The organism is Albibacterium sp., from assembly GCF_035514885.1.
Classification (GTDB): domain Bacteria; phylum Bacteroidota; class Bacteroidia; order Sphingobacteriales; family Sphingobacteriaceae; genus Albibacterium.
The window spans coordinates 1-103,479 of sequence record NZ_DATJCH010000013.1; the positions used below are offsets into that span (position 1 = coordinate 1).

The following is a 103,479-nucleotide window of genomic DNA, read 5'->3' on the forward strand; positions in this document are numbered from 1 at the left end:
CCTTCTTAGGCTCCATCTACTCACATTATTTAGACGAAATTTCTCTAAGTCGCAAAATACCTGCCGACTCATTATTTACTATTGCAGATAAGTTAAAGATACAGGATGCTAAAGATGCAGTAACCTACGGATTGATAGATGCGACCAAATACAAAGATGAAGTATTAGCGGAATTAAAATCAAGACTAAAAATCGGAGAGGATGCTAAAATTAAGTCAGTTTCTATTGAAGATTACAAGGTAGAAGATCAAAGCATACCAAAAAACTCAAAGGACAGAATTGCTGTAGTATATGCTGTTGGTGAAATCGTTTCAGGAGAGGGTAGCGATGAGCAAATCGGTTCTGAGAGAATCTCTAAAGCAATACGTACTGCAAGAGAAGACGAAAAGGTGAAAGCCGTTGTATTACGTGTTAACTCGCCTGGAGGAAGTGCTCTTGCATCTGATGTCATTTGGCGCGAAGTAGTGTTAACCAAAGCTGTAAAGCCAATCATTGTTTCCATGGGAGACTTGGCTGCATCGGGCGGATACTATATCTCTGCTGCTGCTGATTCTATTTTTGCCCAACCCAATACAATTACAGGTTCCATCGGAGTATTTGGAATAATACCAAACTTTCAACGATTCTTTAATGATAAACTAGGAATTACTTTTGATATGGTTAAAACAGCAGAATTTGCAGATTTGGGAGCATTCGATCGCCCTTTAACAGCTCAGGAAGAATCAATCATTCAACAAAATGTAAATAAAATCTATTATACATTTACACAGAATGTTGCCGATGGACGCAAGAAAGAAAGAAGCTACATCGACAGTATCGGACAAGGTCGGGTATGGACAGGAACGCAAGCTATCGAATTAGGATTGGTTGATCGTATTGGTGGTATAAACGATGCTATTAAGTCTGCAGCTAAAAAGGCCAATATACAAGACTATAGCTTAGTGAGCTACCCTTCTCAAAATGACCCATTGAAGGCCCTATTTAATACATCCAGTCGCCAAATAAGCCTTTGGTTCACAAAACAAGAAATGGGTCTTGCATTTCCAGTTTACCAACAGGTTAAGGAAACTATGCAACAAAGTGGTATCCAGGCAAGGATCCCTTATACTATCGACATTAAATAATTTACTATGAAGAACAAAGCAATTGCTCGTGAATTCAAACTACTTTCACAATTACTGGAATTTCATGGTGAAAATAACTTTAAAATAAGAGCCATTGCTACCGTGGCCGATAAAATCAGAAAGCTCCCTTTTGAAATTAAATCAAAAACGCATGAGGAATTAAGCAATGTACCAGGAATTGGTAAAAGTTCGGCCGTAAAAATAAAAGAGCTATTAGATAATGGAAGCATCAAAGAACTTGACGACATCATTCAGCAAACCCCTCCGGGAATTATAAGCCTATTGAAAATAAAGGGAATTGGTCCAAAAAAACTAGCTGTTATTTGGCAGGAATTAGGAATTGATAACCTGGGCGAGTTATGGTACGCCTGCAAAGATGATAAAATTTCAAAACTTAAAGGTTTCGGACAGAAAACCCAAGATGAATTAAAATCCATCATTGAATTCTCAATGGAGAACCAAGGTAAATTCCGCTATGCCGATGTCGAGCTCTTTGCGAACGATATTTTAAATAGTTTGATAAAACACTTTAATGAGGAAAATCTAATTTCATTTACAGGTCCTTTCCGCCGGTGTTGTGAAATACTTGAAACTATTGACATTCTTACGGTTACCACCAAAAATGAATTAGTTGAGTGGGCTAATCAATCAAATATTATTTCGAATATAAAAGAAATTGACGGCCAACTACATGGCACACACCAAAGTGGGATCAGCGCTATCTTTCATTTCTGTAATAAAGACAATTTTTACGCACGCTTAATTGAAACGACTGGTAACGCGACTCATTTAAAGGAATTAAAGGATAGACTAGATGCTGAAATACCAGCATTGGGAAGTGAAGAAGCTATCTATAAAAGAGCAGGCCTAAGCTTCATTCCACCAGAATTACGTGAAGGATTTAATGAAATAGAACTAGCTTCTAAAAACAATATTCCTAAGCTGATTGAATACAGTGATTTTAAAGGTAGCATACATAATCATAGCTTATGGAGCGACGGCGTATTTTCTATTGAAGATATGGCTCTTTATTGTAGAGATGTCCTCAAATTAGAATACTTTGGCATATCAGATCATTCCAAAACAGCTGTATATGCCAACGGACTAAGTATTGATCGGATTAAGGCACAGTGGAAAGAGATTGACTCCTTAAACCAAAAGCTTGCGCCTTTCAAAATACTTAAGGGTATTGAATCAGACATACTTTCGAATGGCTCTTTAGATTATCCGGATGAGATTCTCGCAGAGTTTGATTTCGTTGTTGCATCCATCCATTCACAACTTTCCATGGATGAGAAAAAAGCTACTAACCGATTAATTAAAGCAATCGAAAATCCATATACTACTATTCTCGGTCATCCCACTGGTCGGCAGCTTTTGGTTCGGAGAGGCTATCCGATAGATCATAAGAAAGTGATTGATGCCTGCGCAGCAAACAACGTTATCATTGAAATTAATGCTAACCCTTTGCGTCTTGACATTGACTGGCGCTGGGTACCCTATTGCCTTGAAAAAGGAATTACGTTATCAATCAATCCCGATGCTCACCATAGCTCAGAACTTGATTATTTAAAATACGGACAGTTAGTAGCAAGAAAAGGTGGCCTCTCTGCGGAGAACTGCTTAAACTGCCTTTCCCTGGAAGAACTTGAAAAGCAGCTTAAACAAAGAAGAAGAAATTAAGGTTCTAAACCCATGGAACAACTTAAAACAAGCTTGATCATTTCCGTTTACAAAAATACAAGAGATTTAAAAGCAATTTTAGATAACCTTCAGTATCAGTCACATCTCCCTGATGAAATTATTATTTCCGAAGATGGAAACAGTTCGGAAATGAAACTTTTCTTAGATAATTATTCCATTGATATCCCTCTGGTACACCTTAGCCAGGAAGACATCGGCTGGCAAAAGAATAAAGCATTGAATAATGCTATTATGAAAGCAAAACACGAATACCTAATCTTCATTGACGGGGACTGCGTGCTTCACTCTAAATTTATCCAAAACCACTTGTTACTCTCCAATACCAGACATATATTAGCAGGTAAAAGAGTAAAATTAGGACCTTGTTATAGCGAAAAAATATTAAATACTAGTTTGCCAGAATTTCAAAAAAAGATTATATCGGAAGCTAAGGAATGCATAAAAGATGCAACATTTTACGAGGAGGCTATATATGTTCCTCTCAATTTTCTTACAAAAATTCTTATTCAAACTCTCGGCATCAGTAGTATTAAAGGTTGTAATTTTTCATGTTATAAAACTACGATCATGGCCATTAATGGTTTCGACGAAGACTATGTTAAACCTGCAATTGGAGAGGATCATGATTTGGTTTGGCGTTTTGAAGGCTTAGGATATAAAATAATCTCAATCAAACATTTTGCAGTTCAGTATCATCTATATCATAAAGAGAATTGGTCTTCTCAAGAAGAAAATCTACGTACATTAAAACAGAAACAAAACGCTAAAACGTACATCTGTTTAAATGGCATTAAAAAACTCAGCTCTTAACCTTCTGTACTAGCAAAATCCTACACCCGTATTAATAAATATAAATACTAAATTTGTATTTATGACAGAAAATAAGCTCGAAGCCATTATTGTAACGCCTGTTAAAAACTCAATTAACACTACGCTTGATACAATTAAAACTATTGCTCATTGCCGATCAACAATACGCCACATCGTCTACAATGATTTCAGCAATGAAGAAACTAAAAGAACATTAGAAGAGAGCAAAAAAGAATATAACTTCGAGTTAATTAATTTGGAAGATATCACAAACAACCCGTCCCCAAATTATAAGTTGGTATTACAAGATGCCCAAGCAAAAGCTCTCGAACATAATGTTCCATTCATTGTAGTAGAATCTGACGTAAAAATCAACGAAGACACGTTCGAAAAAATGCTCGATTTCGAAAAAATTCACCTACAATCCGGATTAATCGGAGCAATAACAACGGATGAATCGGGTGATATTAATTTCCCCTATTTAAAATTCAAAGGTGAAAAAAGAGCAATTATTGAAACCAAAAGAAGCCTAAGTTTCTGTTGCACATTATTAACACTTGATTTTCTTAAGTCCTATAGCTTCTCAAGCTTAGATGAATCCAAAGATTGGTATGATACCTTTCTTTCTACAAAAGCTTTAGAATTGGATTTTAAAAACTATATCTTATTGGATACACCAGTGCTCCATTTACCGCATGGTAGCCGACCATGGAAAAAGCTTAAATACACCAATCCAATAAAATACTATTTTTTAAAACTTATAAAAGGCCGGGATAAAATATAACCTTGCTTTAACAATCAGAGCTGTTAAAGAACTATTCATGTGCTATGTCTGTGCTTTTTAGCCTGTTTTAGCACAAATATAGTGCATAAAGCTTTCTATCGGTATTCATTAATGTAAAAGAAGATAAGTCAATAGAATGATGCTATTTCAATAATCCTAGCATCTTTAAAAGAGTATTATACTTTCTGGAATGAGTTCGCTGAAATCTTAATGGGCCATTTAATTGCCCATAAATAAATTCTCTGTGCTTTCTGTTAATATACTCAATAATCTTCTCTTTTCTCTCTTTTGTCATTCCTTTACGTCTCGAATTTGTTCTGATCCGATAATAAAATCCGGTGATTGGTAGCTTAACCACCTTTCCCCCGTTCTTCAACATTGTTATCCAAAACTCCCAATCTTCCCTCCCCCACACCATATCTTCAGAGTAACCGCCGCATGCTTCCCAGTCCTTTTTCTTGTATAAAGCACTTACAAATATCATGTTATCAAGTGCCAATCTTTTTAAACTAAAGGGTTTCAACTTCCACTTCCCTTCCTTTTCACCAAACTTCTCTGCTTCACAATAGACAACCTTCACCTCAGGATCAGACTTAAAGGCCTTAATTGCTTCAGAAATATAATCACTGGAAATAATATCATCTGAATCTAAAGGAAGAATAAAAACTCCCTTTGCTTTTCTTATACCATGATTCCTTGCTATTGATGGTCCCTGATTAGCTTGAGAATAGTAAAACACATTCTCATATTGACGGGATAAGCGCTTACACACTTCTTCTGTATTATCAATAGAACCGTCATTAACTAATATAATCTCTATATTAGGGTAGCTTGAATCCAATACAGAATTAACAGTCTCTTCAATAAATACAGCTTGATTATAACAAGGTATAACTACACTTACTAAGTCGGATACAATCATTCTTTAAATTAACAGATCAAATATACAAAACACAATTTTATAAACAATTCAGGCATGGTTTTGGAAGCAGGATATAGCTAAAGGAAATACAATGATCAAAGATCTTTTTTTAATACGACACGCAGAATCGAGCCACCCTTCAGGAGTAAAAGATTTTGACCGCCCTTTAAATGAAAAAGGCTATATGGAGGCTGAAAAAATGAGTGGTAAACTAGCACATTACTCATTACAACCTGAATTATTAATCAGTAGTCCCGCGAAACGAGCCTTAAGTACTGCTACCATTTTCGCTGATGGCCTTCAAATACCTGCCCATCAAATTCAACCTGAAAATATGATTTATGAGGCCAGTATCCCGATGTTACTTTCTATCATCAACTATCTTCCCGAACAATATAATCAGGTAGCTCTCTTCGGCCATAATCCAGGAATCACTGAATTTGCAATATACTTAAGTGACACTTATATTGCGAATATTCCTACTGCTGGAATCATCCATATTAGATTTGCAACAGAGTGGAATATGATAAGTGCCGGGTCAGGAGAAATAAAGTGGGAAGCAAGCACCTAATCGCAGCTATTATAACGAGCTTCCGATACTGAAAGGCCGATAGATTTTTCCGGGCATGGTGATAATCAACCCTTTCATTTCAAGTTCTAAAAGAATAATTGCCAACTTACTCTGCTTTTCCCCTGCTAATTGAGCTATTTCATCAATACTTAAAGACTCCTTTTCGCGAATAAGATTATAGATGGTCTTCTCAGTATTAGATAAAGAAATGGCTAATTGCAATTGTGAAGCACTTTTCTTCTCGCTGTTTATTTGCCAATCCATCAAATAGCCTAAATCTTCGGCTCGCGTTATAAGATGTGCGCGGTGGCTTTTTATTAAAAAATTACAGCCTGCAGAATATTCTAAATCAACATTCCCAGGAAATGCACAAACATCGCGGTTATAGTTATTGGCAATTTCTGCAGTTATTAACGCTCCCCCACGAACGGCAGCCTCGACAACAACAACTACATCTGCCATACCTGCAATGATGCGATTGCGTTGTGGAAAATTCTGACGATCTGGTCGTGTATTAGAAGGATACTCAGATAGCAAACCTCCGTTCTCTAACATCTTAACAGCCAGGTTTCGGTTTGCATAAGGATAAATTTGATCAAGCCCATGCCCTAATACGCCAACAGTAGGCAGATTGTTTTCTACACTTATTTTATGAGCGTAGCTATCAATACCATAAGCTAAACCACTTACAACCAATACATCATCGATATCGCTTAATGTTTCCACCAATTCTTTACAACGGTCTCTTCCATAATGAGTCGCATTTCTGGTACCAACAATACTCACAATCCGTGCTGAATCTAAATTAGCATTACCCCGATAATAAATTAACATAGGAGCATCTGCACATTGTTTCAATCGACGAGGATATTGATCATCGGAAAACAGCAATATCTTAATCTGATGCTTATCTGCAAATTCAATTTCTCTTTCGGCACGCTCGTAAGCAGTTGATTTTTCAGCCAGTATCTTTGCTGATATTTTTTTACCAACGCCGCTAATTGATTGTAATTCTCCGGAAGATGCCTCGATAACTGCTTTAGGAGATCCGAAGTGATTCACCAGGTTCCTCTGTGTAATAATACCTACTCCGGGGATAAAATTAAGTGCGAGTGCATCAACCAACGAGGAATCAACAGCCATAATTTAAGGGATAGGAATATGAAGAATATATTTAGTTTCGAAAAAGTCTTCAGAAAAATAAGTAGCAATGGGTATCAGTTCGGGTCTCAAACCCGATTCCTTTATTTCCTGAGCCAAATCTCCTCCTTTTAAATAAAGGATTCCATTAGGAACAGCATTAAATGATGTCTTTTTAACTTTATTCCTTACCCATGGATAAAAATCCTTCAACTGAGTTACTGCCCTGGAAACAATAAAGTTAAATTTTCCCTCTATAGATTCAGCTCGGGCATGTATTCCTTTCACATTCTTCAATCCAATAGAGTTTGCGATTTCATTCACTACCTTGATTTTCTTACCAATAGAATCAACAAGAACAAATTCAGTTTCTGGGAATAAAATAGCAAGAGGTATACCTGGAAATCCACCTCCCGTCCCTACATCTAAAACGCGCTCTCCTGCTTTAAACTCAATGTATTTAGCAATTGCTAAAGAATGGAGAACATGTTTAAGATATAAACTGTCGATGTCTTTTCTCGAGATCACATTTATTTGGGAATTCCAATCTCTATAACAGTCATCAAGAGCATCAAACTGTTGTTTTTGCAGATCTGTTAAATCTGGAAAATATCCATGAATCAATTCAGAAGGTTTTTTCAAAATAAAAAATATTAATTGATTATTTCCAACGTACTTCACGTCTAAAAAGTGAGAAGAAGCCGTTGAAAGCAGTATAAAAGTAGAAAAATATATCCAGCAGAGGTATGAATAATAATAAATCTAAAACTTGTAGTTTTTTCATAGCAGACCGATAGATCAGCATTTGAACAGCCAAACGAACAAAATACGCTGCCGCTAAATGGATCCTGAATTCCGGATACAGGAACATACCTGCAATAAAAGCAATATAAAACATAACAGCACTTGATACTTGCATTGACAGCATCCACTTATGCTTACTTTTATATGCTTTTGAAGCTCCATGGTGACGGGCTTTCTGTAAGGAATAAGAAGAATAACTTGTTTTTGGCTCGCTCCAAACCTGGGCATCCGGATGAATACAAATAGCAGTATTCTGTTTAGTCGCATTTTGATTTACAAACAAATCATCATCGCCTGATGGGATATGCATATGAGAAGCAAAGCCTTTTCCTTTAAAAAAAAGATCTTCAGAATAAGCCATATTTCTTCCAACTCCCATATATGCATTATGTTTTAATGCATAGGAAAGATAACTTATAGCTGTATGAAAAGTCTCAAAACGAATAAACATATTTAAGAATCCAGGCAATCTATTATAAGGTGAATATCCTAAAACAATCTCCTTATTGGATGCAAACGAATTCCCCATATGCTTAAGCCATTGATCGGATTGAGGCTTGCAGTCTGCATCTGTAAAAACCATTAATTGATTTTTGGCGCCTTTTATACCGATGGTTACTGCGAATTTCTTACCATGTTTAAAGCGGGCATCTTCCTTTAATGTTACCACATTTAAATGAGAATATCGCTTACTTAGGTCTTTTAATACCCATTCGCTATCATCTGAGGAACAATCATTCACTAAAACAACCTCAAAATCAGGATAGTCTTGATTCAGTATGCTCTCTAGATTTTGTTTAAGATTTTCTTCTTCATTTTTAGCACAAATAACAACCGACAAAGGAGGATATGAAGCATCTTCGGGCAATTCTTTAATTTTATATACAGCAAGTTTTCTATATACGATTATCAAATACCAGAATTGCAGGATCCATGCAAGTCCAAAAACAATAAGAGGTATATAAATAAAATATGAATCCAAAATCAGATAAATTAATAAGAAAGCTCAAAGATAAACATGTAAACACAAATACTTGTAAGTATTACCATTAATGAGCAAAGCCTTTTAATTTTTGTTATTTTTGCAAGCTTATAAGACATCGTTAATTCATGAAGTTTACTCTTAAAGCAAAAGATCCCAATAGCAAAGCTCGTTTAGGTGAAATAGAAACTGCCCACGGCAATATTCAAACTCCAGTATTTATGCCTGTTGGTACTGCAGGTTCTGTGAAGGCGGTGCATCAAAGTGAACTTTTAAACGATGTCAAAGCCCAAATAATTTTGGGTAATACATACCATTTATACCTCCGACCGGGTTTAGATATCCTTCAAAAGGCGGGAGGTTTACATAAGTTTAATAGCTGGAATAAACCGTTATTGACAGATAGTGGAGGCTTTCAGGTTTATTCACTAACGGAAGTACGAAAAATAAAAGAAGAAGGCGTAACCTTTCAATCTCATATTGATGGCTCAAGGCATCTCTTTACGCCCGAGCGTGTAATGGATATCCAGCGTATTATTGGTGCGGATATCATTATGGCGTTTGATGAATGCACTCCATACCCCTGCGATTATTCTTATGCCCGTAAATCAATGGATATGACCCATCGTTGGCTTAAGCGTTGCTGCGAGCGTTTCGATGCAACTGAGCCTTTGTATGGTTATAACCAAAGTCTCTTTCCCATTGTTCAAGGATCAGTTTATAAAGATTTAAGAGAGAGGTCAGCAGAAAAGATTGCTTCATTTAACCGTGAAGGAAATGCAATTGGTGGACTATCTGTAGGAGAGCCAGCCGAAGAAATGTACGCGATGACAGAGATAGTCTGCAATATATTGCCCGAAGCTAAACCACGTTATTTAATGGGTGTTGGAACACCAGTTAATTTGCTTGAGAATATTGCATTGGGAATCGATATGTTTGACTGTGTAATGCCAACCAGAAATGCAAGAAATGGAATGCTCTTTACAAAAGAAGGGATCATTAATATTAAAAACAAGAAATGGGAAGATGACTTTTCACCAATTGACGAAAGTAGCGACCTATTTTCAGATCGTTTATATACTAAAGCTTATTTAAGACACTTAATACGTTCAAAAGAAATACTTGGTGCGCAAATTGCCAGTCTACATAATTTACATTTCTACCTTTGGTTAATGGAAGAAGCTAGAAATCATATTGCTGCCGGAACCTTTTATAACTGGAAGAACCAAATGACTAAAGTATTAGATCAAAAGATATAAAAGCGAAAGATACCTCATGAAATTAACCATAATTGATAAGTATATCATTAAGAAATACCTAGGAACTTTTCTGTTCACGATGGCTATTTTCACGGTGGTTATGGTAATTTTTGACGTATCAGAACGTTTAGATGATTTCCTGGAGCACAAAGCTCCGCTTTCAAAAATCGTCTTTGAGTATTATGCTGGCTTTATTCCCTTTTACTTAAATTTTCTATCGCCCTTAATCAATTTTATTGCTGTAATATTCTTCACAGCTAAAATGGCCGATCAAACAGAAATTGTTCCTATCCTAAGTGGAGGAATGAGTTTTAACCGCTTTCTACGTCCCTATTTTATTTCAGCCTGTCTGATCTTTATCGTAACTTTTGCTTTCAACCTGTATATTATACCTAAGACAAATAAGCTGAAAATAGAGTTCGAAAACATCTATGTAAAACCTAAAGATAGCAACACCAAGAATTCAACCCACATGCAAATCGATCCCAATAGCTTTGTTTTTATAGAAAGCTTTGATAATGATCGAAAGACGGGTTATAACTTTGTTTTAGAAATATTTGATGGACAGGAGCTGAAAAGCAAATTGATTGCAGATCAGATTACATGGGATTCAGTGAAGAACAACTGGACAATCCTCAATTACAGCATAAGAAATATAGACAGCCTAAAAGAGGAGATGATTAAAGGGACCTCAAAGGATACAACTTTAGACATGAGTCCGAAAGACTTTGAAGTTTATGACAACATCTTTGATGCGATGGACATACATGAATTAAATACACGCATCGAGAAGGAGAAAATGAGAGGGACCGGCTACATGGTCAATCTAAAATTAGAAAAGTTTAAACGTTTTATATACCCTTTTTCAGCATTTGTATTAACACTTATGGGGGTTGCGCTTTCCTCCAGAAAAGTTCGGGGAGGCATTGGTCTAAGTCTAGGTGTCGGTATAGCCCTCAGCTTCACCTACATTCTTTTTATCCAATTTGCGAATATGTTCTCCCTAAAGGGTGGACTCCCCCCTTTAATAGCTGTTTTAATACCAAACGTTCTTTTCGGTATTCTAGCAATATATTTAATAATAAAGGCACCAAAATAACAACACCAACATGTTTAAAGGCATATCCAAAAACACATGGTTACTTCATGTAACTGTGCTTATTTGGGGGTTTACCGGAATTCTAGGAGTATTGATTAACACGACAGCACTTCATCTTGTATGGTATCGTGTTTTAATCGCCGCTCTGTCTTTACTGGCCTATCTCCTGATTAAAAAAAGACCTATCCGGGTAACTAAAAAACAGCTCATTCAATACACTCTTACCGGTGGCGCAGTAGGTCTACACTGGGTTCTTTTCTTTGGCTCTATCAAAGTTTCAACCGTGTCGGTAACTCTAGTCTGCTTATCTTCTGTAACACTCTTTACTGCCTTCTTAGAACCGATCATTAAAAGACGAAAAATTGCCAAAATAGACATCATTACTGGGCTCACTATCATCTTTGGAATTTACCTCATATTTGCCTTCGAAACCAAGTATCTTCTCGGTATTATTTTGGGAATTCTTGCAGCATTTATCGCAAGTATTTTTTCAATTATCAATTCCAATCTGGTCAGCAAAGGCAGTGCTACATTGATCGGATTCTATGAAATGCTTGGCGCTTTTTTTTGGATTTCATTATTTATGCTCATCACCAATCGCTTCGATAGAGGTCTTGTTCTTCATCAATCCGACCTATTATATTTAATCATTTTAGGAACAATTTGTACAGCTACAGCCTATGTATTAGCCATCGTTATCATGAAAGAATTGAGTGCTTTTACAGTTGCGCTCGCAACCAATTTAGAGCCCATCTATGGAATCATATTGGCTTTGATATTTTTTGGTTCTGAAGAAAAAATGAGTATCGGGTTTTATGTAGGTGCTAGTATTGTTCTAGGGACTGTCTTATTGTATCCATATTTCAAAAAAGCTTACGAGAAAAGGAAATTCAAATCACTGCCATTATAGCAGATTCTTAGCAAGACAAGTTATTCACTACTATTCTTTGATATCAATAAACAATGTCAGAAATAGATACCGTATTAATTTTCTTTGGTTAGCCAAACGAAAAAATTATAAAGCATTTGCTATATATCCATTGCATAGAACAAAAAACCCAATAGTACTTTTCACAGATTTCATACTTCAACTCATTTAATTCGGCAGATGACCATCACCATTCCGGATAAAAACAATTTAATAGACCTGCATTTAATTACTTCTACTTTCAGAAGATTACAAAAACTTAGTGTACATTCGATTCAATTTTGAACGGACATAATAACCGCGACCAAAATCAAGAAAATGCTATAAATATGTCCATACTCTTTACTGATATATTTAAAATTCAAAGAATACTAAATTTTATAAAAATATAATAATCAGTTAATTATATAATCCATATATATAATTACTTAATAAAATAAATTAACAAATACTACATATATTAGCATATGATGTTTATAGCTAAGAAAATATTACATTACAAATTATTAATCAGCTTTTTATATACATTTATATTAAGCATTAGTTATCATATTACTTTTGCCCAACTTATTAACACAGACCAAGCACCACCTAGTGTAAAATGGAACCAAATCAATGAGCATGATTTTAACCTGATCTACCCTACCGAACTATACGAAGAAGCTCAGCACACTGCAAATATCCTTAAAAGCAAGATCCAATACCTAAGCTCTGAACTTGGTATTAAACCAAGAAAAATAGATATCATTTTACAGAACAGGAATGTGGAAGGAAATGGATACGTCCAGCTTGCACCTCGAAAATCTGTGTTTTATACAACCTCTCCCCAAAAATCTGATCCATCAGATTGGGTTGAAAACCTTGCTATACATGAATACCGTCATGTTGTACAGATTGACAAATTGACAGGAAACATTCATTTTCCCTTCGAAGAACTAGGCTTTGCATTTTTTGGAATTGCTTTACCTACCTGGTTTTATGAAGGAGATGCAGTGCTGACCGAAACTCTTTATAGCAATGGTGGACGTGGAAGAATTCCTTCTTGGACAATAAACTTACGTGCGAACATTCTTCAAGGGAAAGCGTATAGCTATCAAAAAAACTACTTGGGTTCTATGAAAGATATTACTCCCGGTTATTATCAACTTGGTTACTTTCTGACAACAAAATTAAAAAGAGATTTTGGAGAAAACATAACCGAAGATCTGCTTTCCAGAATTGCCGACAATCCCTTACGTCTATACAATTTCTCACAATCTTTAAAAAAACTAACTGGTTTTACAAGTAAAGAATGGCATGCACAAACTTTATCTGAATTAAGCAGTTTATGGCAACAACAGCAAGCCGATTTACATCCTAAAACCTATCCGACTATTGAGCCAATTAAGAACAGATTTCCGGTAGTTTTCAGCAAACCCCAAATAGATAATCAGGGCAATATTTTGACCTTAAAACAAAGCTCTGAACAGGTCAGTACAATTGTAAAAATCAACGCCAATGGAGACGTCAAAGAACTCATAAAAACAGGGAAACAAAGCAACCCTCATTTCTCCTATGCATTTGATAAAATAACTTGGGATGAAGTGCAAATGGATGGCCGTTTTAAACTCAGAAGCTACTCTGTAATTCATATATATAACATCAATACAAAAACCCATACTCAGCTAACCAAAAAGAGCCGGCTTTTTAGTCCGGATTTAAATAGTGATGCAACTAAAATTGCAGCAGTAGAAATCGATTTAAGCAATAAAAACTCTTTGGTTATTCTGGATGCTAATACAGGGAAAGAAACTTTGCGTATCGCTTCACCACAAAACAGAATGTTATCATCGATATCATTTGAAGAAAACAATAAGATATTAGCAGTTACCAGAACAGCAGAAGGTACGGGTATTATTGAATTCTCATTGACAGACAAAAGCAGCAAAATGTTAATCGATAAGCAAATTCAAGAAATCGCTGCACCTACTTATATCGATAATAGAATTATATTTCAGGCTCACTATAACGGGATAGATAATATTTATTCGCTCAACCTACTAAGCAAAGAAATTACACAGCTAACAAATGTAAAGTACGGAGCCTATGACCCTTTCTTCGATCCGAAAACAAATCAAATTTATTTTTCAAATTATGATGGTCGGAATTATATCATCAGCTATACATCTATAGAAAAAACAACCAAAACATCACTTTCAGAAATTGACGACACCTTCATTAGCTATTTTAAGCCGCTGCAAGAGGCCAAACATTTTAAAGTAACAAATGATAGCACCTATCAAGAGATAATTCCGCAGACGCCCTATAAAGAGGTCAATAATCTGTTCAACTTCCATAGTTTATCAATAAATGATGGAAATTATGATGATCTTGAGAATTATAAACCAGGATTATTTTTATTGTCAAATAATTTAATGAATACAATGGCAGCCAAAATTGGAGCCAATTACGATCCTGATCAGCATGGCTTAAACTATCATGCAGAAATACAATACAACCGTTACTTTCCTAAAATTACAATCGCCTACAGCAACAGATCTCAATTAAGTAACATCCGTCGTCCGGAAGATTCTCAGTTATATGCAGTTCGCTGGCGAGAAAATTATACGCAGCTTCAGGTCGAACTACCGTTTTCTTACAACCGTCTCAATCAAAACTACTCTCTCAAATTCCAAGTGGCAACTTCTTACACTAATCGCTATCAATTAGACAATACACTTTTTAATAAGATCCTTATTAAACAGGTTGAATTTCCAATGCGCTATCAACTTTCATTGGGCAAGAATTCACGCTCCAGTGCATTAGACCTGGCCCCAAGGTGGGGACAAAATATCTCCATTGGATACACTAACTTTCCTTTCTCTAATATTAACGGAGCTCGCTTCTTTTTACAATCCGCACTTTACTTTCCAGGTATTTTATCAAACCATTCCAGTCAGCTTCGTTTCAACTATCAGCATGGTGAAGGTGTTCTGGCTAACAGCAATGTAATACAAATGGTAAGTGGCTACGATCAGCTTCAGCTAACACAGCCAACAAATACTTTTTTTTTAAATTATAAATTTCCATTTGCCTATCCGGATTTCGAAATAGGTTCTATAGCATATATAAAACGATTAAAAGCAATTCTATTTGCCGATTATGAAGATATTGGAATCAAAAACTCGCTACAACCAAGGACCTTCGGTGCAGAAATCAGGGCTGATATGAATCTTTTCCGATTCCTCTATCCTAATTTTGATCTGGGAGTGAAAGCCATTTACATCAATGAGAATAATCCCAAACGATTTATTTTTCAATACAGCTTACGATATTCGTATTAGAATATCTATTTTAGCTTAAAATAAACCCGTATGCGTGCTAAAATCATCTTCATTGTCATCATAACGGTCTTAGTGACTATTATTCTAATGAACAATACAGATACGGTTACCTTTTGGATCTTCGGCGACGTCCAAATACCGAAGTTAGCCATGCTGGGCGTTTTATTTGCACTGGGCTTTCTTGTAGGATTTGTAGCAAGAGGAAAAAGAAAACGACTGGAACAGGAATTCACAATTGAGAAAATAAGCCCGGATACTCTAGCAAAGAATGATTACCCGGACCTTTCATCTGAAGACGGTTATTCAGATGAAGACTACATTAGATAATTTAGTTACCGCTTTCAGCTTTTTTAAAGTATTCATTCATAAATACTATCTGATAAAGAATGGAATTTCTCCAGTAGTCCCAATTATGCGCACCAGGTTTGGTAAGATAGGTATGAGGAATATTCCTCAATAGCAATTTATCATGTAATTCTTCATTTACTGCGTAAAAGAAATCAGAAGTACCACAATCTATCATGATTTCCAGAGAACCAGGTGTAAGCAGGTGAGTCAAATTAATTACTGTATTTTCTTCCCAAAGGCTGGAATTCTCAGCATAGCTTCCTAAACGTTTTGCCATATCCCAATTTAATGGAAACGGACGAATATCAACACCACCTGATGTACTTCCTGCAGCTCCATAAACATCCTGATGTTTAAAAGCAAGGTATAAGGCGCCATGTCCACCCATACTTAAACCAATAATTGCTCTACCCTTTCTGTCTTTACGCGTCTTAAGACTTTGATCGGCCCAATTAACCAATTCTTTTGAGACAAATGTTTCAAACTTAAAAGCAGGGTCTAATGGACTATCCCAATACCAACTACCAAATCCACCGTCGGGACAAATAATAATAAGTGAATACTGATCAGCTAATTCTTTAACTACCGAAGCTTTGTTTACCCAATCACTGTAGTTGCCACTATAACCATGCAATAAATAGATTGTTGGAAACTCCTTTTTCGAGTCATAATCAGCAGGCAAAATAGTTACAGCCTTTATATCCCGATTCATTGAGGGGCTAAAAACAGATACGGTATCCACCTTTGCGGCAAATGCTGCATATGTGGACAGAAGAAAAAATAAAACAGAGTAAATAATCTTTTTCATACTTTTTGATTTTATTATAACTATTATTGAACACCTTTAACATGCAACATAATCAATGTACTATGTGGCATACCTAATGTTGTACCAGGTTTTATTTCCATCCAATTTTGCAAATAAACATCAATAATACCTTGTAAAACTCTCTCTCGTGATTCTTCAAACTCCGGACTGGTAATGAATTTTCCGACACTCATTTTCCCATACTGATCTACCAATACTGAAAACGAATAGTAGAAATCCTTATACGCTTTATTAATTTCAATATCAAATTCCGGATATAGATACCTGTAAGCCAAACTTTTACCAATCGCTTCTCCCGGATCATATTCATATCTGCTAACACTCAGATTCTGATTAATACTTCGCAACTGAACACCATCTCTTGCAGAAAAAACACTGTCTATTATTAAAGGATTTCGATTAGCTCGTTCAACTCTGCTTCGAATAAATACTGAATCGGCACGATTAGGCTTTCTTAATTCCTCTACCGTAGTTTTCAGACTATCCCGGATAAAACTCTCCGAATAGAACTTCATATAAACATTTGATAAACTCTCCTTAACTCGTAAGCCTTTCACACTCAGCCGTTGAAAAAGCATACTATCCTTATCCAGGCTTTTTACCCGAAACCATTCTGTACCAAAGTTAAAGATGGAATCATGATCATAATAGATTGGATACTCGCCCATCATATTTAGTGTAGGACTATAAATTGAAACCGTATCATTATTAATAAAGCGAAGCATCCAAATTGGCTCTTGCTGAAATCCAATGGTATCAAATGACAAACCATTGTCAAAAGAACGACGTGCCTCATAAAAATCAATCCCGGCAATAGGTAAAAAAGGAGGTCTTTTGCCGTCTCTATTCCCTTTTGTAGGACCGGTACAGGCAGAAAAAAATACGACACAGAGGATAAATAATAAAATAATGTTCCGGCGTAATTCTGATAATTGTTCTTGCATATGTACGCAAATATATCATTAATCCATATATTTGAAATATGATTAGTCAACTCATATTTGCAATTTTATTTATTGGAGCGATCGTCTTATTTACAATCAATGCCCGAAAAATAATTCGCAACATTAAGCTAGGTAGAAAAGAAAGTCGCAACGACCAACCAGCTGAACGTTTGAGAACAATGCTCTTAGTAGCATTCGGACAAAGGAAAATGTTTAAAAGACCTATTCCGGCTCTCCTGCATTTATTCGTTTACCTGGGTTTTGTAATCATCAATATTGAAATGCTTGAAATCGTTATTGACGGACTTTTCGGTTCTCACCGACTTTTTAGCATATTGGGTTCCTTTTACAATTTCTTGATAGCTTCCTTTGAGTGGCTCGCTCTATCCGTTCTACTAGGTTGTATTATATTTCTTATCCGTAGAAACATAATTCATGTTCGTCGATTCTTCGGTGTCGAAATGACCTCTTGGCCAAAAACAGATGCCAACCTGATTCTTATCATGGAAATCCTATTGATGAGCGCATTCTTACTTATGAATGCCGCCGATTACAAATTACAGCTATCCGGCTCAGAACATTATGTTCTTGCTGGAAGCTTTCCGGTAAGCTCTACCCTAATAGGTATTTTACCCGATAATATAAATTCATTGATCATTTTAGAACGTAGCGCCTGGTGGTTCCATATAATTGGAGTCTTGGTCTTTTTAAACTATCTAGTTGTATCAAAACATCTGCATATCATCCTTGCTTTTCCAAATACTTATTTTTCAAATCTGGATCCTAAAGGCAAGTTCCCAGTAATGGAAAGCGTAACAACTGAAGTAAGAGCTATGCTCGACCCAAGCTTTACTCCTCCAGAACCAAGCGAAGAAATTATACGCTTCGGATCAAAGGATGTGGTTGATTTAAGTTGGAAAAGCTTACTTGATGCCTATACTTGTACAGAATGCGGTCGCTGCACATCAGTTTGTCCGGCAAACATGACCGGGAAACTTCTTTCACCACGGAAAATCATGATGGATACAAGAGATCGCATCGCTGAAGTTGGAAAGAATATTGATAAGAATGGAAAATTCGAACCCGATAACAAGTCTCTCCTTGATACATACATTACCCGAGAAGAGATTTGGGCTTGTACCACTTGCAATGCTTGTGTAGAAGCTTGTCCGGTTACCATTGATCCACTAAAGATCATTATGGAACTTAGACAATTTGCAGTTATGGAAGAATCTCAAGCACCTGCTCCTATTAATGCTATGTTTTCAAATACTGAAAACAACGGTGCTCCATGGAAGTACTCTCAAGAAGATCGGGCCAATTGGAGTAAATAACCCGAACCAAACAATTTACCTTAAACAAAAGAAAAATGACAGATATTCACGTACCGACAATGGCAGAGCTAGCAGCTAAAGGTGAAGCTCCAGATATTCTATTCTGGGTAGGCTGCATGGGAAGTTATGATGAACGTGCGCAGCGAATTACAAAAGATCTATGTAAAATTTTACATCATGTTGGACTAAAATATGCCATATTGGGTAAAGAAGAGAGCTGCACAGGCGATCCCGCAAAACGTGCTGGCAACGAATTCCTATTCCAAATGCAGGCAATGACCAATATTATGACACTAGATAGCTATCAAATCAAAAAGATAGTTACCGCATGTCCGCATTGCTTCAACACTATAAAAAACGAATACCCAGCATTAGGCGGCAACTATACTATCATCCATCATACTCAGCTAATACAAGACCTAATTGACGAAGGAAAATTAAAAGGAGAAGGTGGAGAATCCTTCAAAGGAAAGAAAATCACCTATCACGACCCTTGCTATTTGGGCAGAGCAAACGGCGTTTATGAAGCTCCTCGAAAAGCTTTGGAAGCCCTAGATGCTGATTTAACTGAGATGAGACATTGCAAAAGCAATGGATTATGTTGCGGAGCTGGCGGTGGACAAATGTTTAAAGAGCCTGAAAGAGGTAAGAAAGATATTAATGTCGCCAGAATGGAGGAGGTAATAGAGACCGGTGCTAAAGTAGTAGCTTCTTCTTGTCCATTCTGCATGACGATGTTACGCGATGGAGTTAAGCACTTCGATAAAGAACAAGAAATTGACGTATTAGATATTGCTGAAATAACTGCACGTGCAAATGGTCTATAGATCTTTGCACATGCAATTATTCACATAATGATGTTTAATTTAAAATAGTGATTTCTACCCTGCGGTTTTTCTGACGTCCCTCTGGCGTACTATTCGTATCAACCGGTTTCTCTAGTCCGTAGCCTTGCGTAGCTATACGGCTTTCGGAAATACCAGCAGACACCAAGAATACCTTTACAGAGGTTGCGCGCTTATCCGACAACCATTTATTATATTCAGCAGTTCCTGTTGCATCCGTATGTCCGTCTACTTGGATATTAGCAGCTGGATGATCTTTAACCACTTCTACAAATTCTAATAAAGCTGTTTTAGCTTCATCAGTTAAATAGGAAGAATTAATGGGAAACAATACATCCGATGCAAAAGTCATCATTAGTCCACGATCGGTTTCCGTAACATTACTCGGTTTGGTAGTATTTCCTGTTTGCCCTGTATAAGAAATAACAGCTGGGTTCTTAATATCCATTTTCTTCATCTTACAAGAAAACAAGAATAAAGAACTTGCAATACAGGCAATAAATAAGGTAGATTTATTCATTTGAATTTAGTTTTAATATATCCGGTTTTAAGTTAGCCAATTTTTTTAAAAACAGAATAGAATTTAGTGTCAAATAAAAAAGCTTCGGTAAAACACCGAAGCTTTTTTATATTTAATATAGCTATAAAATTACTTACTTAATTTGGCTCTTAAGTTTTCATCAATTGCTGCTAAGAAATCTTCAGTATTTAAATACTGATCTTTAGAAACCTTGTTTCCATGAATACAAACAGCTAAATCTTTTGTCATTTTGCCACTTTCAACAGTTTCAATACAAACTGCTTCTAATGTATCAGCAAAATCAATCAACGCTTGATTATCATCTAATTTACCACGGAAAGCCAAACCACGTGTCCATGCAAAGATTGAAGCAATTGGATTTGTAGAAGTAGGATTACCTTTTTGATGTTCGCGGTAATGACGTGTAACTGTGCCATGTGCTGCTTCAGCCTCCATTGTTTTACCATCTGGAGTAATTAAAGTCGAAGTCATTAATCCTAGTGATCCAAAACCTTGAGCAACAGTATCAGACTGCACATCACCATCATAGTTCTTACAAGCCCAAACAAAATTACCATGCCATTTCAAGGCAGAAGCAACCATATCATCAATCAAACGGTGCTCATAGGTAATTCCAGCAGCATCAAACTCCGTTTTAAATTCATTTTCATAAACCTCCTGGAAAATATCTTTAAAACGTCCGTCATATTTCTTTAAGATCGTATTTTTTGTTGAAAGGTATAAAGGCCATTTCTTATTCAATGCTTGATTAAAGCAAGCACGAGCAAAACCAAATATACTCTCATCCGTATTATACATAGCCAAAGCAACTCCATCTCCTTTAAAGTTAAACACTTCAAATTCTTGAACATTGCCATCTTCGCCTTCAAATTTCATTGTTAATTTACCCTTGCCTTTGGTTACAAAATCAGTAGCGCGGTATTGATCTCCGAATGCATGACGTCCAATACAAATTGGAGCAGTCCAGTTAGGTACCAGACGAGGAATATTATTTATAACAATTGGTTCGCGGAAAACAGTTCCATCCAAGATATTACGGATTGTGCCATTGGGAGAACGCCACATTTGCTTTAAACCAAACTCCTCAACACGAGCTTCATCAGGAGTAATGGTAGCACATTTAATTCCTACACCATGTTCTTTAATTGCATTAGCAGCATCTATCGTTACTTGGTCATCCGTAGCATCACGGTGTTCCATTCCCAGATCGAAATATTTGATATCTATATCCAGGTACGATAAAATAAGTTTGTCTTTAATGAATTTCCAAATGATACGAGTCATCTCGTCACCATCAAGCTCCACAACTGGGTTTGCTACTTTGATTTTTTGTATCGACATATTTTAAAATTATTGACTTGTTTTTCAAAAGTCCCAAATATACGATTTTAAACCAATTCAATATAAGATATCTACCTGATTATTTGAATATATACAGAAACAATTGATGTGTATGCCTGTTATTTAGAAAAAAGAAACTACCATGACAAAGCAAAGAAAACAGAGCAATAACATTGATAATGAAAACAGATTCAATGAAGGAAAAGAGGATTCTGCACAAGATTTAAAATACAATGCAGAGGAGGATAGTTATGAACTTGACGTGGAAGGTGATGACGATGATGAATATATTCACGACAATCCTTACGATACTGCAGCAGAAGATGGCGATGATATGGATTCTGATTGGGATGAAGCTAATCTAAACGTTGGCGATGAGTATGAGGAGTTAAATGAAGAAGAGGAAGTAGAAAAATTAGGAATGCATATAGATAAAGGGCAGATTGTAGAACTCGATCCTCTTGACGAAAAATTAGCAGAAACGCCAGAAGATAAACGCAGCGATTTAGACGAAGAAGGTTATCCTAAAAATGACTCTTAACATTTTAATATTAGCTATGCTTACATTAAAATGTTAAGAGGATTGCAACATAATGACAGATAGCGGCACTAAGTACAAAAAAATGCCATATTGCGTGATTATAAGGATATTTCTCCCATAAATAAAAGATCGTGCCTATTAAATATAGTCCGCCTCCTATGAAAATCATAATAAGGATTGGCAAAGGAATATTAATAAAGAAAAGACGTCCACCAACAAATAAAATCAAGCCCATCGCTATATAAATCATGGTAGATATCAAATTCCAGCGCCCAGTAAAGAAAATCTTAAAAACAATTCCAAATGCCGTTAATCCCCACAAAACCGACAATAATGTAATACCAAAGCTATTATTTAAAAAGATCAGCAAGAATGGAGTATAGGTGCCGGCTATCAGGAAGTAAATACTAATATGATCCATAATTTCTAATGCCCGCTTTACCTGATGATTTTGAAATCCATGATAAAGGGTTGAAAATGTAAAGAGTTGTAAAAAGCAAAAGCCATAAATAGCAGCTCCAATAATGTGAGTCATACTTTCACTTTTTATAGCTAAACCTATTAGTATAGGGATTGCTACAATTCCAAAAATGATTCCGAACCCATGAATAATACTATTTATTAATTCTCGTCTTATATTAAAATCGTGATCTGACATTTCATTAAATCTTTATTTATTTTCAGGATTGTGGCTCTAGCATTACAAATCCTTCCGGTAAAACTTGTTCAAGGATAAAAAAAGTGGCACAGCAATCCATAATAGCATAACAAACGTAGCTACCAACATTCCCCAACTACCACCAAATATTAATTTAAAAACAGCACTGGAGGCTCCCATTAATGCAGAAATATCCATTTTTAAAAGAATAAGAATACGAGCCAAATCGATCGGGTTTAGTACACTAAAACCAACAAGGATATTTTCTAGTGGATAGTCCATAAGCTGAAATAATAGAAACAGAACAATCCCATCAAATACCACTGTAAAATAGAACCAGAGTAGAATAGAAGTTCCGATACCTCTAGCTTTGTCTTTGGTATAAACACAGGCCAGTAATGCAATTGCAACAAATATTATGGATAAAAGCGTACCCATTAACAACATGGTCCATCCTGTAGCGGTATTCGAAAAAATCAAGATGGGTATACCGCATCCTAAAAGGAAAGCCAATACTAGAGAAAGTGAAAGTCCGGAAAAAATACTTATCCAGAGCGTTTTCCTTTTAATTGGCTGAGCAGCTAAAAACTCAATAAATTCAGCAGAATTGTAAATGTATATAGCAGAAAAAACCATGCTTATTAACGGAATAACGATGAGATTAACTGTAAGTATACTTGCCATACTTTTTTCAGGACTATCTTCCATTAGAAACAATCCCATAGAAAAAACAAACAGGAAGATCGTATAGGCCACAACTATTTTATTTCTTAAAATATCCAGAACGACATGTTTTATAACCTTATTCATATTCCAACTCCTCTCTCATTATTTGTGCAATGGCATCTGTCAGTCTTAGTTTTCCGGTATCTATCTTCAACTGTTTCAGAGATTTATTCAAAACAATCTTACCTTCTTGCATATATATAATCTGATTCACAATTTCATCTAGTTCATTTAGATTATGGGAAGTTATTAGAATTAGCTTTCCATTCTCCTTTTCCTTAAGAATTTTGTCTTTTAATATTTCTGATGATAAAGGATCTAATCCGGCTGTTGGCTCATCCAAAATGAGTGTATGCGGATTAAAAAGAAAAGCTAATTGTGCACTTACTTTTTGTCTTGTTCCACCAGAAAGATCTCCCATTTTCTTATCCAATATCTCATCCAATCGAAATGAATTGTAAAGATCTTCGTCATAAATTTGTACATGTTTAAACCTAATATCCTTTATCATATTGAATATTTGACCCACAGAAAGGTTTTCAGGATACCTGCCGAGCTGAGGCATATAACCGATACTATCACGATACATCCATTGACCACTAATAGACTTCCCTTGTACTAAAATTTCTCCATCATCTGGAATAACCATCCCTAATATACTCTTTATCAAGGTTGTTTTACCACAACCATTTGGGCCGATTAAAGCGATAACCTGTCCAGACTTTAGATCTAGACTGATATTCTTTAAAACATTAAATTTTCCAAAGCGCTTTTTCAGATTTGAAATTTGTATCATAATAAACACTTATTTATGTGCATGATTAATTTTCTTTATTTGTGGATTCCCATCCAAGACATCTACTGGTGTTAATGAAGGAAGAACGCTTTCTGCCTTATCCATCAATTTAACAAGAAAGCTACGGAATAGCATAAGTGCACCTGGATTTCTCTGTATAATAATGGAATAAAAACTTACCGGATGATATGGAATATCACCAGATCCATCCCTGTTCAGATCATAACCTTCATATTTGTCCCAATAGTTAGAATCAAACTTATTGCTTGCGAGCCTTCCATTCGTTGAAACATCAAATGTGTTTCCCATAAAGTTATTCCCAACAATGTTCATATCGCTTGCACTTGATTGCAACTGTATTGCCCAACCATTTTTAATGAATTGATTGTTTGCCATTTGAATCCTGTTTGTGCTTTCTGCAAAAATCGCTGTTGTGTTTCGTTCAAAACGGTTATCTTCAATTATACTATCATTTATTTCCTTCAATAAAATGCCATAAGCCGCATTCCCCCAATTCTCAGAAAATATATTTTGTCGCATAACAACCCTATTCGAATACATAACCGCGACTCCTGCACCATTTTTTGAAAGCCGATTATGTGTGTAGGTATTATCGTGAGAAAACATAAAATGAAGACCGTAACGTTTATTACCGATGCTTTTATTATCCTTAATAATGGAATGGGTTACGAATTCCAAATAGATTCCATCCCGATGACCAGAAATCGTGTTATTGACAATCCGCATATTAGAAGTTTTCCAACAATGGATGCCGTTGGCAAATTTCATTCCTTTCCTACCACCGGATAGTATCTCGTTGCCAATCAATGTTCCATTTGGAGATTCCATGCTGTGAATAGCAAAAAAATTATCCTTGAACCGATTACTCTTTACTGTAACGTTTCTTGATTTTGAAATCTTTAAAGCTGAGATATCGAGATAGCTTGAGCTTCCGGAGTTTCTAAATTCAATACCCTCTATCACTACATTATCACTTTCGACCGTAACAATCTGATGAGCACTCTGTCCATCTATTACCGGGAAATTTTGACCCTTCAAAAAAATAGCTTTTGTAATGGTGATATCATGTTCCTTATAAATACCAGGCTTTATCATCACCGTATCACCCGATCGAGCGAGATTAACAGCTTCTTTAATTGTTTTAATCTTCCCTTCCGGATTCACCACCCATGTTTTAGCTAAAAGACCTGATGCTGAAAAAGTAAAAAGCAGTAACAGTATGTATCTGCCTAATTTTTTAGATATTCTTCCCATGTTACCTCCTTTCCAGAAAATTGCGTTTGGTAAGTCTCCAGACTGTCTTTTGAACCAAATGCAACTGTATTTGAACCCATCGGACTATTTACTCGATCGGCTTGGAAAAGATAACTTTTGGACGCTTCGATTAAATTTTCCTCAATAGAAAAATCGACGAAATAAATAGCACCAATTTCATTTGTATCTATTTCACCATCCTTTAAAAAAGCTTTAATGCAATGGAGGTCATCAAACTTAAAAACCTTCCCTTTTTTAGTTACAATTTCTGCCCCGAAACGACTATCACTAATCGTCATTTTACAAAAATCACAATTGTCACTTTCAAAGTGTATGGGTTTAGGACCAGAGCTGCAGCCAATAAAAACAATCTGTATCATCAAAATTAAAGCTGCTGTTCTCTTAGCGCACAACATGCACTTAAAAAATGGTTTCTGATTTCTTAATTCGAAGATTAGACAACCTAAGAGCGCTAAACCTATTAAAAGCATAACCCATCCACCGATAGCAGGAAAAGAATAGGCGCCAAAGTTCAGCAATTGCTTAAACCCAATCAATGGTGGCTGATAGGCTTGTCCCGGAACCTTTATAGCAGCTGTAGGGTCCAGATTGTGACCATACTCATATTCCCAATTATAAAAATCAACCATTGCCAGGATTGCAAATAGAAAGAAAGCAAGAGCCCATATATAGAACAATTTCTTTTTTCTTGCTTTAGCAGTTATGAATCCAAAAATGGCAAAAAAACCAAAGATATAGGGAAGAACTGTGAATTCTACAAAATCATCTTTATGCAAGGTACGCATACCTATATAATGGTTCAGACCATTAATAATTTCGACATCACCTGCCAGTTTATTAGCATGTATTTGCATTTCTAAGCCTTCAGGATATTGTGGAGCATCAAGTTGTATTCTCCAGATTGGCACAAAAATCACAATGATTAAAGCTATCCCACATAAGATAGAAATGATCTGGGTAATCATTGAAATTTGTGTTTGGCCACTTTCATCTTTCATGATATTGGGCTTTATTTTTGGAAGTAATAAACCTCTCCTAAAACAAAGAGGTTTATTACATAAACGGATTTAATTTTACTTTGTACCGGGTCCTGGTGCTGTATCACCTAAACCATAACGAATCGGTGTATTCGAACCAGCTGGTGAAACACGGATATAACCAGACATCTCTTGGTGTAATGCACTACAGAAATCAGTACAATACATTGGCCAGATGCCCGCTTGTTTAGGAGTCCACTTCAATGTTTGCGTCTCTCCTGGCATAACCAAAAGCTCAGCCGTATTCGCTCCTTTTATAGCAAATCCGTGTGGGATATCCCAATCCTGTTCTCTATTAGTAAAATGGAAATAAACCTCATCACCAACATGAATTCCCTCAATGTTATCAGGGGCTAAATGACTACGGATGGCTGCCATATATACATGAACTGTTTTTCCCTCTCGTACCACACGAGCATCACCTTCATTCTTTGTCACATAGGGATGTTTGTTTTCCTCAAGATTATAAATCTTCTTTGAATTCTTCATAATCGTTTCTGCAGGAATGATCTGACTATAATGAGGTTCTCCAATTGTTGGGAAATCAAGCAACAGTTGCATTTTATCGCCTGAAATATCATAGAGTTGTGCACTTTGTGTCAATTCTGGACCTGTAGGTAGATAGCGGTCCTTGGTGATTTTATTGTATGCAACTGCATATTTCCCACTTGGTTTCCGAGTATCTCCACCAGGTATTGTTAAGTGACCAACAGAATAAAAGGTAGGAGAACGATCAATGATCTTAAGGTCTTTTAAGTTCCATTTCACAATCTCTGATGAAAGAAAGAATGAAGTATATGCGTTCCCCTTGTCATCAAACTCAGTATGTAAAGGTCCTAAACCTGGTTTTTCAACTTCGCCGTATAATACAGATTCGTATTTAAGCACATTAAAACCATCGTATTGACCATCGAAGTCTTTATTCTCAATGGCTTTTTGAATTTTTGAGAAAGCGAAGACCGGTAGTAAAGCAGCCAATTTACCACTACCTACAATGTACTCACCTGAAGGATCAACATCGGTTCCATGAGGAGACTTTGGACAAGGGATAAAGTAGCATATCTCTCTTAACATATCTGGTGTCAATGTTAAGATTTCAGTTTTAATTTCAGATGAAGCTGTATGTGTTTCTTCATTATACTTATTATGCGCATATTTCACTGTTTTCTTTATTCCCTTTCCAGCCTTGATCAACTCCTCTGCCTTTTTCCAGTTTACCGCCATAATAAAATCTTTGTCATTTTGAGAAGCATTGACTTCAAGCTGAGTATAAGCCTTTTCGGTATTGTAAGTAGAGAAGAAGAACCAACCGCTACTTGGGCCTTTTCCTGAATGACTAAGATCAAAATTAAGTGCAGGAACTTCCAATTGAAAAGCGATATCCATATTTCCAGTTGTTTTATCTACACTTATAAAACTGATCGAACCTTTAAAGTTCTCTTTATAGGTATGGATGGGATATTCCACACCATCATCAGGAACACTAAAACGGGTACCAGCTACAACATATTCTGTATTTTCTGTTATAAAAGGTGAGGAGTGATTACCTGCACTATTAGGAATTTCAATAACCTCTACCGTTTTAAAAGTTGTAAGATCAATCCTGGCAACACGAGGAGTATTGTTCGCATTCACAAAAACCCATCTTCCATCCATGATACCATCCGTTTGAGAGATTTGAAGGTGATGCAAATCATCCCATGGAACAAATCCATGTGAAGTATTTAACAATGGTATCGTTTCTTCGGAATATCCATAACCTTTTTCAGGATCTACCGAAAAAACCGGAAGGACTTTTAACAAGCGGGCCGAAGGATATCCATATACCGCTAACTGGCCACTAAATCCTCCGGAAACAAAGCCATAATATTCATCATATTCTCCAGGAGCCACGTAGACCTTTTCTGCGGCACCTGCACTTACGGCCGTCCCCGCCGTTTTGGGTTTACAGGAATTTAGTCCTGTCAGAATTGCCAGAGTAAATGCTAAGGCAAACATCTTTTTTGTTGAATTAAACATAGGATTAGGATTAAATTTTCTAATTGTACTTATATATAGTTCAAAGAATTATTAATCAAATCTAATCAGAGGTTCATATCCAATATATGCGCTAAATCATATTTTTAAGTGATAGAAAATTAGAGCTAAACAACAGATTACCTATGTGTTAAATGAATTTTTCTGTAGCTAAAGTATGTTCAAACTTTAGCAAGTCATTCAACATTTTATTGCGATAAATATCCGTTTCATTATATAAATTAGGAATCAGTTCCTTATAATAGTTTATCCCATTCTGCAATTGCTCCTTAAACTTAAGTAAGTATTTTCGCTTCTTTTCATTCAACTGCTCTACCTGCATATCAATCTCTTTATTCAGATACTCCACATAAAGCTTCAATTCATTAATGAATAGATTTGGACGCTCAATCTCATTTAATAAATTCACTTTACCATAGATATGCTTAATCATCTGTTCTAAAGTAAATTTGCCAGAAAAATATGCAAGATTAGGACCTGGGCAAATGGCTACAGCTGTTCTCTCTTTCGGTTCTAAAATATTATTTTTAATATAAGCAGAAGTGGCTAATCCTTCGCACAAACAAACCTTTTCTGTAATTAAATCAAATTGTTTCTTGAACTCTGACTCAGATAAATCTGCACTTTCCAATTGCTTTATCTTTAGGTTCTGAAATTCTCTAGAAGCAGTACAAATTGGTTGTTCAGTAAATTCAGTATTAGAAACAAGGAATTTCTTTTTACAAGGGCTTCCTGGTCTCCCCCTTTTAATGCGCTCCAACCTCAACTCTTCTGCAGAACTCTTCCTGAAATTATTAAAAGGGATTCCTAAAGGAGAAGAACCGCTGATATAAAAATCATCCTGCGTAGCAAATTCTAAAGACTCCAGTGTTCCATCATCAACGTTTGTTGCTTCGGGGACTAAAAGAAACGGACTACCCCAACCCGTTCCATCCAACTTATAATAGTCAACTAAAAATCTATCTTCTTCCGCAGTACCTATTCCGCCTTGAACCGTTAACCTTTGAGTTGGTATTTTATCTACAACCAGCTCCTTTGTCTTCAATGCATTCTGGTATATTTCAAAAAGAGAATCAACCATCTCTTCCCGTCTTTGCTTAAACTCTTCCAAAATCGGACCCAAAAGATATCCCTCTGTAGCAAAAGCATGTCCTCCACAGTTTAAGCCAGATTCTATGCGGAATTCAGATATCCATAAACCTTTTTTTGCCAAAAACTTTGCCTGAATAAAAGCTGACCTAAAATCACTCACTTTAAGAATAATCTGCTTTTTAAAACTCTTATTATAAGTTGGATAAAAATCAGGAAAGTCTTCTAATGAACTATATAATCTTGGATTCATCCCTGCCGAAAGAATAAGCGAAGAATTAAGATCACTTTTTGCAAACCCACGAAGTGCAGCTATAGCATCCGTAAATTGATCACCCAGATTATCTCCCTCTGAACTAAAGTTCATTTTATCGACCTTAGACATAATATTTACATCAATAGATCCACAATAAAGCTGCTTTCTCAATTCAGTCTGCACCTTCTCCTTTGTATCAACATCAGAAAGCTGCAACATTTCATTGTATAATTTCTTTAATAAAGAACGATCAGGTAGGAGTTCAAAATATTTAGAAATCTCTGAACCAGGACTAAATTCAGAATTTTTTAACGAGTCAAATTGCTTTTCAACTATCTGTTTAAGCAAATTCAAATAAGCTGTAATTCGCTTTGCACGAAAATCGGGCACCTTGGGGGAAATTGGCACAAAATCCTCATTGATTTTTTTAGCATAGAATTGACGCATCCGTTCAATTAAAATATCATCTACAATTGAAACAACAGATGAGATACCATAACGAGCAACTTTCACTGGAGTATCAATCGAGAAAGCGAGACCTAGTACAGGAATATGGAATGTATGATTCATAATATTATGTTTAAATTCACAAATGTAAATTGACCTAATATTATAGAGTTAAAATATGATGGATATCATAAAAAAAAGTAATCCCTAAGCCACACGCTGCAACGTATAACTTAGGGATATTATAATAATTATAGTTTTCTTAAATCGGCTTGAAAATAGAAAATGCTTCTCTTTCTAAATGTTCTTGATGATCCGGATGAGCAATTTTAATTAACTCTTCAGCACGCGCTCTCAAGTTCTTCCCATGTAAATATGCAATACCATGTTCAGTAACAACATAATGCACGTGCGCCCGAGTCGTGACAACAGATGCACCTGGCTTCAGGAGCGAAACAATCCTTGAAATTCCTTTATTAGTAACTGAAGGAATTGCAATAATGGGCTTTCCACCTTTAGAAAGTGCCGCGCCACGCATAAAATCTACTTGACCTCCCACTCCGCTATATTGCCTAGTTCCTATAGAATCCGCACATACCTGTCCAAAGATATCCACTTCTATTGCACTGTTAATAGCAGTAACCTTCGGGTTCTTTGAAATTGTTACCGGATCGTTTACATATTCAATATCCAGCATTCTTACAAGAAGATTATTATCAACAAAATCATAAAGCCTCTTTGATCCAATAACAAAGCTCGACACAATCGCTCCCGGATGGATTTTTTTTAGTTTATTGTTAATAACACCTTTCTCAACCAGATCAATTACTCCATCAGAAAACATTTCAGTATGTATTCCTAAATCTTTATGGTTAGTTAAACATCTAAGAACAGCATTCGGAATACCGCCAATGCCCATCTGAAGAGTTGCTCCATCTTCAACCAATGAAGCTACATTCTCACCAATAGCTAATTCTGTAGGCGAAGGTTCTTTAAGTTTTTGAGCAAATATTGGATAATCTACCTCAACTGTTGCAGTAAAATTAGAAATATGTAAAACTCCATCGCCTATAGCACGTGGCATATTTGGGTTTATCTCTGCAATAATAATTGAAGCTTTCTCTACAGCGGCTCTTGAAATATCGCATGATACCCCAAGAGTACAATAACCATTATTATCCGGAGGAGAAACGCTTATCAATGCTACATCCAGAGGAACCAATCCACTGCGAAACGCTTTTGGTATCTCGCTTAAGAACATTGGAACATAGCTCGCTCTTCCTTCGTTAACAGCCTTTCGGATATTAGAACCTACAAAAAAGGCATTTATTTCAAATGCCGATGCGTGTTCTTTATTAGCATACGGAGCATCCCACTCCGTATGCATACTATAAATTCTAACGTTATTAAGTTCTCCACTTCTCTTTGCCATTGCGTTCACCAATTCTTTAGGCGTTGCGGCAGCTGAATGGATAAAAACACGATGATTAGATTGGATTAACTTAACAGCTTCTTCAGCAGTTATAAAATTCATTCTGATTTATTTAATAGGGCCAGCTTTTTCTATTTCTTTCATTAAAGAATTATCCCATTCACCTTCGGCCTTAATAGTTGCAATAGCTCCGAAAGCAATTGCTTCAATCAGGTTGTGATTTACAAATGCATATGTTCCTGGTTCTCTGAACCGATATAGTGCAGCTGCTGCTGATCCACCTGGAATATGCCAGGTTTCTAAATCTGTATAAGGAGTATTATTAAATTTCCCTCCTGGCCAGAACAGATCAGAGTGTCCTCCAATTAAATGCAACCTGGTATCTCGATTTGCTTGAGCGCTAATTAATAGAACCTTATCACCTACATTTACAACGGGAGAGTTCTTTCCGGTCAAGGAATTTTTCTTACCATTGAATACTATATGCGTTGGTATTAATGTTTTAATAGAATTAGCCATTTCATTCATACTTTCATTAGCAGTAGCAAGATTCATAAATGAACCGTCTGCATTTTTAGGAAGGTAGAAGTCTTGCTCTACAATATAAAGTGCTTTATCATACTCTACCAAGTTTCCGTTTTCATCCTTCAATCCTTCTCTTGGCAATACCATAATTGCTCCATTCATTCCTGAAGTAACGTGCATTGGAGTCATCATTCCACCCGGTGCACAGTGATATACGAAAACACCTGCTCTGGTAGCCTTAAAGCGGAAAACCACTTCTTCTCCAGGATTAACCTCTGAAATATCTCCTCCTCCCATATGACCTGTAGCCGCATGGAAATCTATATTATGCATCATGGAATTTGTTGCCGGATTCTTCAATGTCAATTCAACATAGTCATCTTGATGAACAACAATTAAAGGTCCAGGAACTGAGCCATTAAAAGTTAGTGCCCAAACTGAGTCACCAGGAGCAACTTCCCATTTTTTTTCCTGTATTTCAAGGGTTACTTCAACAATCTTTGGACCTCCTTTAGCAACTTGATCATGTACAGGTACCAATGGAGGCATAACCATCTCTTGTTTAACACGCTCAAGATCGTCTCCCTCACCTTCATAGGTTGCGTCTATAACAGATGTTCTTGAACCTCCACTCTGGCCACAAGACATCAATATACCTAAAAGTGCTAAATACATCAATGGTCTAATTCTTTTTACCATTACAAACAGTCGATTAACTTTCATAGTCTTCATAGCTATTTATTTATATTACTAATATACAGTATTCTTTTCCTACTGTACATCAAAAGTATCTTCATTTGACTATATAAATTATGACGAATGTCACTAAATAAATTGTTTAAGAACCAGCCGATTCAAACATACATCATTTATATTTAACCTATTTTACACCGTCGTTTTCACGAAAGAATTCAACCATAGCATGTGCATCAACTTCTGCCAATGCTTGATCAGGCATTCTAACCATACATATTTCAAGTTCCTCTTGCATCGCCGGATCTACGTCAATCATTTCATCTGTATTGGTTAAGAAATTCATAATCCAAACCGGAGTTCTACGTTCTGAAACACCTTTAAAGCCTGGACCTACCAATCTTTCGTCGGTAGTTTTATGACAACTTTGACATTTCGCTCCGTAAATAGCATCCCCTTTTTTCGCTAGTTCAGCATCCACAGTAGGCGAAACCGTAAAGTTAGTTTCATTATATTTTCCCGTGCCGACAGTTTCATCATATTCCTCCTGTAAAGTTTCAGTTTGAACAACATCATTAGTAGTTGCAGTAGTATCGGTATTCCCCTCTTCGGTAGAACTATTTGTGCAACCAATAACAAACAAGGCTGCTGCGCTTAAATAAAGTAGTTTTTTCATAAGATTATTGTTAAGTATGATTTATGTATGAACAAAAGTAGAATTCTTATGTTTTAAAAATATGACAATTGTCATTAAAAAGCAATTATTTTATCATAAAATCAATTCTCATATAGACTATATTTACAAAAAAGAAATACTTGAATTATAAAATTTCTATTTTAGAAATAAATGCAAAGATTATGAATATAAAAAAATGGGTTACAATTACCTTATGCAGTTTACTACTCGTTGCAATATTAGGCGTATTATTACGCTATAAAATCAGTTTTTCTCTACCAATCATCAACCAAAAACATCTACAACATAGTCATTCACACTTTGCATTAAGTGGCTGGCTAACACAACTCCTGATGGTTTTGCTTGCATCTTTTGTTTCTTCTATAATAGGAAAAACCCATTTCAAAAAATACAACTTTATCCTTTTTGCCAACCTGGTTGTTTCATACGGAATGTTAATTTCTTTCCTACTGCAAGGCTATGGTGTCGTATCAATAATCTTTTCCACGCTCTCCATTTTGATAATTTATTATTTTGGAATACAACTCTGGAAAGATATGAGGAAAGCTCCTTTACAAAGCCCAAGCTTTATCTGGTTTAAGGCTGCTATTGTTTTTTCTATATTATCTTCCCTCGGAATAGCCATGCTGGCCTATATAATGGCTACTCATACGATTAATATTAAACTACAACAGGCAACAACCTATTTCTATCTCCATTTTCAATACAATGGATGGTTCACATTTGCCTGTTTAGGATTATTAATCGAAGTATTGACAAACAAAAATATTCAAATAAAAGGGCTTCAGAAATTTTTCTGGATCTATGCAATCGCATGCATTCCAGCATATTTTCTATCCGTTCTATGGTTGTCATTACCACTCTGGATCTACATAATTGTAGTCATATCTGCAGCAATTCTCATAACTGGATGGATTTGGTTTTTCTTGCAAATTCAAAAACAACTTCAAGTATTCACTCAGAATATGCAAAAAATCGTAAAATTGCTTTTAGGATGTTCGGCTCTAGCATTCTCAATCAAAGTAATTCTTCAGGCTGGCTCTACAATTCCTTCTTTAAATAATATGGCTTTTGGATACAGACCCATAGTAATTGGCTATCTGCATTTGGTCTTTTTAGGAATAGTTACACTTTTCCTCTTAGGATATTTATTTTATAAAGGCTATCTAAAGGCGCTAAAATTAACATGTGCAGGAATCGTTTTATTTCTGATAGGAATTATTCTGAATGAACTTATGCTAATGATGCAAGGTCTTGCAGCTATGGGGTATTATAGAGTTCCTTATATCAATGAAATCCTTCTAGGAATTACTTTGCTGATGCTACTGGGAGTTAGTATTATTAATATTGGAGCAAATAAACGATCAGTTCAAAACAGACTTGAATAGGATCTCTAAAAGCTAGCGTCTAACAATCGATCAAGTTGCTTAATAATTCGAAGAGCCTTCTTCTCGTCAGTCAGGCTATTATGTACATAACTAATGAAAATTCCATATTCACGAGCTAGATGCACTATTGCATTACTAGGTTTATCTGTCCGACTAATAATTTGCTTAACTCCAAATTCCTGCAGCTTAAGAAAAAGTTCAGGACTAAGAGAATTTACAGTGTACAGGAGTACAGCTTCTTTGTCGAAAGAATAAATAACAGTGTCATTATTCAATTCATTAGAAATAAATGTCAGTTCATGCTTTTTAGCATTTGCCTTAACCAAATACTCCTTTTCTTGTTTCCTTATATTATAGGCGATAGCTTTCATTCAACCAATAATACGCCAAACAAATACAATTAGAATGAAATTTCTCAAGCTAAAATATGATTTAAATCATATTTATTAGGTAATGGCCTTTAATGCTTCTATATCCATAATATGTATTGAATTACCCTCCTTAGTCAATAATTTTTCTTCCTTAAAATCAGCAAGTGTCCTGCTAACAGTTTCATTTGCTGTACCAGCCATAGAAGCAAGATCATCGCGCGATATTCGAATTATACATGTATTATCCTGGGCGTCTTTTTTAAACTTCTCTGCATAACTTACAATGGCTTCAGCAATTCTCTTTCTAACCGAATTATACGCAAAGCTTAAAAGCCTCTCATTTTTTAATTGATTTTTGTACGTTAATAACTGAATAAACTTCATATTTAATGCATGGCGTTTATGCATTAAATTCTCAAGATCTGCTTTATTAACCAATGTCAGTTCTGTTTCTTCCAATGTTTCAATATTGTCGAATCGCTTCTTGTCCAATAGAATCGCTTCATAACCGAAAAACTCCCCCTCTGAATAAATTCCTGTTGTCAATTCCCGGCCATCCTCATAAAATAAAAAACTTCTTACCTTACCCGAATTAACTCTATATAAATAGAGCGGTACATCCAGCTCCTGATAAATGTTCTGTTTCTTTTTATAAGTCTTCTTCCTTCCCAAACTAATAAGCTCTTCAAGCAAAGATTCAAGGTCCTCTGGTAAAGACGAAGATAAAATCGATATATTTCTCTTATTACTATGCTTCCGAAGGCGCGATTCAATTGCATTTAAAAGCTCCATATCATTAAATGGCTTAATAAGATAATCATCAGCTCCCATTTCCATCGCTTTTCGTATATCTGCACGTTCAGCTTTAGCAGTTAAAAATATCAATGGTATATTTGCCGTTTCTTCGTGTTTTCCTAAAAGATATAAAACTCCATAACCATCCAATACCGGCATCATAATATCACATAGTATAATATTAGGTAAGTGTTTCAAAGCTAATTCAAAGCCCGACTTTCCTTCAGATGCACTCAAAACATGATAATCTGCCATTTCTAAGATCTCAACAATACTTTCCCGTATATCGTCATGATCTTCAATAACTAAAACCGTTTTATTACTATTACTATTCTGCATCACAAGAAGTTTATTGCTTAAAAATTAAAATAAAAGTTGTACCCTCATCAAGTTTACTTATCCAAGTAATTTCACCGTTCATTAAATGAGCGTACTGTTTAACGATATTTAATCCCAAACCTGTTCCGGGAATTTTACCTGTATTATTGGCTCTAAAAAATGGTTCTAGCAAATGTTTTTGGTCCGCTTCAGGAATACCAATCCCATCATCTTTTACCTCTATAATACACTTATCACTCGATATATACGTATTAAATTCTATAAATGTATTCTCACCTGAATATTTGATGGCGTTCGAAATCAAATTGATTATAGCATTCTTTAGCAAATGAGGGTCAAGATAAACAGTTCCAATATTTCCTGTATGCTGATAAACAATGTTCTGATTTTGCTTAGTCATCGACTGCATCTCTTCAATTATCTCTTCAGAAAATTTAACAATATTGAAACTCTTCGGATGTGGTTCAATAACTCCTCCTTCTAAACGATCAAGGGATAAGAAATCATTTAAAATATTAGTAAGAAGATCAACCGAGTTTCTAATTTTCAAAGTATGTTTATGCACTCCCTCAATATCATTCTTCTCAGCATATTTATTTATCAATGATGCAGAAAGTTGTACAGAACCAAGTGGGGTTCTAAACTCATGAGAAGCCATCGATACAAATTGCGATTTAAGGCGGTTTAAATCCTTTTCCTTTTGGAGTGACTTAGTTACATTATCTTTGGCATCTTCCAACCTCTTAACCATCGTGTGCAAATCTGCTGTTCTTTCGCGAATAACCTCTTCCAGTTCTTCTGTATATAAACGAAGCATTTCTTCAGCTTCCTTTTGTTTACTTAAATCCTGAACAAAACCGGTAAATATTTTTCGGTTTTCATAATTGACCTCACTTATAGAAAGCCAGAAAGGAAAAGTAGAACCATTCTTCTTCTGTCCAAGCACCTCCCTCCCTATACCAATAATTTTCTTTTTACCGGTACTTAGATATTTATTAATATACTCATCGTGTTGACTTTTATAAGGTTCAGGCATCAACATACTAATATTATTGCCTATTACTTCTTCAGCAGTATAATTGAATAATCTTAATGCACTCGGGTTAATTGTTTCTACAATTCCTGAATCATCAATTGTGATGATACCTTCATTAGAATTCTCAATAACAGCCTTAAGTAATTTTGCACTTTCCATAGAACCAGAACGGTTGATCAAAAATTGGAATATAATATTTCATATAAGATGTAAAGATGCAATAACAGCGTCTAACCCTTTTTACAAATGTATTATTAAAATGATATATCACCATATGTAAAAGAACTTTAAATCAAATCTTAATAAGGAAAAAACCTAAGAGAAAGCCAAAAGCCTAATTATTACCTTTTATTGTGACGACCGTCATAATTTAAGTATTTAATAATGGTTCTCTTTACACAATAAATTTATTGCGAAGATTCATTATTCAAACTTCTCTTCCATGTCATTAACACAAAAAGAATTAATTCGAAAATACAACGTTCCCGCCCCAAGGTATACCAGCTATCCAACTGTTCCATTTTGGGATACTGATCAATGGAACGAAAACCAATGGATTGAAAAAGTAAAAATTACACATCAAGAGTCATCAGATGGTATCAGCATTTACATACATCTACCCTTCTGCGAAAGCTTATGTACTTACTGTGGTTGCAATAAACGAATAACTAAAAACCACGATGTCGAGTTACCTTATATTCAAGATGTTTTAAAAGAGTGGGATCTTTATAAACAATATCTGGGTAAGGATATAACGATCGGTGATATTCATTTAGGAGGAGGAACACCAACTTTTTTCACTCCGGAAAACTTAAAGTTCCTTATAACAACATTATTAGCTGACCTAAAGATAAGTCCGAGAGCTGAATTCTCTTTTGAAGCTCATCCTGCAAACACTACAATAGAACACTTAGAAACGCTCTATTCATTAGGATTTAGAAGATTAAGCTTAGGTGTTCAGGATTTTGATCCGTTAGTACAATTTATCATCAATAGGAAGCAAAGCGAAGAGGATATTTTCAGAGTAATGAATCAGGCCCAACAACTCGGTTACTCTTCCATAAATTTCGACTTAATTTATGGTTTACCTAAACAAACTCTAGCAACCGTAGAAAACACCGTCAATAAAGTCATCGCTCTTAAACCTGATCGAATATCTTTTTACAGTTATGCACATGTCCCTTGGTTACAACCAGGGCAAAGACATTACGACGAAAAAGATTTACCCAAAGATGAAGAGAAACTTCAGTTATATGAACTTGGAAAGCAGATGATCCTAGAAGCTGGCTATGAAGATATTGGAATGGATCATTTTGCTCTGCCCGGAGATGCTTTGTTTAAGGCTTTCGAAAATGAAACTCTACACCGAAACTTTATGGGATATACAGATCGGTTCTCTCCTCTAATGATTGGTTTAGGAGTCTCATCTATCAGCGACTCATGGAATGCATTTGCACAAAACGTTAAAAGTGTAGAAGAATATCGTTCTCTGTTAGCACAAAATAAACTACCGCTCCTTAAAGGACATATTCATAACACTGAAGATCTAGTATTCAGAAAACATATTCTTAATATTATGTGTGAAGGAAGAACCAGTTGGGAAGCCTCCAACACACCTGATATTATCAATGAATTAAGATCTCTATCCGATGATGGACTCATAATTTTAAAAGCCAATGGACTTGAGATAACTCCCTTAGGAAAATCCTTCCTAAGAAATATCTGCATGCCATTTGACCAGCGGCTACGAGCCAAACAACCAGGTACGAACATCTTCAGTAACGCTATTTAAGAAATGCAGAACAAAGCAATCAACGAAAAAATTTATTGTTTCCATTGTGGAGATCCCGTTTATTCTGATCTATTTCAAGAAGACAGTCATGAATTTTGCTGCTTAGGCTGCCAAAGTGTTTACTCCATCTTAAGTACCAATAATTTAAAGAATTATTATAAATACAATGATCACCCTGGTAAAGCTCAAGATAAAAAAGCAGAGCATCTTGAATACCTGAATGAGCCTAAAATAGCTCAAAAACTTATTGACTTTCAAGACAATGAATACACACATATAACTTTATACATTCCTGCCATTCATTGCAGCTCATGTATCTGGTTATTAGAAAATCTTTATAAATTAAATACCTCCATCGTACAATCCAGAATTGATTTTACCAAGAAACAGGCAGCAATCAAATTCAAACATTCAGAGATAAGCCTAAAAAAACTAATTGAATTATTAATAGCCATCGGTTATGAACCAATAATTACCTTACAAGATGTTGTAAAAAAGCAGAAAACGGTCAATCAAAACTCATTAGTTAGAAAAATCGCAGTAGCGGGATTCTGTTTTGGGAATGTCATGCTGTTCAGTTTACCTGAATATTTTGGATTCGGAGCAATCGACAAAGAGTACGCTACGTTGTTCAATTGGCTGAACTTAAGTTTCGCAATACCGGTATTATTATATAGTGCAAGAGATTATTTTATATCAGCCTACAACAGTTTAAAATTAAAACAAGTCAACCTAGATGTACCCCTTGCACTCGGGATCTTCATCTTATTTTTCAGATCAGCAGTTGAAATAATAGCTCAAAGCGGACCTGGGTTCTCCGACACCCTATGCGGATTGGTATTCTTTATATTAATCGGAAAATGGATACAGAACCGTACCTTCTATCACCTATCATTTGAAAGAGATTATCGATCCTATTTTCCTGTTGCTGTCACCTCAATTCAAAACAAACAAAAACAGCCTAAAGCCATCGCTGATCTCGAAGTCGGGGAAAGAATACTCATCAGAAATAATGAAATTATCCCTGCAGACGCAATCCTCCTTAAAGGAAAGGCTGCAATAGATTTTAGCTTCGTTACCGGAGAATCAAACCCGGTAAAAAAAACATTGGGAGAAATCATCTATGCCGGCGGCCGCCAGTTGGGTGAAGCCATTGAATTGGAAATAGTTAAATCCGTCTCACAAAGCTATCTTACCAACTTATGGAATAACGAAAACTACAAACAGTACAATCGCAAATTTCAAACATTCAGCAATAGTATTAGTAAATACTTCACAATAATATTACTCGCTATCGCAACATCAGCTGCTATCTTCTGGCTTTTTAATAGCAATACAGATAAGGCATGGGCAGCATTTACAGCAGTTTTAATCATAGCATGTCCTTGTGCATTGGCACTTAGCTCACCGTTCACACTTTCTGCAGCTCTTAGTATTTTTGATAAGAATTGTTTCTTCATTAAAAATACAGGAGCAATAGAACAGTTAGCAAAAATAAATTCTCTCGTTTTTGATAAAACAGGTACCATAACTTCTCCGAAATCACAACATATACAATTTGCAGGTCACCTAAAAGAATCAGAACTACGAGCAGTCGCATCTGTTTGCAGAAATTCCAGCCATCCACTAAGTATCCAAATTGTCAATTGGCTTAAAATTGACACCCTCGAAAGCATACAAGACTATCAGGAAATCGCCGGAAAGGGAATACAAGCAAATGTTAATGGGAATTCTATAAAAATAGGCAGTGCTAATTTTACAAAAGCTAAAACCGAAGCAGACGCAGGAAGCAGCGTCTATATAGCAATAGACAATGAAATAAAAGGTTATTTTTCTATTCTCCAACCTTGGAGAGAGGATTTAAGCACGCTCATCTCAGATCTTGCAACTACCTATGACTTGCACCTGATCTCCGGCGATCAAGACAAGGATAGAGAAGTACTGCAAGAGGTTTTTCCAGCAAACAACATGCACTTCAATCAATTGCCGCAAGAAAAACTTAGCTACATACAAAACATGCAATCATCCGATAAAATGGTTTGCATGATTGGGGACGGATTAAACGATGCCGGTGCTTTAAAACAAGCTGATTTTGGAATCGCAATAAGTGATGATATCAATAGCTTTTCACCCGGATGTGACGCAATACTGGAAGGAAGTTCGTTAAACAAGCTGCCCCAATTTCTGACATTCGCTCAGGATGCCATGAAAGTAATCTATTTTAGTTTCATTATTTCACTCTCCTATAATGTAATCGGATTATTCTTCGCAATACAAGGCACCATGTCGCCTCTATTTGCAGCTATTTTAATGCCTCTCAGCACCATTACCATTATATCGTTTACCAGCATTACTACACATATCTACGCTAGAAAAAATAAATTAAAAAGCAGTTAATATGGAAATGATCTACTTTCTCATCGGTTGCAGTGTCTTTATCGCATTAGTTTTCTTAGGTGCGTTCATCTGGGCTAATAAAACCGGACAACACGATGACACTCACACACCTGCCATCAGAATCCTGTTTGATGACGAAGAACCAAAATCATCTGACACAGAATCTTCTACACAGTTAAATGATTAATAAGTGATATCAATCACTTTTATACTCAATTATCATCACATTGTCATTTAACTAATAGCAATATTTTTACCGAATCATTAATCATCCGAAAACTATTAATTGAAAATTATGCAGATCGAAAAATTCTCCTACGACAACAAGATTGTAAGAAATTTTGGCATAGCCACTCTTGTCTGGGGTATCACAGGTATGACTGTCGGCTTATTGGCTGCCATACAGCTATTCTGGCCATTTATGAATTTTGAAACCCAGTATACAACCTTTGGCAGAATCAGGCCAATACATACCAATGGGGTCATTTTTGCCTTTGTAGGAAATGCAATCTTCATGAGTGTGTACTATTCTATGCAGCGTCTTTTAAAGGCAAGGATGTATAGTGACTTTCTAAGTAAGGTTCATTTTTGGGGATGGCAGTCAATCATTGTAGCCTCCATAATAACTTTGGCAATGGGGTTCACCTCCTCGCATGAATATGCAGAAATGGAGTGGCCAATTGATATTGCAGTAGTAGTCGTATGGGTAATTTTTGGAATTAATATGTTTGGAACCATCATCAAACGAAGAGAACGACATATGTATGTTGCAATCTGGTTCTACATTGCAACTTTTGTTACGGTGGCGGTTCTTTACATTGTCAACTCAGTTCAATTACCGGTTAGTGGATGGAAAAGTTATTACATATATGCCGGAGTTCAAGATGCATTAGTACAATGGTGGTACGGTCATAATGCAGTAGCATTTTTCCTCACAACTCCTTTCTTGGGAATGATGTACTATTTCTTACCAAAGATGGCTAACCGTCCAATATACTCTTATAAACTGAGTATCTTGCACTTCTGGTCCTTAATATTTATTTATATCTGGGCAGGCCCACACCATTTACTTTATACAGCTTTACCCGAATGGGTTCAAAATTTAGGTGTTGTATTTTCAATCATGCTGATTGCACCTAGCTGGGGAGGAATGATTAACGGATTATTGACTTTAAGAGGAGCTTGGGATAAGGTTAGATCCGAACCCATGCTAAAGTTCATGGTAGTAGCGCTAACTTGCTATGGAATGGCAACCTTCGAAGGTCCAATGCTTTCTCTTAAACAGGTAAATGCCATTGCCCACTTTACAGACTGGATTGTAGCCCACGTACACGTTGGAGCTTTAGGATGGAATGGCTTTATGGTTTTCGGTATCCTATATTGGTTAATACCAAGAATCTACAATACTACACTCTACTCTAAAAAACTATCATCAATTCACTTTTGGTTAGGAACTTTAGGAATCCTGTTTTATGCCATACCTCTCTATTGGGCGGCTGTTGTACAAGGTTTAATGTGGAAAGAATTCACACCTGAGGGAACCTTAAAATATGGTAACTTCCTAACTACTGTATTGCAAATCCTTCCAATGTATATGATGCGTGCCGTTGGCGGTGCCTTATATTTGAGCGGTGTTATCATGATGGCATTTAACCTTGTTAAGACCATGAAACAAGGTCAACTGGTGGCTAATGAATATGCTGAGGCGATGCCTTTAGAACCAACCATTGTTAAAGAAAAGGGAGTACACCGTCGTTTAGAGCGCAAACCGGTATTATTTATGGTTTTAGCACTTATTGCCATACTCATTGGCGGAATGGTAGAGATGATGCCAACTTTTATGATATCCTCCAACGTACCAACCATAGCAAGCGTTAAGCCTTATACTCCCCTTGAAATTCAAGGACGAGACATTTATATACGCGAAGGCTGTATGGGATGTCACACTCAAATGATCCGGCCATTCCGCTCAGAAACAGCTCGCTATGGAGAATACAGCAAAGCTGGAGAATATGTTTATGATTATACTTACCTGTGGGGATCGAAAAGAACTGGACCTGATTTGCATCGTATAGGACAAAAGTATCCAAACAAGTGGCATTATGACCATATGCTGGATCCGACAATTACTTCTCCAGGAAGCATTATGCCAGCTTATCCATGGTTACTTACACAAGACCTTGACTATGCCTCCACTCCGGGAAAAATCAGGGCATTAACCATACTTGGAGTTCCCTATACAACCGATTATGCAGATAAATCTATTGAAGATGCACGCAGACAAGCTGAACTGATTGTAAAAGATTTAGAAGCCAACCAGGTTAAAACTGATAGCGATAAAGAAATAATTGCGCTAATTGCCTATCTGCAACGCTTAGGAACTGATATAAAAGTAAACGCAGATACGAAATAACAGAAACGATCGATAAGAAATAATAAAGAATTATGTTTAAACAAATCACAAACCTAAACGGTGACGAACGATATCTAATATTCTCATTATTAATGTTTTTAGCCTTTTTCATTATAGTAGCAATCATGTTGTTCCGAATGAAAAAAGATTATGCAGAGCAAATGAGCCAGATGCCTTTAGAAGAGGATAGCGAAATAAACAAAATAGATACTGAAAATCTCTAAAATATGGAAACAGTTATAACAGATCCGGCAACAGCTGAAAGCGCGACAAGCTTTGGCCTTGAGAATATTCCTTCTACCTATTTAATCATTGTAACAATTGTTCTTTTTATCACCTTATTAATTGCGGCAATCGTTATTTTAAAGGCATTAAAAACCATTATAAAAGTAACAATGCCAGATCTAGAACAGGAAGAAAAAGCATTGATAACCCCCAATACTAACAAGAAGGTACAACGTAAAGAAAGATGGAATAAAATCTGGGGTTTAAATCCACTAGATAAAGAAGAAGAGATCATGATAGATCATGAATATGATGGTATCCGTGAACTTGACAATCCCATCCCAATGTGGTTCAATGCATTGTTCTACTCTTCAATTGTTTTTGCAATCGGATACCTGTTAGTATATCACGTATTTGGCTGGGGAATGACACAGGACGAAGAGTACCAGGCAGCGATGCAGGCAGGTGAAAAGCAGCGAATAGAATTTCTGGAAAGCTCCGGCAGTAACATAGATGAAAATTCAGTCACATTGAATTTAAGCCCTGAGTTTGTGGCTGCGGGACAAGAAATATTCTTACAGAACTGCGGAATGTGCCATGGAAACCAAGGAGAAGGATTAATAGGGCCTAATCTTGCTGACGAATATTGGCTGCACGGCGGTGAAGTTGGAGAAATATTCAGAACAGTCAAGTATGGAGTTCCTGAAAAAGGAATGGTGCCTTGGGAAGCTAACCTGACTCCGGTACAAATTGCTCAGGTTTCAAACTTTATCCTATCCCTTGCAGGGACCAACCCGCCTAATCCAAAAGATCCGGAGGGAGATAAGAAAGAAACCACCGCTACAGAAGAGCCAACAAATACTGAAGAGGTTAAAATCTAAATAAAAATGGCAACAACAGAATACAAACCAACCATATCAGCAAAAATACCAAGGCCTATTTATGCAAAGAAGCCACATGGAAAACTTTTAAAATATCGACACTGGTTTGGTTATTCTTTGTTAGCTATTTTTATAGCAATGCCTTTCATTAAAGTAAACGGAGAACAATTTCTTCTCTTTAATATCCTAGATAGAAAGTTCGTCATTTTTGGCACCGTATTCTGGCCGCAAGACATGCATATATTCGTCTTCGGAATGCTTGTCTTTATGGTCTTTATTGTCTTATTTACAGTGGTCTATGGACGGGTATGGTGTGGATGGGCATGCCCGCAGACCATTTTCATGGAACTGATTTTCAGAAAGATTGAGTACTGGATTGAAGGGGATGCAAACCAGCAGCGTAAACTAAACAACGGGCCTAATACAAGCAATAAAATAGCTAAGAAGACATTAAAGCACTTCATTTTCCTGTCCATCTCATTTCTGATTTCAAACCTTTTTCTATCCTATGTAATTGGAGTCGACCAGCTCTATAAAATTATAACTGATCCGGTAACACAGCATTTAGGAGGATTGGTTTCTATAATCATTTTTACCTTGATGTTTTATGGTGTATTTGCATACGTCAGAGAAATAGTTTGCACAACAATATGCCCATACGGCCGCTTACAAGGAGTATTGTTGGATGATCAAAGCTTAGTAGTTGCTTATAATTACCAACGTGGTGAACCTCGCAGCCATATTAAAAAGAAAGAAGAACAGCCTGTCGAAACAGGCGACTGCATTGATTGCAACCTATGCGTGCAGGTTTGTCCAACTGGTATTGATATCCGTGATGGCTTACAGCTAGAATGTGTAAACTGTACTGCTTGTATTGATGCCTGCGACGATGTTATGGAAAAGATAAACAGGCCTCCAAAGTTAATTGGGTTCTATTCTTCTAAGCAGATTGAAGAGAATACCAACGAAAAGAATAACGCCCGTATCCTTGCTTATTCAATTGTATTAGCTTTACTTTTAGTCGTTTTTGGCTGGCTTATCTTTTCAAGAACTACGGTAGGCGGAACTCTTTTACGGGCTAAAGGCACAAGCTATCAGATGAATGCAGATGGCACGGTAAGTAATCTCTATAATTTAGAACTTATCAATAAATCAGGCAATGAGCTTCCTTTTAAACTTGAATCACTCGATAAAAACTTCAAAATTAAACTCGTAAACTCGCGAGAGGTTCTTGCTAAAGACGAGACAGCACAGTTTAGCTTCTTTCTGATTGCCGATTCAAAGAATATTAAAGACTATAAAACGAACCTTAAAATTATCGTAGTTTCTGAAGAGAAAACATTAGAAACCTTAAAAACTACATTTATATCACCACCAACAGATTAATATGAACTGGGGAGTAAAAATTTTTATAACATTATTGATTTTTATGGTGGTAGCCGTAGGAACAGGAATCTATATGGTATCTCAAGATCACGACACATTGATTGAGGATAACTATTATGAAAAAGGAATAAATTACGATTCTACTTATAATCAGAAAACAAATGTGCGGGAATTAAAAGCAGAACCTTCAATCAATGTAAAGGATAATTATTTGCAAATTACTTTCACTGAAAACGGAAACAATGGAATTCTTAATCTTCAGCGCACATCCGACTCATCTTTAGATCAACAAATCCCGTTCACTATTGACAACAAGGTTTTAAAAATACCAACGGATAACATTTCAAATGGAGAATGGAAAATTCAAATAAATTGGGAACATGAAGACACTCCATTCCTGTTTGAAAAAAATATATTTATACCATGAGTATCAACTATCTTGCATTCTTTATGGGTCTTCTTGGCAGCTTACATTGCGTTGCAATGTGCGGCCCGCTCTTACTTGCACTTCCTTCATCTGGAAAAAGTCATAGTCAGGTTATCATCAATCGCATCATCTATCAGATTGGAAGAATACTTACCTATTCTGCTTTGGGAATGCTTATCGGATTCATATCCATAGGAGCGGAATACAAAGGATGGCAACAAGGGTTGAGCATCGTTACCGGTGGCTTTCTGTTAACGGTCGGATTATTTACTTTTTTCAGTAGACACTCAAACTATGCTAAACTAATTAAACTACAACAAAAACTTTTCGCACCCCTATTTAAAAAAATAGGTTACTGGCTCTATAAACCTGGTGGTAATTTTATTGCAGGCATATTAAATGGTTTCTTACCATGTGGTATGGTTTACATAGCTTTAGCCACCGCACTAAATACAGGAACTACTTTAGGAGGAGGAAGGTTTATGATGTTATTCGGTTTAGGAACTTTACCCCTTATGCTCCTAACCGGCATTTCAGGCAATTACATCAAAAAGATCATCCCTTTTAAACTTTCTTCTTGGTTACCTACTCTATTTTTGATAATGGGAGTATGGTTTATATTGAGAGGCTCTAATCTGGATATCCCCTATCTCAGCCCCGTAATTTATCCGGAAGGAATGATCGATTGCAATTAGCCCGCTTTCCCAGAAAGAACAAGAGTATAATAACAGTCCCTATGATCATGCTCCTCATTACAACTGTCCTAACCTAACCCGATCCCAGTATTAACATTGAGAAAAAACTCTCTAACTTAATTGTAATACGTATTGTTACAATTAAAATTAATAGTAACTTTGTCTCTAATATGAACAATACAAGGTTTGCAACGATCATACATATCCTAACTATTTTGGCTACAAAAATGGGAGAATGGTTAAACTCTGAATGGATTGCAGGCAGCATTAATATCAACCCCGTTATCGTAAGAAAGGAACTGAGCATCTTACAGGAGCAAGGCTGGGTAATTAGTCGAAAAGGCAAAGAAGGTGGCTTTATGTTGAATACTTCTAGCGAAAACATTACACTAGCAGAACTTTACAAAGTAGTAAAAAATTCAGATATACTTGGAAAAAAGAATCAGAACCCAAATTCTAAATGTCCCATTGGCAAAGACATAAATAAGGAATTAGACACCTTATTCAATGAAACAGATGAACTAGTACTTGCTTCACTTCAAACAAAAACTTTAAAAAGCTTTATAGAACAATTTTAATATTTTTTTCACATTAAATGTAACAACATTTATTACAAATACAATTCATGAAAATAGGTATCACAGGAGCTACAGGACAACTAGGTCGTTTGGTAGTAGAAAAATTAAAACAAAAAACTAATTCAGAAAACTTAATAGCCCTAGTGCGCTCACCAGCAAAAGCTGCTGATCTAGGAATTGAAGCACGGGCATTCGATTATTCAAAACCAGAAACATTAACTGCCCCCTTACAAGGAATTGATTATTTATTGTTGATTTCTGGTGCCGAACTAGGTAAACGTAAAACACAGCACGAGAATGTTATTAAAGCTGCACTGGCAGCTAATATAAAATTGATCGTTTACACTAGCATGCTATATGCCGATACTTCTTCTTTAAGCCTCGCACCAGAGCATCTGGCAACAGAGGATCTATTGAAAGCTTCTGGAATTCCTTATACTATTTTAAGGAATGGTTGGTACACAGAAAATTACCAGAACTCCATATCCGGAGCTATAGACGCAGGTGCATTTATTGGAAGTGCTGGAGAAGGAAAGATATCTTCAGCTTCAAGGGAAGATTATGCTGAAGCTGCGGCAGTAGTTCTAACAAGCGAAGGACATCAAGGAAAAACATACGAACTGGCAGGCGATGAGTCTTTTACACTAAAAGACTTGGCTGCCGAAATATCACGCCAAACAGGAAAAGATATTCCTTATAACAATCTTCCTGAAGAAGAATATGCTGGAATCTTAAAATCAGCAGGCTTACCAGAAGGCCTTGCGCAATCTATTGCCAGCTGGGATATCGGTGCTTCAAAAGGAGACTTATTCAATGACAGTAAAGTACTTTCCAAATTAATCGGACATCCTACAACTCCATTTAATGATACAGTAAAGAAAGCTCTGTTATAGGTTATGACCTAAAAAAAATCAATACTTCTTACAAATAGTATAGTAATATAGGCTAAGACACGTAGCTACCTATAAGGAAGGCATCGTTTTATTCCGTTCTGCCCAAACAGGGGTCAAACAGGGGTCAAACAGGGACCAAACAGGGGCAAGACTCGCACATTATGCCTGATTGAACCCTGTTTGGTTCGCGTTTGATTCGCCTTTAATATTTGTTCATTACAAAGAAAGCCCTTACTCTTTTAGAGCAAGGGCTTTCTTTGTAATGCTTAGTTTATTGATTAAGTTAAATAAAAACTCATTAGCTAGTTAATTCCTCATAAGCAGCTTGAAGGCTTCGCTGAATACCATCGCCTTTCCATTCCTGAGCACCCGAAACCGACTGAATTTTCAGGATTTCTTCTAAACTTTGACCGTCCTTAATTTTACTTTCAACCATGGCAAGCAAAGATTCTAAGTAATTCTGGAAAGCTTTTATATCTGCTTTGCTGCCAGTGTATTTCTCAGGATCCAGACTATGACCAAAGACAAATAGAGTATCATTATCGAATTGGTCCATTGCCTTCTGCAAAACAGTTATCCAACTTTTAATATTTGCACCTGCCGAGCGGTCTATAAACGGAAAGCGGCGGTTAAAAACCAAATCTCCTGTATGCACAATATTTGCATTTTGAAAATGGATCATGGCATCACCATTGGTATGTCCGGGCCCAAAATAATGAGCTTTTATAAGTTCGTCACTTGTCTTTAATTCCCAACTATCTGTAAAAACGGTATCAGGAAATAGCTGTTGTGCCTCACTACCTTGAGCGGTTGCAGTGGCTTTCTGATTGATCAGCGAATTATTATGTGCTACAACATTTCCAACAATACCTTTAAAAGCAATATTTCCTGCTGTATGATCGCCGTGATGATGAGTATTGATTAAATGCGTGAATGATTTCGCACCTAATTTCTTTAACTCACTAATTACATGGGGTGCTGTGTCTGGAAATTGTGCATCAACAACAACAAATCCGTCCGCAGAATTCAGCCATCCAATGGTACCGCCTCTTTCGGTAAAAGCACCAACATTGTTTCTTAAAGCTTTAAATTTATAAGTAGGCTCTTGCAATAAAGAAGCAAAAGAGCTTTGTCTGTTCATAGTTAATAAGCCCAGAGCCAAACCTGAGGTTGTAAGAAAATTTCTCCTTTTCATAGTATTTTATAATCAGTATGTTAATAAGAGCATATAACAAAAATACGCTTATTAGGTTTATTCAAAACCCAAATTAAATTCTTTTCTGAATTGGTCTAACAAAGGATTTTTAGAAAGCATCGCTTGGTATTTCTCTGTATCAGTAACAGGCTTTCTTATGATATCGGTCTTTTGCAGTACAGGAATCAGATCAATTTTAAAGTTTTTAAGCTTTTGTCTCAAATAGTTTAACAAATCAATCTTAGATTCTATGAGAAGTTGCTGTTGCAATTGGTTTTCAATTATGACAGCTACCTGATGGTCGTCCTGAAGTGCAGGGGCGTTGGCAGTCATCAAGATATATAAATTGATCTTATTCTCAGCTTTTGCTTGCTCGGCAAAATTCTTCCAATACAACAAAAAGTCCTGTTCTTCAAATGGCTCTTCAGTATTTCCTTGAATATATTCGGGATCTTTTTTATAATCTACCTTCTTTTCTTCAAAAACAGCATTGAGGTTAGGAATATGTGCATTAATGGCTATGTCACCAAACTTGGGTAACACCAGTTTTGGCTTTGGACTTACAGGCACCTCTTCTTTAGAGACTTCCTTTTGAACTTCTTTGACCTTCGGTGTTTCTCTATTTACTAATGGCTTGGTGTCTTTAGTTTTTTTTTTAATCTCCTGAGATTGCTCAGTTGGCAGGGGCATTTTAGTGAGCTGGATAGCTGCAGCTATATGACACATCTTGAGCAGGGCTATCTCTACCTGTAGTCGCTGATTGCGGCTTGTTTTATATTGAATTTCGCATTGATTGGCAATATTCAATCCTGAGAGTAGCAAGCCCTGACTGATCTTTTCAGCTTGATTTAAATAGCGTTCTTTAATGGATCTACTAACTTCAAGCAACTTAATAGTTTGAATATCTTTCGCTACCAACAGGTTTCTGAAATGACTCGCTAAACCTGAGATAAAGTGGCTTCCGTCGAAACCATTGGACAGTATTTCATCAAACAGGACCAGGCACTTGGAGCTATCTTCTTCCTGTATGGCTTGAGTAATTTTGAAATAATAATCATAATCAAGAACGTTTAAGTTATCGATTACGGCTTGGTAGCTTAGATTTTTATTGGAGAAACTTACCAGTTGATCAAACATAGATAGAGCATCCCTTAAACCTCCGTCTGATTTTTGCGCGATAAGGTGAAGACCATCCTGATCAAAAGCCACCCCTTCCTTTTCTGCAATGTATTGCAAATGGTTGGCTATATCTTCTACTCGTATTCTATTAAAATCAAAAATCTGACAACGTGATAGGATGGTCGGCAAGATTTTATGCTTCTCAGTTGTTGCCAAGATAAATTTAGCATAAGAAGGCGGTTCTTCCAATGTTTTCAAGAATGCATTGAAAGCCTGAGCCGAAAGCATATGAACCTCATCTATGATATATACTTTGTATTTCCCTGCTTGCGGTGGGATACGAACCTGCTCTATCAGACTTCGAATATCTTCGACTGAATTATTAGAAGCCGCATCTAGTTCATGAACATTAAAGGAATTTCCATTCTGGAAAGCTAGGCAACTATCACATTCACCACAGGCTTCAACCTCAGATGTTAGGTTCTGACAATTAATTGTTTTAGCTAAAATACGTGCACAAGTAGTCTTCCCTACCCCTCTTGGCCCACAAAATAAAAAGGCTTGTGCAAGTTGATTATTCTTAATTGCATTTTTTAGCGTACCGGTTATATGTAGTTGTCCAACAATGGTTTCGAATGTTGCCGGGCGGTATTTTCTTGCTGAAACAATAAAGCTATCCATTGCCACGAAGATACAGCATAATAGTGTAAACTTGAAAGCCTGGGCTTGAAAAAAAGAAAGAGAATAGCAAATTAAACAAAATCCTTATTTTAGCGTTTAGTTAAAACATAAATAACCACATTCGCCAAACGAGTATTAAATAAATATAAAATGAAAATCTTAAGAACTTCTTTTCTTGCTCTTATCGTATTAAGTGTAGTTGCATGCAATAACCAGCAAACCACTGATTCTGATACTTCAATGAATGACAGTATTGCGAATTCTAATAATAATCCGCCATCCCGTGATTTGAGCACGGAAGTGCCTGAAACTAATTTAGAAAACAGCAAGCTAACATTTACAGAAACCAATACTCAGTTGAAACTGCAGTTACCTAATAATGATATTTTTGAAGAAGGGACAGCCATCATCAAAGATGGCGAACAAGCTACTTTAGAGGAAGCCTATAAAACTATCAATGAGCGCGGAGTTGGTAAAGTTTTAATTACCGGAAATAGCGGCAGAGAAGGAGACGTAGCTGCTAATACCAAACTATCTTCAGAACGTGCCATAGCTGTAGTTAAATGGATGAATGATAAAGGTCTTAAAAAGGATATTTCATTAAGTCCACAAGGAGCTGGAGATAGATTTCCGATGGTTTCTTACCAACTTACTGATGGGAGTCCTAATCCACAGGCGAACGAATTAAACGACCGTATTGAAATAACTTTCAGGAAATCACAACTCGCAACAGAATAATTACTAGCTTGTTGTATTTTAGAAAATTTCATTGTACTTTTGCATCCCACTTAGAGTGGAATAAAAATTTATTAATTTAAACTGAACAATGCAACAGTACGAAACCGTGATCATTCTTACCCCGTTGTTATCAGATGAAGTAGCTAAAGAAACTATTGAAAAATTTAGCAACTTTTTAACTGAAAACGGAGCCGAAATTATCCACAACGATAATTGGGGTTTGAAAAAATTAGCGTATCCGATTGAGAAGAAATCAACCGGATTCTATCACCTAATTGAATTTAAGGCTCCAGGTGAAATTATAAGCAAACTGGAACTTCAGTATAAGCGTGACGAGCGTATTATGCGTTTCCTTACTATTGCTTTAGATAAACATGCAATTGCCTACAACGAGAAAAAACGTAGTGGTGCATTTAACAAGAAACCTAAAACTGAGGAGGCAAAATAATGGCGAAAGAACAAAAAATTCAATACGTTACAGCTCCTAAGGTGGACGATAACCGTAAAAAGTATTGCCGTTTTAAAAAGAATGGTATTAAATACATCGATTACAAAGACGCTAACTTTTTATTGAAGTTTATTAACGAACAAGGTAAACTTTTACCTAGACGTTTGACTGGAACTTCTTTGAAATTTCAACGTAAAGTGGCTCAAGCTGTTAAACGTGCACGTCACATTGGTTTATTACCTTATGTTGCAGATTCATTAAAATAAACGGAGGTAAAGAAACATGGAAATTATTTTAAAACAAGATATTAAAAAGCTCGGTGAGAAAGATGATATTGTTTCAGTAAAACCAGGATATGGTCGTAACTACCTGATACCTCAAGGTTTTGCTGCATTAGCAACATCTTCTGCCAAGAAAGTTTTGGCTGAGAATATTAAACAAGCTCAGTTTAAACAAGATAAAATTAAACAAGATGCTGAAGCATTAGCTGGCAAACTTGAATCTGTAAAATTAACCATTGGTGCTAAAGCTGGCGAGAGTGGTAAGATTTTCGGTTCGGTTAATACCATCCAAATTGCAGATGCTCTTAAAAAACAAGGCTTCGAAGTTGATCGTCGTCGTATTACTTTTGAAGAAGAGCCAAAATTCGTTGGTGAATTTGTAGCTAACCTTAACTTACACAAAGAGGTTAAAGTTCAGGTTCCTTTTGAAGTAATTGCTGAATAATTTAATCAGTAAAAAACAAAAAAAGGCTATCCAACTGGGTAGCCTTTTTTTTGAAACAATCTTTTATGGCTATTAAGCGCACATCTAAAAAAAAGAAGCCAGCGAGTAAAAAGAAAAAGATTTTATACTTTTTCTTTCGATTGGCAATTTATTTTATCGCATTTAGCATTGCTTGGGTTTTAATATATCGTTTTATCAATCCACCGGTAACCTGGTTAATGATACAGCGTAATTTAGAGAACAGTGAGGTTCCTGAAAAGGTCATAAAACGTAAATGGATCAATTACGAAGATATTTCAACTAATTTAAAATTAGCCGTTGTTGCAAGTGAAGATGCCCGGTTTATGCAACACAGTGGTTTTGATGCAAAAGCTATTAATCAAGCCTTCCAAAGAAACCGGTCAGGCAATTCTATTCGAGGTGGTAGTACCATCAGCCAGCAAACTGCAAAAAATGTTTTCCTTTGGCCGCATCGTTCCTGGCTAAGAAAGGGATTTGAAACCTGGTTCACAATCTTAATAGAAGCCTTGTGGGGTAAAGAACGTATACTAGAAGTTTATTTAAACATTATCGAAATGGGCCCTGGTATATATGGTGCAGAATCAGCTACTCAATTTTACTATGGTAAACCTGCTGTTAGTTTAACAAAACGTCAAGCAGCACTATTAGCTGCAATCTTGCCTAATCCACGGGTTTGGTCGCCAAATAGACCGACCAGATTTATTAATCGCAAGACCAATACGATCTTGCGATATATGCCTTACAGCAAAATCCCTGAATAGAAGATTTATTCAACATAGAGAGCAGCTAGATTAAGCCGGAAGCTGGAAAACCTTAGCATGCCAGCTTTCTTTCATTGGCACCTCCCACCGGGCGGCTAGCTCTTCACTATTGCTTACTGTATTATCAAAAACAATGGTATTTTCATTTACTTCTCCCCTTTCAATCAGATTTTCAAATACAGATCTGGGAGCAACTTTGATTGCATCTGCTTGACGATAGGCAATCAACATTCTATCAAACAACTCAATATTCAGCTCACTTTGTATTTCTTTTAAAAGCCTTACTGATTTATCGATTGAACAGCCTGTTGCTGCAGCTACTTCTTCGTCTAAAAAAAGAATAATGAATCGATTATATCTCACCTCTGCATGTGCAGCAAGTTGTTTTCCATGTGCTTTCCATTGTTCAGTAAACCCAGATAGCTTTTTGATGATTTGCTCACTTTCCTGAGTTGTTAGTTCAAGATTCGATTGATATATCCAAATGCGTTCCATTCTATTTTCCTTTATACAAACTTAATAATTTAATAAGGTGGATTACCGGCAGCTGGCTATCTTTTTATTTTTTTAACAATTGACAGACTTAAGAAGATACTAAATAACCTTTTCCCTATCCATTTTCAACTTAACCTTTTGCTCAATCACTATTCTATCAATTTCAGAATAGCTATAGAGTTCCTCATCATGTTGGGTAATATCCAACCCTTGTTCTTCTTCTTCTTCAGATACGCGAAGAGGATCGATATAATCAACTATTTTGAAGATGCCATAGGATACAACAAAACTATAAGTAACCACAACCACCACTCCTATCATCTGTGCCCAGAAAAACGCTGTACCGCCATAAAACAAACCATCCGCACCAGCTCCGTTTACAGCTGTGTTTGCAAACACCCCTGTTAGGATCATTCCTACAACACCTCCAATTCCATGACAAGGAATTACATCAAGCGTATCATCAAGTGTAGATTTTGATTTCCATTCAACAGCCAAGTTTGAAATAATTGCAGCTACAACACCAATAAATATACTTTGGGGAATGGCAACAAAACCTGCACCAGGCGTAATAGCCACTAAACCAACTACTGCACCAATACAAAAACCTAATACGGAAGGCTTTTTACCACGTAACGCATCAAAAAACATCCAGGCTAACCCAGCTGCGGCAGCAGCTGTATTGGTAGTCGCAAAGGCAGAAACAGCGAGACCGTTAGCAGCCAATGCAGATCCGGCATTAAAACCAAACCATCCAAACCAAAGCAGTCCGGTTCCTATTAAAACATAGGTAATATTAGCTGGTCTCGTTTTAATATGAAACAGATGTGAACGTCTTCTTTTCAACACTAATACTCCGGCAAGAGCTGCACAACCAGCTGAAATATGCACAACAGTACCTCCAGCAAAATCGAGTACGCCTAATTTTGCAAGAAAACCATCCGGATTCCAACTCCAATGAGCTAATGGCGCGTAAACAAATAGACTAAAAAGAACTATGAATAGTGTATAAGATGTGAACTTTATCCTTTCCGCTACTGCACCAACTACTATTCCCGGAGTTATAATTGCAAACATTAAATGAAAGATTGCAAATTCGGCAAAAGGAATAGTTGGAGCACCAGCCCATGGCTGTCCGGATACAACATGCTGGAAAAAGAAATAGGTTGTAGGATTTCCAATCACACCTCCTATTGATTCTCCAAAACACAGGCTGAAAACAACCACTATCCAAAGAACGCTAACAACTCCTGCAGACACAATACTTTTAATCATGGTGGATATAACGTTTTTGCTATTTACCATACCACCATAAAAGAAAGCAAGCCCAGGGGTCATTAGAAAAACCAGTGCAGCAGAGATTAAGACCCAGGCAATATCTGAACTATTATATTGACCATCATCAAACATGGTTTCGGGACTAATAAAGAGCGATGCTCCTGCAATAATTAACAATAGTAGAAATGGTACTGCCTGTTTAAGTGAAATTGTTTTCATTTTTTGATTTATTAAGTAACTAAACAACTTTTTATTTCAATATTCCAGTGATTACATCAAATACTATCAACAATATCTAACTTATATCTATAAAGTTTAACTAAATTGACAAATCAATCATATATTTCAATCAAAAATATAAATAAATTCATAAATAATATTAATTATCATAAATAAATATAAAAATTAATGTAATTTTTAACATATAAATACACAACAACTCCAATTATTACAATATAACAATATAAAAAGCACAACAAACGACACAAAAACCAAATTTTATATAATAAATCAGCAATTATACTCTTATTAAACACCATAAATCCAATTAACACAATAACCACATTAACTTATCTATAAATTAATACGAGAAAAGTACTTTTATATCAACAAAAGATATCTCTATGAATAACAATCAAACATATTTTGAACAGATTGCTGTCTTAAGAAAGCGCTTTAGTAATTATATTGCAAACCTGGCATCTTGTGTCTTATTATTTACCTTAGCCAGTCTTTCCTCGCCTTGGAAACACAATAAGCTCGGATGAAGAAAGAAAAATTGAAAATTCTATATGCTATTCAAGGCACTGGCAATGGTCATTTAAGTAGAGCTCGGGATATAATACCAATTTTACAGAGCAAAGGTGATCTTGACATTCTTATTAGTGGCATACAGGCCGACGTTGAACTCCCTTATCCGATAAAATATAAATTTTCAGGGCTGAGCTTTATTTTTGGAAAAAAGGGCGGGGTTGATATTTTCGAAACATTTAAGAAAGGTGATATAAGAAGGCTTATTTCGGAAATAAAGCAATTACCTATTGAAAAATATGACCTTATTATCAATGACTTTGAGCCAATTTCTGCTTGGGCATGCCACTTAAAGGGAAAGGATTGCATCTCACTAAGCCATCAATCCGTAATACTCAATAAAAAATCACCACAACCTAAAGAATTCACTTTAATTGGGAAAGCAACACTAAAAAACTATGCACCATCTACCACACAGTATGGTTTCCATTTCCAACAATATGAGGATTCAATTTACACCCCGGTTATAAGAGATGAGATTCGCAAACTCAGCTGTCAGAACAAGGGCCATTATACGGTATACCTACCGGCTTTCAGTGATGAAAAGATAATTAAAATACTTTCGAAATTTCCTGAGATCAATTGGGAAGTATTCTCGAAACACACAAAAGAATCCTATATTAAAAACAATATTGCAATTTCCTGTATTAACAATGAAAGGTTCATTATCAGCATGGCAGGATCGACCGGAGTTTTATGTGGTGCAGGATTTGAAACTCCAGCAGAAGCTTTATTCCTAAAAAAGAAATTAATGGTTATTCCGATGAAGAAGCAGTTCGAACAACAATGCAATGCCGAAGCGTTAAAAGCTATGGGAGTTTCCGTTATTAAGAACTTAAAGCAGAAGCAGGTTTCAAAAATAGAAGCATGGTTAAATTCTACAACTATAATTGATGTAAATTACCCAAATATTACCGAGAATATTATTGATGCCATTATACTTAAACATGGCAGAAAAATTGACTCTTAAAGTTTACAATCAAATAGTATATGAATAGATCGGATTTTGGTGATGATTTTATCTGGGGTGTATCTACTGCCGCCTACCAGATTGAAGGTGCGCATAATCTTTTTGGAAAAGGGGAATCAATATGGGATCATTTTGTAAACAAAAGAGGAAGGATTCTCAACAATGATAAAGGAAATATTAGTTGCGATTTCTATAATCGTTTTGAAGGAGACCTTGCTTTAATGCGCGCAATGAATATTTCTAATTTCCGATTTTCAATCTCCTGGAGCAGGATTTTCCCAGATGGAACAGGCCGCCCAAACCAAATGGGTGTTGATTTCTATAACCGCTTGATTGATCAATGTCTGGAACTGAATATACAACCTTGGATTACTCTTTATCATTGGGATTTACCCTTAGCTTTAGAGAACTTAGGTGGCTGGACTAACCGGGATATTGTATTTTGGTTTGGTCAATATGTAAGCTTTTGCATTAGTGCTTTTGGAGATCGAGTAAAAAACTGGATGGTATTGAATGAGCCCATGGTATTTACAGGTGCCGGTTATTTTCTGGGTGTACACGCACCTGGAAAGAAGGGTCTTTCAAATTTTCTGGCAGCAACCCATCATGCGGCACTCTGTCAGGCTGAAGGAGGCCGCATTATTAAATCCTTACGCAATGACCTTTCTGTTGGAACTACCTTTTCATGTTCTTACATTCAGCCCTGTAGCAATAAAGAGAAAGATGTACAGGCAGCAAAAAGGATTGATACTCTTTTAAACAGAACCTTTATTGAACCACTCTTAGGTTTAGGTTATCCTTCTCAAGACCTCAAAGCAATAAGAAGAATTGAGAATTTCATGAAGGCTGATGATGAAAATAGGTTAAAGTTCGATATGGATTTTATCGGTATCCAGAATTACACACAAGAAATTGTCTCACATTCCTATTTCACACCTTTTCTTAAAGCTAAAATCATCAAAGCAAATGAAAGAAATGTTGAAAGAACATCAATGAATTGGGAGGTATACCCTGAATCTATTTATCAAATGCTTAAGAAGTTCTCGTTATACGAGGGTATTAAAAAATTAATTGTAACGGAAAATGGAGCTGCCTTTAAAGATGAGGTTATGCATGGTGAGATCCATGATACCCAGCGCAAAGAATATCTTCAAAAATATATTACTGAAGTATTAAGGGCTAAACAAGATGGCATAAATGTACAAGGCTACTTTGTTTGGAGCTTTACCGATAATTTTGAATGGGCAGAAGGATTCCTTCCACGCTTCGGACTGGTACATATAGACTATAATTCTCAAAAAAGAATCATAAAAGATTCGGGCAAATGGTATAAGTCTTTTTTAAAAATCAATTAACCTTGCTTATTAAAAGAATTAATCTTCCTTTCTAAGCACCTCTAGTGGCGTTCTATTTAACAAAGCCGTACTATTAAATATACCTATCACAACGGTTAAAGCTGAAACACCAACGAAGAGGCTCAGGATAAGTAAGATATTAGGGACAAATGGCAATTCAAAACTAAAGACAGCCAATGCCCAACTCGAAAGCAGGGCTATTAATATTCCAGCAGAAGCAGCTAGGGTTCCCAGAAACAGATACTCCATCGCCGCAATAGTCAATATTTGTTTTCTGCTGGCACCCATGGTTCTTAGCAAAACACTTTCCCGAACACGTTGATATTTACTGATCATAACAGAAGCAATCAAGACTATTATACCTGTTAAGATACTTAAGGCTGCCATAAATTGGATTACAAAACCAATCTTATCCAATATTTCATCTAATATGGTCAATATAAGATTCAGATCAATAATGGAAACGGTGGGAAATTGTTGAACAACAGCTAGCTGAAAGGCAGAAGCTTCGCTATTCGGAGTTCTCGTCATAATAACATGAAACTGAGGAGCATCATCAATAACACCTTTAGGAAAAACTAGCCTAAAATTCGTCTGTACCCTATTCCAGTCTACTTCCCGAAAACTTCCAACAATGGCAGGAACCATCAGTCCCTGGACATTGTACACCAAATGATCTCCTATTTTCAGACCTGCTCTTTCAGCGTATTCCTTTTCCAGTGAAACTCTTGCAGTATCTCCTTGCCCCACTTCACCAATCCACAGACCGTCAGTTATTTTCTCTGAAGAGATTATACTGTCCCGATAAGTTACACGTAGCTCACGACCAAATGATCGAGGTGACAGACCTATCGTGCTGTCTTTTCTAACAGCTGCTTCATTATATCCATTGATTGATTCTAGCTGAACGGTAACAATAGGAACCTCTTGGATAATTGGTAAATTCTCTTTATTTACCAAATTAAGCACTTCTTGTTTTTGGCTTGATTGAATATCAAACAAAACCATATTAGGCTGATTGCTCCCGGCTGAGAAAGAAAGCTGAGAAATTAATAATGTCTTTACAAAGAATAAAGTCGCTATAAACGCTGTACCTAAGCCAATGGCCATTACCATAATAACCGTTTGATTATTCGGACGGTATAAATTAGATAAGCCTTGGCGCCAGAGATAGCTCCATGAATGTGGAAAATACTTCTTTACAAGCTTTACTAAGAGAAGAGAAACGCCATACAAAATTAAAAAGCCCAATAAAACTCCTGCCGTAAATGCCAGTGTTTGAAACCAGCCATCTAATTGCATTCGCGCAAAAAGTAAAACAAAAAGTATGATCAGTCCATAAACTAGTGTTCTATATTTGTTTTTATGACCGTTATTTTCTTCATAAGACAATCGTAAAGTATTTAAAGGGGATATGGTATGAATACCAATTAGTGGCAATAGAGCAAATAGAATTGAAATGAATACACCAAGAGCTATTCCTTTAGCGATTGCAAGTATTGACAAATCATTACTAACTGCCACAGGCAACAAGTCTTGCAGAACTACCGGTAAAAGCTGTTGTATAATAACACCTAATGCAGCTCCTAGAACTGACCCTATCAAGCCAATTCCGGCGACCTGAATCAGAAAGATAAGAAATGCCTGCCTAGAACTTACTCCCAAACACCTTAAAATCGCTATACTGTTTAATTTTTCACGGATGTAGATTTGAATAGCACTGGATACACCTATACAGCCTAACAGCAAGGCAATAAAACCAACCAAAGACAAGAAGCCTGTAAGATCCTCGAAAGACCTACCAGTACTTTCTTTACGCATCTGAATAGTTTCTCCGTCTAAACCTTCCAGTTCAAAAGGTGTATCTAATTTCTCTAATATATTATCGACATCGGTTGTTTTCGGAAATTGATAGTAAAAATTATAACTTACTCTACTTCCTTTTTGCAATAATCCGGTTGATTCTAAATACGCTAGTGGAATAAAAATGGCAGGAGCCACTGAACTTGATATACCACTTTGTCCGGGTGCATTTGTAAGTGCTCCTGCTATTGTAAATTTCTGGTTGCCGATAACTACCTGGTCCCCTACTTCAGCATTAAACTGCAACATCAAGGTCTTATCAACCAGTGCATTTTTGCCAGATCTGAAAGAACCTTCCGCCGACTCAGGAACAGTTTCTAATTTTCCATAAAATGGAAAATTGCCACCTAAAGCCCGAATATCTACTAACCTATTCCCGCCATTTTTTTCGAATAAAGCCATAGAAGCAAAACTCTTTTCTTCGGCAAAAGCAGAGCTTATACTTTTCAAAGAATCAACTAAATGCTGTGCTTCCTGCGATAATTCTTTTCGACTATCCACCACCAGATCAGCACCAATTAATTCCGCAGCCTGCAAATCAATATCCGTTTTTAGATTATCGCTAAAAGATGATATGGCAACCATCGATGCAATTCCGAGGACGATGGAAGAAATAAACAATAAGAGTCTGGACTTATTCTTCCGGCTATCTCTTAAGGCCATTTTCAATATCCACCAGAAATTCGTCTTAGTGGCATAAGATGTTTGATCGTTACTCTGCATTACTCAACAATTTACCCCCCTTTAATCGAATAACACGTTGTGTTTTTGCAGCTAATTCAAGGTCATGGGTCACTAAAACAAGCGTAGTTCCCGCTTCACGGTTTAGATCAAACAATAACCTTTCTACTCGTTCACCTGTTTCCGTGTCCAGATTACCGGTAGGCTCGTCGGCAAATAGAATTTTAGGAGAATTAGAGAAGGCTCTTGCCAAAGAAATACGTTGTTGCTCTCCTCCAGACAATTGAGATGGATAATGAGATGCCCGGTCCTGGAGACCAACTTTCTCTAATAGTTCCATTGCTGTTTTCTTAATATTATTAGCTCCTCGCAATTCAAGAGGTACCATCACATTTTCAAGCGCTGTAAGTGTGGATAGAAGCTGGAAGTTTTGAAAGATAAAGCCTACATGCTGGTTTCGTATCCATGCACGTTCATCTTCATTCAGTTTGTTTAAATTGATATTGTTCAGGATCACATCACCACTACTGGCACGATCAAGTCCGGCACATAAACCCAATAAGGTAGTTTTTCCACTTCCAGAGGGACCTACGATTGCGACAGTTGACTTCTCCTCTATATCAAAATCAATATGTTGTAATACGGTTAGAGTGTTAGTACCACTTTTATAAGTTTTAGCCAGATTTTTTACACTTAGAATAGATCCCAAAATATTTTATTTAAATAATTATATTAGATTCGTTATTTTCAATAATGGCAAAAATATACGGATAAATTAAGTACTTTGTCGATTAATATAATCTATAAAAAGTAATTTTGACGTTACGATATGAATTTTAGAATACTGCTTTCATTCTTTATTTGCTTCTTTATATTAGCCTGCTCGAACACCAGCAATCAACAATCAGATCAGGAGAAAGACAGTTCTGCAATTCCTGATACTACAGTAGAAACAACACAAATGAAAACTATTCTTTTCTTTGGAAATAGCTTAACAGCTGGCTATGGCCTTGATGATCCTAATGATGCTTTCCCCGGACTCATTCAATTAAAGATTGACTCTTTGAACCTCCCCTATAAAACTATTAATGCCGGACTGAGTGGTGAGACTTCTTCTGGTGGAAAAGAAAGAATTGACTGGCTATTAAAGCAAAGGATAGATGTTTTTGTACTGGAACTTGGGGCAAATGACGGCTTAAGAGGCTTACCTGTCGATGAAACATATAAAAGTTTACAAGCCATTATTGATAAGGTAAAAGCTGCATGGCCGGATTGTAAAATGGTGTTAACAGGTATGCTGGTACCACCAAGTATGGGTCAGCGTTATTCAGAAGAATTTAAAGCTGTTTTCATAAATCTAGCGAAAGAAAATAACATGGCTTTTGTCCCCTTTTTATTAGAGAATGTTGCCGGAGAGGTTGAATTAAACCAAGGTGATGGTATCCATCCGACTGTTGAAGGACAAAAGATTGTAGCAGAAACTGTATGGAAAATATTGTATCCTATTTTATAAGAATCTCTCTTTAATTTATTGTTTCACCAATTGACTTAAATTCGTTTTTAACTTTCTCAGAAAGGATGTTTCTTTTATTAGACTAGGGCGATCAAGTAAATATTGCACTCCATAATTATAACCTATATCAATAATTTCACTAGCCTTACTAAGCTCAAAAAGATTATAATCAATAAGTTCTTTCGGTTCTATATATATAAAGCACCCATGAGCAGACCGTCGAACCTTTTCTACAAAGCTTAAATGAAAAGAGCGATCTACTATTTCCCACAATCCTCTTTTTTCGCTTAAATCACGAATTGGATTGACGTGAATACAAATGATATCTTTCTTTTGATTAAAAAAAGGCTCAACAGGTAAGTTGTTAAATAATCCTCCATCAACATAAGGAATACCATTAATCTCAACTGCCGGAAAAATTGCAGGGATAGCACAAGAAGCTGTTAAAGCTTCCATAATATCACCTTTATCAAATATTTTTTGTGTACCATCAATAAAAGAGGTAGCAGTTATATAAAGGGGAATCTCCAGCTCTTCAAATTTATGATACCTCAAATTCTTCTTAATATATTCACCGACTTTGTTAAAGGAGATAAGACCCATTCTTAAGGAGTTCCATGTAAACATCCGACGGCTTAGTTTTCCCACTAAGATTTCTATTACTTCATCGACTGTATAACCATTCGCTAAAAATACACCAGCGATCGCTCCTGCACTTGTACCGGATATTCCGGAAGGATAAATTTTTTGTTCCTGTAAGGCTTTTATTACCCCCAAATGAGCGAATCCCCGTGCGCCGCCACCAGAAAGTACAAATGGTTTTTTCATTATTACAAATCGATATGACATGCAAAATATCAATTAATTTACAGAACTTATAGAATATTTAAAGAGAATAAGAAATATGGCATACGCATTAATAACCGGAGGAGGTAAAGGAATAGGAAAAGCTATTGCGATGGAGTTATCAGCAAAAGGCTATAATACTTTGTTGATATCCCGAACAGAGGAAGACTTAATAGATGTATGCAATACATTAGAGAAAACATATTCTGTAAAAGCTCATTATTTCGTAGCTGATCTTTCAATAGAAGGCATAGAAGATAAAATATTACAATGGGTACAATCTTTAAATATTGAAATTGAAATTCTTATAAATAATGCAGGATATGGACTAAGTGGATATCTGGAGAACCAAGACTTAGCTAGTTTAAAAAACATGATGCACTTAAATATGGTTACATTAACAGCAATTACTTATGCTTTTTTACCTCAATTAAAGAAGCAAAAGAAATCGTTTATTTTAAACATTGCAAGTACAGCAGCTTATCAAGCAATACCAGGATTAAGTGTATATGCCGCTACAAAATCTTTTGTGCTTTCTTTTAGCCGAAGCCTTAAAATTGAATTGATGAATAGTACAGTCTCTGTAACTTGTATTTCGCCCGGACCTACCAATACTTCCTTTATGGAACGGGCCAATTTAAGTGAACGAGGCTTAGAACTAGTTAATAAAGTACATATGCAATCGGAACAGGTAGCAAGAGTTGCTATCAAAGCACTATTAGCAGGAAAAACAGAGGTTGTGCCAGGGCTAAAAAATAAAGCAACAAGCTTTTTGTCATGGCTCTTACCAAAATTCTTAATTGAAAGAATTGCAGGTAAACTCATAAAAAACGTGCTGTAAAAGCGGTTCTATGTATTATTCCATAATCATGTGGCCATATTTCAATATTAGAAATTTTTACTATCTTGAATTAAAATAGCCTAATGAACCAGTCCTTATCAACCTAAATCTTTGTCTTTATGAAAAACTTATCCAAACTTACATTCATTGCTCCCTTCCTTCTCTTATATGCATGTGGAGGAACAAATACAGAATCAAACCAAGGCATTAATGACTCTATTGAAGTAAGTCTTAGTCACGTTTGGTCTACTGACACAACTCAATTAGCTACTCCGGAATGTGTCACCTATGATCCGGCAAGCAAAGTTCTGTATGTTTCTAATCTTAATCGGGCAAATGATATTGACAACGATGGTTATATAGCTATCGTTAATACAGATGGTAGCGTAAAAAATGCTCACTGGGTAGAAGACTTGGGAGCACCATTAGGCAATGATATCTATGATGGTCATCTCTATGTAAATGATGGAACGGAAATCGTTAAAATCAATATAGAAAGTGGCCAAATCGTAGAAAAAATAGAAATTGAAGGAGCCAAAAGACTTAATGGTATTTCTGTTGGTCCGAACGGGGATATTTACTCTGCAGATATAGAGGGCAATAAAATCTTCAAAGTAAATCAAGCTGGTGAAGTTTCCATAGCTATCGAAAGCGAAGAGCTTGATAGACCCAATGGGGTTTTAATTAAAGGTAACGACTTGATTATTGCTTCGTTTAATGCACAAAAACTATTATGTGCTAATTTAGAAAGTAAAGAAATAAAAACTCTAGGCGAGGGTTTGGAAAATGCCGATGGAATCATTGCGCTTGATAACGACAATTACTTAGTATCCAGTTGGTCTGGATTTATCCATTTTGTTGGTAATGATTCAAAGGTTCAAAAGATCTTAGATACAAAAGATCAAAATATAAACGCGGCCGATATAACCTTCATTCCTGAAGAAAGCTTATTGATAGTTCCAACATTTAATGCTAACAGTCTAATGGCTTACAAATTGGAGATCAAATAAACATTCGTTAAAAATGATTTATACCTTTACAGAATATTTAAACTAAAGCTACTAAAATGCCTTCATTTGATATTGTAAGCAAGGTTGATGCTCAAACTTTGGACAACGCCATTAACAACGCAAAAAAAGAAATTCTGAATCGATACGATTTCCATAGTTCAAACAGTACGATTGAACATGATAAGAAAACCAATGTAATTACTATTGTAACAGAAGATGATATGCGGTTAAAAGCTATCATTGATACGATTACTGCGCGAATGTTTAAACAAAATCTTGATGCATCAAGCCTTGATTTTGGCAAAGAACATAATGCCGCAGGAAATATGATTCGAAAGGAAATAAAGGTTAAAGAAGGAATCGATAAGGAAACTGCCAAAAAAATTGTAGCTAAGATCAAAGAAAGCAAAATTAAAGTTCAGGCTTCCATTATGGACGAACAGGTTCGTGTACAAAGCAAGAATATTGATGATCTACAAAAAGTTATGGCTTTATGTAGAGGTGGTGATTTCGGTCAGCCTTTGCAATTTATCAATATGAGAAACTAAATAAACGTAAGACGGGGTAGAACAAATAAGTTCTACCCCGTCTTACGTTTACTGAATCAAACAATGGCTATTGCTTGATCTTTATGCTTCTGAATTCTATTTTCATTGGTGGTCCTACGTGCATTTGTAATCCAAGATAACCCGACAATTTACGATTTACCGTATCATTATCTAACACATCGCTCATCAAAACTCCATTGATATAGTGTTGTATCCGGTTACCTTTTGCAACTATACGACATTCATTCCAATCATTATCACGTACTACACTTTTTAAACTCGCAGCAGTACCTAAACTATCCTTAACGATTACAGGTCTCCAAGCATTTCTAGCTACTTTTGCTTTAGCTGTATCCAACTCTGTAGGTACCTCTACAATCTGACCACGATAGGCCAGTGTAGTTCTCTTTCTTTCTTCATAATTCTGACCGGTATAGTTATTTCTACCGTCAATATCTGCCTGATAACCCTTCAATGCAAATGGAACACCATCAACATATTCGCTACGATACTGGATTCCACTATTTCCAACTGAAGAAATCTTATACTCAACTTTCAATTCAAAATCTCCGGGTTGGCCTCCTTCCCAAATTAAAAAAGTGTTGCTTTTTAAAGGGGGAAGAGATTCTTTCGTTTCTCCGGTTAGAACTCCATCAACTACGTGCCAATATACTGGGTCTCCACTCCATCCTTTTAATGTCTTTTTATCAAAAATATCCACAAAACCGTCCTGAGTTATTGTAGTTTGAACGTTGTCTGTACCTTTTTGAGGGACAGGACCAGTAGCATTACTAAAGCTCAATAAAGCTACTAATGAAAATGTTAAAAACATATAATGTTGTTGATTAGAATTATATTATTATATTATTACCACTCGACATTTGTATTCTTCCATTCTTTATCGACTGCCGAATCTATCACTGATTCACACACCTTTTGTGTTTCAAGTGCGTCTTTAAATGTAGGGCCACAAACCTCATTTGACTCCAAACTTTTCAAAAAATCGGCTGCTTGGTGAACAAATGAATGCTCGTAACCTATTGATAAACCAGGAACCCACCACTTATCCATATAAGGCTGATCGCCATCGGTTACATGTATAGAGCGCCACCCTCTAACAATAGACTCATCTGAATTATCAAAATATTCCAGTCTATTTAAATCGTGTAAATCCCATTTGAGAGAACCTTTCTCACCATTAATCTCAAAAGTGAATAATGCTTTATGACCTCTTGCATAACGTGATGATTCAAATAACCCTAAAGAACCATTATCAAAATGACAATGAAAAATACAAGCATCATCTATCTTAACATCCTGTAATTTACCAGTATCTTCATGAACACGTTGTTTAACAAAAGTTTCAGTCATAGCGGAGACGTCCATAATACCCCCATTTAACCACATGGCTGTATCAATACAATGTGCTAACAAATCACCGGTTACACCGGATCCTGCTGCTTCTGCATCCATACGCCAAAAGGCTCTACCTCCCTGAGGAAGATTTTCATTGATTGTCCAATCTTGTAAGAAATTAGATCGGTAGTGAAATATTTTACCTAGTTTTCCTGAATCTACTATCTTCTTTGCAAGGGTTACAGCAGGTAGGCGACGATAATTATACCATACGGTATTCCTAACCTTTGCTTTAGTTATTTCATCTACCATCAACTGAGCCTCTTCTAAATTGCGGGCAAGCGGTTTCTCACAAAGAACCATTTTACCAGCTTTGGCTGCAGCAATTGCAATTTCAGCATGCATATTATTTGGAGTACAAATATCTACAGCATCTATGTCATCTCTTAAGATCAGAGCTTTCCAATCAGTTTCATATGATGCATACCCCCATTGATCAGCAAAACTTTTTACTTTTTCTTCATTTCTAGAACAGACTGCCTGTAATTTTGGTTGAAACTCCAGATCAGGGAAAAAGTTCTTCACTCTATTATAAGCATTAGAGTGCGTTCTACCCATAAAACCACAACCAATCAATCCTATTCTCAATTCTTTTTTTTCCATAATATCTAATCGTTCTTATTGATGTCCTCTTTTACTTATTCATTCCAGCCATGTGCTTGTCGAACCTTAATCATGGTTGCCAAAATATCATTCCATGTCTTCTGTTCCATCATCACGGAATTTGGAAACATGCACCCATCCCAGCAAATATGTTTAAACGCCTTTGTTAATTCACCTTTTTCATCCCGTAACCAATAACCTGCATCATGCACTACGTCTAATTTTCCATTTGGATCTGTTGCTAAACAGTGGCGGCCGGTTTTATCATGCGATCCTGAACCGAAAACTGTTCCGTCATTTTGAGCCACGTGAAAATCATTTGTCCACGGACGAAGGGCACTTGTTAAAGTTTTCAAACCCTCTTCCAGAGTTGCACGGTCACTCCATTCAAAATCTGCCGGAAGAATCCTATCTTCCGGACTATTGTATCCCAAAAGATATAAAAAGGTATGTGACATATCTGCTTGGAAACCAAAATTAGAACGATCTACCCCTTCTAATGTATCTAACATGGCCCGCCAACTATGCATACCTCCCCAACAAATTTCGCCTTCTGCAGTTAAACTTTCACCATATTCGGCCGCAACATCGCAAGCCTCCTGAAAAGTTTGAACAATCAGCTTAGAGTTTGCTACAGGATCTTTTGCCCACTCATCTAAATTACTAGCTGAATCAATGCGAATTAGACTATATGGACGAACCCCCAATTCTCTTAACTTTTTACCAAAAACTGACGACTTTCGAACCATTTCCACGAATTCAGCCCTTTGTTCTTTATTTCCCATTGCCGGACCACCCCAAATAGGCGCAACTAAGGTTCCGATATCAAGGTTTAATGCTGAAACCTTATCAGCTAATCTTTTAATCCCATCATCACTCATATCCAAATCAATATGAGGGTCGAACAATCCAATATCAACCCCATCAAATTTCATCCCATCCACCTCGGCGGCAGCGGTTTTCTCTAACATAGTATCAAAGGAAATAACGGGCTCTGAATCAGATCCTTTGCCTACAATACCTGGCCATGTAGCATTGTGTAGCTTTGGAAAGTTATTCTTATTCATAATATATATAATTTGGTCGTTTAAAAATCTTTATAGTACTAAATCCGGATTGCCTGGCCCGAAATGTTTAAGCATAACAATCGGGTCAGTTGTTGAATGGTTAACAATTGTTACACCTTCCAGAGCTGCTTTTTCTGAAACAAAAAACTCATCATTGGTTAATTGACCATAACGAATCAAGGCAGGAGTTTCAATATCCCAGACTCCCATTTTGCCATGACCTTGCATCATAATCAATCCGTATGCCCCACCGTCCTTAATGGTCACCGTTTTACCAGGCAATACAGTAAGTTCCTTTGCACTAAATGCATCAGATTTATAACATATCCAGTTTTCAACATATCCTTCACTTTTCATTTCATCCAAAGGTTTTACCGGCTTAGGCGCCATAAACCTATTTTCCATCATATTCGGATCAAGGTTAAGATCCCAATCGATTACATCTAATAAAGCTTCATAGTTGCCTTTATCTTCAGGAGGAGTACCCTTCCACAAAAGCTCTTCCGGAATAATAGCTTCATTCACCAGTGACTGGTACATTGCAAAAACATCGGATGCTTTTTGAGGTTCATAAGTACACATACTGCCTGGTGCATGAAGCAATCCAGGAGGAACATCCCAACCTGTACCAGGATCTAGTTGATAAGCTTGTGAAAAACTTGTAATCTTATTATCTCCTTTAGTGAAGTTCATCAAACACTCCTTAATTTGCTCTCTTGTAGTGCCAGGTGAAATGCCCATAAATGTATATGGAAAATCTCCACCATGGTTATTAAGTTGAGGAGGGAAATAGTAAGCTTCAGGTTTACCCTTCTGTCCAACGAGTGCAGCTTTCTCATCATTGTGATGAATATGATGTGGAAGAGGTCCCATATTATCAAAAAATTTAGAATACATAGGCCAAGATTGATACTCATCCCACAATCTATTTCCTATAATTTCCCCTTTCACTTCATCAATAGCATCTTTTAATAATACTTTTTCTACCTTATCTCCATCATTAAATACTATAAAACTCAATCCTTCATGCTCTCCTGTTAAAGGCCCATTCTCCGCTGGCGTAGTAGAAGAAAACCATCTTTCATCTATTCCTCCTCGTTCTCCACCAAGTATATAATAATCATCCGGATGAAGCTTAATTCTTCTCCCAGGCACACAAAATGAGCGGGGAACCCATGTAGGTGCTAACCTCAGTATACCTTTTCCTTGCTCAAGAGCTTTAGTTGTAATACTCATATTCAGATTTTATAATTTATTTAATTGTTTCTATATTAATTAGAACTGTTAGTTGTTTCTTTAGTATTCAGTACGCGTATGGTAAGATCGTACTCCTTCTTCTCTCCGGGATTTATAAATATTAGTGTCCCCGTTTCTCGTGCTTTCTTTTGGCCTATCGGAGGATTGGTTCCAGGCTCCAAACCCATTACATACTCCCCTTTTCCCCAATGCTGCCAATTCGTTAACCAAGGTAACTGATCCTTTCTAAACTCTAGAGTTAAATCAAGTCCTAGTTTTTTATTACGAATTCCAGATTTACACATGCCTGCACTATCTGCATCAACATCAATAAAAACAGCTTCTTCACCACCGCCTAAATGTGCATCAATAGGCGGCAAACAAGTGTGAAAATCATTTCCATCTTTAAAGATTTGATTCTGGCTTCCTGATTCCCTAGGCGTCCATTTCCCACTCCATATAATCTCACTTCCTTCATCTACTAATGGCCATCCAAAATTGCAATGATATAATAGCATATGTGGGGTTGGTGTGTTACCCCTATTTACTATTTCATCTTTAATATTTATTACTGCCTCTCCTAAAACAGCAGAGATTGTTCTTCTCATTACTAAGTTTGGGCCCAAAGGATGCCCTTGTTGTATAATTCCTGTAATGTTCATATCAAATTTACCCATCACAGGATCAGGTTGAATAATCGATTCGATTTGAGCAGAAGTATTGCTAATTTGATCATGCAGACCTCGGTCTCCAAAATCGTCACTTTCTGGTCCACCAACATGGGTTAAACCACATGTTACTAATAATCCGCCACCAAAAGTTCTTAACCATTCCGCACCCTTATTTGAAAATGGCTGAGGACTCACTGCCCCTAAGGCACTATGCCATGCTAAACTATTTTCATTAAAAAAAGCATCAGAGATATCCATGGCTCGATCTATCAAAACCTTAAATCTTAATCCACTACCGGTATTGATCCAAGCAATTCTGGAGCCCTTACCCAAACCATTATCAAGAATGGAAGTTTCAATTCCACCCAATTGATTTGAATTAGAGATTTTATCGAGCCATGGTTTATCCATTGATGTCATTTACTGTTTAATTTTAATTTTTAGGTTTAAATACTTCATGGTTTTCATTTCCACCCGATGTTAAATAAGCAATCAAATCTTTCAATTCATCTTTATTTAACGGACTGATTGTTCCTGGAGGCATAATAGAAACCTCTGATACTTTTACTTCAGCAACATTTGCTTTTGGTATCTCTCTAAGAACTTGTGGAGCATATGGATTTTGCGAAATAGAATATGAATTCGTAGTTTCGTTCACTACTCTACCAAGAACTGAAGTTCCATCTTTCAATGTCAAAACTGTAGAACCATATTGATCTGAAATGGTCTGACTTGGAAGAATAATTGCTGTTAATATATCTTTAGCTGAAAATCTAGTTCCCAATTGAGTTAAATCAGGTCCTGACGAACCACCCTCTCCTTGGACTGAATGACACTGTATACAATTAACTGCTGCAAACATCGCTTTCCCTCTGGCAAAATCACGATTGCCGGAATCGGCTTCAACAACAGGCAATGCAGTTTCTACTGTCCAGTTGCCACGCGGACCTTGAGGTCTGATACCTGTAGCGGCTAATGCAACACCACGTCCCGTACCACTTAAAAGTTCACTTCCAGACATTACATTATAACGAGCAGAATCGGCTTGAGGAACATTTGCTAACGCCATATTTCTAGCAGCATTAATAAATCCTACATAGCTATTGCCACCCTTGTATCCGAATGCATCATAGAACCATTTAAAGTAACTTTCACGCATTTCCGGAGTCCATCCTGATTTGGCATTGGCACCACTTAAAACAGTTGCTAAATATACTTGTTGTGCAGGTGGAGTTTTTGCCAACATTCCGGCAATATCCAATCCATACTGAGGATTCCGCATAATCAAATCAGAAGAACTCATAATAGTTTGCTGATAGGAAGCATCATCTTTTGCTGTAGCAAGCATCGTAACAGTTTTTTTAATCGCTTCCGGAGAATCTAAGTAGACCAATACTTTTGCTAACTCTCTATCTAATTCATTATTCCCAGATGGGTAAAGTGGATTTAAATAATTAATAACAGCAGCCTTTTCTTGATTATCTGGCATTCCTAATCTCAGAATTGCTAACTCAATAGCTCTGGTAAGATCCAATTTCTGATCTACAGGAAGACTTGCAATATTGGCAGAAACCAACTTTTTAAAGATTTGAGCTTTTGAAGCCTGATCTCCAACTCTTACCATTGCAATCATAGCTTGAGTAAGTGCACGAGGATTTGTTTCATTTAAGGCTAAGTTCCTCCAAGAACCTATTGGTTGATGTTCAATTGCGATACGAGCAGCATAACGTATATACCTGTCTTCATGTTTCAAATAAGGCCAAGATACCGATACAGCATTTGGGTGTGCTCCGGCACCATGAAATACCTCTAATTGCTTTCTGATTTTAGCTTCCGGAGTTTCTACCACATTTACAGTTGGAGCTTTGAAGGTTTTATAGTCTTTATGGTATACACGATAAACATCAGAACTTAATCTACGTCCGCCTGTAAGGAAATACATAGCACCATCCGGCCCTATATTACCATCTGTTAAAGGTAACGGTGACCCAGATATAAACTCTTCTGCATTACCTTCATAACCAGCTCCTTTAGGGCTTGTATGAATTGCATATATGATACCAAAACTCCAATCAAAAGCGAACATACTTGTTCTATACTTTTCAGGAAATTTAGCTTTGCCTCCATACATAAAGTTTGTTGGAGACCCCTGACCGATATTAACGATAGCAGGCAAATTATCCGGATAAGCAGGAGACCATTTGCTATTACCTGTACGCCATCCGAATTCACTTCCGCTAGGCGAGAAACTTACGCGTGTTGGACGATACCATGGCATCCCGAAATCCCACTCCATATCTGCATCATACACGAACAAATCACCCGCATCATTGAAATCAAAATCAAAAGCATTTCTGTAACCAGCACTAATTAATTCATAGTTTTTGCCTTCAGGATCTGTTTTTGCAATCCAACCACCTGGTGCCATCCGATTATTGGCATGACCTCTTGGATCCTTTATTAAAGGAAACAAATTGTCCTCTTGCCAGTCATGAGGCAAACGATAATGACTCATTTCAGGAAGATCCGTATGATTCCCAGCTACTATATATAATGATTTGCCATCAGGTGATAACCTGATACTATGCGGACCATGTTCGCCAGGTTCACCGCTCAAAGCGAGTAACTGAGTAATTTTATCGTATTTATCGTCGTTATCTGTGTCTTGTAATCTATAGAATCCATTCTCAGGACCATTTCCATTAGCTACATTATTGGGTGTATTGTTTACCATCACATAAAGACTATTAAATGCATATAATAGTCCTTGAGCATAACCCATGGCTACTTTGGAAGTATCTGTACCCATGGTAAGTTTCTCAACTTTAGGCTTTACAGTACCAGAACCAATTGCAGGAACCTCCAGACGGTATAAGAAACCATACTGATCTGCTGTAATCATTCGGCCTTTATCATCGAAGGTCATTGCAACCCAAGATCCCTGATCATTTTCTGAAGGACTGTAAAGGTGTTCGATTACAAAACCTTCAGGTACAACAATCTTTTCTGTCTTCGGATCCCCGGGCTGTTCACTATCCCACGAAGCAATCACTAGAGCGAGGAACACTAATACCAGAATAGGGATCTTTTTTAGGTAGTTTTTCATAGATTTTAAGTTAATTAGTTTTTGTTTCTTTCAGCAAAAGAACGATAACAATATAATCATTATCGTTCTTATTATGTTCTATTATTTCCATTCAGGATTTTGCTCAATATTATTAAGCCTGGTTTCTCTTTCAGGAATTGGATACAACAACTTCCATGGTTGAATATTATAAGTTGCAGCACTTAAACGATCCAATAATTCTTTTTGCTCATTACCATGTGCTGTCATGATCTCGATAGCCTTACCGCTTCGAAGCAGTTGAAACCAACGATGATTTTCAAAAGCTAATTCAACCCTTTGTTCATGAAGAATAGCATCTTTCAAATCAGGTGTACTTAATCCAGATAGAGGACCTAAATCAGCACGATCACGAACTTGGTTAAGTGGACCGTAAGGATCACCAGAACCTGATTCTGCCATCGCTTCAGATAGCATTAATAGCACATAAGAATAACGGTAAACCGGCATATTTTCATCAGCTCTTGAATTCCTAGGATATGGAGGATGATAGTATTTTTTAATAAATGGAATTGTGCTACCACCAAAATACTCTGCTTCCTGATACTTTTCATTAGCTGCATTAGTAAACATTTGTATCGATGCATCTTTACGAATATCACCCGGTTCGTAAGCATTCACCATACTCGGTGTAGGTATATTCCAAGCACCTAATTGTCCGCCAAAACCTGTAAGAATCTGTCTTCCATCACGAGGTCCGAATGAGAATATCCAATTAGCAGCTTCTGACTCTAAACCAAAGTTAAATTGAATAGCATAAATAGATTCATTGTTATTCTTTTTAGCAGGATCAAAATTATCTGCATAATTGTCCAATAAACCATAGCCCATTGTAGTAACTTCTTGCAATGCTGGGATGGCTAAGTCATACTGCTTTGTTGTTATATAAACCTCTCCTAACAGAGTCATTGCAGCGGCCTTTGTAGCTCTTCCAAGATTTGCTCCTGTAAATTTAGGTGGTAGGTTGCCAGCAGCAGCTTTCGCATCCAGAATAATCTGATCATAAATAGCTTGAACACTTGCCTTTTCTCCTCCAAAAGCATTTTCCGGTCCTGAAATTTCCTCTAATATTAAGGGTACTTCTCCAAATAACCTAACCAGATGGAAGTATTGCATAGCACGTAAGAACTGTAATTCACCCTTGTATTGGTTTTTCAAGGTTTCATCAGCAAACTCGACAGCATCTATTTTACCCAAAACAACATTTGCTTGCTGAATAGTTGTATAAAGTCGACTCCAAACATCTTGTACTTGATTATTGGTTGGAGAAATCAAAAACTCATCAAGCTCTTCTCTTTGTTGAGCTCCACGATTTCCTTCATCGTATTGATAATTCGTATTATCTGATCTCATTTCAGTCATAGCAGGAAAGTTTCCTGTATAGGTTGCCTGTGTTGTAGCGTAAACTCCGTTTACTGCCAAACGTATCTGGTCTTCTGTCTTATAATAGTCTTCACCTCTTGAGAAAGTATAAGGATCAACATCTAGTAGTTTATTACAGGATGTCATACTAAGAAGGAGGAGCGCTATCGCATATATTTTTATTTTCATCTCTATTTCGGTTTAATTAATTAAAATGTAAAATTGGTTCCCAATGTGAATATACGAGGTACAGGATAGTTCGAATAATCTAATCCTGGCACCAATGAACTTTGACTACCTCTATTATAGTTTGTTCCTTCCGGATTTCCAGGATAATTGGTTATCGCTACTACATTTTGTACAGAACCGTATATACGTGCGGTTTTTAAGAAATTAGTTCCGATTCCATTCTTAAATGTATACCCTAATGTAATATTCTTCACCCAGGCATAATCTGTTTTATGGATCATTCCGGAATGAGAATCTCTAAACATTACACGGCCTCTACCTTCACCAGCAGTTGTTGGAACAATCCCTTTTCCAGGATTTGCTTCAGACTTCCATCTGTCAGCAACATCCCTGGTTACATTAAATACTCCGTCAATATTCCAGGTATAATAGCTTGTTGCACGAAGCATTTCTGCACCCATCGCTCCTACTACTAAAACACGAAGATCCAGGTTCTTGTAATTCAATGAATTGGTAAGACCCCAGGTAAAATCAGGATATGGATTTCCAATTACTTCAAAATCTGCGAATGGCGTAATCTCCCCATCTCCATTAACATCTTTAAAGCGCATATTTCCTGGAATCGCGCCAGGGAATTTGGGATATTTATCCAAATCAGCTTGATTTTGATAAATACCTTCAACACGGTAACCGATAAGCATACCTAGTGGCTGTCCAATCACACTAACGTTGGTTGGGTTACCTTCACTACTGCTACCAGAATATAAAGGATCAGTACTTCTACCCAATGCAACTACTTTATTCTTATTGAAGGAAATATTAAAGTTTGTTGACCATCTGAAATTCTCACCATTGATATTACGTGAGTTAATTCCCAATTCAAAACCTTGGTTACGGATATCTCCACGATTTTCCATAGCTGTTCCAAAACCTGAAGATTGTGGAATTTCAGATTCCAATAATAGATCCTGCGTGTTTCTAATATAGAAGTCCGCTGTCATTGTCAATCTATTATTTAAAATAGTCAAATCATACCCCAAGTTTAATTCCCGCATTTTTTCCCATCCTAGGAAAGAATTTCCTAAGTTAGTTTTCCAGCGACCATTGGCTAATCCACTATTAAACGCATAATCATTTGTACCAATATTACTCATGTAACTATAATTCCCGATATTAAAGTTACCAGAGAAACCATAAGAAGCTCTCAACTTGAATTCATTCATCCATGATACATCTTTCAAGAAGTTCTCATCAGATAGTCTCCAACCTAAAGCTAAGGATGGGAAAGTACCCCAGCGATTGTCCGCTCCAAAACGAGATGAACCATCACTTCTTACAGTAGCAGTCACTAAGTATTTATCAAGATAAGCATAGTTAACTCTGGCAAGATAGGAAACTAGACCCCACTCTTGTTTATTCGTATTTCCTGTAATACGAGCTGCAGCATTCAAAGTCTGAATGTCATCATTCGCGAACTCATTTCCATCAAAAGATCCATTTAGGAACTTATTAGATTGTACAGTAAATCCCAACAATGCAGAAAGCGAATGATTTCCTTGTCTAAGGTCATAGTTTAAGGTGTTTTCATTTAGCCAGTTCATAGAAGAGCGACTTGTATATCTACCCGTTGGAATAGATGGATTTGGGTTATTCTGACCTCTTATTGTTGATGGTCTAAAATATTCTGAGTCACCACTACCGTAATCAACATTAAATGTTGATTTTAATTTTAAATCTTTTATAAACTCATATTCTCCATAGGTATTAAATAATACCCTTGCACTACTAGCTTTATTAACAGTTTCATTTAAAACCATAACTGGGTTAGGGTTTCCAAAAGTTCCTGGTGTCTGTATATATACATTATATGAACCATCCTCGTTATAAACTGCTGGAATTGGATTTGCAATGTCGAAAAACTCATCCCTGCCTTGGCCCCTAACGCTACCATTTGTATAGGTAAGAGAAGGTGATAAACTAACTCCTACTCTAAACTTATCTGTTAAATTTGCATCAACATTACTTCTCAATGAATAACGTTCAAAGCCTGTATTGAGCATAACACCTTGTTGGTTAAAGTAACCTGCTGATACATAGGCCTTAATATTATCGCTACCACCACTAAAACTTAGATTGATATCTGACATTGGGGCAACGCGAGTTACTTCATCAAACCAGTTAGTTCCCTTACCAATCAATGATGGATTACGATATATCTCAGGGATCTCATCCAATGATGGCTCTCTTCCTTGCTCATATCTTATTTTATCCATTTCAGCTTCCTGTCTCCACTGTGCAAACTCCTGACCGTTCATTAAATCAGGCCTCCCCTTCTGAGGAACTTCTTGCAAACCGGTACTTGCAGTTAAAGCTATCGTAGGCTTACCACTTCTTCCTTTCTTGGTATTAATAATCACTACTCCGTTTGCACCTCTCGAACCGTAAATAGCGGTAGCAGAAGCATCCTTTAAGATAGTCATTGATTCAATATCCTGAGGATTGATCTCACTCATCGGATTGGATCGCTGACTAGAAGAACTAGGAACGGGAAAACCATCGATTACATATAATGGCTCACTAGCTGCCCCAACGGCACCAACACCACGAACTCGTATTTGAGGTCCCCCTCCAGGTATACCATTGGAAGTACTAACATTCACGCCAGCAACCTGTCCGGCAAGAGCTTGGTCAGGAGAAGCTAATGCTTGATCTCTCACATTTCCCATCGAAACAGTAGATACAGATCCTGTTACATCTTTACTCTGCTGAGTTCCGTAACCAACAATAACAACTTCTTCCAACCCTTCCGAGCCGCTTGCAAGTGTTATATTAATTGTTCCGGCACTTCCAACAGTTCGTTCCTGCTCGTTATATCCGATGTTTCGAAAAACAAGTACAGAACCCAACGGAACCGAAATTGAATAAGTTCCCGTCGCACTAGTCACAGTTCCCTGTTGTGAGCCTTTCACTAGAACGGAGACCCCGCCAATTGGGCCAGCTTCGTCCCTAACAGTTCCCGTAACTTGAACGGTCTGTTGAGCAAAAACAGTAAGACTAAATAAGAGGCTGCAACAAAGCATGAGCAGCTTTTGGCTAAAGAATAGATAAAATCGCATCATAAGTATTGGTTTTAAAGGTTATAAAATAACGATGGTTATAAAGTAAATATAGCCAGGCCTGTGGGTAGCGGCAACCTGCTCTATCCTGATGCAGCTGTAAATTCAGGATTCAATTGAATAAATCTAACAGGAATAAATTAAAAAATCCCTGTTGCTTACCTAATAAGGTATGCAACAGGGATCAAAAAAGCTAAAATGAAATAACTTAACGCAGGATAGCCTAATCGCTATTTAGTAACTGTCATTATGCCGTGCATGATTCTCCAATGACCTGGAAAAGTACAGACAAAAGGATAGTCGCCAGGAATAGCAGGAACTTTAACTGTTAATTCAAATTTATCACCTTGATTTAACAAAGGAGTAGAATATAATACTTCAGGGATTTTGGGTACATATTGTAATTCAGCACCATTGGCCATACCGGCTAAGACATCTGCAGCACTTCCGACTTTTTCTAATGTTCCAGGTTTGGCAATAAGGAAATTATGCTGCATAAAATCAGGATTCTCAACCACTACCTTTACAGTAGTACTAGCCTTAACAGAAAACTTAGCCTTATCAAACCTCATTTCTCCAACAACAACTTTAATCGTAATAACCTCTTCAGCTGCTACAACCCTATCACCTGAGATTCCGGACGCAAATGACATATTGAAGGCTATCAGACTTATTGAAACAGTAAACATTGCTACATATAAACAAACTCTATTCATACCTTTTATCTTTATATTTAATACAAAATTAATAACCAAAGTGATTAGACTATCATGTACTATCACGGTTTAATAGCATTTCAATAAAGACTAAACATATAGCTTTTGGCATTCAACACAAAAGAAAGTTCTTCTATTAGTTTTTCCCAAATGAGCTTTATGTACATGATGACCCAAAGGACAAATACTTTTAGTATTAATTAACCAATGCTTTTTTAAGGTATATTCTTTTTTCCATTTCAAAAAGTCAAAACTATATTGTCTGGCCTCCTTAATAAGCTCTTCTTTCTTAATAGGTGGGAGAGATTCTACTGTGCTAAGCGGATGAACACCAATTCGATATAAAACTTCATTTTTAATGATATTTCCAACACCAGCAAATACATTCTGATCTAGTAATATATCACATACCAAAGCACTTCCCTTTTCTTGCAATTTCGATTCGGCTTTCGATGGATTCCATTGATTAGATAAAACATCCGTTTCCCAGTCATAGATCTCGTTTATGTCTCCTTCAATAAACTTCAAAGAACAGGTATAGAAATTTAGCACATCATTTTTAAATATAAGTCCTAAACGTAAAGGAGTTTCTTTCTTGTCATTAATTAAATAAGTACCAAACATTAAAAAGTGAATCTTTAAAGTAAACCCTTCAAAGCAAATTAAGAAATGTTTTCCCCAGCTTTTAAAAGCGATAATCCGTTTATCTATCATTCTTTCTTTTTCGATACTGGTATTCCCCTCCACATCTAAAATAGTTGAACCTTCTAAATGAAGTTCTTCAACAAGTTCCTTTAATATAACAATCGACGGTCCTTCTGGCATAATCAATAGAGTTAATTAAAAAACACCTTTGGAAGAAAATGGTTTGGCTAGCCTACAGCAAAATGACTTAAGATTCTGGAATACCCAATGCCGTATAATAACCTGATGAAAAACAAGCCTGTAATAAATATCCTCCCGTTGGAGCATCCCAATCGAGCATCTCTCCACAACATTGTATAGCTGGATATCTCTTTAAAAATAACTTAGGATTTAATTCCTCCCAATCAACACCACCATAAGTTGAAATCACTTCATCAATGGGTCTGAAGCCGGCCAGTTCAATCGGAAACTTCTTAATCTTATAGGCTAATAAACCTGGATCTATATAAGTTGCCTTATCTAACTTTTTCAAGAGTGCCAATTTCACCGGTTCGAGATGTAGCTTATTCTTTAATACTTCAGAAATCTTTCCAGACGACAACAAATCTATAATTCTTTCGTGAGTAAGATTCGGCTTCAAGTCTACATATATATATTGAGGAAAGGATTTTTCTCTCAAGAAGCGATTCATAAAATACACTGCCGAACCTTCAATACCATAATCAGTAATAATGAATTCTCCGTATTTCGAACCAAATTCATTAAATACATAAACATTCTTTAAAGCTTTACCGGCTAAGTCTTGCCAAGGCTCAAGCATTTCTAAACCTGAATTAGCAGCTTCTAAAGGCTTAAGCTTTATACCCTTCTTAAAAAAAAGAGATGTCCAGTTTCCGTCCGAACCTGTTATTGCCCAAGACTTACCACCAAATGCAAATACAGCACGCTGATAAAGCACTTCCTCCATTCCATTGTCGGTCATAAAAATCAACTTCTTTAAGTCAAAATCAATTAAACGATAATTAAATAGAAATCGAACATTTAGCACCTCCAAGGTCGAAAGCCACTTTTGCAATACTTCAATGGGCTTAATCCCTTTTACAGGAAAAATCTTTCCTGAAGATCCAACATAGGTTGGAACACCAATAGAATGTAACCAATGAACTGTATCTTGATTAGTAAACTCTCGGACAATGGATTGAATCTCTTGTGAATCATAGCGGCTAAGAAACAATTCTAATTCCTCCGAGTGAGTGAGGTTAAATCCACCCTGTCCTGCAACTAAAAATTTACGGGCTGGTGCAGATTTATGATCATACACATTTACAGAGTATCCCTTTAATGCAAACTGATGTGCTGCCATTAAGCCTGCCGGACCCGCTCCTACGATATGTACACTCTTCATGGATACGAAATTACCATTTTATGGCGTTTATTGCTTAGATTTAATTTAAAATAAGCTCCTCTCTAACGTATTATGCTGTTATTCCGATCTCTCAAATATTATAATTACAGATTGTTTTTTACCGGCCAATCTATCTCTCTTATAGGAACTTGGATGCAAAGAGTGGCTATAAGCTGGTTGGTATACCGTTTAACAGGATCGCCCTTTATTCTCGGATTAATCTCATTCGCAAGTCTTTTCCCATCCCTCATATTAGCCCCTTTTGCAGGTAGTTTAGTAGACCGACACAATAAGTTCAAAATATTTTGGTTTACACAAATTATTCTCATGCTTCAGGCAGGAACATTGGCTCTAATGGTATGGTTAAATTATTATAACATTTTATGGATCGGAATATTAAGTTTAATACAAGGTCTAGTAACATCTTTAGATGTTACCGCACGTCAATCTCTGGTGGTAAATCTGGTCGATTTAAAAGAAGATATTCCCAATGCTATTGCGCTTAACTCATCAGTATTTAACGGGGCTCGCTTAATAGGGCCTGCGATAGCTGGCGTAATTCTAAGTTCATTTGGAGAAAATATTTGCTTCCTGATTAACTTCCTCAGCTATATTGCGGTATTAGTTTGTCTCTTACTTATGAAGATCAAAATAACTGTACCAAAAAAATCAACCGAAAACATCTGGTTCGACCTAAAAGAAGGCTTCCGATACCTTAAAGCTTCACCCAACATATCTTCATTAATCCTACTAATGGCCTCGTCGAGTTTATTGGTCATTCCTTACACTACCTTTTTACCAGTGTTCGCAAAAGATATCTTTAATGGCGATGCCACAACTTTTAGTTGGTTTGAAAGCTGTGGTGGTTTAGGAGCATTAATCGGTGCAATATATATGGCAACACTCAAATCGCATCGTAATTTTACAAAGATAATTATACGCTCGAGCTTTATTTTGTCAATATCCGTGCTTGGGTTAGCTTTATCTCCATCTTTAATCATAGGACTGCTCTTCGCAGCCTCAGGCGCATTAGGACTAATGGCTCAAAACTCTTCTATCAATACCTATTTACAAACACATACAGATGATAATATGAGAGGGAGGACGATGAGTTATTATATTATGGCATTTCAAGGAGTTCTACCAATTGGCGCACTGATGATGGGCTATTTCGCACATCTCTTTGGTACTGTTTTAGTTGTTGCCCTTGAGGGGATTGCTGGAATTCTAATAATGATCAGTTTTATTCTTTATAGAAAACATCGGCTTAAAGAGGCAAAAAGCCGCTAAACCCTTAAAGCCATTCGCTCTCTTTATACCAATTTAAGGTCTCAGAAAGCCCTTGCTTCAAACTATACTCGGGTATAAAATTTAAATCTCTTTGAATTCTACTAATATCGCAAGCCCAATTGACTGCCGTAAGCTCGCTCATCTTCTCCTTATTTAATACAGGGGTATCCTTTCTATAAGAATACAAACGATCCATTAGAATAGCCATATAATTCACCATAAAAACAGGCAAATGGATTCTGAATGCCTTTTTATCTAAAATTAATTTAGCTGTGTCTGCTAATGCATATCGACTATAAACAATACCATCGGTAATATTATACACTTCATGAGAAGAATTAACCGTCAGTACTTTCACAAGAGCTTTAGCTAAATCTTTTACATAAATAAAACTAAGTTGTTGATCCATCCTGCCGATATATGGATCAAGTCCTGTATTGATTGCTTTGAATAATACAAATAAATCCTGCTCTCGAGGACCATATACAGCGGTAGGACGAATAATAGCTAAAGGCAAATTCGGTATCTTCAATAGGCATTGTTCTGCTATTAACTTACTCCGACCATAACTGGTAACTGGATTAGGAACAGAATCATCCTGTATTAAAGCATGCAGATCTTGAATAGGCCCCAAGGCAGCCAAACTGCTCACCAATACAAACTTCTCAACAGGAATAGTAACCTGAGTAGCTGCAAGTGCCAGGTTCTTACTATATTCAGCATTTACGCGATTATAATCAGCCAAGGTTTTAGCTTTAGTAATTCCTGCAGCATGAATGATAAAGTCATATCTCTTCTCCTCAATCTCATTTCTGAGGTCCTCAACAGAATTATAATTAAGATGTGTGTAATTGATATTAAATTGACTGAGATGGTCAATCTTACTACTTGGCCTGACAGCTGCAAAAACCTCTAGTCCACTCCGTAACGCTTCTGCAATTAAATGATACCCTACAAAACCGCTTGCACCTGTTATGAGGATTCTTTTTTTCATAATGATTTCTCCAGTATCCTATATTTACGATATGGAATACCATTGATGCGTTCGATTGCTTTATTTACTAAATCATTGTGCTCCAGAGTCCATGAAGCTTCCGCATAGGTATAGTTTTTTTCTTGGAAAGCCTTGATAATTAACCCATATAAGCAAGCTTCAATCCCCATCTTTCTATAACCATCAACAACCCCTAAGGTCATAATACGTATACCTTTAATCTTCTTTTTCATTCCTAATAACTTGAAGATTCCAAAAGGAAGTAAGCGTCCTTTTTTAATAGTCTTAAGAATAGGATTAATATCCGGGATGGCTAATGCGAAACCTATCAATTTCCCATTTTGCTCAGCAACCAAGCAAAAATCAGGATCTAAGATTAATTTTAAATCCTTCGCCATGTGGTCAAATTCCTTATCCGTCATTGGAACAAAACCTAAATTACTATCCCATGCTTTATTATACACCTCTTTAACTGCCCTCACCTCTTCTGCAAAATTCTTCATATTGATCTTTCGGACAGTAATTGAAGCTCTTTTTAAACGCTCCTGAATAATATCAAGTAATTTTACAGAACGGTCATCATAGGCACCTGTTTCATAATAATAAGCTCTCAGATCCATACGTTTACTGAATCCAAAGTTTTCCAGCAATTGTAAATAATAAGGAGGGTTATAAGGCATCATAACCATTGGAGACCCATCGAAACCATCTATTAGGAGGCCACAGGTTTCATTTGTTGAAAAATTAACTGGTCCAATAACAGTATTTAAGCCTTGATCTTTCAACCATTGTGCTGCAGTATGAAATAATAAATCTGCAGTCTCCTGGTCATTAATACATTCAAAGAAACCAAAAAAACCATCCGTTGAATGATGAAGTGCATTGTGGTTATTATTCCGAATAGCAGCAATTCTACCTACTACCTCCTGATCGTCATAAACCAAAAATAGTTGAACTTTTGAATGCTCATGAAATGGATGTTTCCTTGGTGTAAGCATATCACGCTGAGCTATAAATAACTCGGGAACGTAATTAGGGTCATCCTTAAATAGCGTATGAGGGAAATCTATAAACGATTTAAGTCCTTTTGATCCCTTAACTGCTATAACTTTTTTCATAAAGCAATATTAACAGTCTCTTCTTGTACCATCTTATATGCAGCAGAGATTTTCTCAACAGCTTCTTCAATTTGTGCAAATGTGTGAGTAGCCATTAACGAAAACCGAATTAAAGAATCAGTCGAAGCAACAGCGGGAGATACCACAGGATTTACAAATATCCCATTGTTATGAAGAATATTCGTAACCTTAAATGTTTTATCATTATCACGAATATATATAGGGAGAATCGGGCTTTCTGAATGTCCAATATCAAATCCTGCGTCTACCAATAGTTTAGTGGCATGGTGCGTATTTCTCCACAAAGTTTCAATACGTTCCGGTTCAGATTCAATAATGTCTAAAGCAGCAATCACACTCGCAACAGACGCAGGAGGCATACTCGCACTAAACATCAAAGATCTTGCTCTATGTTTTATAAATTCAATAGTCTCTTTAGTACCAGCAACAAAGCCACCTAAAGAAGCAAGTGATTTACTAAAAGTTCCCATAATAAGATCAACATCGTCATTCAAATTAAAATGAGAAGCAGTTCCAGAACCTTTATTACCAATAACACCCAAACTATGAGCGTCGTCAACCATTATATTAACACCAAACTCTTCAGCAATCTTAACAATTTCGGGAAGCTTAACCAAATCCCCCTCCATGCTAAATATACCATCTACCACCAAGAGCTTAGCAGAAGCTTCTGGTAAACGGCTCAATTTCTTTCTCAAATCGTCCATATCGTTATGTCCATACTTAATAGTACGTGCAAAAGACAAACGACTTCCATCAATGATAGAAGCATGATTAGACTCATCTAAAATAAGATAATCATTGCGATCCAATAAACATGATATTACACCCAAGTTAACCTGAAAACCCGTACTAAAGAGTACTGCGGCTTCTTTATTAACATACTTTGCTAAACGTTCTTCCAATTCAAGGTGAATATCCAGGGTACCATTTAAAAAACGTGAACCAGCACAACCTGTTCCATAAACATCAATGGCAGCCTTAGAAGCTTCCTTAATCTTAGGATGGTTGGTCAATCCCAAATAAGAATTTGACCCAAACATTAGCACCTTTTTACCATCAATAATAACCTCTGTATCTTGAGCAGACTCTATTGAACGAAAATAAGGATATAACCCCCGCTTCTTGATGGCTATTGCATCTTGAAATGACTCAACCCTATCAGATAATTTCTTACGCATACTTAAATTAATTTATTTACAACGCCTCAAAGTCGAGTACCTTGATCATAATATTACCCTAATTTAAAGCAAATGTAAATTTTTGTTTGCAATTATTTACACTTTTCAGCTTTTGATTATTTAAAACACAAACATTACACGTTAAAACTGCTACCCAAACAAATCGCTACTTAAATAACGATCGCCCCGATCACAAGCAATAAACACGATATTCGCATTTTCTACTTCACTTGCCAATTTCAATGCAGCCGCAAATGCTCCACCACTGCTCATACCTACAAAAATACCCTCTTTTTTAGCAAGCTGGCGTGCCTTATCAGTAGCCTCCTCCTGCGAGACATCCATAATTCTATCAACTCTTTTAGGATCATAGATTTTAGGTAAATACGCTTCAGGCCATCTCCTGATACCTGGAATAGATGATTCTTCAGTAGGTTGACATCCAATTATCTGAACATTTGGGTTTTGTTCCTTCAAAAACATTGAACAGCCCATAATACTTCCTGTTGTTCCCATAGAGCTTACAAAATGAGTGATCTTCCCATCTGTATCACGCCATATTTCCGGACCTGTACTTTTATAATGCGATTTATAGTTATCCTCATTCGAAAACTGATCAACCAAAAAATACCCAGTATCTGCACCTTTTTGCTCAGCATAATCTCTACAGTCTTCAATAGATTCCAATAGAGTTACCTGAGCACCCAAAGCCTCCATGGTTAGCGTTCTCTCTCTTGTAGAATTTGCCGGCATAACCAATTCTATATCCAAATCGTAATAACCGGCGATCATCGCTAATGCAATACCTGTATTCCCGCTTGTAGCCTCAATAAGTTTAGTTCCCTTTTTAATATCACCTCGCTCCATAGCGCTTTGGATCATATTTAAAGCAGCTCTATCTTTTACACTCCCACCCGGATTATTACCTTCAAGCTTTGCATATATATTTACATTAGGATAGGGATTCAAATGCTGAATCTCCACTATTGGAGTATTGCCAATACAATCTATAATTGTCTTCATTGAATTCTGTCTTTAGTATCAATCACTTTAACAGTTGATTGATGATATACGGTGGAATTTGGCGGAACACTCTTTGTTAACCATACATTACCACCGATAATACAATTATGTCCAACAGTAGTATCACCACCCAAAATAGTAGCTCCTGCATATAAAACAACATGATCTTCTATGGTAGGATGTCTTTTTGTATTCGCAAACAATTTCTCCACACTTAAGCCCCCTAATGTAACACCCTGATATATTTTAACATGCTTACCAATAATCGTTGTTTCGCCAATTACAATACCAGTACCATGGTCAATATAAAGATATTCACCAATTACTGCTCCCGGATGGATATCAATACCGGTTTTAGAATGAGCCAGTTCCGTCAAAATACGCGGAATCAAAGGTACGTCAAGTTTCAATAATGCATGTGCTATTCTATAAAAAGAAATAGCTAAAAACCCAGGATAGGTTCTTATGATTTCGAATTCACTTTTAGCAGCCGGATCACCATTTAAAATAGCCGAAATATCGGTATTCATCTTTCGGTAAAGAGCTGGAAATTCTTTAAAAAATGTTTGAGCAACTAATTCATTATTACAGTCGCTGCAAGCTTTGGTAGCATTTAATAGCTGTACCAATTCCTTTTCTAAATTAGAAAAGGAATTCTTAATCTCATCCAATGAGTATTGATGAGACACAGAACGCTCTGGAAACACTAAATTCAAAAGATCAAATACCCAATCACCAATCACCTGATTGGAAGGTACAGCTTGAATATTCACTTGTTTTTCCAGTATATGACGATAAAAATCTTCGTTCATTATAATATTATTGATTGTTATTCAATGTCAATCTGTTTATCAAAAAGCAATAATTTATCTATACGCAAACCATCCATATCAACAATCTCAATTAAAAGATCATCAACATTTAATTTCTCTCCGGTCAAAGGGATATGTCTTATTTTATCAAGTACAAAACCAGAGATGGTTGTATACCTTGAGTGGTCCTTTTCTATAACATCCCGACCAAAGAACTGATTAATCTCAATAATTGTTGTTTTACCATTAACCAGGTAACTGCCATCTTCTCTTTTTAAAATATTGATATCTTCATCTTCCTCTGGCAAATCGCCAACAATAGCCTCAAAAAGATCATTCAAAGTTGTAATCCCAACAATTCCTCCATATTCATCGACCACGATAGCCATGTATTGCTTTTGAGCTTTAAAAGTGTTCAAAATCCTAAAAGCTGGAGTATTCTGTGAAATAATTACAGGCTTACGGATAATTTCTAAAATGTTAAAATCATCCCTCCGAAAATTGCTAAGGAAATCTTTAACATGAATTATCCCTCGCATATTATCAATCGAACCTTCGGAGGCTATAAACTTAGAGTGCGAACTCTCCTTTATACGATCAAATATTTCATCTATACTTTCTTCAACATTTATCCATTCTAAATCTGATCGGTGTGTCAACATGGATTTAGCAGTTTGATCGGTAAACATAAAAAGGTTTTGGTGAACCTGAGTCTCTTCTCTTTCCAATACACCTTGATTACCGGCGGTCTTAAGCAAAAATCGCAATTCATCTTCACTAATCTTATCACCTTCACGCTGTTTAATACCAAAAAGCCTTACAATTATACTTGTTGAAAAAGATAAGAGCTTAACAAAAGGATAAGCTACAAGTGTGAAATATTTAATAATGGGGATAGCAAATAATGCGATGGGTTCTGCATTATTCATGGCCAGGGTCTTAGGAACCAACTCTCCAATAACAATAGAAACATAGGTAATACCACCAATCACAATGATTAAGGAGATTGTATGAACATATTCTCCTAAATAAGAAAACTGCGATAGGTAGGCTTCCATATTGCCGGTTAGAGTTGCCCCTCCATAAGCACCTGCAACAATACCAATCAATGTAATACCCACTTGAACAGAGGAAAGAAAATTTTCTGGGCTTCTGAGAAGGTTCAAAACCGTTTCGGCTCTCTTATTTCCCTGTGAGGCCAAATGTTCTAAACGACTTTTTTTTACGGTTACTAATGCAATCTCTGATAAAGCGAAAAAACCATTTAATAATATTAAGATTAGAATAATAAGTATTTCCATCTATTGTATTACAAATTTATATTCTCTTCTAAGCACCTCATCTGAGTCCATTAATACCTTTGTTAGTTAAGGAATGGTAAAGTTACTCATTTAAGAAATTAATATGAATAGTATTATTTGTAATATTTCAAATCATAATTTTATTACAAAACTATGTTCTAATTAAATAAATACAGGATGTTCCCCCTTTTTCAGTATAAATTCGCTGTACAATAAATAAGCCCCGGTTACTACTACCTTATCCCCACTCTTAAGCCCCTCTTTTATTTCAACTTTATCCGGTGATTCCCTTCCGGTTATAACCTTCCTGGGTTCAAATACATTTTGCTTACTCTCTATCCAAACATGCTCAGTCTTTCCATCCCTGATAATGGCATCAACTGGCAAAGTAAGTTCCTCAGTCTCTGAATTGTAAGGCAATAAAACTTTAGCTTGTAATCCAGGTTGCCAATTATTCAGATTCTCAACAGTCCCTCTTAATTGAAGAACCTGCCCACTGGTTGCCATAGCCGGAGCAATAAATTGAACAAGCATATCCAATGGTTCATTCTCCCAACCTGCAACAATTACTTTCAGGTTACTACCAATCTTTATAGAATCTGCTTCACTAGGATAAACATCAGCCTCCACCCAAAGTTGACTATAATCTTCAAGTCGCATCAATGCAGCACCCTCATCTACATACTGACCCTCTACAACCATCAATTCAGAAACAAATCCAGAAGATGGTGCTAAATACGTTACATAGGGAGTCACACCATCTTTCTTTAGTCGGTTAACCTGTCCGGTCGTTTGACCATATAAAAGCAATTTCTGACGAGATGCATTAGCCAACTCTCTAAATCTCTTATCACCACTCAGTTTTTCTGCTTGCGCCTCCATTAAAAGATAATCTTGCTGAAGACTAAGCAATTGTTCCGAATACAATTTATAGATAGGTTGCCCTTTTTTAACCTGTATTCCCGTTTCTTTTACATATAAAGTTTCAATCCTTCCCGACAACCTGCTGCTAACAAAATTTGTTCGATCAGGATTGACAGCAAGATGTCCATTCAAGTAAGAACTACTGTTCAAAGAACCTGTCCCAATAACAACTGTCGTAATATTAGCCAGGAGTTGCTGATTTTCATTTAATGTAAGAAACTTCTCTGCATTCGCACGGTCAAATGCTACCAAATCCATTCCACAGACGGGACATTTTCCCTGAGAGGTTTGCATTACTTGTGGGTGCATCGGACAAGTATAAGTCTGTACAATATCTGTTTTTGCCATTTCAGTGTTCGTACATGCAGAAATCAATAAAGATGGTGCTGCTACTGAAAAGATTAAACTGCGTATAAATACTTTTCTTTCCATTATTTATTCTTTAAGAGCAATAAAACTTTCGCTATCAACCAAATAAGAAGCATCTTCAGCGATTTCCCATTTATTGATAGCTGTTAAAACCTGAATCATTCCACCTACTTTAGCTCCCACTTCAATCTTCTTAGGAACAAAAACATCTCCCTCTTTCATAAACACAACTGACTCCATACCAAGATCAATTACAGACGATTGAGGAAGCCACAAACTATTCTTAATAAAAACCGGCACTTTGGCTTGCAGCATTTCACCGACAACAAACCCAGATGCAGGTACATAGATACGTACCAATGCAAAGTTTTCTCCTTCACGGAGAATAGGTTGAACCAAATCAACCTTCTCCACAAAAGAATTGACAGGGTTTCTTAAAGAGGAGAACAGGATTCGTTGATCTTTCTTAATCAATGAAGCATTCTGAGGATCCAAAGAAAACTCAGCCACCAATCCAGAATTTCCATAAATAGTAAAAACACTTTCTCCTGCATTTAAATATTGTCCCTCTCGAACCATAATAGTGGAAGTCTCATCCATTGAAGACGGTTCCTTCTCTACAACAAATCCATTAACCGGACTATAAATTCCAACACGATATTGGGGAACCCCGGATTTCAACATCTTATCAATTTGGGTCTGAGCCATTCCCAAATACAAAAGCTTCTTCATGGCCGAACTTTTAACATCTCCAGAGTCTCCATTCTGAAGAAAAAGAAGTTCTCTCTGAGCTGCTACCAAATCAGGTGAGTAAAGCTCCATTATCAACTCTCCTTTTCGAACGGGTTGATAATTGTACTTTATATTCAACTTCTCAATCCTGCCAGCTACCCGGCTACTTATCGTTGCTTTCTCACGTGTATCATATGCAATACGACCTTGTATATCTAACTCTAACACTTTACTCCCCGAATCTGCATAAATAACAGGTGCTCGAGAAATAATCCTCCCATTTACAAGCTGTATGCTCCTTTTCAGGCTATCGCTTAACTCTTCCCCTTTATGTAGCATCTCCTGCTCATCTGTCTTCTGCTTACAAGAAGAAACCAAGAAAACAATACACAGAAAGGCAAACAAGCTACCTAAATAGTTCTTTTTCATAGTCTATTATCAGTTGATAGAACATTAACTTTTCGTCTAATAAATTATTCTGCATCATATTCCACGCCTCCCAATTATCAATGATAACTGGCAATTGGATTTTATTTTCCTGATACGATTGAAAGTTTGCATCTAATGCCCTTTTTAAAGAGGGAATAATTTTTAATTCAAGATTTTCAAGGCGTTTTTGAGTATTCAAAATCTCATATTGCATTCCATACACTACCCCCTGACTCTCTAAAAGCTTACCTTGTCGCTCTTTTTGCATCGCATCAACCTCCAGATTCATAGCTGAAATTTCATTTTTATACATCTTACTGCTCCAAGGTGCAATCGGTATAGATATCATTCCCATAATGCTATAAGAGTTAGGCATCATACCTGCTCCTAGAGGCGACATATGATCAAACCGTATTTTAAGACCGGGGCGGCTTTCCTTTTTCATTACTTCCACTCCAAGCTTCATGCTTGCAATCTCGCGTTCCATTTTAACTATATCGGCCCGCTGATTTGCTAAAGTGGCAGTATCCAATATCACCTGCGGAACAAATACTAACTTCTCTGATGTATCAATAGAAAAAAGCACATCTCCCCTTTGATTCATCAGTGAATTAAGCCATGCCCTGGATTTAGCAATCTCCCCCTCCTGCATCAAGATCATATTCTGATTTTCTTCAATCTTAGCATCGATATTAAAAATACTTCCTAACTGACTTTGATTGTATTTATACCTGATCTCTTCAACCTCCCTCATTGTCTGCATGATTTTTTCATTCTCACGCAAAACCTGTATCCGATCCAAAGCAATCAACCAACCAAAGTACAGGCTTTTAGCCTGCGCTTTTAAATCGTTCATCTTTAAATCCCGATTAGCATATTCTATATCTCCAAGAGAAATAATAGCTTTTTGATTTGCTTTCTGCTTTGAGAAATTAGGAATATCCTGTTCTACTTGAAACATTAGAGAGCCTTTATCATCCTCCATCGGATCTTGCCCCGGATAGGGTGTCATATAAGTTCCCGCACCAACCATAGGAGCCATCCAAGAGCTTGCAGCTTCTGACTTATACTTATAACTCTCTACCTTTAGCGCATACGATTCAAGCGCAACATTCTGCATCTCTATTCTTGTCAGGATATCCTCAAGAGATAGCGACAATGAATCCTGGGCAAATAAATTTATTGGCATCAATAGAAAAAACAGATAAATATATCTAATGCGGAGCATCATGTGTTTCAAGTTTCCCATATTTACGTAATTCATATTCTTTAGACATTAAAAATATAAGTGGTGTAACCAAAAGTATGTGAATCGAAGATGTAAAAACACCTCCAATCATAGGCAGTACAATCGGTTTCATAATATCAGTACCAACTCCTGTTGCCCATAGTATGGGTATCAATCCAAACAACGATACACAAACAGTCATAATTTTAGGTCGCAAACGCTTACTGCCTCCCCAAATGACATATTTTCTTAAATCTGCTTTACTAATCGTTTCTCTGCTGTTCCCTTTTTCTTTAATTAATTGCTGCATTGCATCGTTCAGATATATTACCATCACAATGCCCGTTTCAACTGCAATTCCAAAGAGCGCGATAAAACCAACTGCAACTCCGATAGAAAGATTAGCCCCCCAGAAATAAACCATATACACCCCCCCAATCAATGCAAATGGTATTGTTATCAAGCTCAGAAAAGCTTCTCTAATGGAATGAAAGGCAAAATAAAGCGAGAAGAAAATAATAATCAATACAACCGGTGCAATCCAAATCAACGTTTGCTGCCCCTTTAGCAAGTTTTCATATTGCCCGCTCCATTCCAAGAAATAACCTTGTGGTAAAATCCCATCTGCAGCATTAAGCTTCTCCATTGCCTCTTCAACTGTACTTCCTAAATCTCTACCGCGAACATTAAACATAACCGCTCCGCGTAATAAAGCATTTTCTGAAGTAATCATCGGAGGTCCCTCTTCAAACTTAATGGATGCCACAGCACTTAAAGGAACTTCACCAAATACCGGACTCATTATGGGTATCCGGTTCAATTGATCAATACTATTTCGATAATCTTGTAATAAACGAACATTAATGCTAAAGCGCTGCCTACCTTCAATGGTCTGTCCAACAGGAGCACCACCAATAGCAGATTCAACAGTCTGGTTTACATCATCAACATTCAAACCATAGCGTGCCAAAGCATCTCTATTGATATCCACATTTAAATACTTTCCACCGGTAACTGGTTCTACAAAAAGATCCTGAACTCCTGCTGTGCCTTCTAAAGCATGTCTTACCCTTTCCGAAACACTAGCAATAGTATCCAGATTCTGACCATATACTTTAATTCCAACATCTGTACGAATACCAGTTGCAAGCATATTAATTCGATTGATAATCGGCTGCGTCCATCCATTCACAACTCCTGGAATCTGAAGTTTCGTGTCTAACTCTTTAATAATATCATCCTTAGTTAATCCTTCTCTCCATTGGCTTTTTGGCTTAAGCATAATCATTGTCTCAATCATACTTAAAGGAGAGTTATCCGTAGATGTACTAGCTCTTCCTGCTTTTCCTAGCACTTTATCCACTTCAGGTACTTGCTTAATAATCTTATCCTGAACCTGCAAAATCCGTCTTATCTCATCATTACTTACATCGGGCAAAGTTACCGGCATAAACAAGATGCTTTGTTCATCCAATGTTGGCATAAACTCAGTACCCATATTCTTTAAGACAGGAATGGTAATTAGCAATGCAAGAATATTAATCGCAAGCGTAGTCTTCCTCCACTCCAGAACCCATTCTATTATAGGCTCATAGATGCGTTCTAAGAAACGATTTACCGGATTTGAACGATCAGACTTGAACTTCCCTTTCATAAAAAAGGAAATCAATACCGGTGCTAATGTTAATACCAATAGCGCATCCACAATCATAATAAAAGTCTTGGTATAAGCTATCGGGTGAAACATTTTTCCCTCTTGCCCTGTCAGCATAAATACGGGAAGAAAAGAAGTAATAATAATCACAGTAGCGAAGAAAACACCACGGCTTACCTGCTTACTGCTTTTTTCAATAATTTGAAGCCTCTCCTCTTCAGATATCCATTGAGGCGTCTTTTTAAACAATCTTTTAAACCAATTCATGCTATTCAGATTTTGATTTTTGACTTAATTCCCACTCATGATATCGGTCCGACAAATGCTTATAAGAGTTTTCACTCATTATAATTCCATTGTCTACAATTACCCCAATAGCTAAAGCAATGCCCGTTAAAGACATGATATTAGAAGAAATTCCAAAAGCATTCAATAAGATGAAACTGGCAGCTACCGTAATCGGTATCTGAATAATAATACTGAGAGCACTGCGCCAATGAAAAAGAAATATGATAACTATCAATGAAACGATTATCATTTCTTCAATCAAAGTGTTTCTAATGGATGAAATTGATTCTTTAATTAGCTCTCCCCGATCATAAACTATATCAAACTTTACATTCTCAGGAAGTCCTTTACTGACCTCAATCATTTTAGCTTTTACATCATCAATCACCTGAGCAGCATTTTCCCCATAGCGCATAACCACAATACCTCCTACTCTTTCACCTTCGCCATCCTGATCGAATATGCCCAATCGGGCTTCGCCGGTCATTTGCACAGTTCCAACATCTGAAACATAAATAGGTACTCCATTTTGATTTCCAACAGGGATTTTTTGAATATCCTCTATTGATTCCAGATAGCCATTGGTTTTAATGATATAACCAATATCACTCACTTCATATTTTCTTCCACCACTTTCATTGTTATTAGAACGAACCGCACTAATAACATCGGGAATCGAAAGTTTATAGTATAAAAGCTTATTCGGATCTACCGTTACCTGATACTGCTTTTGAAAACCTCCAAAAGACGCAATCTCACTCACGCCGGGAACATTCTGCAAAGCGAACTTTACATACCAGTCCTGTATCGCTCTTTGCTCTCCTAAATCCAAATCCGGTGCATCCAACGTATACCATAATACATGTCCTACTCCAGTCCCATCGGGACCCAATTGAGGTATTACATTTTGTGGTAATGAGCTCGCTATTGTCCCTAACCTTTCCGATACGCGTTCTCTTGCCCAGTAAACATCAACGTCATCTTCAAAAACTACATAGATAAAACTCATTCCAAACATGGAAGTAGCTCGTACATAGTTGACTTTAGGAAGCCCCTGAAGATTCGTAACTAAGGGATAGGTTATCTGATCCTCAATTAATTGAGGAGACCGGCCCATCCACTCGGTAAAAACGATGACCTGATTCTCTGATAAGTCAGGAATAGCATCAATGGGGTTATTCTTTATAGAAAATACTCCCCAGATAAAAATTCCAATACTAATGCTTAATACAATAAAGCGATTCCGTAAAGACCATTCTATTAAACGGTGTACCATAATTTACATTACAAGCTCATCAATTGAACCACAAGTAAGCATGCTCTCACCATAATAGGGGTTTCTGACCTCGTTCTTCTCAGTCAACCAATTAGCATCAACCATCGGACAGTGGGCTTTATAAAGCTTCCTTCCACCACCAAAAGCGCTTACCAATGCATAAACTTGCTCACTCATCTTTTTAAATGAATCGCGTTGCACTTCAATATTATTCGCATTGCTTGCTATAACAGTTGCATGTTCCTTAAGAGCATTTTCGTTCTTCGCATACAAGCTTCTTTGCTCTTCGTTAAAAGCAGATTTATCTATATGATTTATGATCTCAGAGAGGGCCATTCCGCTAGATGCGGCTTCTTTATTATCATCATTTCCCAAAGCAGCGCTCACATTAATATAATAATCAACGATTTGCTTAATAGAAGAAGATACTTCTGGCGACAAATCAGAGAACAAAGGTGTAATCGCTTTATGATCAGCATCATTAACAGCAACATGTTCTACATGTTCAGATTGATCAGAATTTCCTGTCGTTATAGTAGTTTCGGAAGTTGCACTTTGCGGGATATTATTACAGGCAGAAATGCCAAAAGCAATTATTGCAATTGAATTTAAAATAATAGTTTTCATCGAATGGTTGTTCTTAGTATTTAGTTAATTATAATCTTACTCGTCATCCATTCATTTTAAATCGTTATAAACGTTCAAAATGAAGAATGAATTCATTTAATTCTAAAAGAAAACAGCAAGTGAATAGGGCATTAAAAAATGCCGATCAGAAAAATCTAAAAGATTTTTGACCTACAGGAGGAGGGTATTATATTATAAATGTGCAATTACGAAGATAGACGGGAATACACTGCACATTGGGTGGTGCATTATTAATCGGGTATTCGCTTGCGTCTGTGGGCAGACTTAAAAAAGCAGGTTGCTCATAGCTATTTAACGGCAATGAAACTGCCCAAGCCTGCATTAATTTTAAAGACGACTCTGCCTTTAATTGATCTGTATTAACTTTAGAAACCTTTACTTCATCCTTACAGCAATCATCTTTCTTCATTTCAGAAGAATCAGGCATACCACAATCTTGCAATTCCTCAACTCCATATAGGATGGATGCAGAAGTCAGTTTGTCCATGCAATAATGGAAATGCATAGCAAAGCCGGTTGAATTACCCAGATATATAAAAGCCAGAAATACAAGAATTAGCCTTTTCATTAAAGCAAAGGTACAAAATGATTCAATGAGTTATATAAAACTCCTGTTACAAAGACAACTCTTTCGATAATGTGTCAAATTATTCCAAATGCGGAGCCAAAGCTTTAGCCCAAACATCATAACCTGCAGGAGTCATATGCAAACTGTCTGATAGAAAGTATGCCGGATTAGGCCTGCCATTTTCAAGCAACATAGGTTTAACGATATCTACATAACTTGCATTATTAATCGTTTTCAAATAGTTTTCTACCAAGGTATTAGTCTTTGTAAACTTATCCATCTTATCCCAACGACTCGGACTTGGTTTAATAGAAATGTAGGTAATCTTTGTTTTGGGCAATTGGGTTCTGATATCTTCAAAGAAATCCTTTAAATCATTAAACACCTTTTCAGGAGATTTACCTGCATTAACATCATTATCTCCTACATATACCACTACCTGTTTAGGCTGATATGGAAACAATATCCTGAAAGCATAGTAATGCACTTCATCTGTCTGAGAACCGCCAAAACCTCGGTTTATTATATACTTACCAGGGAAATAACTGTCCAGGTCTTTCCAAAAAACCATTGAAGAACTTCCAACAAAAAGAATAGATCCCTTCTTGGGCGGATTCTCTTTATCTTGCTGTTCAAAAGCTGCAATTGATTTCTCCCATTGCTCAATCTTCGGCGGAATATTCTGTACGGTATTAAATTTTGAGCCGGCATTACTTTTAACCTTGGGACTGCATGAGAATGCAAAAACCAATAAAGCCAATAAAAAACTGCCAATAATAGGTTTAATTAAGTCGAACCTTTTCATAGTATCGTATAGCTTGAAATTCTAATTTATATATTTTATAGTTCAAATCCTCTTTTTTACGAGAATTATAATAATGGTGCCAACAATCTGCATACCGAATCTAATCCTCTTTTCAATACAGGCCTACTCTTCCAATATTTCATATCAATATGCCTGCTATCTTTTTTATCAATTTCAAATTGCTTCTGCATTTCTACACAAAGTTTTCTATCGTGAATCACAGCTGCAATTTCGAAATTAATATAAAAACTACGGATATCCATATTTACCGTACCTATAAAAGCTAATTTCCCATCAATACAAATAGTCTTAGCGTGCATAAATCCTTTCTTGTATAAATATACATCTACCCCTCTTTTTAGCAGAGGTTTCAAAAAAGAAAAGGAAGCATGCCGCACAATGTAGGAGTCGGGATGCATAGGCATAATCAATTCGACTTTTATACCACTTGCAGCAGCAACTTGAAGCGCAGTACTGATTTGCTCACTGGGGATAAAATAGGGAGTACAAATCTGAACCGATTTACTTGCACGCGAAATAGCTATTAAAATGGCCTCCATATTATATGGTGATGGAGAACCGGGATCGCTTAAAGCAAAACTCACCGTAGCCTCCCCTTCTGAACCAGCATCCAGGTACATATACTTTTCAGTTAATTCATACGGAATACCTATAGAAAAATGCCAGGTAAGCCAGAATTGGAATTGAAGAAGAAAAACTGACTGGCCTTGTATTTTAATAGCAGTATCTCGCCAATACAATAAATTTTTCCCATCATTAACATAGCGGCCCGATACATTAATACCACCAATAAATGCAGTAGAACCATCAATAATAGCAACCTTACGATGGTTCCTAAAATTACTATCCGAGATTGAGGTAAACCTTACCGGTAAAAAACGGATAAATCCGATACCGGCTTCTTCCATCAGCTTTTCTTCTTTCTTCATTTTAGGAGAACCAAAATCATCCACCAGAAACCGAACCTCAACACCTTCACGGGCCTTTTCTATGAGGAGATCAATAATGTATCTTCCTAATTCATCAGTCTCGAATATATAGTATTCAAAATGAATATGATGTTTAGCATCCTTGATAGATTTAATCATCTCCGGGAACATCTCATCGCCATTTGTTAACAGCTTTACCCTATTATTCATAATAGGTGCAGAAACATTTTCATTATATAAAAAACGATAGATATTCGTCAAATCACCCAAAGAGGTATCTAATCTCTTTAAATTCTCTTCTAACTGTGGTCTTTGCTTTTGCCACCTATCAAAAAACACCTGATGCTCACCCTGATTTTTTTGTCGAAAAACCTTCTTCTTCTTAAATCTACGACCAAAGAAAAAATAAATAAATAAGCCGAGGCCGGGTAAAAAAACAATAACAAGTATCCAGGCAAGCGTTTTAGTAGGATCTCTATTCTCAATAAGAATAGTAATAATTACGCCGGTATAAATCAGGGCTAAAGGAACCCAATACCATTCTCTCGTAAAGTCTATTACTAATTTTAACAACTCGCTCATAAAACGAAATGAATGGATTTTCTATTATTCTCCTAAGATAAAGATATATTTAAAATACCTCAACAGATTATTAGGATGCATTTACATTATCTTTGTTTCAATAATACACATTAAACAACAACAATATGGATTCTATCAAAGATTTACGTTTAGCAGTTTTAATAGATGCAGACAACGTTCCTTATAAAAAGGTAAAGCTGATGTTTGAAGAAATCGCGAAATATGGCACACCAACTTTTAAAAGAATATATGCAGACTGGACAAAACCAACCGTATCCGGCTGGAAAACAGTTTTATTAGAAAACGCAATTACACCCATCCAACAATATAGCTACTCGGTAGGTAAAAATGCAAGTGACAGCGCCATGATTATTGACGCGATGGATATTCTTTATTCCGGAAAAGTAGATGGCTTCTGCATCGTATCAAGCGACAGCGATTTTACAAGATTAGCAACCCGACTAAGAGAGGCCGGTATGCATGTCATAGGTATTGGAGAAAAGAAGACTCTCACGCCTTTTATTACTGCTTGCGACAAATTTATTTACATCGAGATATTAGGGATTGACGAGCATGCAGATGAACAAGAAGAGCCTAATGACACCAATATAAGCAAGAAGGAACCAGTAAATAAAGCAAAAAGTAGTCTTCGGAAAATAGATAAATCTTTAATTAGAGTGTTAAGCAACAGCATCTCCGATTTAGGTGATGAAGACGGTTGGACTTTCTTAGGAGACCTTGGCAATTTCATCTTGAAGAAACATCCTGACTTTGACCCTCGGAACTACGGCTTTCCAAAGATGCTCTCACTCATAAAAAGTATCAATAAATTTGAGGTAGATGAACGTGAAACAGGAAAAAGAAATATTAAACATGTTTTTGTCCGGGTTAAAGGCGGGTAATTTCCTCTGTAATAATTGTCTATAACCAAATGCTTAACAAAGAAAGCCGCTTTAACAAGCGGCTTTCTTTGTTAAGCATTTATTTTGAACTATAATTCTTTTATCTGAATATTACGGAACCACACTTTATCATTATGATCTTGCAAAGCAATTTTACCCTTTTTATAAGTACCAAAACCTGGCCATTCCGCAAACTTACTTCCGGCAATTAATTTCTTCCATTCATCATTATACATGGTGGTAGTAACAATATTTACACCATTTAAGAAAAACTGAAGTTTACCATTATTGCTAATTATCTCTGCTAAATTCCATTCCCCTACTGGCTTTACAGGCTCAGAGCTCGATGGAATTAAATCATATAAATCACCTGTGCGATGCTTAAATATTTTCCCATCAGCATGATTATCGCTGTCTAATACCTGCATTTCCGGGCCCGAATTATAGGTATTCTCATATTTTTCTTTATCCTCATGAATATTAAAAATAATGCCGCTATTACCTCCTTCAGATATTTTCCACTCTAATTTAAGATGATAATTCTCATATTCCTTATCTGTCACCAAATCACCCCGCTCATCTTGAGTTTTACCATCAATATTCAAATGTAGAGTACCGTTACTTACTTCCCATGCAGCACCTGCTTTTGATTTTCCATAAGTATGCCAGCCATTGGTAGTTTTACCATCAAATAGTGACACCCATTCTCCTTCTTGAGCGGATACATCATTGCTAGAACTACCAACAATAACAGCAACCAATGTGATAATAGTTGAAATTTTAAAAGTCATATAGAAATATATTTAATTATCAATAGATTACATAAAAAGACATCCATACTATATTCAATACTGGATAAAGTATGGATGAAAGATAATAAAATTAAAGAGAATTAAGACTAACGTCTTCCGATTTTGCTAACTAGCCAAATTATTAAAGCAATAACAATAACGACTAAAGCAATACCGAAATACATCCCCCCTTTAAAAATTCCGCCAATTAACTCGCATGAACTTAACATGCTCACTAAAATAAGTGCTGAAGAAGCCAGTATAATCGAATTTCTTTTATTCATAATTTATTATTTAAGGTTTAATTAAATAAACCCAGAAAAAAGCAAAATGTTTTAGGTTGCGCATTCATTCCTAAATTTATAATCATAACCAATCCAAACACTCTTGCTACCTCCTCTAAACATTCCAAATGTATAAAAGGAACATCATAAGTATTTTCTAAGGACATCATAGGGACATTATAGGTATTTGCCCCTAGGAAGTCCCTACAATGTCCCTATGATATCCCTAGTAAATTCCTTCAATTGTCTTACCCTATAATAACTATACACTATTGTTAATAATTACTTAATTAGTTATACATTCTAAATTGTTAATTCTAAAGGAGCTATACAAGTACTTTTTCGTCTTTGTTATAGCTTTTCGTTTTCCATAGTTTTCTAA

At 36.4% G+C, this 103,479-nt stretch carries 93 protein-coding genes; 38 read left to right on the top strand and 55 right to left on the bottom strand.

What is annotated here, in order from left to right; translation table 11 throughout:
- The 4 genes from sppA to VL047_RS07795 all read left to right on the top strand — a co-directional run.
- A partial coding sequence (gene sppA / locus VL047_RS07780; RefSeq protein ID WP_325359556.1) for a signal peptide peptidase SppA occupies nt 1–1,124 on the top strand: 1,124 nt, incomplete at its 5' end.
- Nucleotides 1,125–1,130: 6 nt separating this feature from the next.
- The gene (locus tag VL047_RS07785; protein ID WP_325359557.1) at nt 1,131–2,807 is read left to right on the top strand and encodes a helix-hairpin-helix domain-containing protein; all 1,677 of its coding nucleotides are present in this window, start codon (nt 1,131–1,133) and stop codon (nt 2,805–2,807) included.
- Nucleotides 2,808–2,819: 12 nt separating this feature from the next.
- Nucleotides 2,820–3,638: a glycosyltransferase gene (locus tag VL047_RS07790; RefSeq protein WP_325359558.1), complete on the top strand. Its 819-nt coding sequence runs from the start codon at nt 2,820–2,822 to the stop codon at nt 3,636–3,638.
- Nucleotides 3,639–3,699: 61 nt separating this feature from the next.
- The gene (locus tag VL047_RS07795; protein ID WP_325359559.1) at nt 3,700–4,422 is read left to right on the top strand and encodes a hypothetical protein; all 723 of its coding nucleotides are present in this window, start codon (nt 3,700–3,702) and stop codon (nt 4,420–4,422) included.
- Nucleotides 4,423–4,564: 142 nt separating this feature from the next.
- Here the strand turns inward: VL047_RS07795 and VL047_RS07800 are convergent, their stop codons facing one another.
- Nucleotides 4,565–5,344: a glycosyltransferase family A protein gene (locus VL047_RS07800; RefSeq protein WP_325359560.1), complete on the bottom strand. Its 780-nt coding sequence runs from the start codon at nt 5,342–5,344 to the stop codon at nt 4,565–4,567.
- Nucleotides 5,345–5,435: 91 nt separating this feature from the next.
- Between VL047_RS07800 and VL047_RS07805 the strand changes: the two genes are divergently transcribed.
- Complete coding sequence (locus VL047_RS07805; RefSeq protein ID WP_325359561.1) at nt 5,436–5,915, top strand: SixA phosphatase family protein; 480 nt, start codon at nt 5,436–5,438, stop codon at nt 5,913–5,915.
- Between the two features lie 9 nt (nt 5,916–5,924).
- Here VL047_RS07805 and dprA read toward each other — a convergent pair whose 3' ends face one another.
- From dprA to VL047_RS07820, 3 genes are read right to left on the bottom strand one after another with little or no spacing between them, the layout of a single operon-like run.
- The gene (dprA, locus tag VL047_RS07810; protein ID WP_325359562.1) at nt 5,925–7,058 is read right to left on the bottom strand and encodes a DNA-processing protein DprA; all 1,134 of its coding nucleotides are present in this window, start codon (nt 7,056–7,058) and stop codon (nt 5,925–5,927) included.
- Between the two features lie 3 nt (nt 7,059–7,061).
- Entirely contained in the window at nt 7,062–7,697 is a 636-nt protein-coding gene (rsmG, locus tag VL047_RS07815) for a 16S rRNA (guanine(527)-N(7))-methyltransferase RsmG (RefSeq protein WP_325359563.1), read from the bottom strand.
- 19 nt (nt 7,698–7,716) lie between these two features.
- Complete coding sequence (locus VL047_RS07820) at nt 7,717–8,841, bottom strand: glycosyltransferase (protein ID WP_325359564.1); 1,125 nt, start codon at nt 8,839–8,841, stop codon at nt 7,717–7,719.
- Between the two features lie 128 nt (nt 8,842–8,969).
- On the opposite strand from VL047_RS07820, the gene tgt reads away from it, so the two are divergent.
- The 5 genes from tgt to VL047_RS07845 all read left to right on the top strand — a co-directional run bounded on the left by tgt (nt 8,970) and on the right by VL047_RS07845 (nt 15,777).
- A complete protein-coding gene (gene tgt / locus VL047_RS07825; RefSeq protein WP_325359565.1) occupies nt 8,970–10,100 on the top strand; it encodes a tRNA guanosine(34) transglycosylase Tgt in 1,131 nt (376 codons plus the stop codon).
- A 16-nt stretch (nt 10,101–10,116) separates the two neighbouring features.
- Nucleotides 10,117–11,199: an LptF/LptG family permease gene (locus tag VL047_RS07830; protein WP_325359566.1), complete on the top strand. Its 1,083-nt coding sequence runs from the start codon at nt 10,117–10,119 to the stop codon at nt 11,197–11,199.
- 10 nt (nt 11,200–11,209) lie between these two features.
- Nucleotides 11,210–12,109, top strand: coding sequence for a DMT family transporter (locus VL047_RS07835; protein ID WP_325359567.1), 900 nt, complete (start codon nt 11,210–11,212; stop codon nt 12,107–12,109).
- 485 nt (nt 12,110–12,594) lie between these two features.
- On the top strand, nt 12,595–15,450 hold the full coding sequence (locus tag VL047_RS07840; protein ID WP_325359568.1) for a hypothetical protein: 2,856 nt from the start codon (nt 12,595–12,597) through the stop codon (nt 15,448–15,450).
- A 30-nt stretch (nt 15,451–15,480) separates the two neighbouring features.
- Nucleotides 15,481–15,777, top strand: a complete 297-nt coding sequence (locus VL047_RS07845) for a hypothetical protein (protein ID WP_325359569.1) — start codon at nt 15,481–15,483, stop codon at nt 15,775–15,777.
- 1 nt (nt 15,778) lies between these two features.
- Here the strand turns inward: VL047_RS07845 and VL047_RS07850 are convergent, their stop codons facing one another.
- Both VL047_RS07850 and VL047_RS07855 read right to left on the bottom strand, forming a co-directional pair.
- Nucleotides 15,779–16,606, bottom strand: a complete 828-nt coding sequence (locus tag VL047_RS07850; protein ID WP_325359570.1) for an alpha/beta hydrolase family protein — start codon at nt 16,604–16,606, stop codon at nt 15,779–15,781.
- Between the two features lie 23 nt (nt 16,607–16,629).
- Nucleotides 16,630–17,571 carry a hypothetical protein gene (locus VL047_RS07855; protein WP_325359571.1) on the bottom strand — a complete coding sequence of 314 codons (942 nt, stop codon included), beginning with the start codon at nt 17,569–17,571 and terminating at the stop codon, nt 16,630–16,632.
- Between the two features lie 38 nt (nt 17,572–17,609).
- Here VL047_RS07855 and VL047_RS07860 point away from each other — a divergent pair, with 38 nt between their 5' ends.
- Both VL047_RS07860 and VL047_RS07865 read left to right on the top strand, forming a co-directional pair.
- A complete protein-coding gene (locus VL047_RS07860) occupies nt 17,610–18,905 on the top strand; it encodes a (Fe-S)-binding protein (RefSeq protein ID WP_325359572.1) in 1,296 nt (431 codons plus the stop codon).
- A gap of 35 nt (nt 18,906–18,940) precedes the next feature.
- Nucleotides 18,941–19,732 carry a (Fe-S)-binding protein gene (locus tag VL047_RS07865; protein ID WP_325359573.1) on the top strand — a complete coding sequence of 264 codons (792 nt, stop codon included), beginning with the start codon at nt 18,941–18,943 and terminating at the stop codon, nt 19,730–19,732.
- A gap of 34 nt (nt 19,733–19,766) precedes the next feature.
- On the opposite strand, the gene VL047_RS07870 is transcribed toward VL047_RS07865, so the two are convergent.
- Both VL047_RS07870 and VL047_RS07875 read right to left on the bottom strand, forming a co-directional pair.
- Complete coding sequence (locus VL047_RS07870; protein ID WP_325359574.1) at nt 19,767–20,270, bottom strand: OmpA family protein; 504 nt, start codon at nt 20,268–20,270, stop codon at nt 19,767–19,769.
- Nucleotides 20,271–20,399: 129 nt separating this feature from the next.
- Nucleotides 20,400–21,626 (bottom strand): NADP-dependent isocitrate dehydrogenase, encoded by a 1,227-nt coding sequence (locus VL047_RS07875; protein WP_349255176.1) that lies wholly within the window; start codon nt 21,624–21,626, stop codon nt 20,400–20,402.
- A 148-nt stretch (nt 21,627–21,774) separates the two neighbouring features.
- On the opposite strand from VL047_RS07875, the gene VL047_RS07880 reads away from it, so the two are divergent.
- Nucleotides 21,775–22,173: a hypothetical protein gene (locus VL047_RS07880; RefSeq protein ID WP_325359576.1), complete on the top strand. Its 399-nt coding sequence runs from the start codon at nt 21,775–21,777 to the stop codon at nt 22,171–22,173.
- 25 nt (nt 22,174–22,198) lie between these two features.
- Here VL047_RS07880 and trhA read toward each other — a convergent pair whose 3' ends face one another.
- The 10 genes from trhA to VL047_RS07930 form a co-directional block, all read right to left on the bottom strand.
- Nucleotides 22,199–22,831 (bottom strand): PAQR family membrane homeostasis protein TrhA, encoded by a 633-nt coding sequence (trhA, locus tag VL047_RS07885; RefSeq protein ID WP_325359577.1) that lies wholly within the window; start codon nt 22,829–22,831, stop codon nt 22,199–22,201.
- A gap of 42 nt (nt 22,832–22,873) precedes the next feature.
- Complete coding sequence (locus VL047_RS07890; protein ID WP_325359578.1) at nt 22,874–23,641, bottom strand: ABC transporter permease subunit; 768 nt, start codon at nt 23,639–23,641, stop codon at nt 22,874–22,876.
- Entirely contained in the window at nt 23,634–24,353 is a 720-nt protein-coding gene (locus tag VL047_RS07895; RefSeq protein ID WP_325359579.1) for an ABC transporter ATP-binding protein, read from the bottom strand. The genes VL047_RS07890 and VL047_RS07895 overlap by 8 nt, the downstream gene beginning before the upstream one ends.
- A 9-nt stretch (nt 24,354–24,362) precedes the next feature.
- Nucleotides 24,363–25,628, bottom strand: a complete 1,266-nt coding sequence (nosD, locus tag VL047_RS07900; protein WP_325359580.1) for a nitrous oxide reductase family maturation protein NosD — start codon at nt 25,626–25,628, stop codon at nt 24,363–24,365.
- The gene (locus VL047_RS07905) at nt 25,604–26,647 is read right to left on the bottom strand and encodes a nitrous oxide reductase accessory protein NosL (RefSeq protein ID WP_325359581.1); all 1,044 of its coding nucleotides are present in this window, start codon (nt 26,645–26,647) and stop codon (nt 25,604–25,606) included. The genes nosD and VL047_RS07905 overlap by 25 nt, the downstream gene beginning before the upstream one ends.
- A gap of 75 nt (nt 26,648–26,722) precedes the next feature.
- Nucleotides 26,723–28,705: a Sec-dependent nitrous-oxide reductase gene (nosZ, locus tag VL047_RS07910; protein ID WP_325359582.1), complete on the bottom strand. Its 1,983-nt coding sequence runs from the start codon at nt 28,703–28,705 to the stop codon at nt 26,723–26,725.
- 148 nt (nt 28,706–28,853) lie between these two features.
- A complete protein-coding gene (locus VL047_RS07915) occupies nt 28,854–30,638 on the bottom strand; it encodes a hypothetical protein (RefSeq protein ID WP_325359583.1) in 1,785 nt (594 codons plus the stop codon).
- Between the two features lie 139 nt (nt 30,639–30,777).
- Complete coding sequence (locus tag VL047_RS07920) at nt 30,778–32,049, bottom strand: acetyl-CoA hydrolase/transferase family protein (protein WP_325359584.1); 1,272 nt, start codon at nt 32,047–32,049, stop codon at nt 30,778–30,780.
- A gap of 6 nt (nt 32,050–32,055) precedes the next feature.
- Nucleotides 32,056–33,204 (bottom strand): copper-containing nitrite reductase, encoded by a 1,149-nt coding sequence (nirK, locus tag VL047_RS07925; protein ID WP_325359585.1) that lies wholly within the window; start codon nt 33,202–33,204, stop codon nt 32,056–32,058.
- Nucleotides 33,205–33,352: 148 nt separating this feature from the next.
- Nucleotides 33,353–33,841, bottom strand: a complete 489-nt coding sequence (locus tag VL047_RS07930; RefSeq protein ID WP_325359586.1) for a c-type cytochrome — start codon at nt 33,839–33,841, stop codon at nt 33,353–33,355.
- A 182-nt stretch (nt 33,842–34,023) separates the two neighbouring features.
- Between VL047_RS07930 and VL047_RS07935 the strand changes: the two genes are divergently transcribed.
- Nucleotides 34,024–35,250, top strand: a complete 1,227-nt coding sequence (locus VL047_RS07935; protein WP_325359587.1) for a hypothetical protein — start codon at nt 34,024–34,026, stop codon at nt 35,248–35,250.
- 5 nt (nt 35,251–35,255) lie between these two features.
- Here the strand turns inward: VL047_RS07935 and VL047_RS07940 are convergent, their stop codons facing one another.
- The 3 genes from VL047_RS07940 to VL047_RS07950 form a co-directional block, all read right to left on the bottom strand.
- Entirely contained in the window at nt 35,256–35,621 is a 366-nt protein-coding gene (locus VL047_RS07940; RefSeq protein ID WP_325359588.1) for a hypothetical protein, read from the bottom strand.
- A 75-nt stretch (nt 35,622–35,696) separates the two neighbouring features.
- Complete coding sequence (locus VL047_RS07945) at nt 35,697–36,755, bottom strand: response regulator (protein ID WP_325359589.1); 1,059 nt, start codon at nt 36,753–36,755, stop codon at nt 35,697–35,699.
- Nucleotides 36,756–36,765: 10 nt separating this feature from the next.
- Nucleotides 36,766–37,950, bottom strand: coding sequence for a PAS domain-containing sensor histidine kinase (locus tag VL047_RS07950; protein WP_325359590.1), 1,185 nt, complete (start codon nt 37,948–37,950; stop codon nt 36,766–36,768).
- Between the two features lie 283 nt (nt 37,951–38,233).
- Here VL047_RS07950 and hemN point away from each other — a divergent pair, with 283 nt between their 5' ends.
- From hemN to VL047_RS08005, 11 genes are all read left to right on the top strand, one after another.
- Nucleotides 38,234–39,583: an oxygen-independent coproporphyrinogen III oxidase gene (gene hemN, locus VL047_RS07955; RefSeq protein WP_325359591.1), complete on the top strand. Its 1,350-nt coding sequence runs from the start codon at nt 38,234–38,236 to the stop codon at nt 39,581–39,583.
- A gap of 3 nt (nt 39,584–39,586) precedes the next feature.
- Nucleotides 39,587–41,980, top strand: a complete 2,394-nt coding sequence (locus VL047_RS07960; RefSeq protein ID WP_325359592.1) for a heavy metal translocating P-type ATPase — start codon at nt 39,587–39,589, stop codon at nt 41,978–41,980.
- 1 nt (nt 41,981) lies between these two features.
- On the top strand, nt 41,982–42,167 hold the full coding sequence (gene ccoS, locus VL047_RS07965; RefSeq protein ID WP_325359593.1) for a cbb3-type cytochrome oxidase assembly protein CcoS: 186 nt from the start codon (nt 41,982–41,984) through the stop codon (nt 42,165–42,167).
- Nucleotides 42,168–42,275: 108 nt separating this feature from the next.
- A complete protein-coding gene (ccoN, locus tag VL047_RS07970) occupies nt 42,276–44,393 on the top strand; it encodes a cytochrome-c oxidase, cbb3-type subunit I (RefSeq protein WP_325359594.1) in 2,118 nt (705 codons plus the stop codon).
- A gap of 32 nt (nt 44,394–44,425) precedes the next feature.
- Complete coding sequence (locus VL047_RS07975) at nt 44,426–44,617, top strand: hypothetical protein (RefSeq protein ID WP_325359595.1); 192 nt, start codon at nt 44,426–44,428, stop codon at nt 44,615–44,617.
- A 3-nt stretch (nt 44,618–44,620) separates the two neighbouring features.
- Entirely contained in the window at nt 44,621–45,499 is an 879-nt protein-coding gene (locus VL047_RS07980; protein WP_325359596.1) for a cbb3-type cytochrome c oxidase N-terminal domain-containing protein, read from the top strand.
- Between the two features lie 6 nt (nt 45,500–45,505).
- A complete protein-coding gene (gene ccoG / locus VL047_RS07985; protein ID WP_325359597.1) occupies nt 45,506–46,885 on the top strand; it encodes a cytochrome c oxidase accessory protein CcoG in 1,380 nt (459 codons plus the stop codon).
- Nucleotide 46,886: 1 nt separating this feature from the next.
- Entirely contained in the window at nt 46,887–47,312 is a 426-nt protein-coding gene (locus VL047_RS07990) for a FixH family protein (RefSeq protein ID WP_325359598.1), read from the top strand.
- Complete coding sequence (locus VL047_RS07995) at nt 47,309–48,007, top strand: sulfite exporter TauE/SafE family protein (RefSeq protein ID WP_325359599.1); 699 nt, start codon at nt 47,309–47,311, stop codon at nt 48,005–48,007. Before VL047_RS07990 ends, VL047_RS07995 begins: the two co-directional genes overlap by 4 nt.
- A 170-nt stretch (nt 48,008–48,177) precedes the next feature.
- Nucleotides 48,178–48,585, top strand: a complete 408-nt coding sequence (locus tag VL047_RS08000; RefSeq protein WP_325359600.1) for an Rrf2 family transcriptional regulator — start codon at nt 48,178–48,180, stop codon at nt 48,583–48,585.
- A gap of 47 nt (nt 48,586–48,632) precedes the next feature.
- Nucleotides 48,633–49,478, top strand: a complete 846-nt coding sequence (locus VL047_RS08005) for an SDR family oxidoreductase (RefSeq protein ID WP_325359601.1) — start codon at nt 48,633–48,635, stop codon at nt 49,476–49,478.
- Between the two features lie 298 nt (nt 49,479–49,776).
- On the opposite strand, the gene VL047_RS08010 is transcribed toward VL047_RS08005, so the two are convergent.
- Nucleotides 49,777–50,673 (bottom strand): MBL fold metallo-hydrolase, encoded by an 897-nt coding sequence (locus VL047_RS08010; protein ID WP_325359602.1) that lies wholly within the window; start codon nt 50,671–50,673, stop codon nt 49,777–49,779.
- Nucleotides 50,674–50,730: 57 nt separating this feature from the next.
- A complete protein-coding gene (locus VL047_RS08015; RefSeq protein WP_325359603.1) occupies nt 50,731–52,473 on the bottom strand; it encodes a DNA polymerase III subunit gamma/tau in 1,743 nt (580 codons plus the stop codon).
- Nucleotides 52,474–52,623: 150 nt separating this feature from the next.
- Between VL047_RS08015 and VL047_RS08020 the strand changes: the two genes are divergently transcribed.
- The 5 genes from VL047_RS08020 to mtgA all read left to right on the top strand — a co-directional run bounded on the left by VL047_RS08020 (nt 52,624) and on the right by mtgA (nt 55,167).
- Complete coding sequence (locus VL047_RS08020; RefSeq protein WP_325359604.1) at nt 52,624–53,211, top strand: OmpA family protein; 588 nt, start codon at nt 52,624–52,626, stop codon at nt 53,209–53,211.
- 88 nt (nt 53,212–53,299) lie between these two features.
- On the top strand, nt 53,300–53,659 hold the full coding sequence (gene rpsF, locus VL047_RS08025) for a 30S ribosomal protein S6 (RefSeq protein ID WP_325359605.1): 360 nt from the start codon (nt 53,300–53,302) through the stop codon (nt 53,657–53,659).
- Complete coding sequence (gene rpsR, locus VL047_RS08030) at nt 53,659–53,925, top strand: 30S ribosomal protein S18 (protein WP_132222074.1); 267 nt, start codon at nt 53,659–53,661, stop codon at nt 53,923–53,925. Before rpsF ends, rpsR begins: the two co-directional genes overlap by 1 nt.
- Before the next feature lie 16 nt (nt 53,926–53,941).
- Nucleotides 53,942–54,385: a 50S ribosomal protein L9 gene (gene rplI, locus VL047_RS08035; protein ID WP_325359606.1), complete on the top strand. Its 444-nt coding sequence runs from the start codon at nt 53,942–53,944 to the stop codon at nt 54,383–54,385.
- A 65-nt stretch (nt 54,386–54,450) separates the two neighbouring features.
- A complete protein-coding gene (gene mtgA / locus VL047_RS08040) occupies nt 54,451–55,167 on the top strand; it encodes a monofunctional biosynthetic peptidoglycan transglycosylase (RefSeq protein WP_325359607.1) in 717 nt (238 codons plus the stop codon).
- Nucleotides 55,168–55,197: 30 nt separating this feature from the next.
- Here the strand turns inward: mtgA and VL047_RS08045 are convergent, their stop codons facing one another.
- Both VL047_RS08045 and VL047_RS08050 read right to left on the bottom strand, forming a co-directional pair.
- Nucleotides 55,198–55,662 carry an ABC transporter ATPase gene (locus VL047_RS08045; protein ID WP_325359608.1) on the bottom strand — a complete coding sequence of 155 codons (465 nt, stop codon included), beginning with the start codon at nt 55,660–55,662 and terminating at the stop codon, nt 55,198–55,200.
- 99 nt (nt 55,663–55,761) lie between these two features.
- A complete protein-coding gene (locus tag VL047_RS08050; RefSeq protein ID WP_325359609.1) occupies nt 55,762–57,159 on the bottom strand; it encodes an ammonium transporter in 1,398 nt (465 codons plus the stop codon).
- A 544-nt stretch (nt 57,160–57,703) separates the two neighbouring features.
- Between VL047_RS08050 and VL047_RS08055 the strand changes: the two genes are divergently transcribed.
- Nucleotides 57,704–58,720 carry a glycosyltransferase family protein gene (locus VL047_RS08055; RefSeq protein WP_325359610.1) on the top strand — a complete coding sequence of 339 codons (1,017 nt, stop codon included), beginning with the start codon at nt 57,704–57,706 and terminating at the stop codon, nt 58,718–58,720.
- 20 nt (nt 58,721–58,740) lie between these two features.
- Nucleotides 58,741–60,075 (top strand): GH1 family beta-glucosidase, encoded by a 1,335-nt coding sequence (locus VL047_RS08060; protein WP_325359611.1) that lies wholly within the window; start codon nt 58,741–58,743, stop codon nt 60,073–60,075.
- A gap of 18 nt (nt 60,076–60,093) precedes the next feature.
- Here VL047_RS08060 and VL047_RS08065 read toward each other — a convergent pair whose 3' ends face one another.
- Nucleotides 60,094–62,661 carry an ABC transporter permease gene (locus tag VL047_RS08065; protein ID WP_325359612.1) on the bottom strand — a complete coding sequence of 856 codons (2,568 nt, stop codon included), beginning with the start codon at nt 62,659–62,661 and terminating at the stop codon, nt 60,094–60,096.
- Nucleotides 62,651–63,331: an ABC transporter ATP-binding protein gene (locus VL047_RS08070; protein WP_349255177.1), complete on the bottom strand. Its 681-nt coding sequence runs from the start codon at nt 63,329–63,331 to the stop codon at nt 62,651–62,653. The genes VL047_RS08065 and VL047_RS08070 overlap by 11 nt, the downstream gene beginning before the upstream one ends.
- Nucleotides 63,332–63,448: 117 nt before the next feature.
- On the opposite strand from VL047_RS08070, the gene VL047_RS08075 reads away from it, so the two are divergent.
- Nucleotides 63,449–64,132, top strand: a complete 684-nt coding sequence (locus VL047_RS08075; protein WP_325359614.1) for an arylesterase — start codon at nt 63,449–63,451, stop codon at nt 64,130–64,132.
- 15 nt (nt 64,133–64,147) lie between these two features.
- On the opposite strand, the gene VL047_RS08080 is transcribed toward VL047_RS08075, so the two are convergent.
- Entirely contained in the window at nt 64,148–64,960 is an 813-nt protein-coding gene (locus VL047_RS08080; protein WP_325359615.1) for a patatin-like phospholipase family protein, read from the bottom strand.
- A 76-nt stretch (nt 64,961–65,036) separates the two neighbouring features.
- On the opposite strand from VL047_RS08080, the gene VL047_RS08085 reads away from it, so the two are divergent.
- The 3 genes from VL047_RS08085 to VL047_RS08095 all read left to right on the top strand — a co-directional run bounded on the left by VL047_RS08085 (nt 65,037) and on the right by VL047_RS08095 (nt 67,377).
- Nucleotides 65,037–65,819, top strand: a complete 783-nt coding sequence (locus VL047_RS08085; protein WP_325359616.1) for an SDR family NAD(P)-dependent oxidoreductase — start codon at nt 65,037–65,039, stop codon at nt 65,817–65,819.
- A gap of 119 nt (nt 65,820–65,938) precedes the next feature.
- Nucleotides 65,939–66,829, top strand: coding sequence for a hypothetical protein (locus VL047_RS08090; RefSeq protein WP_325359617.1), 891 nt, complete (start codon nt 65,939–65,941; stop codon nt 66,827–66,829).
- 56 nt (nt 66,830–66,885) lie between these two features.
- A complete protein-coding gene (locus VL047_RS08095) occupies nt 66,886–67,377 on the top strand; it encodes a YajQ family cyclic di-GMP-binding protein (protein ID WP_325359618.1) in 492 nt (163 codons plus the stop codon).
- Nucleotides 67,378–67,444: 67 nt separating this feature from the next.
- Here the strand turns inward: VL047_RS08095 and VL047_RS08100 are convergent, their stop codons facing one another.
- The 11 genes from VL047_RS08100 to VL047_RS08150 form a co-directional block, all read right to left on the bottom strand.
- Nucleotides 67,445–68,209: a DUF1080 domain-containing protein gene (locus tag VL047_RS08100; protein ID WP_325359619.1), complete on the bottom strand. Its 765-nt coding sequence runs from the start codon at nt 68,207–68,209 to the stop codon at nt 67,445–67,447.
- 35 nt (nt 68,210–68,244) lie between these two features.
- Entirely contained in the window at nt 68,245–69,396 is a 1,152-nt protein-coding gene (locus VL047_RS08105; protein WP_325359620.1) for a Gfo/Idh/MocA family oxidoreductase, read from the bottom strand.
- Nucleotides 69,397–69,431: 35 nt separating this feature from the next.
- Nucleotides 69,432–70,463, bottom strand: coding sequence for a sugar phosphate isomerase/epimerase family protein (locus VL047_RS08110; RefSeq protein WP_325359621.1), 1,032 nt, complete (start codon nt 70,461–70,463; stop codon nt 69,432–69,434).
- A 30-nt stretch (nt 70,464–70,493) separates the two neighbouring features.
- Complete coding sequence (locus VL047_RS08115) at nt 70,494–71,699, bottom strand: hypothetical protein (RefSeq protein WP_325359622.1); 1,206 nt, start codon at nt 71,697–71,699, stop codon at nt 70,494–70,496.
- 35 nt (nt 71,700–71,734) lie between these two features.
- Nucleotides 71,735–72,790: an aldose 1-epimerase family protein gene (locus tag VL047_RS08120; protein WP_325359623.1), complete on the bottom strand. Its 1,056-nt coding sequence runs from the start codon at nt 72,788–72,790 to the stop codon at nt 71,735–71,737.
- Between the two features lie 13 nt (nt 72,791–72,803).
- Nucleotides 72,804–75,476, bottom strand: a complete 2,673-nt coding sequence (locus VL047_RS08125) for a c-type cytochrome (RefSeq protein WP_325359624.1) — start codon at nt 75,474–75,476, stop codon at nt 72,804–72,806.
- An 81-nt stretch (nt 75,477–75,557) separates the two neighbouring features.
- The gene (locus VL047_RS08130; RefSeq protein ID WP_325359625.1) at nt 75,558–77,045 is read right to left on the bottom strand and encodes a RagB/SusD family nutrient uptake outer membrane protein; all 1,488 of its coding nucleotides are present in this window, start codon (nt 77,043–77,045) and stop codon (nt 75,558–75,560) included.
- Nucleotides 77,046–77,065: 20 nt separating this feature from the next.
- A complete protein-coding gene (locus VL047_RS08135; RefSeq protein ID WP_325359626.1) occupies nt 77,066–80,164 on the bottom strand; it encodes a TonB-dependent receptor in 3,099 nt (1,032 codons plus the stop codon).
- Between the two features lie 227 nt (nt 80,165–80,391).
- Nucleotides 80,392–80,877: a plastocyanin/azurin family copper-binding protein gene (locus VL047_RS08140; protein WP_325359627.1), complete on the bottom strand. Its 486-nt coding sequence runs from the start codon at nt 80,875–80,877 to the stop codon at nt 80,392–80,394.
- Nucleotides 80,878–80,967: 90 nt separating this feature from the next.
- Nucleotides 80,968–81,702, bottom strand: coding sequence for a DNA-formamidopyrimidine glycosylase family protein (locus VL047_RS08145; RefSeq protein ID WP_325359628.1), 735 nt, complete (start codon nt 81,700–81,702; stop codon nt 80,968–80,970).
- A gap of 67 nt (nt 81,703–81,769) precedes the next feature.
- Complete coding sequence (locus VL047_RS08150) at nt 81,770–82,927, bottom strand: TIGR03862 family flavoprotein (protein ID WP_325359629.1); 1,158 nt, start codon at nt 82,925–82,927, stop codon at nt 81,770–81,772.
- A gap of 72 nt (nt 82,928–82,999) precedes the next feature.
- Here VL047_RS08150 and VL047_RS08155 point away from each other — a divergent pair, with 72 nt between their 5' ends.
- Nucleotides 83,000–84,217, top strand: a complete 1,218-nt coding sequence (locus tag VL047_RS08155) for an MFS transporter (RefSeq protein WP_325359630.1) — start codon at nt 83,000–83,002, stop codon at nt 84,215–84,217.
- A gap of 4 nt (nt 84,218–84,221) precedes the next feature.
- Here VL047_RS08155 and VL047_RS08160 read toward each other — a convergent pair whose 3' ends face one another.
- From VL047_RS08160 to cls, 15 genes are all read right to left on the bottom strand, one after another.
- Nucleotides 84,222–85,211: an NAD(P)-dependent oxidoreductase gene (locus VL047_RS08160; protein ID WP_325359631.1), complete on the bottom strand. Its 990-nt coding sequence runs from the start codon at nt 85,209–85,211 to the stop codon at nt 84,222–84,224.
- Entirely contained in the window at nt 85,208–86,329 is a 1,122-nt protein-coding gene (locus VL047_RS08165; protein WP_325359632.1) for a hypothetical protein, read from the bottom strand. Before VL047_RS08165 ends, VL047_RS08160 begins: the two co-directional genes overlap by 4 nt.
- Nucleotides 86,326–87,531 carry a serine palmitoyltransferase gene (gene spt / locus VL047_RS08170; RefSeq protein ID WP_325359633.1) on the bottom strand — a complete coding sequence of 402 codons (1,206 nt, stop codon included), beginning with the start codon at nt 87,529–87,531 and terminating at the stop codon, nt 86,326–86,328. The genes VL047_RS08165 and spt overlap by 4 nt, the downstream gene beginning before the upstream one ends.
- 150 nt (nt 87,532–87,681) lie before the next feature.
- A complete protein-coding gene (gene cysM, locus VL047_RS08175; RefSeq protein ID WP_325359634.1) occupies nt 87,682–88,554 on the bottom strand; it encodes a cysteine synthase CysM in 873 nt (290 codons plus the stop codon).
- Nucleotides 88,551–89,366, bottom strand: coding sequence for a serine O-acetyltransferase EpsC (gene epsC / locus VL047_RS08180; RefSeq protein WP_325359635.1), 816 nt, complete (start codon nt 89,364–89,366; stop codon nt 88,551–88,553). Before epsC ends, cysM begins: the two co-directional genes overlap by 4 nt.
- 17 nt (nt 89,367–89,383) lie before the next feature.
- Nucleotides 89,384–90,667, bottom strand: coding sequence for a hemolysin family protein (locus tag VL047_RS08185; protein ID WP_325359636.1), 1,284 nt, complete (start codon nt 90,665–90,667; stop codon nt 89,384–89,386).
- 162 nt (nt 90,668–90,829) lie between these two features.
- The gene (locus VL047_RS08190; protein WP_325359637.1) at nt 90,830–92,023 is read right to left on the bottom strand and encodes an efflux RND transporter periplasmic adaptor subunit; all 1,194 of its coding nucleotides are present in this window, start codon (nt 92,021–92,023) and stop codon (nt 90,830–90,832) included.
- Between the two features lie 3 nt (nt 92,024–92,026).
- A complete protein-coding gene (locus VL047_RS08195; RefSeq protein ID WP_325359638.1) occupies nt 92,027–93,121 on the bottom strand; it encodes an efflux RND transporter periplasmic adaptor subunit in 1,095 nt (364 codons plus the stop codon).
- Nucleotides 93,099–94,385, bottom strand: a complete 1,287-nt coding sequence (locus VL047_RS08200) for a TolC family protein (RefSeq protein WP_325359639.1) — start codon at nt 94,383–94,385, stop codon at nt 93,099–93,101. The genes VL047_RS08195 and VL047_RS08200 overlap by 23 nt, the downstream gene beginning before the upstream one ends.
- Nucleotides 94,336–96,270: an efflux RND transporter permease subunit gene (locus VL047_RS08205; RefSeq protein ID WP_325359640.1), complete on the bottom strand. Its 1,935-nt coding sequence runs from the start codon at nt 96,268–96,270 to the stop codon at nt 94,336–94,338. Before VL047_RS08205 ends, VL047_RS08200 begins: the two co-directional genes overlap by 50 nt.
- Before the next feature lies 1 nt (nt 96,271).
- Nucleotides 96,272–97,567 carry an efflux RND transporter permease subunit gene (locus tag VL047_RS08210; protein ID WP_325359641.1) on the bottom strand — a complete coding sequence of 432 codons (1,296 nt, stop codon included), beginning with the start codon at nt 97,565–97,567 and terminating at the stop codon, nt 96,272–96,274.
- 3 nt (nt 97,568–97,570) lie between these two features.
- Nucleotides 97,571–98,194 (bottom strand): DUF3347 domain-containing protein, encoded by a 624-nt coding sequence (locus tag VL047_RS08215; protein ID WP_325359642.1) that lies wholly within the window; start codon nt 98,192–98,194, stop codon nt 97,571–97,573.
- 187 nt (nt 98,195–98,381) lie between these two features.
- Nucleotides 98,382–98,783 (bottom strand): HYC_CC_PP family protein, encoded by a 402-nt coding sequence (locus VL047_RS08220; protein ID WP_325359643.1) that lies wholly within the window; start codon nt 98,781–98,783, stop codon nt 98,382–98,384.
- Nucleotides 98,784–98,862: 79 nt separating this feature from the next.
- Entirely contained in the window at nt 98,863–99,588 is a 726-nt protein-coding gene (locus VL047_RS08225; RefSeq protein WP_325359644.1) for a GDSL-type esterase/lipase family protein, read from the bottom strand.
- Nucleotides 99,589–99,653: 65 nt separating this feature from the next.
- Complete coding sequence (gene cls, locus VL047_RS08230) at nt 99,654–101,120, bottom strand: cardiolipin synthase (protein ID WP_325359645.1); 1,467 nt, start codon at nt 101,118–101,120, stop codon at nt 99,654–99,656.
- Between the two features lie 125 nt (nt 101,121–101,245).
- Between cls and VL047_RS08235 the strand changes: the two genes are divergently transcribed.
- Nucleotides 101,246–102,022, top strand: a complete 777-nt coding sequence (locus tag VL047_RS08235; RefSeq protein WP_325359646.1) for an NYN domain-containing protein — start codon at nt 101,246–101,248, stop codon at nt 102,020–102,022.
- An 89-nt stretch (nt 102,023–102,111) separates the two neighbouring features.
- Here VL047_RS08235 and VL047_RS08240 read toward each other — a convergent pair whose 3' ends face one another.
- Nucleotides 102,112–102,813, bottom strand: coding sequence for a DUF1080 domain-containing protein (locus VL047_RS08240; RefSeq protein WP_325359647.1), 702 nt, complete (start codon nt 102,811–102,813; stop codon nt 102,112–102,114).
- Nucleotides 102,814–103,479 lie beyond the last annotated feature (666 nt).

What these genes read in the sequence shown, in the direction of transcription:
- VL047_RS07785 (WP_325359557.1), top strand. Translation starts at nt 1,131, where the DNA reads ATGAAGAACAAAGCAATTGCTCGTGAATTCAAACTACTTTCACAATTA.
- VL047_RS07790 (WP_325359558.1), top strand. Translation starts at nt 2,820, where the DNA reads ATGGAACAACTTAAAACAAGCTTGATCATTTCCGTTTACAAAAATACA.
- VL047_RS07795 (WP_325359559.1), top strand. Translation starts at nt 3,700, where the DNA reads ATGACAGAAAATAAGCTCGAAGCCATTATTGTAACGCCTGTTAAAAAC.
- VL047_RS07800 (WP_325359560.1), bottom strand. Translation starts at nt 5,344, where the DNA reads ATGATTGTATCCGACTTAGTAAGTGTAGTTATACCTTGTTATAATCAA.
- VL047_RS07805 (WP_325359561.1), top strand. Translation starts at nt 5,436, where the DNA reads ATGATCAAAGATCTTTTTTTAATACGACACGCAGAATCGAGCCACCCT.
- dprA (WP_325359562.1), bottom strand. Translation starts at nt 7,058, where the DNA reads ATGGCTGTTGATTCCTCGTTGGTTGATGCACTCGCACTTAATTTTATC.
- tgt (WP_325359565.1), top strand. Translation starts at nt 8,970, where the DNA reads ATGAAGTTTACTCTTAAAGCAAAAGATCCCAATAGCAAAGCTCGTTTA.
- VL047_RS07830 (WP_325359566.1), top strand. Translation starts at nt 10,117, where the DNA reads ATGAAATTAACCATAATTGATAAGTATATCATTAAGAAATACCTAGGA.
- VL047_RS07835 (WP_325359567.1), top strand. Translation starts at nt 11,210, where the DNA reads ATGTTTAAAGGCATATCCAAAAACACATGGTTACTTCATGTAACTGTG.
- VL047_RS07840 (WP_325359568.1), top strand. Translation starts at nt 12,595, where the DNA reads ATGATGTTTATAGCTAAGAAAATATTACATTACAAATTATTAATCAGC.
- VL047_RS07845 (WP_325359569.1), top strand. Translation starts at nt 15,481, where the DNA reads ATGCGTGCTAAAATCATCTTCATTGTCATCATAACGGTCTTAGTGACT.
- VL047_RS07850 (WP_325359570.1), bottom strand. Translation starts at nt 16,606, where the DNA reads ATGAAAAAGATTATTTACTCTGTTTTATTTTTTCTTCTGTCCACATAT.
- VL047_RS07855 (WP_325359571.1), bottom strand. Translation starts at nt 17,571, where the DNA reads ATGCAAGAACAATTATCAGAATTACGCCGGAACATTATTTTATTATTT.
- VL047_RS07860 (WP_325359572.1), top strand. Translation starts at nt 17,610, where the DNA reads ATGATTAGTCAACTCATATTTGCAATTTTATTTATTGGAGCGATCGTC.
- VL047_RS07865 (WP_325359573.1), top strand. Translation starts at nt 18,941, where the DNA reads ATGACAGATATTCACGTACCGACAATGGCAGAGCTAGCAGCTAAAGGT.
- VL047_RS07870 (WP_325359574.1), bottom strand. Translation starts at nt 20,270, where the DNA reads ATGAATAAATCTACCTTATTTATTGCCTGTATTGCAAGTTCTTTATTC.
- VL047_RS07880 (WP_325359576.1), top strand. Translation starts at nt 21,775, where the DNA reads ATGACAAAGCAAAGAAAACAGAGCAATAACATTGATAATGAAAACAGA.
- trhA (WP_325359577.1), bottom strand. Translation starts at nt 22,831, where the DNA reads ATGTCAGATCACGATTTTAATATAAGACGAGAATTAATAAATAGTATT.
- VL047_RS07890 (WP_325359578.1), bottom strand. Translation starts at nt 23,641, where the DNA reads ATGAATAAGGTTATAAAACATGTCGTTCTGGATATTTTAAGAAATAAA.
- VL047_RS07895 (WP_325359579.1), bottom strand. Translation starts at nt 24,353, where the DNA reads ATGATACAAATTTCAAATCTGAAAAAGCGCTTTGGAAAATTTAATGTT.
- nosD (WP_325359580.1), bottom strand. Translation starts at nt 25,628, where the DNA reads ATGGGAAGAATATCTAAAAAATTAGGCAGATACATACTGTTACTGCTT.
- VL047_RS07905 (WP_325359581.1), bottom strand. Translation starts at nt 26,647, where the DNA reads ATGAAAGATGAAAGTGGCCAAACACAAATTTCAATGATTACCCAGATC.
- nosZ (WP_325359582.1), bottom strand. Translation starts at nt 28,705, where the DNA reads ATGTTTAATTCAACAAAAAAGATGTTTGCCTTAGCATTTACTCTGGCA.
- VL047_RS07915 (WP_325359583.1), bottom strand. Translation starts at nt 30,638, where the DNA reads ATGAATCATACATTCCATATTCCTGTACTAGGTCTCGCTTTCTCGATT.
- VL047_RS07920 (WP_325359584.1), bottom strand. Translation starts at nt 32,049, where the DNA reads ATGAATTTTATAACTGCTGAAGAAGCTGTTAAGTTAATCCAATCTAAT.
- nirK (WP_325359585.1), bottom strand. Translation starts at nt 33,204, where the DNA reads ATGAAGACTATGAAAGTTAATCGACTGTTTGTAATGGTAAAAAGAATT.
- VL047_RS07930 (WP_325359586.1), bottom strand. Translation starts at nt 33,841, where the DNA reads ATGAAAAAACTACTTTATTTAAGCGCAGCAGCCTTGTTTGTTATTGGT.
- VL047_RS07935 (WP_325359587.1), top strand. Translation starts at nt 34,024, where the DNA reads ATGAATATAAAAAAATGGGTTACAATTACCTTATGCAGTTTACTACTC.
- VL047_RS07940 (WP_325359588.1), bottom strand. Translation starts at nt 35,621, where the DNA reads ATGAAAGCTATCGCCTATAATATAAGGAAACAAGAAAAGGAGTATTTG.
- VL047_RS07945 (WP_325359589.1), bottom strand. Translation starts at nt 36,755, where the DNA reads ATGCAGAATAGTAATAGTAATAAAACGGTTTTAGTTATTGAAGATCAT.
- VL047_RS07950 (WP_325359590.1), bottom strand. Translation starts at nt 37,950, where the DNA reads ATGGAAAGTGCAAAATTACTTAAGGCTGTTATTGAGAATTCTAATGAA.
- hemN (WP_325359591.1), top strand. Translation starts at nt 38,234, where the DNA reads ATGTCATTAACACAAAAAGAATTAATTCGAAAATACAACGTTCCCGCC.
- VL047_RS07960 (WP_325359592.1), top strand. Translation starts at nt 39,587, where the DNA reads ATGCAGAACAAAGCAATCAACGAAAAAATTTATTGTTTCCATTGTGGA.
- ccoS (WP_325359593.1), top strand. Translation starts at nt 41,982, where the DNA reads ATGGAAATGATCTACTTTCTCATCGGTTGCAGTGTCTTTATCGCATTA.
- ccoN (WP_325359594.1), top strand. Translation starts at nt 42,276, where the DNA reads ATGCAGATCGAAAAATTCTCCTACGACAACAAGATTGTAAGAAATTTT.
- VL047_RS07975 (WP_325359595.1), top strand. Translation starts at nt 44,426, where the DNA reads ATGTTTAAACAAATCACAAACCTAAACGGTGACGAACGATATCTAATA.
- VL047_RS07980 (WP_325359596.1), top strand. Translation starts at nt 44,621, where the DNA reads ATGGAAACAGTTATAACAGATCCGGCAACAGCTGAAAGCGCGACAAGC.
- ccoG (WP_325359597.1), top strand. Translation starts at nt 45,506, where the DNA reads ATGGCAACAACAGAATACAAACCAACCATATCAGCAAAAATACCAAGG.
- VL047_RS07990 (WP_325359598.1), top strand. Translation starts at nt 46,887, where the DNA reads ATGAACTGGGGAGTAAAAATTTTTATAACATTATTGATTTTTATGGTG.
- VL047_RS07995 (WP_325359599.1), top strand. Translation starts at nt 47,309, where the DNA reads ATGAGTATCAACTATCTTGCATTCTTTATGGGTCTTCTTGGCAGCTTA.
- VL047_RS08000 (WP_325359600.1), top strand. Translation starts at nt 48,178, where the DNA reads ATGAACAATACAAGGTTTGCAACGATCATACATATCCTAACTATTTTG.
- VL047_RS08005 (WP_325359601.1), top strand. Translation starts at nt 48,633, where the DNA reads ATGAAAATAGGTATCACAGGAGCTACAGGACAACTAGGTCGTTTGGTA.
- VL047_RS08010 (WP_325359602.1), bottom strand. Translation starts at nt 50,673, where the DNA reads ATGAAAAGGAGAAATTTTCTTACAACCTCAGGTTTGGCTCTGGGCTTA.
- VL047_RS08015 (WP_325359603.1), bottom strand. Translation starts at nt 52,473, where the DNA reads ATGGATAGCTTTATTGTTTCAGCAAGAAAATACCGCCCGGCAACATTC.
- VL047_RS08020 (WP_325359604.1), top strand. Translation starts at nt 52,624, where the DNA reads ATGAAAATCTTAAGAACTTCTTTTCTTGCTCTTATCGTATTAAGTGTA.
- rpsF (WP_325359605.1), top strand. Translation starts at nt 53,300, where the DNA reads ATGCAACAGTACGAAACCGTGATCATTCTTACCCCGTTGTTATCAGAT.
- rpsR (WP_132222074.1), top strand. Translation starts at nt 53,659, where the DNA reads ATGGCGAAAGAACAAAAAATTCAATACGTTACAGCTCCTAAGGTGGAC.
- rplI (WP_325359606.1), top strand. Translation starts at nt 53,942, where the DNA reads ATGGAAATTATTTTAAAACAAGATATTAAAAAGCTCGGTGAGAAAGAT.
- mtgA (WP_325359607.1), top strand. Translation starts at nt 54,451, where the DNA reads ATGGCTATTAAGCGCACATCTAAAAAAAAGAAGCCAGCGAGTAAAAAG.
- VL047_RS08045 (WP_325359608.1), bottom strand. Translation starts at nt 55,662, where the DNA reads ATGGAACGCATTTGGATATATCAATCGAATCTTGAACTAACAACTCAG.
- VL047_RS08050 (WP_325359609.1), bottom strand. Translation starts at nt 57,159, where the DNA reads ATGAAAACAATTTCACTTAAACAGGCAGTACCATTTCTACTATTGTTA.
- VL047_RS08055 (WP_325359610.1), top strand. Translation starts at nt 57,704, where the DNA reads ATGAAGAAAGAAAAATTGAAAATTCTATATGCTATTCAAGGCACTGGC.
- VL047_RS08060 (WP_325359611.1), top strand. Translation starts at nt 58,741, where the DNA reads ATGAATAGATCGGATTTTGGTGATGATTTTATCTGGGGTGTATCTACT.
- VL047_RS08065 (WP_325359612.1), bottom strand. Translation starts at nt 62,661, where the DNA reads ATGCAGAGTAACGATCAAACATCTTATGCCACTAAGACGAATTTCTGG.
- VL047_RS08075 (WP_325359614.1), top strand. Translation starts at nt 63,449, where the DNA reads ATGAATTTTAGAATACTGCTTTCATTCTTTATTTGCTTCTTTATATTA.
- VL047_RS08080 (WP_325359615.1), bottom strand. Translation starts at nt 64,960, where the DNA reads ATGAAAAAACCATTTGTACTTTCTGGTGGCGGCGCACGGGGATTCGCT.
- VL047_RS08085 (WP_325359616.1), top strand. Translation starts at nt 65,037, where the DNA reads ATGGCATACGCATTAATAACCGGAGGAGGTAAAGGAATAGGAAAAGCT.
- VL047_RS08090 (WP_325359617.1), top strand. Translation starts at nt 65,939, where the DNA reads ATGAAAAACTTATCCAAACTTACATTCATTGCTCCCTTCCTTCTCTTA.
- VL047_RS08095 (WP_325359618.1), top strand. Translation starts at nt 66,886, where the DNA reads ATGCCTTCATTTGATATTGTAAGCAAGGTTGATGCTCAAACTTTGGAC.
- VL047_RS08100 (WP_325359619.1), bottom strand. Translation starts at nt 68,209, where the DNA reads ATGTTTTTAACATTTTCATTAGTAGCTTTATTGAGCTTTAGTAATGCT.
- VL047_RS08105 (WP_325359620.1), bottom strand. Translation starts at nt 69,396, where the DNA reads ATGGAAAAAAAAGAATTGAGAATAGGATTGATTGGTTGTGGTTTTATG.
- VL047_RS08110 (WP_325359621.1), bottom strand. Translation starts at nt 70,463, where the DNA reads ATGAATAAGAATAACTTTCCAAAGCTACACAATGCTACATGGCCAGGT.
- VL047_RS08115 (WP_325359622.1), bottom strand. Translation starts at nt 71,699, where the DNA reads ATGAGTATTACAACTAAAGCTCTTGAGCAAGGAAAAGGTATACTGAGG.
- VL047_RS08120 (WP_325359623.1), bottom strand. Translation starts at nt 72,790, where the DNA reads ATGACATCAATGGATAAACCATGGCTCGATAAAATCTCTAATTCAAAT.
- VL047_RS08125 (WP_325359624.1), bottom strand. Translation starts at nt 75,476, where the DNA reads ATGAAAAACTACCTAAAAAAGATCCCTATTCTGGTATTAGTGTTCCTC.
- VL047_RS08130 (WP_325359625.1), bottom strand. Translation starts at nt 77,045, where the DNA reads ATGAAAATAAAAATATATGCGATAGCGCTCCTCCTTCTTAGTATGACA.
- VL047_RS08135 (WP_325359626.1), bottom strand. Translation starts at nt 80,164, where the DNA reads ATGATGCGATTTTATCTATTCTTTAGCCAAAAGCTGCTCATGCTTTGT.
- VL047_RS08140 (WP_325359627.1), bottom strand. Translation starts at nt 80,877, where the DNA reads ATGAATAGAGTTTGTTTATATGTAGCAATGTTTACTGTTTCAATAAGT.
- VL047_RS08145 (WP_325359628.1), bottom strand. Translation starts at nt 81,702, where the DNA reads ATGCCAGAAGGACCGTCGATTGTTATATTAAAGGAACTTGTTGAAGAA.
- VL047_RS08150 (WP_325359629.1), bottom strand. Translation starts at nt 82,927, where the DNA reads ATGAAGAGTGTACATATCGTAGGAGCGGGTCCGGCAGGCTTAATGGCA.
- VL047_RS08155 (WP_325359630.1), top strand. Translation starts at nt 83,000, where the DNA reads ATGCTGTTATTCCGATCTCTCAAATATTATAATTACAGATTGTTTTTT.
- VL047_RS08160 (WP_325359631.1), bottom strand. Translation starts at nt 85,211, where the DNA reads ATGAAAAAAAGAATCCTCATAACAGGTGCAAGCGGTTTTGTAGGGTAT.
- VL047_RS08165 (WP_325359632.1), bottom strand. Translation starts at nt 86,329, where the DNA reads ATGAAAAAAGTTATAGCAGTTAAGGGATCAAAAGGACTTAAATCGTTT.
- spt (WP_325359633.1), bottom strand. Translation starts at nt 87,531, where the DNA reads ATGCGTAAGAAATTATCTGATAGGGTTGAGTCATTTCAAGATGCAATA.
- cysM (WP_325359634.1), bottom strand. Translation starts at nt 88,554, where the DNA reads ATGAAGACAATTATAGATTGTATTGGCAATACTCCAATAGTGGAGATT.
- epsC (WP_325359635.1), bottom strand. Translation starts at nt 89,366, where the DNA reads ATGAACGAAGATTTTTATCGTCATATACTGGAAAAACAAGTGAATATT.
- VL047_RS08185 (WP_325359636.1), bottom strand. Translation starts at nt 90,667, where the DNA reads ATGGAAATACTTATTATTCTAATCTTAATATTATTAAATGGTTTTTTC.
- VL047_RS08190 (WP_325359637.1), bottom strand. Translation starts at nt 92,023, where the DNA reads ATGGAAAGAAAAGTATTTATACGCAGTTTAATCTTTTCAGTAGCAGCA.
- VL047_RS08195 (WP_325359638.1), bottom strand. Translation starts at nt 93,121, where the DNA reads ATGAAAAAGAACTATTTAGGTAGCTTGTTTGCCTTTCTGTGTATTGTT.
- VL047_RS08200 (WP_325359639.1), bottom strand. Translation starts at nt 94,385, where the DNA reads ATGAATTACGTAAATATGGGAAACTTGAAACACATGATGCTCCGCATT.
- VL047_RS08205 (WP_325359640.1), bottom strand. Translation starts at nt 96,270, where the DNA reads ATGAATTGGTTTAAAAGATTGTTTAAAAAGACGCCTCAATGGATATCT.
- VL047_RS08210 (WP_325359641.1), bottom strand. Translation starts at nt 97,567, where the DNA reads ATGGTACACCGTTTAATAGAATGGTCTTTACGGAATCGCTTTATTGTA.
- VL047_RS08215 (WP_325359642.1), bottom strand. Translation starts at nt 98,194, where the DNA reads ATGAAAACTATTATTTTAAATTCAATTGCAATAATTGCTTTTGGCATT.
- VL047_RS08220 (WP_325359643.1), bottom strand. Translation starts at nt 98,783, where the DNA reads ATGAAAAGGCTAATTCTTGTATTTCTGGCTTTTATATATCTGGGTAAT.
- VL047_RS08225 (WP_325359644.1), bottom strand. Translation starts at nt 99,588, where the DNA reads ATGAAAAGGTTCGACTTAATTAAACCTATTATTGGCAGTTTTTTATTG.
- cls (WP_325359645.1), bottom strand. Translation starts at nt 101,120, where the DNA reads ATGAGCGAGTTGTTAAAATTAGTAATAGACTTTACGAGAGAATGGTAT.
- VL047_RS08235 (WP_325359646.1), top strand. Translation starts at nt 101,246, where the DNA reads ATGGATTCTATCAAAGATTTACGTTTAGCAGTTTTAATAGATGCAGAC.
- VL047_RS08240 (WP_325359647.1), bottom strand. Translation starts at nt 102,813, where the DNA reads ATGACTTTTAAAATTTCAACTATTATCACATTGGTTGCTGTTATTGTT.